Here is a 111,638-nt window from a genome sequence, read left to right as displayed (position 1 = left end):
GCCGCGGCTCCAGGTGACGTTGCGCGGCGGCATCTGCGGCAGCGCCACGAAGGCGATGCCGGTATCGCCCATGTCCGCCAGGCAGATGGCGTTCCACGTGGCCTGCGCGGTGGCCGGTTCGCCAGCCAGCTCGGCGCGGATGTTGCGGGCGATGGTGGTGACCATCGACTCGATCATGAAGCCGGTCTTGGGCGCGCCGGTCGGCACCGGCGTGGCCTCCACCGGCGGGATCGCCACGCACACGCCCAGCGCGTGCACGTTGGGGAAGGCGGGGTTGCGCTGGTGCGGGTCGATCAGCACGAAGCCGCGCGGATTGCACAGCCCCTCGATCCCGCGCACGGCGTCCACGCCGGTGAACGCGGGCAGCACCATCGCGTAGCGGAACGGCAGCGTGTGCTGCCTGGCCGGCTTGCCGTCGACGTCCATCTCGACGACGTCCATCGCACCGTCGCGCACTTCGGTGATCTTCGCGTTGGTGATCCACTGGATGTGGCGCTGGCGGAATTCCGATTCCATCAGCCCCTTCGAATCGCCGACGCCGCCCAGGCCCATGTGCCCGGCATAGGGTTCCGGGGTGACATAGGTGATCGGCACCCTGTCGCGCAGCCTGCGCTTGCGCAGGTCGTGGTCGAGGATCATCGCGAACTCGTAGGCCGGACCGAAGCAGCTGGCCCCGGCGGCTGCGCCGATCACCACCGGGCCCGGCGCCTCGAGGAAGGCCTGGTAGGCGTCCCAGGCGGCCGCGGCGTGGGCGGTGGTGCAGATCGAATGGGTGTGGCCGCCGTCGGGACCCAGGCCCGGGACCTCGTCGAACGCCAGCCGCGGGCCGGTGGCGACGACCAGGTGGTCGTAGCCGAGTTCGCGGCCGTCGCGCAGGCGGACGCGGTTGTGCGCCGGCTCCACCCGCTCGGCGCCGGCCGGCTCGAAGTCGATGCCGTGGCGCGCCAGGTACGCCGGCACCTGCAGCTGCACCTCGGCCGGCGTGCGCCGGCCGACGGCGACCCAGGGATTGGACGGGGTGAACGAGAACAGCTCGCCTTCGCCGACCACGGTGATCGCCGCACCCTTGCCCAGCGCACCACGCAGTTCGTAGGCGACGCTCATGCCGCCGATGCCCGCGCCCAGCACCACGATGTGGGTCATGACACAGCCTCCTTCGAACCGGTCGATGTCGAGGACCAGCCCCGGCTTGCAGTCACATTAGCAAACGCTTATATTAGATGCAACTGATAAATGAAGACCTCGCCCATGCGTCCCGATCCCGCGTTTCCATCCCCTGCCGCGGTTGGGATGCCACGCTTCGCCCACGCCTCCCGGCTTGCCGTCCGCCCGTGGGCATGGCGCAATGCCCGGCCCTCCGCGAACGCCTGACCATGCCTGCACGCAATCCCGGCCCCGACTTCGACCTCGCCGCCATGCAGGCCCATGCCGGCGATGCCGCGCAGCTGCTCAAGGCCCTGGCCAACGAGCGCCGGCTGCAGGTGCTGTGCCTGTTGGCGGGCGGGGAACGCTCGGTCGGCGAGCTCAACGCGCTGCTCGACCTGAGCCAGTCGGCCCTGTCCCAGCACCTGGCCGTGCTGCGCGAGGAAGGCCTGGTGCGCACGCGGCGCGAGGCGCAGACGATCTACTACGCGCTGGCCCCGGGCCCGGCCGCCGCGGTCATGGAGACGCTGCACGGCATCTACTGCAGCCCAGCGTCGGCACGCAGGCGCCGCGCCTGATCGCGACCGCGCCACGCGCCCGCTCCCGCCGCGTGCGGTGCCGACACCCGACCCGAACGAAAACCCACGGAGAATTCCATGTCCGCCATCGACTCCTACACCGATCTCACCCGCGCCGTCTCGAAGAACCTGACCCCGCTGCGCACCCACAATGCCGAGCTGATGCAGGGCTTCGGCGCGCTGAGCCGTGCCGCGCTCGCGCCCGGCGCGCTCGACGAGAAGACCAAGGAACTGATCGCCATGGCGATCGGCGTGGCCAGCCGCTGCGATGCCTGCCTGGGCTTCCACGCCAAGGCCCTGGTGCGCCTGGGCGCGACGCCGGAGGAGTTCCGCGAGATGCTGGGCGTGGCCGTCTACATGGGCGGCGGGCCGTCGCTGATGTACGCGGCCAACGCGCTGGCCGCCTTCGAGGAATTCGGCGCGGCGTCGAATCCGGCCTGATCCGGACGACGCTGCGCCGCGCGCGTCAGTCCGCGTCCGGATTGCGCCTGCGCCACTGCGCCAGTTGCTCGCGGTAATGCTGCAACGCTTCGCTGTAGCTGTCGTGCACGCAGGGATCGCAGCCGCTTTCGCAGCAGTCGCTGGGCAGGGGCGGCTCGGGCGGCAACGGGCGCGGATCGGCGGGCGGAGTCGACGTGGCGCGGCGGGCGGGATCGGAAGCGCTGGACATGCGCCTATAGTCGCCCGACCGCGCGTCGGCGTGAACCGGAACGCGGCGCGCGTCTCGCCGCCGCCGCGCAGTCCCGCCGTAAAATGGCGGGAACGTGAACAGGGGCACGTACGCGGCATGCCAGGACCGGCTGCATCCATTCCCGCCATGCGCGCATGGCGGGCCCGGCTCGCTTGTGCAATGGCCGGCGCCTGGCTGGCGCTGGCCGGGCCGGCGTGCGCGCTCGATCCCGAGCTGCCGCCCGAGCGCTACACCATCACCCGCTGGAGCGCCGACGACGGCCTGCCGCACAGCCAGATCCACGACATCGGGCAGAGCCCGGACGGCTTCCTCTGGGTCACCACCTGGGAGGGCACCGCCCGTTTCGACGGGCTGGACTTTTCCGAAGTCGCGCGCCTGAACGATCCCACCGGGGGTCGGCGCCCGTCGCGGCGGCTGTGGCGGGATGCGGACGGCAGCATGCTGGTGGCGGTGGATGGTCCCGGGCTGCTGCGGGTGCCGGCGGTGGGCGCGGCCCGGCCGGCCTGCCGGGACATCGACGCGCTCCAGGTCAGCCAGCTCGCGCAGGGCGTCGACGGCCTGCCCTGGCTGGCCGCGCGCGACGGGCTCTATCGCCTGCAGTCCGACGGCCGCTGCACGCGGGTGGCCGGTGGCCAGTCGCTGGCCGGGCGCACCGTCAACGGCATGCTTGCCCAGGCCGACGGCAGCCTCTGGCTCGGCCTGCGCGGCGGCCTGTTCCGCTGGCAAGGCGGCCGCCTCGAGGCGCTGGGCGAGCGGCTCGGGCTGCCCGCCGGCGAGGTGCGGGGACTGGTGCGCGACGCTGGCGGGGACATCTGGATCGCCAGCGAGCACGGCGTCTGGCGCTACCGCGGGGGCCGCCTGCAGGCGGTGCGCCCCGAGCGCGCCGAAGGCCTGCTGCTGGACGATTCGGGAGCGCTGTGGGTCGCCGGCACCGACAGCGTCGTGCTGCGCCATCGCGATGGCCGCTGGCACCGCTGGGGCGAGGGCGAGGGCGTGGTGGGGTATGCCACCGGCGCGCTGTTCCAGGATCGCGAGGGCTTGGTCTGGTTCGGTACCACGCACGGCCTGTTCCGGATCGCCGACGGCCCGGTCCGCGGTATCGCGCGCCAGCCCGGGCTGCCGTCGGACTACATCCGCAGCGTGCTGCAGACCGCGGACGGCCAGGTCTGGATCGGCCACTCGCTGGGCCTGAGCCGCATCCGCGATACGCGGCCGGAGCTGCTGTTCCCGCAGCCGGGCACACAGCCGTCGAGCGTGCTGGCGCTGGCCCCGGCGGCCGGAGGCGGCGTCTGGGCCGGCACCTACAACCGCGGCGTGCTGCGCGTCGGGCCGGGTGTTCCCGCGCCGGTTCGGCCACTGGCGACCGGCGACCACCCGCTGGCCGCCGAACAGGTGCGCGCGCTGCTGGAGGATCCCGACGGCACGCTGTGGATCGGCACCGAGCGCGGCCTGGTGGCCTGGCGCGACGGCCGCTTCGATCCGCAGCCGCTGCCTGGCCTGCCGGCACTGCCGGTGCGCGTCCTGCAGCGCAGCGAGGGCGGCCGGCTGTGGATCGGCCAGCTGGGCGGCATGGCCTGGCGCGAGCCCGACGGACACCTGGTGGTGCTGCGTCCGGGCCAGGGATTCCCGGCGCAGTCGGTCTTCGACTTCCTGCACGACGCCGATGGCGGCACCTGGGTGGCCAGCAACCGCGGCGTGCTCCACCTGCGCGACGGTGGCTGGCGCCAGTACGGCGCGGCGCAGGGCCTGCGCGGCAGCAGCGTGTTCCGCCTGCTCGACGACGCCTACGGCAACCTGTGGTTGAGCGGCAACCATGGCGTGGCGCGAGTGCCGCGGCGCTCGTTCCAGGCGGTGGACCGTGGCGATCGCGCGCGCCTGGACGTGCAGGTCTTCGACCGCGACGACGGCATGCCGAGCCGGCAGGCCAACGGCGGCAGCGCACCGGCGGGCTGGCGCCTGGCCGACGGGGAGGTATGGCTGCCCACCGCCAGCGGCGTGGCGGTGTTCGACCCGGGGCTGGTGATGGAGCGGGGGCGCGGCGACGTGCCGCTGGTGATCGACACGCTGCAGGTCGACGGCCGCGAGCTGGCGCCTGCGGATGCGGGCGTGCTGCAGCCGGGTTCGCGCGTGCAGATTCGCTACGCGGGCCTGAGCCTGCGCCAGCCCAACGCCCTGCGCTACCGCTACCGCATGCAGGGCGTGGACGCGCACTGGATCGACGCCGGCACGGCGCGCGAGGTGACCTACACCAACCTGCCCGCCGGCCGGCTGCGCTTCGAGGTACAGGTGGCGCACGCGCCCGCCGACTGGAGCAGGCCGGCGGCCTCGACCGGCTTCGAGCTGCAGGTCGCGGCCCCTTGGTGGGCGCGACCCTGGGCCGTGCTGCCGGCAATCGGGACGCTGCTGCTCCTGTTCATCCTGCTGCACCACGTCCTGGGCCGCCGCCAGCGGCGGCATGCGCGCCAGCTGGAGGCCGAAGTGGCGCAGCGCACCGCGCAGCTGCGGGAGAAGAACCAGGAACTGGAGGAAGCCTCGCGCCAGCGCGAGCGGCTGGTGGAGCAGCTGGCCCACCAGGCCAGCCACGACAGCCTGACCGGCCTGCCCAACCGCCGCGCCGGCGACCAGCAGCTGGCGATGGCGCTGCAGCAGGCCGACGCCGCGCACACCCCGCTGTGCGTGGCGATCGTCGACCTGGACCGCTTCAAGCACATCAACGACCGCTATGGGCACCAGGGCGGCGATCGCGTGCTGGCGCACGTGGCCGGGCAGCTGCAGGCGTCGCTGCGCCAGCCGTCGCTGTTCGTGGCGCGCCTGGGCGGCGAGGAATTCCTGGTGGTGCTGCGCGAGACCGCGCTGGCCGGGGCGGTCTCGCTGCTCGAATGCGCACGCCACGACGTGGCGGCGCTGGCGATCGCGCCGGACGGCGACGACAGCATCGCCTGCACCATCAGTGCCGGCGTGGTCGAGCGCAGCGGTCGCGAGGGCGCCGACGCGCTGCTGCAGCGCGCCGACGCGGCGCTGTACGAAGCCAAGCGCCAGGGCCGCGACCGCATCGTCGCCGGCTGACGCTGCGCCGCGCGCCTACGCCGGGCAGGCGCCGCCGTCAGCTGCGTCTTGCGCGCGCGAACGCCTGGGCCAGCGCGTTGTCGGCCGGCGGCGCGGACGGCTTCGGCGCGCCGCCGCCGCGCGGATTGCGCCGGGCGGGATCGCGCGTACCGGCGGCGTTGCGTTCACCGCCGCGTTCCTGGCGCGGCGCGGGCGTATCGTCGAGGCGACGCGTCAGGGCGATGCGCTTGCGCGCCACGTCCACCTCCAGCACCTTGACCTTGACGATGTCGCCGGCCTTGACCACCTCGCGCGGATCCTTGACGAACCGGTCCGACAGCGCCGAGATGTGGATCAGCCCGTCCTGGTGCACGCCGATGTCGACGAAGGCGCCGAACGCGGCCACGTTGCTCACCACGCCCTCGAGGATCATGCCCTCGCGCAGGTCCTTGATGTCCTCGACGCCGTCGGCGAACTGCGCGGCCTTGAACTCGGGGCGCGGGTCTCGGCCGGGCTTCTCCAGTTCTTTCAGGATGTCGCGCACGGTCGGCTCGCCGAAGCGCTCGTCGGTGAACTGCGCGGGCTTGAGCGTGCGCACGAAGCCGCTGTCGCCGATCATGGCCTGGATCGGCTTGCCGGTCGCCTGCACGATGCGCTCGACCACCGGATAGGCTTCCGGGTGCACGCCCGAAGCATCGAGCGGCTCGTCGCCGTCGGCAATGCGCAAAAAGCCGGCGCACTGTTCGAAGGTCTTCTCGCCCAGGCGCGGCACCTTGAGCAGGTCCTTGCGGCGCCTGAAGGGGCCGTTGGCGTCGCGGTGCGCGACGATGTTCTCGGCCACCGAACTCGACAGGCCCGACACCCGCGCCAGCAGCGCGCTCGAGGCCGTGTTGACGTGCACGCCCACCGCGTTCACGCAGTCCTCCACGCGCGCATCGAGCGCGCGCGCCAGCCTGTACTGGTCGACGTCGTGCTGGTATTGGCCCACGCCGATGGCCTTGGGTTCGATCTTCACCAGCTCGGCCAGCGGATCCTGCAGGCGCCGCGCGATGGAGACCGCGCCGCGCAGCGACACGTCCAGGCCCGGGAACTCCTTCGCCGCCAGTTCCGAGGCCGAATACACCGATGCGCCGGCCTCGCTGACCACGATCTTCTGCATCTTCAGCTCGGGGCAAAGCTTGAGCAGGTCGCCGGCGAGCTTGTCGGTCTCGCGGCTGGCGGTGCCGTTGCCGATCGCGACCAGCTGCACGCCATGCGCCTGGCACAGCTTGCGCAGCGCGGCCAGCGACTGGTCCCACTGCCGGCGCGGCTCGTGCGGATAGATGGTGTCGGTGGCGACCAGCTTGCCGGTGGCATCGACCACCGCCACCTTCACGCCGGTGCGCAGCCCGGGGTCGAGTCCGAGCACCGCCTTCGGACCCGCGGGCGCGGCCAGCAGCAGGTCCTTGAGGTTGTCGCCGAACACCGCGATCGCCTCGGCCTCGGCCTGCTCGCGCGCCTGCGCGAACAGGTCGATCAGCAGGTGCAGGTGCAGCTTGGCCTTCCAGGCCAGGCGGCAGGCGTTGCGCAGCCAGGTGTCGGCGGCGCGGCCCTGGTCGCGGATGCCGGCGCGCAGGGCGACGCGGCCTTCGGCGTAGAGGTGGCCAGCCTCGGCATCGCTGCCCGGCTCCAGGTCGAGGGTGAGGAACTCCTCGCGGCGGCCACGCAGCAGCGCCAGCAGGCGGTGCGAGGGGATCTTCGCCAGCGGTTCGGCATGGTCGAAGTAGTCGCGGAACTTCTCGCCCGCCGCTTCCTTGCCCTCGACCACCTTCGCGCGGATCACGCCGTTGGCCCACAGCCACTCGCGCAGCTCGCCGATCAGTGCCGCATCCTCGCCCCAGCGTTCGATCAGGATCGCGCGCGCGCCTTCCAGCGCGGCCTTCGCATCGGCCACGCCCTTGTCGGCGTCGACGAACTGCGCGGCGAATTCCTCGGGGACGCGGCTGGGATCCTCGATCAGGCCGTCGGCCAGCGGCTCCAGCCCGGCCTCGCGCGCGATCTGGGCGCGGGTGCGGCGCTTCTGCTTGTACGGCAGGTACAGGTCTTCCAGGCGCGCCTTGCTGTCGGCGGCCTCGATGTCGGCGCGCAGCGCGTCGGTCAGCTTGCCCTGCTCCTCGATGCTCGACAGGATCGCGGCGCGGCGCTCTTCCAGCTCGCGCAGGTAGACCAGGCGCACCTCGAGGTTGCGCAGCTGGGTGTCGTCGAGCCCGCCGGTGACTTCCTTGCGGTAGCGCGCGATGAACGGCACAGTCGCGCCCTCGTCGAGCAGGGCGATCGCCGCGCTGGCCTGTTCGGGCTTCGCGCCGATCTCCTCGGCGATGGTCTGCGAAATCTTGCGCGCGAGCGCCGGGGACATCTCGGCCATGGGATCCGTACTGCGTGCGGCGCCAGCCGCGGGGCGGCGATTGTGGCAACCATGGGCGCGTGCCGGAACCCGTTGACAATGCGTCGCGACGGGTGCTGCCGGACCGCCGTCTCAGGTTTCGCGGAGAACCGAGTCGCCCTGGTCCGGACGACGCCAGGGCAGCGGCAGGGCCAGCAGTACCAGCGCCAGCCAGGCCAGGCGGCTGGACGGCGATTCGCGATCGGGCGCCTGCAGCGGCGGATCGGCCGGCGCACCGTCGTCGTCGATGGCGTACTCGCCGGCCTCGAGCGCGCGCAGGACCGCGCGTGCGCGGCCGGCGTCGGCGTCGGCCACGCGCAGGCGCGTGCCGCCGATGGCCAGCCGCCATTCCCAGTTCGCCAGCGCCAGGTGTTCGTCGCCAAGCTGCGCCTCGATCCCCTCGGACAGCAGCAGGCCACGCGCGATCTGCGCCTGGATTGGATCGAGATAGCTGGCGACGGTGGTGAACATGCGCGTCGACCGCTGGGCCAGCCTGCAGCCTACGGCATCGCCGCCGCGGGCGTGCGCCGGACTGGCCATCGGCGCGCGCATTCCCGAGAATGCGGGCACGCAGGCGCCGCGGGCGTCGACGCCCGTCCCGCCGCGTCCGCGCATCCACGCAGGAGAACCGCATGATCCGGCCCGCCCTCGCCACCGCGCTGCTCGCCGCCGTCGCCCTGGCCGGCTGCGGTGGCGGCAACGACGCAGCCCCGCCGATGGCCATCGCCGCCGCGGATCCGGGCGCGCCGAGCCGGATCGAAGCCTGGACGCTGCCCAGCACGCTGCCGGGCTCGGCCTCGCCGAGCCTGGCCGCCGCGCCCGACGGCAAGCTGCTGCTGGGCTGGATCAATTCGCAGAAGGGCCGCCGCCACATCTTCCAGTTCAGCACCTGGGAGCCGGCCTGGGGCCGCTGGATGCACGCGATGAGCACGGTCGCGGTGGGCAACTCGATGTTCGTGAACTGGGCCGACGTGCCGCACCTTGCGGCCACGCCGGACGGCGCGCTGTGGGCGCACTGGCTGCAGAAGAGCGGCGATGCGCCCCATGCCTACGACGTGGTGCTCACGCGTTCGCGCGACGGCGGCGCCAACTGGGCCGCGCCGGTGATGCCGCACGACGACGGCACCCGCAGCGAGCACGGCTTCGTCTCGATGTGGGCGCAGGGTGCCGGCAGCCTCGGCATCGCCTGGCTGGACGGGCGAAAGACCGCGTCCGCAGGCGGCAAGGGCCATGACGGCCACGCAGGCGGCGGCGGTGCGATGACCCTGCGCGCGGCGGTGTTCGACGCCGGACTGCAGCGCAACCTCGACGCGGAGATCGACGCCAGCGTCTGCGACTGCTGCCAGACCGCGGTGGCGGTGACCGCGCGTGGTCCGCTGCTGGTCTACCGCGGGCGCACGCCGGACGAAGTGCGCGACATCCTCGCCACGCGTTTCGACGGCAGCGCCTGGAGCGCGCCGCGGCCGGTGCACGTCGACGGCTGGACCATGCCGGCCTGTCCGGTGAACGGACCCGACGTGGCCGCGCAGGGCGAGTCGGTGGTGGTGGCCTGGTACACCGAAGCCGCCGGCGAGCCGGAGGTGCGGATCGCCGCCAGCGGCGATGCGGGCGACGCGTTCGCCGCGCCGGTGACGCTCGACCGCGGCGCCGAGGTGCTCGGTCGCGTCGCGATCGCGCTCGATGCGCAGCAGGCCTGGGTGCTGTGGATGCGCGAGGAGGCTGGACAGCAGTCGCTGTGGCTGTCCCGCCGCAGCCCCGACCTCGCCACCGAGCTTGAGCGCATCGAGCTGGCGCAGGTGGCCGGCGAAGGCCGCGCCACCGGCTTCCCGCAGCTGGCGCTGGCGAACGGCGTGGCCCATGTGGTGTGGACCGAGGTCGCGGGCGGCACGCCCAACCTCAAGGGCCTGCGCGTCCTGCGATGACGGTCGGAGTGGATCGCCACGCCGGCGCGCCCGCGCCGGACGACGCCGTGCCCGCGGCCGACGCGCCGATCGTCGTCCTGCATGCCGACGAACGCCTGGCCGTGGTCGCCAAGCCCGCCGGCCTGATGGTGCACGACAGTGCGCTGGCGCGCGGCGAGGACGATTTCCTCGCCGACCGGCTGCGCGCGCAGTTCGGCCGGCCCGTGTTCCTGGTCCACCGGCTCGACCGCGCCACCAGCGGCTGCCTGCTGCTGGCCTTCGACCGCGACACCGCCTCGGCGCTGGGCAAGGCGCTGATGGCCGGCGAGGTCGGCAAGCAGTATCTGGCGGTGTGCCGCGGCTGGCCGGAGGCACGTTTCACCATCGACCATCCGCTCGACGGCGGACCGGGCAAGCCGCTCAAGAAGCCGGCGATCACGCACTTCGAGCGCCTGGCCCTCTGCGAACTCGAGCTGCCCTCGGCGCAGTTCCCGACCTCGCGCTATGCGCTGCTCCGGGCCAGCCCCCAGACCGGGCGTTTCCGCCAGATCCGGCGCCACCTCAAGCACGCCTCGCACCACCTGATCGGCGACACCAGCCATGGCGACGGACGCCACAACCGCCACTTCCGCATGCTCGGCATCCACCGCATGCTGCTGCACGCCTCGCGGCTGGGGTTCGTGCATCCCGCCACCGGCGCGCCGATGGCGGTGGACGCGCCTCCGGACGGGGAGTTCGCGAAGGCGCTGGCGCTGTTCCCGCCGTCCGCCGACGCGCCGGCGGACGCGGGCGCCGCTGCGCCGGCCGCGCGCTGAGTCGCCGATGCGGCGCCCGCGCCGCCATGCGCCGGTTACTGCGCGGCGGACACCTCGGCCGCCACCGCGCGCTCCATGTCCTGCAGCATCGGCACCACCAGGCGCTGCATCGCCGCCATGGTGTTCTGCATCAGCTCCGGCATCTTGTCGAGCATGCGCTGTCCCGCCGCGCTCTCGTAGAAGCCGATGATGGCGTCGATGTCCTCGCTGGTGAAGGTCTGCCGGTAGATGTCGCGATACACCGGCTCCAGGTTGTCCCAGGCCAGCGCCTTGCGGACCGATTCCGCGCTCGCCGCGAGGGTGCGTTCGATGCGCTCCTGCTGGGCGGCGTCGAGTTCGCGGCCGGCGGTCATCTGCGCCACCATCTGCCGCTGCGAAGCCTCGACCTGCGGCAGCATGGCGTCGAGGGTCTGGCGCGCGCGGGTGACCTCGAGCAGGCGGTCGAGGCGGGCGTCGTCGACCGGCTGCTGCGCCTGCGCGGGGACGGCGGCGGCGGCCAGGGCGAGGAGGGCGGCGAGCAGGATTCTGTGAGACATTGCGGCGTCCTTGTCAGGGTGGGAAGCGTGGATTCTAGACGCACGGCCCTGCGCGACACCTCGGCATGAACATCCAGATCCCCGAAAACGAAATCGTCGAACGCTTCGTCCGCGCCAGCGGCGCGGGCGGGCAGAACGTCAACAAGGTGGCCACTGCGGTCGAGTTGCGCTTCGATGTCGCCAACTCGCCCTCGCTGCCCGAGCCGGTGCGCGCGCGGCTGCTGGCCCGCCGCGACCGCCGCGTCACCGACGAAGGCGTGCTGGTGATCCAGGCGCAGCGCTTCCGCACCCAGGACCGCAACCGCCAGGATGCACGCGAACGCCTGCAGGCCTTCATCGAGGCCGGGCTGCGCGCGCCGACGCCGCGCGTGGCCACGCGGCCGACGCGCGCCTCGAAGGAGCGGCGCCTGGGCGAGAAGCGCCAGCGCAGCACGATCAAGACCGGCCGCGGTCGCCGCGACTGGGACTGATGGCCATCGACCGCGACCGTGCCGGCTTGAACGCCGCCGACGACATCGTGCCGCCGCTGCCGCCGAGCGCGCCGCGGGTCAGGCCCAACGCGCTGACCCGCTGGATCGGCCGAACCGTGCTGCGGCTGGGCGGCTGGCGCCTGACCGGCGAGTTCCCCGACCTGCCGAAGCTGGTGCTGATCGCCGCGCCGCATTCGTCCAACTGGGACGGGGTCTGGGGCTTCGCGGCCAAGCTCGCGCTCGGCCTGGAGATCCGCGTGCTGGGCAAGGCGCAGCTGTTCCGCTGGCCGCTGGCGCCGCTGATGCGCAGGCTGGGCGTGATCCCGATCGATCGCAGCGCGCCGCAGGGCACGGTGGGACAGGCCGTCGCGCTGATCCAGCGCAGCGAGCGCATCTGGTACGCGCTGGCGCCGGAAGGCACGCGCAAGCGCGTCGAGCGCTGGAAGACCGGCTTCTGGAAGATCGCGCACCAGGCGCAGGTGCCCATCCTGCCGGCGTACTTCCATTATCCCGAACGGCGGATCGGACTGGGCGAGCCGTTCCACACCACCGGCGACATGGAGGCCGACCTCGCCGCGCTGCGCGCCTGGTACGGCCCCTGGCAGGGACGCAACCGCGGCACCGAATGAGCGGCGGGCGCCGGGCGCCGGTTTCCATCGATGGGCAGGGGCGCGCGGACCGCGGGCAGACCTGTGGCGTGCAAGAACCCGTTCCCGGCGATGCCGCCGTTCACGGTCGCCATCAGGCGCCCGTCCTCGCGACGCGGCTGGCCATAGCGGTGTGCGGGCGATCGGGCAGAGGGCGCCGCCTCGTCTACCCGCTGCCCGGCGGCTGCGCGCCGATGACTGCCCGGTGTGTCTCCGCTCCACAACGGCAGCGAGGGATCGTCGACTGGATGTCCGGCTGCAGGTCCGGTCGTTCGGCCCCCTGCACGCCACGTCGCGTGCAGGAGGCCCATGTCCGCTGGCGGGACGACGGTAGGTGGCGGCCTACAGTGCCGAACCGCCGAGCTTCCAGGTCACCTGCACGAAGTAACTGCGGCCGACGCTGTCGAACCAGGCGGTGTCGTAGTAGGGATAGTTCGCCCAGGTCGGGTCCTTCGGCGGCATCTTGTCGAACAGGTTGTTGACCGACAGCGAGACGCGCAGGTGGTCGTTGATGTCGTAGCGCGCGCCGGCGTTGAAGCGCCAGGTCGCCGGCATCCAGGCGTCGTCGTCGTAGTTCGGCACGTGCCCGAGGTAGCTGCCGAACACGCTGGCGCCCCAGGCGCCGCGATCCCAGGCCAGGCCGAGGTTGCCCTTGTGCCGCGGCAGGGCCGGACTGTAGGTCGCGTAGTCGAGCATGTCCTCGCTGGGATCGCCCGGGTACTGGCGGCGGCTGTGGCGGTGTACGCGGGTGTAGCTGCCGCTGAAGCGGAAGTCGCCCGCGGCCGCGGTCGTCAGCCGGTAGTTGGCGCTGACGTCGATGCCCGAGGTTTCCTCGCTGGCGATGTTGATCGGGCTGAACCGGACGCTGGTGATCACCCCGTCGGCGTCGCGGACCACGCGGGCGATGGCGTCCTGGCAGGTGGGCGAATCGATGTCCACCGGGAGGCCGCTGTCGGTCACGCCCAGGCGGCAGCTGGCCTCGTCGCTGCGCAGCCGCTCGCGGTCCTGGGTCTGCACCTGGTTCATGACCTGGATGCGGTAGTAGTCCACCGCCAGGTCGAAGCCCGGCAGCGGCGACCAGACGAAGCCGGCCGAATACGACTTGCTGGTCTCGACCTCGAGCGCCATGTTGCCGCTGTAGACGTCGAAGGTGGCCACGTCGTAGCTGCCGTCGTCGTAGCAGTAGGCGTCGGTGGCGCCGGGTTCGGCGGTGCGGCAGTCGTAGTAGTCGGTGGCGAAGCGGGTGCGGTAGTAATCCTCGCCGGCGAACAGGTAGTGCATGTCGGGGGCGCGGAAGCCGGTGCCGTAGGAGCCGCGCACCAGCAGCGTATCCACGGGGCGCCATTCCAGGCCGCCGCTCCAGGTGAACTTGCCGGGATCCTGGTTGCCGTAGGAATAGCGGTCGTAGCGGCCGGCCAGGCTGGCCTGCAGGGTCGAGGCCAGCGGCAGGCGCAGTTCGCCGGCCGCGCTCCAGCGCTCGCGCTCGCCGCGGCCGTCGCCGTAACGCGGCCCGTAGTAGGCGTCCTCGGTCAGCGCCAGCGGGTCGGGATTGATCCGGTAGGCCTGTTCGCCGTACTCGATCGCGCCGGCGAAACCGACGTCGCCCGCCGGCAGCGTAAACAGCGACGCGGTGTCGACGGTGAAGGCGAGGCTGTCGTTGCGCGCCACCGGGCGCCAGGTGGACATGGTCGAGATCGACGCGAACTCGGCTTCGGTCAGCGGCGTGAACATGCGTGCCGGATCGGGTGCGTACACCGCATAGCCGTCTTCGTTGTAGCCCAGCCGCTCGCCCAGGAAGAGCCGGTTGGCGGCCGCGGCGAGGATGCGCGGCATCTCCACGTCGGCCTTGTACTGCGAGTGGTTCCAGGACGCTTCCCAGTTCCAGTCCGCGCCGAAGGCGCCCTGGAGGCCGGTGGTCAGCGCCATGGTCTTCTGGGTGGTGGTGTTCATGCGGTTGCGCAGCCCGCCGGTTTCCTCCGGCGTGAACTGGCGCGACCAGATCTCGCGCTGGCCGGTGAGCGCGTTGTAGAAGATCTTGTTGCGGTAGTTGTCGTACGACGCCGGATCGTGGAATTCCCAGCCCATGTGGTCGCTGGCCACGTCGTTGCCGTTGGTGCCGGTCAGCAGGCGCACGGTCTGGTGACCGAGCTGCACGTCGGCGAACCACGACAGCGTGTCGGACAGGCGGTATTCGAACGCGCCGTAGGCGTGGCCGCCCTGGCGCTCGTTGGTGATGGTGCGATAGGCGATGGCGCGCTCGGAGCCGCAGTAGGGTTCGCCGAAGCGGTCCAGGTGCAGGCCGGTGGTGCCCTCGTTGAGGCCGGCCATGGCGGCGCAACCGTCGGCCGGCGCGAGGTTGGTGTCGTCCTCCCAGTTGAGGATCTGCGCGGTCAGGCGCGGCAGGCGACGGCGGTCGGTGGGCGCGTCGAGGGTGGAATCCTGGATGTCCCGCTCGAAGCCCCACAGCGGGCGCTTGTCGAGCAGCTCCAGGCCGACGATGCCGCTGAACGCGCCGCGCTCGAAGCCGCTGGTCAGGGTGAGGCGGTGCGATTCGCCGCCGCCGCGTTCGGTGTCGCCGTAGCGGTAGTCGATGATGGTGCCGTCGAGCGACTTCTTGAGGATGAAGTTGATCACGCCCGCCATCGCGTCCGAGCCGTACACGGCCGAGGCGCTGCCGGTGAGCACCTCGACCCGGTCGATCATGCCCAGCGGGATGTTGCCGATGTCGGTGAAGTTGCTGCGGCTGTTGAGCGGCAGCGGGAAGTCGGCGATGCGGCGGCCGTTGACCAGCACCAGGGTGTGGTTGGGGCCGAGGCCGCGCAGGTCGACCGCCTGCGCGCCGGGCGTGGACTGGGCGCTGGTGGTGTTCTGCTGGCCCTGCACGGTGCCGCTGTTCTGGCTGAGCGAGCGCAGCACGTCCGGCACCGAGGTCAGGCCGGCGGCCTGGATCTGCTGCGCGGTCACGACCGTGATCGGCGCCGGTCCTTCCACCTGGGCGCGCGGGATGCGCGAGCCGGTGACCTGCACCGTCTCCAGTTCCGCCACCGCGGGTTCGGGCGCCGGGGCCGGCGGCGGGGACGCGGCCTGGGCAGGCGCGGCGGGCGCCGGGCCGGCCTGCGCCAGCAGCGGCTGCTGCACGATCAGCACCGCGCCCGAAGCATCCTCGCGCGCGCTGAAGCCGCTGCCGCGCAGCAGGGCCTGCAGCGCCTGCCCGGGCGGCAGGCCACGCGTGCCGGCGGTACGCACGCCGCGCATCTGGTCGGCGCGGTACACCAGCTCGACCCCGGACTGGCGGGCGTAGGCTTCCAGTGCGCTGGCCAGTTCGCCCGCAGGCACATCGACCGGGGCGTCGGCGGGCGCCTGCGCGTGGGCGGCCAGCGCCGCAGAGCAGGCCAGGGACAGGAGCAGGACGCGAAGCGGACGTGGCGGTCTCAAGCGGATTCCCCAAAGCGGCGCGCGGAGGGCGCCTTCCTGTTGTCTGATGACGAACGAGGCGCGCGAATCCCCCGCGCCTCAGGGCGCGTAGAGGATGATGCGGTCGTCGCGGTAGTCGGCCCGCACCGGGAAGCCCTGTTCGAGCAGGCGCACGAAGCCCTCGGCGTTGGCCCAGCGGAAGCTGCCGCCGATGCGCAGCGCGCCCACGCGCGGGTCGCCGATCTCGATCTTGCGGGCGTTGTAGCGGTTGAACTCGCTGGCGGCCTCGGCCAGCGAGGTGTCGCGGAACACCAGCAGGCCGCTGCGCCAGTCGACCAGGCGCGCGGCCTCGTCCAGCGGCAGCGAGCGCACCAGCACGCTGTCGCGGTGGACGATGGCGACGCTGCCGGCGGGCAGCAGGGTGTCGGGCGTGGCGGTGCCGTCGCCGGTTTCCAGCCGCACCAGGCCTTCGGTGACCACGACCCGCAGGTCGGCGTCGTCGCGGCGCACCGCGAAGCGCGTGCCGATGGCGACCACGCGCCGGGTGCCGGCCTCGACCACGAACGGCCGGTCCGGATCCTTCGCCGCCTCGAAATAGCCCTCGCCCCGTTCCAGGGCCACGTGCCGCTCGCGGCGCGAAAGCCGCACCTCGATCCGGCTGTCGCTGCCCAGGGTCGCGCGGCTGCCGTCGGCCAGCCCGAGCTGGCGGACATCCCCCAGCGCGGTCGCATGCTGCTCGGCTTCGGCCGGCGCGAACGCGCGCCAGCCCCAGCCCAGCGCCAGCGCGCAGGCGGCCAGCGTCGCGGCCCCGGCGATCCGCAGCCGCCTGCGCGGGCGCGGCTGCGGCCGCCGGCGGGCGAAGACGTGGCCCTGCAGCTGCACGGCCGGGTCCGGCGCGATCGGCCCGGCGGCCGCGGTTCCGGCGCCGGGCCAGAAGCCGCGCGCCGGCACGGTGCCCGTGGGCAGTCCCGCGCCCAGCGCCTCCAGCCGTCCGGCCTCGGTCCAGGCCGACTGCAGCCGCAGCCAGGCCACGCGATGACGGGTGTCCTGCGCCAGCCAGGCCTCGAGCCGCGCCTGCTCGGCGGGCGACCAGTCCGGGCCGTCGCGCCGCGCCAGCCACGCGGCGGCCTGGGCCTCGAGCGACTCAGCGGACATCGCCGCCCTGGTCCGCCTGGCGCGGCGCGTCGGCGTCGCCCTCGGCGTCAGCTGCCAGTCCGGCGGGCGCAGCCGCGTCCTCGCCGCCGTAGTAGTACAGGGCGATCAGCCGCATTCCCTTGGCGATGTGTTTTTCCACGGTCTTCTCGCTGATCCCGAGCCGCTGCGCGACTTCGCGCTGCGACAGGTGTTCGACCCGGCGCAGCCACACCACCTCGCGGCAGCGGTCGGGCAGCCGGTCGAATGCCCTTGCCAGCCGCGCCAGCCGCTGCCGTCCGCCGCACCAGCGTTCGGGCGACACCTCATCCACCAGGACGGACGAGGGCTCGAAATCACCCATCGGCTCGATCGAGACCACCTTTCCGCGCCGCACCCGGTCGGTGACCAGGTGGCGCGCCGTGGTGAACAGGAAGGCCTTGGGCTGGCGCGGCAGCTCGCGTGCCGCGGCCTCGTACACCCGTGCGTAGACCTCCTGGCGCAGGTCGGCGATCTCGTCGCGGTGCGGCCAGCAGCGCGCCAGGTAATGCGACAGCGGCGCCTCGTGGACGAGGATCTCGCGTGCGAACCAGTCGTCCAGCGGCGTGGGCATGGCCGCACGATAGCCGATCGCCGCACCCGCGCGCGTTTGCCCGCGGAGGGAAATCGCGCCAAGGTTCGTCTCCTTTGCAAGGGGCCGGCATCGCGGCCGAAGGAACAAGCGGATGACGACACCACGTGCGATCGGCGCGCTGCTGCTGGCGGCGCTCGGCCTGCTGGCGCTGCCGGCGGCGGCTGCGGACTACCAACGCCACTTCGTCGGCGACCGTGCGCTGCCGACGCCGGGCCAGCCCGCGCCGGGCCTGCTGCTGATGGGCGGGGGCGACCGCAACGTCGAGGCGCTGCGCTGGTTCCTGGCCAAGGCCGGCAACGGCCACGTGGTGGTGCTGCGCGCCTCGCTCGGCGGCGAGATCGGCGTCGAGTTCCACGACGAGGTCGGCGGCGTGGCCTCGGTGGAGACTTTCGTGGTCGGGAACCGCGAGGCCTCGACCGACCGCAGGCTGCTGGCGGCGCTGCGCAAGGCAGACGGGATCTTCATCGCCGGCGGAGACCAGTCCCGCTACATCCGCTACTGGAAGGGCACGCCGGTGGAACGCGCGCTGGAGCAACACGTGCGCGCCGGCAAGCCACTCGGCGGCACCAGCGCGGGGCTCGCCATCCTCGGTGAGTTCGTCTACGGCGCGATGGATGGCGGCAGCCAGACCAGCCCGCGCGCGCTCGCCGATCCGCTCGGCCCGGACAACACCATCGAGACCGGCTTCCTCGACCTGCCGCAGCTGCGCGGCGTGCTGACCGACACCCACTTCCGCGAGCGCAACCGGCTCGGCCGCCTGCTCGCCTTCGTCGCCAAGGCCGAGACGCTCTCCGGTGGGCGCCCCGTGCTCGGCCTGGGGGTGGACGAGGACGCGGCGCTGGCGGTCGAGGCCGACGGTCGCGCGCGCGTCTATGCGACCGCACCCGGCGCGGGCGCGACCGTGGTGCGCGGCGGGTTCGCGCAGGCGCAGCAGGAGGACGCGCCGATGCGGCTGGATCGCGTGGACGTGGTCGGCGTGGGCGTCGACTCGGTGCTGCATCTGCCCTCGGGCGAGGTCGAGAATCCGATGTGGACGCGCCGCCATGCGGTGCAGGGCGGCGTCCTGCTCGCCCAGGACGCGCCGCGCCTGGTGATCCACGGCGGCGCCGGCGTCGAGCCCGGCGACCTCACGCCGCAAGAGGAAGCCGCCGCCAGGGCCGCACTGGCAGCGGCGCTGCGCGCCGGCCATGCGGAACTGGTCGCCGGCAAGCCGGCACTCGACGCGGTGACCGCCGCGATCGTCGCACTGGAGGACGCGCCGATGTTCAACGCCGGCCGCGGCGCGGTGTTCACCCACGACGGCAGGAACGAACTCGACACCTCGATCATGGACGGCGCCACCGGCCGCGCGGGCGCCGCCGCCGGCCTGCACCGGGTGCGCAATCCGATCACCCTGGCCCGCGCGATCATGGAGCGCTCGCGCCACGTGATGATGGTCGGCGAAGGCGCCGAACGCTTCGCTCGGGAGGAAGGCATCGCCCTGGTCGATCCTGCGTACTTCCGCACCGAGAAGCGCTGGCAGCAGCTGCAGAAGGCGCTGCGCGACGACAGCAAGCCGCATGCGCTGCTGTCGGACGCGCCGGCCAAGGCCTATTTCGGCACCGTCGGCGCGGTGGCGCTGGACGCGCAGGGCCTGCTGGCCGCGGGCACCTCGACCGGCGGCATGACCAACAAGCGCTACGGCCGTGTCGGCGACGCCCCGATCATCGGCGCCGGCACCTGGGCCGACGACCGCTGCGCGGTGTCGGGCACCGGCTGGGGCGAGTTCTACATCCGCACGGCCGCCGCGCACGAGATCTGCGCGCGCGTGCGCCTGTCGGGCGACAGCATCGCCCGCGCCGGCGAGGCGGTGATCAACCGGCTGATCCCGGACGCCGGCGGCGACGGCGGCGCGATCGTGCTGGGCGCCGACGGCAGCGTCGCGTTCCCGTACAACACGCCGGGCATGTATCGCGGCTGGGTCGGCGCCGACGGCGTGCCGCACGTGGCGATCTGGCCGGACGAAAAGCTGCCGGAGCCGTGAGGACGGCGCCGCGGGACATCGTTGTACCGGATGGCGTAACGCGCTAACGTCGCGGAAAGATCCCGTGGGGCGATCGCCTGCGGGGCACGACACGGAGGTCGACATGCAAGCGCAGGCAGGCGCGCGCCGCGCCGGGATGGCGCATTCGTACGGAGCACTCGCGGCCATGCTGGCCGCCGTGCTGGTGACGGCGGGATGCCAGGGGATGGCCATGACGGAACGCACGACGGCGGCACGGAACCCCTCGCGACCCGACAACACCGTGGCCGACTGGCCGCTGAAGTTCGTACAGCACAACTTTGGTGGCTTCTGCTATTCCACCTACGGGTGCACGATCCAGTACGGGGGCTACAGCCGAACGGAGCCGGACGATCATCTGGCGATCTCATCGGAATCACTCGCAGGCAAGTACCCAGGCAACCTGAGGGCGGGTTACCTCGGCATACGCGGGTTCCCGGGGCCTGCGCGGGTGAGTTGGCGTTCGAAGGACGGGGTATCGCACGAGGCCACGATCGATATTGCCGCGATCTTCAAGGACAGGCTGATCCTGCACAACGTACCGAGGGAAGAGATCCGCGAAGGCGTGTCGATCACCAACCCCGGCATCATCCTCGAAGTCAACGACCGCACCATCAACGTCTACATGCGGGCGTTTATCCCGACCAAGGAACTGCAGGAGCCGGGCAACCGGCACAGCGGGCACCGCGACGAGCCAGTGCTGGCGTGGAGCAGGACCTACTGATCCGACCCTGAGCGACATGGAGGTGCAGGATGGGCGGAGAACGTCATCCCGACGGCGCAAGGACAATCCAGGCGACCGCCGTGGACCTTGCAACCTACGAGAATGCGCAGCGGCAGTTGGCGGAGTTCTCCGCTCCCGTCCTGCTCGATCGCAACTCAGGCGATGACCGCCTGTTCGTTGCGGCCTTTGATGGCACCGCAAACAGCATGTATCGGGACTCTCCGGAGAACCATACCAATGTCGCGCGGATTTTCGAGCAGATCGAAACGCGGCACCGCGGCGGCGAAACCGAGATCGGAGCGGGCTATGTCGAAGGCGTCGGCACCCAGGGTGGCCTCGCCGGAAGCTGGGATGCCGCGCGGGGGCACACCTACCGGGCCCGGCTGGAGGACATGTACCTGCAGTTCGCGTCCCAGGCACAGGGCTGGCTGCGGGAAAATCCCGAGGCCGACATCCGCCTGGCGTCGATCGGCTTCAGCCGCGGCGCCGAGCAGGCGGCAGGCTTCACCAGGATGGTCGAGGAACGCGGCATCCAGGATCCGGAAGGCGCGATCGTCACGCGCGGCCGCGACGGCCTGGTCGAAGCAGTCGAGTACACCCGTCCCGCCCTACGGGAGGGCGGTACCGTGGTCCAGGCGGTGGGCATGTTCGATCCGGTGGGGACCGGGGAGCCGCGCAGCCACGACAGGCGCCTGGCGGGGTCGGTGGTGTCCAGTTTCCAGATCACCGCGCTGGACGAGCAACGCAACCTGTTCCAGGGCACCCGCGTGACCGACCCGGGCATGACCCCCGACGGCCGCTCCCTCAACGTGGCCGTCGCCGGCGCGCACAGCAACATCGGTGGCGGCTACGAGCTCGACGGCCTGTCCACGCGCAGCGGCAACCTGATGGTCGATTACCTGAACGCGCTCGCCAGCGAGCCGTTCCTGGCCAAGCGCGAGGTCCAGCCAGACCCCGCGCGCGATGTCATCCATCGCTCCCAGGACCATCTGTTCTTCTATCGCACCAGCGTTTACGAGCGGCTGGGGGAGCGCGCCCATGTCGAGGAACTGGCGCCCCCGCCCCTGTGCCGCATGGATTGCCGCGATGCCGAGCCGCGCGACGAGGCGATGGCGGCCGGGCTGCAGTGGCAGCGCGTGCGGATCGGGCCGCTGCCGGACGAGCGCGCGGCTGCGATGTCCGCGGAACAGGCATCGGCGGTTGACCGCCTGCTCGCCGTGGCGCGGCAGGGGGATGGCGAGGCGATCCGCCGCATGTCGTTCGACTTCCTCGACGGCCCGGTCGGGCACGCGTGGCGGGCCGCCGGTGACGCGCGCCTGCACGAGCTGGATGCGGCCGGCCGCGACGCGGAGACCCGTTCGCCGGCAGACCTGGAGCTGTCCCGCTGACCCTGCGTGGCGGGACAGGCGGCGGTCGGCGCGCACGCACGAAGGATCGCGCGCTCACCGCTCCGAATGCCCGCTCTCGTAGTAGTCCCGGCGCAGGAACAGGTCGGGCTGGATCAGGTCCATGAACGCACGCGCCTGCGGCGACGGCAGGCGGCCCTTGCGCATCACCACGCCGTAGCTGCGCGCGGGGAAGAACCGCTCCAGCGGGCGCGTGACCAGGCGGCCGCGGTCGGCCTCGGTCAGGCAGATCGAGGACAGGATGCTGATGCCCATGCCCATCGCGACGTACTGCTTGATCACCTCCCAGCCGCCCACCTCCAACGCCACGGTGTAGGGCACGCGGTTCTGCTGGAACACCAGGTCCACCAGGCGCCAGGTGATCTGGCGCTTGGGCGGCAGGATCAGGCCGTACTGGCCGATGTCGGCCAGGCCCAGGTCGGGCTTGTCGGCCAGCGGGTGTCCAGGCGGCATCACCAGCCGCTGCTCGAAGCGGTGCAGCGGCTCGTACACCAGGTCGCCGGGCACGTCGTGCATCGATCCGACCACCAGGTCGACGGAGTCGCTGCGCAGCAGGTCCGTGCCGTCGGCGCTGACCGTGTTGTGCAGGCTCAGGCGCACGTCCGGGTGGTGCTGGCGGAAGCGCTCCACGATCCGCGGCAGCAGGTAGAGGATGGTCGAGCTGTTGGCGGCGATGTTGAGCTCCCCCGCATCCAGCCCGCGCAGGGCGTCGCGGAAGGCGGTGGGCAGGGTGTCGATGCCGTCCACCAGCGGTCGCGCCAGTTCGTACAGCGCCTCCCCCGCCCGGGTCGGCACCAGCCGGCGGCCGCTGCGCTCGAACAGCTTCTGGCCCAGTTCGCGCTCCAGTGCCTGCAGCTGGAGGGTGATCGCCGGCTGGCTGACATACAGCGCTTCGGCCGCCCGCGACACGGATCCAAGCCGCGCGGTCTGGCAGAAGGCCCGCAGCGGCTTCAGCCGGTCGGCCTTGTAGGCGAATCGAGGGGTCGAGTTGCCAGCGGAAGGCATTGATTCGCCTTCGGTATATGGAAAACTTATGAGTTACATTGAAAAAACTCAGTTGTCAAATAATTGAGCGGGGCGGAGGGTGGCGTTGCAACGCAACATCCACCGGAGCCCGCCATGTCCGCCGTCCTGAAGCCCTCGCAGATCGCCCCCGCCATCGAAATCCGCGATCCCGCAGCCGTCGCCGACGTCCTCGACGCGGATGCCCAGGCCTTCCTCGCCGGCCTCCACCGCCGCTTCGAAGCCGAGCGCCAGGCCCGCCTGGCCGCCCGCCGCGAGCGCCAGGCGAAGTTCGATGCCGGCGCGCTGCCGGACTTCCGCGAAGACACCCGCGCCATCCGCGAGGGCGACTGGAAGGTGGCGCCGATCCCGGTGGCCCTCCTCGACCGCCGGGTCGAGATCACCGGCCCGGTCGACCCGAAGATGGTCATCAACGCCCTGAACTCGGGCGCCAGCTGCTACATGGCCGACTTCGAGGATTCGACCGCGCCGACCTGGGACAACGTCATCGCCGGACAGCGCGCCCTGCGCGGCGCGGTCGCCGGCAGCCTGTCGTTCGAGGGCAACGGCAAGCGCTACGCGCTGCGCCCCGAGGACGAGCGCGCGGTGCTGATCGTGCGCCCGCGCGGCTGGCACCTGGACGAGAAGCACGTGCTGGTGGACGGCGAGCGCATGTCCGCCTCGCTGTTCGACCTGGGCCTGTTCGCCTGGCACAACGCGCGCGCGCTGGCGGAGAAGGATCGCGGCCCCTACTTCTACCTCCCCAAGCTGCAGTCGATGGAGGAGGCCGCGCTGTGGCAGCAGGTGCTCTCGCACATCGAGCGCGCGCTGGACCTGCCGCAGGGACAGATGAAGGTCACCGTGCTGATCGAGACGCTGCCCGCGGCGCTCGAGATGGACGAAATCCTGCACGCGCTGCGCGATCGCATCGCCGGCCTCAACTGCGGGCGCTGGGACTACATCTTCTCCTACATCAAGACCCTGCGCGGGCACCGCTCGCGGGTGCTGCCCGAGCGCGGCCAGGTGACCATGACCCAGCCGTTCCTCAGGGCCTATTCCGAACTGCTGATCCAGACCTGCCACCGCCGCGGCGCCCACGCCATGGGCGGCATGGCCGCGCAGATTCCGATCAACAACGACGCCGAGGCCAACGAGCGCGCGTTGGCACGGGTGCGTGCCGACAAGCTGCGCGAGGTGACCGCCGGGCACGACGGCACCTGGGTGGCGCACCCGGCGCTGATCCCGATCGCGCGCGAAGTGTTCGACGAGCGCATGCCGACGCCGCACCAGCAGCACATCGGCCGCGAGGAGGTGATCGTCGGCCAGGCCGACCTGCTCACGCCCTCGCTGGGCACGATCACGCGCATCGGCTTCGAGAACAACGTCGAGGTCTGCGTGCGCTACCTCGCCGCCTGGCTCGACGGCAACGGCTGCGTGCCGATCCACTGGCTGATGGAGGACGCGGCCACCGCCGAGATTGCCCGTGCGCAGCTGTGGCAGTGGCTGCATGCCGCCGACGGTGGACGCTGTCCGCTGCACCTGGACGACGGCACGGTGATCGACGAGGCCCTGTTCGACCGCGTGCTGCTGGGCCTGCCCTCGCGGCTGGCCAGCCAGCCGGTGATCGGCGCGACGCGCGTGCCGGAGGCGATCGCCCTGCTCGAAGAGCTCAGCCACCGGCCGACGCTGGAGGACTTCCTGACCCTCCCGGCCTACGAACGCCTCTGATTCCTCCGCCACGCCACGCGCCGCGCGCACCCCACTTCCGCATCGAGGACATCCGCATGAACCGCAATACCCGCCAGCAACAGATCGACGCCCTGCAGCAGCAGTGGACCACCGACCCGCGCTGGGCCGGCATCCAGCGCCCCTATTCGGCCGCCGACGTGGTGCGCCTGCGCGGCAGCCTGCAGCCCGAGCACACGCTCGCCCGACGCGGCGCCGAGAAGCTGTGGAAGCTGGTGAACGGCGAGGCGAAGAAGGGCTACGTCAACGCCTTCGGCGCGATTTCCGCCGGCCAGGCGATGCAGCAGGCCAAGGCCGGCCTGGAAGCGGTGTACCTGTCGGGCTGGCAGGTGGCGGCCGACGGCAACACGTCCGAGACCATGTACCCGGACCAGTCGCTGTACGCCTACGACTCGGTGCCGACCATGGTCCGCCGGATCAACAATACCTTCCAGCGCGCCGACGAGATCCAGTGGAAGGCGATCTGCGACGGCAAGATGAAGGAAGCCGACGCGATCGACTTCTTCCTGCCGATCGTCGCCGACGGCGAGGCCGGCTTCGGCGGCGTGCTCAACGCCTACGAACTGATGAAGAACATGATCACCGCCGGCGCCGCGGCGGTGCACTTCGAGGACCAACTGGCGGCGGTGAAGAAGTGCGGCCACATGGGCGGCAAAGTGCTGGTCCCCACCCAGGAGGCGATCCAGAAGCTGGTCGCCGCGCGCTTGGCGGCCGACGTGCTGGGCGTGCCGACCGTGGTGCTGGCGCGCACCGACGCCGAGGCCGCCAGCCTGCTGACCTCGGACTTCGATGCCAACGACCAGCCCTTCGTCACCGGCAAGCGCACGGCCGAGGGCTTCTACCAGGTGAAGAACGGCCTGGAGCAGGCGATCAGCCGCGGCGTGGCCTATGCGCCCTATGCGGACCTGGTGTGGTGCGAGACCGGCACGCCGGACCTGGGCTTCGCGCGCGAGTTCGCGCAGGCCGTGCATGCGAAGCATCCGGGTAAGCTGCTGAGCTACAACTGCTCGCCAAGCTTCAACTGGAAGAAGAACCTGGACGACGCCACCATCGCGAAATTCCAGGACGAGCTGGCGGCGCTGGGCTACAAGTACCAGTTCATCACCCTGGCCGGTATCCACATCAACTGGTTCAACACCTTCAAGTTCGCGCACGACTATGCGCGCGGCGAGGGCATGAAGCATTACGTGGAGCAGGTGCAGGAGCCGGAGTTCGCGGCGCGCGAGAAGGGCTACACCTTCGTCTCGCACCAGCAGGAGGTCGGCGCGGGCTACTTCGACGACGTCACCACCGTGATCCAGGGCGGCGCCTCGAGCGTGACCGCGCTGACGGGTTCGACGGAAGAGGAGCAGTTCGAGCGTTCGCACGCGGTTGCCGCCTGAGGCGGCAGCGGGAACGTGTCGGGAGGACGGGACGGCCGGGCGCAAGCCCGGCCGTTTTTTTTTGGCTCGGCGCGTACGCGGGTAATGGGCTCGTTGCTTCGGGTGCCCCCACCCCAACCCTCCCCCGCAAGCGGGGGAGGGGGTCAGACATTTTGCGGCCGTGGCGAACGCCGCGAATCAGAGCTCTCGCCGGGTATTGGAAAGTGGCGTCGTGCGGCGGCCTTGCTCCTCCCCGCTTGCGGGGGAGGGCTGGGTGGGGGCAGCGCCCCGACCTATCCCTGTTCCCGACTACCGCTGGTCAGCCGCATCGACCGAAACCTCCAGCGGCACGCCATTGGCCTTGAGCCAGTCCGCCACCGCCTTGCGCTCGCCCAGCGCGCGGTCGTTGAGGAGGGCGCGGTTGTAGCCGAAGTAATACGACTGGAAGCTCGCCCCGCCGCCGTTGCGCGCCAGCGGCGAAGCGCCCTTGCCGAGCAGTTCGAGGATCGCGCCGCCGTTGTTGGTGCGCGCGGCGACATGGAGCGGCGTGTCGCCGTTGCGGTCGGCGATGTCCGGGTCGGCGCCCGCGCGCAGCAGCACCTGGTACTGGGTGAGATTGGGCGAGAGCAGGGCCTGCACCAGCGGCGTGGCGCCGGTTTCCGGATTGCGTGCATCGGGATCGCCGCCGTGGGCCAGCACCAGCTCCAGCAGTTCCGGCTTGCCCGAGAATGCCGCCGCATGCACCGGCGTCTCGCCGCGCGGGCCGACCCGGTTCGGATCGGCGCCGCCCTCGAGCAGCGCCTGCACGCTCGCGGCCTGACCCTTGGAGATCGCGGCCAGCAGCAGGGTGCTGCCGTCGCTGCCCGGCGCGTCGACGTCGATGCCTTCGAGCTGGCGGCGGATCTCGACCGCGTCGCCGCGCGCCACCGCCGCTGACAGCGGTGCGAGTTCAGGACTGGAGAACGCGTCGTTGCTCATGGACGGCCGGGCACACCCTGCGGCAAGGCATAGGACCAGCGCGGACGCGATCGCGAAAGTGCGGCGCATGCGCGGTATTGGAGCGGCGATCATAGCGCCGCGCAAGCGGCCGCGATCCGGCGCGACACAAGTCAGCGGCCGAACAGGCCGCCGACCAGGTTGACCGCGCCCTGCGCCACCCAGCCGGCGCCGTCGGCGAGCATCTCGACCGCCTGGCCGCCCGCATCGGCCACGAACTCGATCGCGTCGCCGCCGCCGTCCACCGCGCCCGACAGCACGTCGCCGATCCAGCCGTCGACCTGTTCATCGATCCTCGCGGCCAGGGTGTCGGCGTAGCCGTCCACGGTGTCGCCAACCGAGTTGAAGGCGCCTTCGGCGAAGTCGCCGGCCAGGCGCACGCCGCCCTGCACGTAGCGGCCCTCGGCGAATTCGTTGGCCTTCACCGCATCGATATCGGTGGCGAAGTCGTGCACGTTGCGGGCGTAGTCGTCCTTGGCCACGTCGGGCAGCAGGTTCTGGAGGTCGCGGCCAAGGTTGGACGGATTCTCGTAGCCGGCCTGCCAGGGCTGGTGTTCGACCATGCCGGCGGTCAGTGCGTTCGGGCTGTGGCTGATCGCGCTGTAGGCCAGGTTGCCGCCGAGGATGGCGACGCCGGTCGCCACTCCGGTCAACGGATTGATCGGCAGGAACGGCGTATGGCGTCCGGCCTCGACCCCGGCGTTGACCAGCGCCAGCTGCGCCGGCGAGAGGCCGTCGAGTTCCATCGGACCATAGTTGTTGAACATGTTGTGCTCGTCGGCGCTGGCCGGCTTGACCACGATCTGGGTCCCCAGCGCATCGGGTGCGACGATGCCGGTGATCCAGCTGTCCTGTGCCTTGGTCAGCGCGTCGTCCTGCAGCGAATAGGCGCGGATCTGCCCGCCCTCGGCGACCTCGCGCGCGCGCTGCGGATCGATGCCGATGCGATCGAGCGTGTTGGGATGGATGCCCGAGGCGTCGAAGGTCACCGCCGGCACGCCGCTGGCCAATGCGCCCACCGACGCCAGGCCGCCGCCCTGCGAATGCCCGGTGATCGCGAGATTGGTCGACTGCCCGCCCGGGTTGTCGCCGAACACGCGCGCGAACTCGACCGCGGTGTTGACCGCGGTGACGCTGAACTTGTCGCCGTCCCGGGTCTCGTAGCCCAGCCCTTGGCGGAAGTTGTTGTCCCAGTCGTCGGCGCCTTCGGCGGTGCCGCGGTAGGACAGCACGTAGTTGCCCTCGCCATCGGTATAGACCTCGGCGCGGAATTCCTGCGCGTTGCTGCCCACGCTGTCGTTGGCGCCGAGGAACTGCAGGCGCCAGGCCTGCGGATCGCGCACGCCCAGGTCCTGCAGCTGCTGGTCGCTGATCGCGCTCCAGCCCTCCGGCGGATCGCCCCGGGTGCCGTAGACCGCGGTGGCCAGCTGCGAGAGCGTGACGTCGAAGGGCTGCGCCTGCGTGCCGCCGGCGATGTCGCCCAGCGTCCGTCCGGGCGGAATCCCGTAGGCGCCGCCGGCCTGGGAGGGCTGCGGGCCGCCGGCGGGGGAGGAACCCGGCGGCTGCAGCTGCGGGTGGTAGGCAGGTTCGGCGCGCCAGGGGCCGAGGGGCGCCTGCGCGCTGGTCGCGGTCGCGAGCTGCGAAGGCGGCGGCAGCGGCATGCGCGTACCGGAGTCGGCAACCATTGAAATCCCGCTGACCATGTCGGCCTCCATACCCGATGGCATGGTCACCCTAGCCGCGCGCGCGGCGCTGCGGCAGCTAGGGCGTGTCCTAGGGGCGCGGACCCGTAACGCCACTCCGGAATGCGACCGCCGGCGTCCTGCGCGGACCTCCTGCGGCCACGTCGCCGGAACAAGGCGGTTAGAATGCGGGCACGGAGCTGTGGAAGTCCGACAGGGGGAATCACGATGCGCACCATTTCGCGCGCGCTTGCGCGCGCTGGCCTGCTTGGCCTGTTCGTTCTGCTGTCCGCGCCGGTTGCGACCGCGCAATCGCTGCCGCGGCCGGCCGAGTTCTATTTCGACGAGGACGCCGCCGCGCGGCCGATCGTCGCCATCGAGGGCGACGACGATGCGACGGTGGCGCAGCTGGTCCGGCTGATGGATCGGGGCGGCCGCAATGCCGACCAGGCCATCGGCCAGCTGGCGCACCTGTCCATGGCCGGCGGTCGCACCGAGACGGGCATGGCGCTGTATGCGCGTGCGCTCGAATCCACCTCTGCCGGCAGCCAGCGCCGCCGTTCGCTGCAGTGGAACCAGGCCTGGGACCTCTATCGTAACGGCGACGTCGAGGCGGCGCTCGGGCTGTGGGTGCAGGCCGGCAGCAACCCGGTGGTGCGCTACGACTGGGTGCCGCCGACGCTGGCGCTGGCGCTGTGGCGCCTGGACCGCCGTGCCGAAGCGGTGGCCTGGTACGCCGCCGCGGTGCGCACCTGGCCCGAACGCTGGAGCGATCCGGCCAGCATGGCCGCGCAGCTGCCCGACTGGAGCGAGGCCGATCGCGCCACGCTGGCCGAGGTGCTCGCGGCGTGGGCCGAGGACCCGCCCAGCTGGCCGTAGGCCGCAGCCTGCGGGTTCCGCGCTAAGGTGCGCGCATCGCATCGCCGACGGAGCCCGACCCTTGCGCCGCACAGCCCGCATCCTCACCCTCGCCGCGCTGGCCGCCTGCGCGGCGGCGACCGGCGCTGCCGACCGCATCACCGGACACACGTTCGCCACGCGCAGCGAAGTGCACGCGCCAAACGCGATGGCGGCCACTTCGCACCCGCTGGCCACGCAGATCGCGCTGGACGTGATGAAGGCCGGCGGCAGCGCGGTCGACGCGGCCATCGCCGCCAACGCCGCGCTCGGCCTGATGGAGCCGACCGGCAACGGCATCGGCGGCGACCTGTTCGCGATCGTCTGGGATCCGGAGACCAGGAAGCTGCACGGCTACAACGGCTCCGGGCGTTCGCCGAAGTCGCTGAGCCTGGCCGAGTTCGAGCGTCGCGGCCTCAGCGAGGTTCCTTCGCACGGCCCCCTGCCGGTCACGGTGCCCGGTGCGGTCGACGGCTGGTTCGCCCTGCACGGGCGCTTCGGCAGGCGGACGATGGCCGAGAACCTCGCCCCGGCCATCGCCTACGCGCGCAACGGCCATCCGGTGCACGAGGTCATCGCCTATTACTGGGACCGTTCGGTGCCGCGCCTGTCGAAGTGGCCGGGCTTCCGCGAACAGTTCACCATCGACGGCCGCGCCCCGCGCAGGGGCGAGACCTGGAAGAACCCCAACCTCGCCAATACCCTGCAGCAGATCGCCGAGGGCGGTCGCGACGCGTTCTACAAGGGCGGGATCGCCCGCACCATCGACGCCTATTTCAAGGCCAACGACGGCTTCCTCTCCTTTGATGACCTGGCCGCGCACGAGGGCGAGTGGGTCGATCCGGTCTCGACCAGCTACCGCGGCTACGACGTGTGGGAGCTGCCGCCCAGCGGCCAGGGCATCGCCGCGCTGCAGATCCTCAACCTGCTCGAGCCCTACGACCTCAAGGCCTACGGCTTCGGCAGCCCCGAGCACGTGCACCTGTTCACCGAAGCCAAGAAGCTGGCCTTCGCCGATCGCGCGGCGAGCTATGCCGATCCGGAGTTCTACCGCAGCCCGGTCGAACGGCTCATCTCGAAGGCCTACGCGCGCGAACGCGGCAAGCTGATCTCGATGGACCGCGCGATGCCGGCGGTCGAGCCGGGCATCATCCCCCAGCTCAACGAGGGCGACACGATCTACCTGACCACCGCCGATGCCGACGGCATGATGGTCTCGCTGATCCAGTCCAACTACCGCGGCATGGGCAGCGGCATGGCGCCGCCCGGGCTGGGCTTCATCCTGCAGGACCGCGGCGAGCAGTTCGTGCTCAAGCAAGGCCACCCGAACAGCTTCGCGCCCGGCAAGCGGCCGTTCCACACCATCATTCCGGCCTTCGTGACCAGGGACGGCAAGCCCTGGCTGAGCTATGGCGTGATGGGCGGCGCGATGCAGCCCCAGGGCCACGTGCAGATCCTGCTCAACCTGATCGACTTCGGCATGAACCTGCAGGAGGCCGGCGACGCGCCGCGCATCCAGCACGACGGCTCCACCGAGCCGGCCGGGCAGGCCGAGCCGATGGCCGACGGCGGCCGCATCGAGCTGGAGACGGGCTTTCCCTACGAAACCGTGCGCGCACTGATGCGCAAGGGCCACAGCGTGCGCTTCGCCGACGGCCCCTATGGCGGCTACCAGGCGATCATGGCCAATCCGCACGGTGGCTGGACCGGCGCCAGCGAATCGCGCAAGGACGGGCAGGCGGCAGGGTACTGACGATCCCGCGATCCCGCGATCCCGCGCGGCTATGCTGTGGCCGACTTTCAATGGACCGTCCGCCATGAGCCCACGCCTGCTGCTGGCCGCCGTACTGCTGCTGCTTCCCGCCGCGCAGGCGCAGGAGCCTGGCGGGGGCCCGCCGCCGGAGCAGGTGGCCGCGCACGTCGCGCACAGCCAGGGGCTGGCGGCCGCCCTGGCGCGCGAGGGCGGCGCGCGCGAACTCGCGCTGGCGGCGCTGCTGCGCCAGGCCGACGCGCAGCAGGCCAATCCGGAAGCCACGTCCGAAGCACCCGATGCGCAGGCGCAGGCCTGGCTGCGCGCGGCCGCGGCCAAGGCGGGCGCGGACGCGATCGCCAACCAGCTGCTGATCGCCGCCGCAGCCAAGGCCGATCCGATCCGCCTGGAGGCCGCGCGCCGCTGGCAGGCGGCCGAGCCCGACAACCTGGCGCCCCTGCTGCATGCCGGGCTCACCATCGACGCGCTGCTCGCGCAGGCCCGCGGCGCCACTCGCGCAGATACGGGCATGTACCCCGCGGTCCGCTGGATCGCGGAGGCCTGGCGTCGGCATCCGCCGGGCGTTGCCGAGCAGGCGGCGATGGCGGGCGGCGAGGGTTTCGACCTGGACGAGGCCGCGGCGATGTCCGCCATGGCCGTATGGGCCGCCGCCGCAATGCCCGACTACGCGGCCCTGGTCGAAGGCTGCAGCGCGCAGATGCTGCGCGCGCAGCCGGCGCGTCGCGGCGGCTGCCTGCACGTGGCCCGGCTGCTGGCCGACGGCGCCACCAGCATCGCCGACGAACATGCCGGCCTGGCGATGCTGCGCGCGCTGGCCGCCACCGCGGCCGAGCGCGACGAGGCCGACGCACGGCAGCGGGCGATGGACTGGCGGATGCTGCAGTGGGGGCACCTGGCGCAACAGCAGCCCCGCGGCGGCGCTGGGCAGTTCGCCCGGCTGCTGCGCGATCCTCGGATCCGCAGCGAGCAGCAGCTGGCCGAACGCGTGCTCGCCCAAGGCGGCGTCACCGCCGACCCGCCGCCCGGCTGGCAGGCGCCACGCCGGTGAGCGGGACCGGCAAGGCATGGCATATCGCGGCGCTCGGCTTCTCCATGGCCGCCGCACTTGCCGGTTGCGCCCACACACGTGGGAGCGTGGATGCGCGCATGGTCCTGCCGGCGGCTGCGCCGCGCATGCAGCTGTCCGAGACACAGGGCCTGCTCATGGCGGTGTCGATCGAGCAGCCGATGCCGCTCTACCCGGAAAGCGCCGCCGGCGGCGACGGTCGCACCGAGGTGTGCGTGTCTTTCGTGGTCACCGCCGACGGGCAGGTCTCGGAAGCCGCGCACGCCCCGGGCGTCGACACCTGCGCCGAGCGGCCGGATCCGGCGCTGGTCGCCGCGGCCCTGGACGCGGTGTCGCGTTGGACGTTCTTCGGTGCGGCGATCTGCGAGTACCCACAGGGCGTCACGCCGGCGCCGGACTGTTCTGGCGAGGATGCGGTGCTGCGCGCGGTGCCGATCCGGTTGATGTATGCCTTCACCTTCGAGCGCGTGGGCGGGCGCGGCCGGGTGGCGGTTCGCCGCGCCTGACGCGGCTCAGTCGGCCGGCACGGTGCGCGTGCCCGCCCAGTCGCGCAGCGCCTGCACCTGCTCGCGCATCAGCACCGACAGCGGACGCGTCTGCGCCAGCTCTTCCAGCAGCAGGGCGTTATCGATGGCTCGATCCTCCGCGTGCGCGGCGTACAGCGCGGCGACGATGGCCTGTTCGATCTCCGCGCCGGAAAAGCCCTGCGACGCCGCGGCCAGGGCGGGCAGATCGAAGCGGTCGACGGGAAGTTCCCGGCGGCGCAGGTGCAGTTCGAACACGTGCGCGCGCGTGTCGGCGTCGGGCAGGTCGACGAAGAAGATCTCGTCGAAGCGGCCCTTGCGCAGCAGTTCGGCCGGCAGCTCCTGCACCTGGTTGGCGGTGGCGACCAGGAACACCTGCGAGCGGCGCTCCGCCATCCAGGTCAGCATGTAGCCCAGCACCCGCCGCGACACGCCGCCGTCGCCGTCGGCACCGCTCGCGGCCAGGCCCTTCTCGATCTCGTCGATCCACAGCACGCACGGCGCCAGCTGCTCGGCCTGGGCCAGGGCCTGGCGCAGGTTGGCCTCGGTCTCGCCGTGGTACTTGGCGTAGAGCGTGCCGAAGTCCAGCCGCACCAGCGGCACGCCGAAGCCGCCGGCCACGGCCTTGGCCAGCAGCGACTTGCCGCAGCCCTGCACGCCCAGCAGCAGGATGCCGCGCGGCGGATCGAGCCCGGGCGGCGCATCGCCGTCGACGAACACGCGGCGGCGCTGCTCGATCCAGCGCTTGAGCCGGCGCGCGCCGGCGACGTCGGCGAAGCGCGCCGTGTCGTACTCGTAGTGCAGGTGGCCGCTGCGGTTGAGCAGCTCGAACTTCAGCCGCGCCAGCTCGGGCAGGTCGTCGGGGCCGAGCGCGCCATCGGAATGGATCAGGTGGCGCACGATGCGGCGCGCGTCGATCGCGTCCAGGCCCTGCAGGTTGCGCACGATCCGGCGCACCACCGCCTCGTCGGCCTCGAGCCGGCGGCCGTCGTTCTCGCGCTGCCAGGCCGCGATTTCCTCGCGCACCAGCTTGAGCAACTGGTTGGCGTCCGGCAGGCGCAGGCGCAACCGCGTGGCCTTGGCCTCGAGTTCCGGCGGAAGCTCGACCTTGTGTCCCACCATCACCACCGTGTGGGCGAGGCAGTCGCGCCGCTGCAGGATCTCGCGCAGCTGGCGCTGGGTGCCGGCGTAGCCGAGGTAGGGATGGAAATCGAGCAGCAGGTACACGCCGCGCTGGTCGGCGCCGCGGATCGCGCCGAGCGTGGTGCCGGCATCGGCGGGCAACTGCGCGGGATCCTCGCCGTCCAGGTCGATGCGGCGCAGGCCTTCGGTGATCGACCAGCGGTACAGCGCGCGCCAGATGCGGGTCAGCGACTGGCGGAACAGCTGCACGACCCGCATCTCGTCGGAGGTCTCGACCACGATCAGCGGTGTGTCGGCGCGGATCAGCGCCACGAGGTCCTGCAGGTCGCTCATGCACATCGGGCGGTGGCGGGGCCGGGCGACGATAGCAGATGCCGGCGACGCCCCCCGCGTCAGCCGGGTGCGCGGCGTGGACGCCCGTTGAACAGCCAGCCGGCCAGGGTCGAGCGCCGGACCAGCAGGTGGTGCAGGGCCAGCGGCACGACGGTGGCGACCGACAGCACCACTGCGAACTTGGCCGTCGCCGGCAGGTGCGCCGGCAGCAGCGCGGTCGCTGCCAGCACCACGAACAGGTGGTGGAACAGGTAGACCGAATAGCTGGCGTCGGCGAGGTAGCGCAGGGCCGGGCGGGGACGGTCCGCCCAGCGCCTGAAGGCGGCGAAGACGATGCGCACCAGGCCCCAGTGCAGCACGGTGCGCGCGACCACCGCCACCGCCATCGCGGCCGCGCCATGCGGATGCGGCAGCAGCGCCAGCACCACGCCGGCGCCGAGCGCGGCCAGCCACAGCCCCGGGCCGGCCGAGCCGAAGCGCCGCAGCAGCGCGGGATCGGCTGCCAGCGCGCAGCCGACCGCGAAGTAGGGCGCGTTGTCGAGCAGTTCGATCGGATCGACGATGCCACCGAATGCGTGGTTCAGCGTCGGCAGCAGGTGCGCGGCGAAGGCGCTGGCCAGCGGCTCCAGCGCCGCGACGCCCAGCAGCAGGGCCAGGCTGGTCGACGGACCCTGGAAGCCACGGGCCGCCAGCGCGCGCAGGCAGGGACGCAGCGCGGCCAGCGCGACGCAGTACACCGCGAGGTAGACCAGGAACCACAGGTGGCCCAGCCAGTCGCCGCGCCGCAGTGCGGGCAGCAGGGCGCCCTCCACGAAGCCGCCGGCCGGATGCGCCGGCGCCAGGAACCAGACCTGGGCGAGGTTGAAGCTGAGCAGGATCGCCATGGCGGGCAGCAGCAGCCGGCGCGCGCGATCGCGCAGGAACACGCCGGTGGGTCCTCCCCGCAGCAGTCGCATCGCGAAGTAGCCGGCGACCACGAAGAACGCGGGCATGCGGAAGGCGTGGATCGCCACCACCAGCGCGCCCAGGGCGGTGCTGCCCGCGGGGTCGTGCACCAGCCAGCCGCCGTCGCCGCGATAGGGATTGGCGGCATGCAGCACCACGCCCAGCAGCATCAGCACGCTGCGCATGGCGTCGAGGTGGTGCAGGCGCTGGCCGGAGTCGCTCGCCAGCGGGGAAGGTGGCGGGGCCGGTGCAGGCGCGGATGCGGTCATTTGTGAAATTTCTGTCAACGCAGCCGACGATGCATGAGTAACGTACCGGCCTTGTCGCGACGGCCACGCCGCCGGTGTACGCTCGCGGCTCGTTCCCGCGAGGCGGAGGCAGTGCATGAAGACCGTGCTGGTGGCCAGTTCCAAGGGCGGTGTCGGCAAGACCACCATCGCCACGCACCTGGCGGCGGAGTCCGCCCTGGCAGGACGCAGTACGGTCATCATCGACGCCGATCCGCAGGGATCTTCCACGCGTTGGGCGGAACGCCGCTCGGTGCTGGAGAGCGCAGTGCTGCCGATCGACGGCAGCAGCCGCCACAAGACCGCCTGGAAGTCGATTCCCGAGGGCACCGAGCGGGTGGTGGTGGACGCGCCGGCCGGCGCCCATGCCGACGCGCTGGAGGTCTACCTCGAGCATGCCGACGCACTGGTGGTGCCGGTGCTGCCTTCGGCGCTGGACATCGACGCCACCGTCCCCTTCCTCAACGCCCTGGCCAGGCACCCGCGGGTGCGCGGCGGCCAGCTGCCGGTGGGCCTGGTCGGCAACCGTCTGCGGCCGTGGACCAATGCCTCGCAGCAGGCCATGGACCTGCTCGCGCAGTGGCCGTATCCGCTGGTCGCGCAGCTGCGCGACAGCCAGGCCTACGTGATGCTGGTCGGTTTCGGCAAGAGCCTGTTCGATTACAACTCTGCCCAGGTCCGCGATCACCAGGCCGACTGGCAGCCCCTGCTCAAATGGCTCAAGCGCGCCTGAACCCGGTCCCTGGAGTACGCCTGCCATGCGTGAACTGATCCTGTTGCGGCATGCCCATGCCGAGCCGCCGCGCACCGGCCAGGCCGACCTCGACCGGCCGCTGTCGGCCGAGGGCCTTGCCGAGGCCGAGGCGGTCGCCGCGTGGATGCGCGACAAGTCGCTGGTGCCCGACCTGGCGCTGTGCTCGCCGTCGCGGCGCACGCGCGAGACCCTGGACGTGGTGACCCAGGCGGTGGGCGCAGTGGAACGCCGCCTGGAGGACGGGATCTACGAGGCCACGGCGGGCGCGCTGGCGACCCTGCTCGATGCCCACCGCGACGTCGACCGGCTGCTCGTGGTCGGCCACAATCCGGGCCTGGAGCGGCTGCTGGCGCTGTTGCACAGCGGCCAGTCGGGCGACTACCGCGGGATGCCGCCGGCCGCGGTGGCGGTGCTCCACCTGCCGGAGGATGCGTCCATCGAGCCGGGCATCGCCTCGGTCTCCGCCTTCTGGTGGCCGTGAGCGACCTCGTGCCCGTGGTCCGGCGCGGGCGGTGGCTGGCGCTGCTGGGGCTGGCGACCGCGCTGGCGATGCCGGCGGCGTGCGCCGGCGAGATCGACCCTGCCCAGTCGCGCATCGGCTTCCAGCTCAAGACGCGCTGGGGCCAGGCGCTGGAAGGCCGTTTCCCCGAGTGGAGCGGCGAAATCGTCGACACCTCGGAGCGCCGGCGCCAGGTGCGGCTGCGCCTGCCCGCGGGCGAGGTCGAGATCCTCGGCCATCCGCGCTACTCGAAAATCACCCGCGGCGCCGGGTTCTTCGACGCCGACCACCATCCCTGGGTCGAGTTCGTGTCCGACCCCTACACCGAAGACCTGCTGCGCGAGGGCGGGCTGCTCGGCGGCGCGCTGACCATCCGCGGCGTGCGCCGGCGCGAGGTGTTCACGCTGGAGCCGGCCAGCTGCGCGCGCCCCACCATCGACTGCGACGTCGTCGCCAGCGGCGTGGTGTATCGCAGCGACTACGCGATGGACCGCTGGGGCTTCGCCCTGTCCGACCGGGTGGTGTTCAACCTGCGCATCCGCACCCGGCCCACGCCGGCGCCATGAGCGTGCTGCGGGCGTTCGTCGCGCTGCTGGCCCTGGCCTGCGGCGGCTGCGGCAGCCTGTCGGCGCTGCAGCGCGACCAGGCCGCGGCGATCGCGCTGCAGGCGCGCTCGGACGTGGTCGCCTGCCAGGCCGAGGACGCCTGCGCGCAGCCATCGCCGCTGCGCGCGCTGGGCGAGCGCGCGATGGCCGAGAGCGCGCCCGGCCAGCCGCGCCACTACGCGCTGCTGCTCGACTACGGGCAGGACGCGCTGGTCTCGCGCCTGGACCTGATCCGCGGCGCGCGCCACAGCATCGACCTGCAGACCTACATCTTCGACGAGGACGACGCCGGCCACCTGGTGCTCGACGAGCTGATGGCGGCGGTCCGGCGCGGCGTGCGCGTGCGCATGCTGGTCGACCAGCTGTCGGCGCTCAAGCAGGTCGACACGCTGGCGGCGCTGGCCTCGGCCCACACGAACTTCGAGATCCGCATCTACAACCCGGTGCTCGACCGTGCCCGCATCACCTATCCGATGTACGCCTGGGCGGCCGCCTGCTGCTGGCGCCGGCTCAACCAGCGCATGCACAGCAAGCTGCTGCTGGTCGACGGCCTGGTCGGGATCACCGGGGGACGCAACTACCAGGACGACTATTACGACTGGAACGCCGAATACAACTTCCGCGACCGCGACGTGCTGGTCGGCGGCCCGGTGACCGCGGAGATGGCGGCCAACTTCGAAGCGTTCTGGGACGCGCGGCTGAGCGTGCCGGTCGAGCGCCTCGACGACGTCGGCCGCCACCTGCTGCGCAAGGGCGCGCCGCCGCTGCCGGACTGGCCCTACCAGCATCCGGCGCGGGTGGAGGCGGTGGCGCGCGCGGCCGACGACAAGGACCTGGTGCGCGAGCGCCTGGTCGAGCCGGCGATCCCGGTCGGCGAGGTGCTGTTCATCGCCGACCTGCCGCAGAAGCACCGCCGCGACCGCGAACTGGCCGCCAGCGCGGTGCATGCCTCCCCGCTGCTCAACCAGCTGATCGAGTCGGCGCAGGACGAGGTGCTGCTGCAGACGCCCTATCTGGTGCTGTCCGACCAGGCCCAGGACATGTTCCGGCGCATGCACGAGCGGCCCGATCCGCCGCGGGTCATCGTCTCCACCAACAGCCTGGCGGCGACGGACTCGTTCATCACCTACGCGCTGTCCTACAAGTACAAGCGCCGGCACCTGCGCGAGTTCGGCTTCGAGATCCACGAGTTCAAGCCGTTTCCGGAGGACGCGCCCATCGACCTGGACGCCACCGGCGCGGTGGACATCTCCTGGAACCCGGACGGCAGCGCCAACATCGGCCGGGTCGAGCCGGAACCGGAAGAGGGACAGCGGCGAACGCCGCCGCTGGAACGCGAATACGCCGCGCTGCGCTACGCCGGCATCGGCGTGCACCAGCGCGTGCCGCTCAAGCGCGCCGGCGTGCGCTTCGGCCTGCATGCCAAGTCGCTGGTGATCGACAACCGCATCGGCGTGGTCGGTACCCACAACTTCGATCCGCGCGGCGACGACTACAACACCGAGAGCGCGGTGATCATCGACGATCCGGCGTTCGCGCGCGCGCTGGGCGACAGCATCCGCCGCGACATGGCGCCGGAGAACGCCTGGACCATCGCCCGGCGCGACCGGCCGCCCGTGCTGTCGGGCCTGGAGTACTCGCTGACCAAGGTCTCCGAGCACCTGCCCGTTTTCGACCTGTGGCCGGTGCGCTACGCCACCAGCTACGAGTTCCAGCCCGGGCCGGCCTGCCCGGAGCCGCTGCCGGCCACCGACCCGGGCTTCCGCGCCTGCTACGAGCCGGTGGGCGACTTCCCCGAGGTCAACCTCGGCTTCCGCACCCTGCTGACCCGCATCTTCACCGCCTTCGGCGCCGGGCTGGCCCCGATTCTCTAGCTCCGGGGTCCCCCGGCTTGCCTGCCGGCCTCGGCGGGGGTGTCGTCAGTCATGCCCGAAGGTTGCAACCCCGGGCTCCCGGATCCCATCCCAATCAACAAGTTCCGGCGTGCGCGGCCCCGATCGCCCGAGCCGTGACTTCCGGCCCATGTCGAAGCCGGTCTGGTGTACTACTTTACCAGCACACCGCAACACACTCCCCCGCACGAGGTCGCCATGAACCAGCTCTCCACCACCCCCGTCTCCGTCCCGCGCACCGGCGTTCCCGGCCCGGGCAACCTGCGTCCCCGCCTTGCCTTCGAACGCCGCGAGCGCGGCTTCGGTGTCGGCTACGGCAACAGCAGCGGCTACGCCAGCGATCGTCGCTACACGCCGTCGCCCGGCACCGCCCGTTTCCGTTTCGCCTGATACGTCGCCTGCATCGCGACGCAAAGCCTGGCGCGACATGCGCCACGCGGTCGCCCGCAATTGACGCGCGCGGCGCGCCGGGCCTAGGCTGCGCATCTTTTCCGCACCGGGACCCGCCATGTCGCTTTCGCTGACCATCGACCTCAACGACCACGACCTGGAGCACTTCGCCAGTGCGCTTGAAGCCGCGCGCAAGGCGGCGGCCGGCAAGAGTCCCGAGGAGGTCGTGCAGGCGGCATCGAAGCTTCTGGAAGGCGCGCAGCAGGTCCGGGTGCCGGACTTCATCCGCGAGCGCCTGGAGCGCCTGGACGACATGATCGCCATGGTGCGCGACGAAGGCTGGCACCTGGACGAGGAAGACCGCCAGCACGTGCTCTCGGCGCTGGTCTACTTCGCCGATCCGCAGGACGTGATCCCCGACCACGTGCAGGTGCTCGGCTACCTCGACGATGCGATCATGATCGAGCTGTGCGTGCGTGAACTGCGCCACGAGCTCGAGGCCTACGACGACTTCTGCGAGTACCGCGAGCGCGAGGCCACCAAGCGCGGCATCGAGCCTTCGGCCGTGGGCCGCACCGACTGGCTGGACAGCCGCCGCGACGAACTGGTCGAGCGCATGCACGCGCGTCGCCAGCGCGGCGGCGAGGGCTTCGGCATCGGCTACGGCAGCAGCAGCGGCTATGGCCGCGCCGCGTACTCGCGCGCCTGGCGCCCGAGCCTGTTCCGCATCAAGTGAGCACGGCGCGGACGTTCCGCGCCGACGTCGACCTCGAGCAGCTCAACGCGCTGTCGCGGAACACCGCGATCCAGGCGCTGGGCATCGTGTTCACCGGCATCGGCCCGGACTGGCTGCGCGCCACCATGCCGGTGGACGCGCGCACCCACCAGCCCTATGGGCTGCTCCATGGCGGCGCCTCGGCGCTGCTGGCCGAAACGCTGGGCAGCAGCGCCGGCGGCCTGTGCGCGCCCGAGGGTTGCGGCGTGGTCGGCATCGAGATCAACGCCAACCACCTGCGTGGCGTGCGCAGCGGTACGGTCACCGGCACCGCGCGGCCGCTGCACGTGGGCCGCAGCACCCAGGTCTGGGACATCCGCATCGAGGACGAGGCCGGGCGCCCGGTCTGCGTCTCGCGCCTGACCCTGGCGGTGGTGGCGCGGCCCTGAGCCTGCCGGGCCGGACGCAGGGGCGGCTGGCCCCGCGTGGCCGCCATTGGGTATCGTGGGCGGCTTCGGACGCCCCCCGTCCTGCTGGCTGACCCTGTCGTGCGTCTCCTCCGTTACGCGGTACGTATCCCCTTCCTGTTGTGGCACGTGCTGGTGCACCTGCCGGCCATCCTGATCCTGATGTCCAGGCCGTTCGGCGACCTGCGCCTGCGCAGCGGCGAGCGCCTCGGGCATCGCGTGGTGCGCTGGTGGCAGGGCGGGCTGATGCGCGTGTTCGGGCTGCGCGTGCGGCGCATCGGCACGCCGATGCCGGGCGCGGTGATGTTCGTCGCCAACCACGTCAGCTGGATCGACATCGTCGCGCTGCACAGCCAGCGGATGATGGGCTTCGTGGCCAAGCGCGAGATCGCCGGATGGCCGCTGGTGGGCTGGCTGGCGGCGCGCGGCGAGACGATCTTCCACCACCGCGGCAGCCAGGAGTCGCTGGGCGGGGTGCTGCACGAGATGCTGGCGCGCCTGCGTGAAGGGCGCGCGGTCGGCGTGTTCCCGGAAGGCCGCACCCGCGACGGCCGCGCGGTCGGCCCGTTCCACGCGCGCATCTTCCTGGCCGCGGTCGAGGCCGGCGCGCCGGTGCAGCCGGTGGCGCTGCGCTACGGCGCCGGCGGCAGTGCCCAGCACGTGGTCGCGTTCGCGCCGAAGGAGAGCTTCTTCGGCAACTTCCTGCGCCTGCTCGGCGAGCCGTCGCGGCCGGCCGAGGTGGTGTTCCTGGAAGCGGTGGTGCCCGGCGACGCCGAGGGTCGCCGCCGCATCGCGGAGATCGCCCGCGAGCGCATCGTCGAGGCGATGCGCCCATGAATCCGGACGGGGGCGGCGGGGGCGACGGCCTGGCGGCCTTCGCGCCGCCACCCTGGCTGCGCAGCCCGCACCTGCAGACCGTGCTGGGCAGCAGCGCCTGGCGGGCGCGCCGCGGCGCGCGGGAACTGGCGCGTACCGGCGCGGCGACCCGGCCGTACCTGCTCGACGGCGGCGACGGCGTGCGCCTGCTCGGCCTGCACAGCGCGGTGCCCGGGACGCGGACGCGCGGGCTGGTCCTGCTGCTGCACGGCTGGGAGGGCAGCGCCGAGTCGAGCTACATGCGCCTGACCGCGGCGCAGCTGCTGGCGCGCGGCTACGAGGTGTTCCGCCTCAACTTCCGGGACCACGGCGACACCCACCACCTCAACCCCGACATCTTCCACTCCTGCCGGATCGACGAGGTGGTGTGCGCGGCGGTCGATATCGCGCGCCGCTTCCCGGCCCGGCCGCTGCTGGCGGCCGGCTATTCGCTGGGCGGCAACTTCGCGCTGCGCCTGGCGCTGCACGCGCCCGCCGCCGGGCTGCCGCTGGAGCGGGTGGCCGCGGTCTGCCCGGTGATCGATCCGGCCCGGACCATGCAGCGCATGGAAGCCGGGCCGTGGCCGTACCGGCGCTACTTCCAGCGCAAGTGGCGCGGCTCGCTGCTGCGCAAGCGCGCGCTGTTCCCGGACCGGCTGGACATCGACGACGCCACCCTGCGCCTGGGCCTGCGCGAGCTGACCGACTGGCTGGTCCGGCGACACACCCGGCTCGGATCGATCGACAACTACTTCGACGGTTACTCGATCGCGGGCGACCGCCTGCGCGCGCTGCGGGTGCCGGCGCACGTGCTGATGGCCGCGGACGACCCGGTGATCCCGGTCGACGATTTCCACACGCTGGAGCTGCCGGCGGCGACGCGCGTGGAAATCCAGCCCTGGGGCGGACACTGCGGCTTCCTCGAGGACCTGGGCTGCAGCGGCTACGCCGAGCGCTGGACGGCGGCGCGACTGGCGTCGGCTCCCCACTAGCCCACGCGGGCCGGAAGCGATCGCGCGCGGCTCCGCCGGCCGGAGATCCTAGAATGTGCGGTCCAGGGCGCATCGTCCCGCTACGGATTTCCCCCATGCAAGTAGACGTCATCACCGCGCTGCGCAGCGGCCGCACCGCCGAGGGCCTGGCCATGGCCACCCGCTGGGCCGGGCAGGCGCCGCAGGACCCGCAGGCCCAGCGCCTGCTCGCGGTCGCACAGGCTGCCAGCGGCGACCTGGAAGCCGCCCACGTCAGCCTCGACCGCGCGCTCGCGCTGGCCCCTGACGACGCCAGTCTGCATTACCAGCGCGCCACCCTGTTCGTCGGTGGGCGACGCGCCGAGGAAGCACGTTCGGCGCTTTCGCAGAGCCTTGCGCTCGACGCCAACGAGATGCGGGCCTACCTTCTCCAGGCACAGCTGGCGCTTTGGGACCGCGATCTCGAGCAGGCCGAACGACAACTGCAGCTGGCCATGCGCGTGCAGCCCGACCACCCGGGCCTGCTGACATTGCGCGGCCTGGTGCTGCTGCAGCGTGGGCGTCCGCAGGAAGCTTCGGCGCTGCTGGTGCACGCAGTCGGTGTCGCCCCCGAAGATCCGCAGACGCGTTACACCCTGGGCCTGGCCTTCCTCGCACAGGGGCACGGTGCCTTTGCCGAGCAGGCGTTCGCCCGCGTGCTCGAACGTTTCCCGGGGGCGCATGCGGTGCGGCGCCTGCTCGCCGAGTCGATCCGACAGCAGGGCCGCCCCGTCGAAGCGGCGGACGTGCTTGAGGCTGGCGTGCGGGACAGTGGGGCGGCGAGCGCCGACCTGCTGCGCTTCGCGGGCGAACTCCGCCTCCAGGCCGGGCAGATCGAGCAAGCGGTGGCGCTGCTCAAGCGCGGCGCGAAGGCCGCGCCGGAGGACCGGCGGCTGCTCGACGCCCTCATTGCGGCACTGCGGCGGCAGGGCGACGCGGCTGACGCGCGACGCACGATCGAAGACGCCCTGGCCGCAGCTCCGCACATCGACGGCCTCTGGTCGGCGCGTCTGTCGTTCGAGCCGGCGGACGGCGACTACGCCGGGATCGCCGAACGCTGGGAGGCGGCCATTCCGGGATCGGTGCCTGCGATGCAGCTGAAGATGTGGCTGGCCGCGCGCGCCGGCGATGCGGCCACCGCGCGCATCCATGCAGATCGCATCGTGGCGCGGGAGCCACTCCACTTCGAGGCCAACGTTCAGATTATCCACGCGCTGTTCCTTGAGGATCCGGCTGCGGCGGTTTCCCACATCGAGTCGCTGCTGCCCGGCGTCAGCGACGAGCGCTCGTTGCACATGGTGCTCGGCTGGCTGGGCCGCGCGCAGGACCGCGCTGGCCGTCATGCCGATGCCGTGGCGACCTGGCAGCGGCTGGCGGCGGTGGCCGACGCGCAATCCCTGCCGTTGCCCGTTGCGAGCGGCGCAACCGTTCCTGCCGTGACGGAGTCGCCAGCGACGGGCGGCCAAGGCCCGGTGTTCCTGTACGGCCCGCCCGGTTCGGGAGTGGAGCGCGTGGTGGGAACGCTAAACGGCTCGCTGCCGGCCCGGATGAGGATGGATCGGATGGAGCCAGTGCCGCCCGCCGATCCGCTGCAGGTGCCCGCCACTGCGACGGCGCTTGCGACGGGCACCTTGACGCCGCAGGCCGTGGCCGGCGGCTGGCGGTCCGCGCTGCCAGCGCGCCAGGCCGATGCCGGGACGGTGATCGACTGGCTGCCCTGGTGGGATCCAGCGCTGCTACCCGTTCTGGCGGCAATCCCCGGTGCGTCGCTGTGGCTGGTGCTGGCCGATCCCCGCGACATGCTGGTCGACTGGCTGCAGCGCGGCACGAGTTACCAGCGTTTCCACGTCCAATCCGCAACCGCGGCCGCGAGCTGGCTGGCTGGCGTGCTCGAGCCAATGTCGGCGCTCATCGATGCGCCGCCGCTGCAGTTGCGCGTGGTGCGCATGGACGACATCGCCGAGGACGCTCCGGCGATCGCCCACCGCTTGGGCGAACTGGTCGGTGCAGCGCTCTCGCCCCTGCGCGGGTTGGGGCCGACGCGGTTGGCGTCGGGGCGCTGGCGCAGCTATGCGCAGGTGCTGGCCGAACCGTTCGCCCTGCTGGCGCCCGCGGCCAAGGCGCTGGGCTATCCTGAAGACTGATCCTTCTGGGAGGTCTTGCGATGCAGATCCGCAGCGACAGCTTCGCGCACCGTGGCCCGATCCCGGCGGAGTTCGCCATGGGCGCCGCAGACGGATTCGGCGGCAACCGCAATCCGCACCTGGCCTGGGACGGCGCGCCCGAGGGCGCGCGTTCGTTCGCGCTGCTGTGCATCGACACCGACGCGCCCACCGATCCGTCGCTCGCCGGGAAAGCCGGCGTCGAGATCCCGGTGGCGCATCCGCGCGGCGATTTCGTGCACTGGGCCATGGCGGACATTCCGGCGACCGTGCGCGAGATCGCCGCAGGCAGCTGCAGCGACGGCATCGACCGGGGCGGCAAGCGCGCGCCGGCCGGACCGTCGGGCGCGCGCCAGGGCCTGAACGACTACACCGGCTGGTTCGCCGGGGACGCCGACATGGGCGGCGACTATCTCGGCTACGACGGTCCGTATCCGCCGCCCAACGACCTGCGCGTGCACCGCTATTTCTTCCGCGTGTTCGCGCTCGACCTCGACACCCTGCCGCTGCCGGAGAAGTTCGGCGCCGGTGACGTGCTGCGCGCGATGCAGGGCCACGTGCTGGCCGAAGCCGCGATCTACGGCACCTATACGCTCAATCCCGCCGCGGGCGGCTGACCCGCGCGCCGTGCCGGGCGCGGCGATGACTGCGCCGCCGAGCGGGTGCCCATGGCGCGGGCAGACCCAGCGGCGACCCGAATGCACCGGGCGTCGCATCGTCGACGCCGGCCGGCTCATCGGAGCGGGGAAAGGCGGGGTCGGCTACGGTCCCGCCGCCGCCTCCAGCACCAGCCGGTCGCCGTCCGCGGTCGACAGCACCAGGCGACCGTCCTGCAGGCTGGCCGACAGCGCACCCTGCAGTCGTGCTGCGACGGCTTCGTCGGCCGCCATCAGCGCGCCGCCGCCGCAGAACATCTTGGTCTGGGCCGCCGGTCCGACCTGCAGCGTCCCGCCGTCCAGGGTGTAGGCGGCGCTGAGGCGGTTGCAGCCGCCGCTGACCGCGATCCGCCCGTCCGCGAACGCGAACCGCAATGGCGCCGCCGCATCGGGGAACAGCGCGTCGATGCGCCGTCCGCCGGCGTCGGTGGCCGAGGCCAGGCGCCAGCCGTGCGCGCCCAACGCCTGCGCATCGACCGCGCCGGCCGGGTCCGGGTCGGTGGCCGCGGCGCCGGGCGGCGGAGAGGCGCAGGCCGCCAGGGCGAACAACAGCGGCAACAGGGGAATGACGGTGCGCATCGCGATCTCCTTGCCGGTCCTGCGGGTGCCCGGATGGGGCGCCAGCCTACGCCGGCATCCGCGGCAGCGGCGTGAACCGGTGTCGATCCACGTGCCACCCGCTCGTCGTCGGGACAGGCGATGCGGCAGGCCGCGTCGCACCCTCCGCCCCACGGGACACGCCATGTCGCGCCAGGTCTTCGTCAACCTCCCGGCCAGGGAGCTGTCCGTTTCGGTCGCCTTCTTCACCGGGCCCGGCTTCCGCTTCGATCCGCGATTCTCCGACGGCAACGCGACCTGGATGGTCGTCGCCGACGGCATCCGCGTGATGCTGCAGGTCGAGCCGTTCGTCCAGACGTTCACCGACCGGCGCATCGCCGATGCGCGCAGCCATGCCGAGGTGCTGGTCTGGCGGTCCTGCCACCGCGAGGCCGAGGTCGACGACCTGGCAGCGCGTGCCGTCTCCGCCGACGGGCGTGCGCACCGCACGCCGCAAGACCATGGCTTCATGTACGCGCACGGCTTCGGGGATCCGGATGGCCACCTCCGGGAGCTGGTGCGCATGCGGTCGACGCCGGCATGAGCATGTTCGCGCTGCTGCTGCGGCGCGCATGCCGCCCGGCCGCGCCGCGCGAGCGCGGCTCGGCGCCGCCGCTCCCGCCGCAGGCCACGTCACCGGCCTCGCCCACGCGGCGCGTGCCTCCGCAGCCGGGTCCGCGTCGGCGCGAGGCATGACCGTGGCCGCTTGCGCGTCGCCGCCGCCCGGTGGTCTGATGCGGACCCATGTCCGCCGACCTGCACCGCAGCATCGACGCCGTCTGGCGCGCGGAGTCCCCGCGGATCATCGCCGCGCTGATGCGGCTGGTGCGCAACCTCGACCTGGCCGAGGAACTGGCGCAGGACGCGCTGGTCAGCGCGCTGGAACGCTGGCCCGCGGGCGGCGAGCCTGACAATCCCGGTGCATGGCTCATGGCCGCCGCCAAGAACCGCGCGCTGGACCATCTCCGTCGCGAGGCCATGCTTGCGCGCAAGCATGCGCAGATCGCGCAGGAGCTCGACGGCGTCCACGACGAACTGCACGCCACGCGCGAGGCGGCGCTCGACGACGATATCGGCGACGACCTGCTGCGGCTGATCTTCGTCGCCTGCCACCCGCTGCTGTCGCGCGACGCCCAGGCGGCGTTGACCCTGCGCCTGCTGTGCGGGCTGACCACCGACGAGATCGCGCGCGCCTTCCTGGTGCCCGAGGCCACCGTCGCCCAGCGCATCGTGCGAGCCAAGCGCACCCTCGGCGAGGCCGACGTGCCGTTCGAGGTGCCCCGTCGCGAAGACCTGCCCGAACGCCTGTCGGCGGTGCTGGGCGTGGTCTACCTCGTGTTCAACGAAGGCTATGCCGCCACCGCGGGCGAGGACTGGATGCGGCCGGGGCTGTGCGCCGAGGCGCTGCGCCTGGGGCGGCTGCTGGTCGGCCTGGCGCCGGGCGAACCCGAGGCTTTCGGCCTGCTCGCGCTGATGGAACTGCAGGCCTCGCGCGCGCAGGCGCGCACCGGCCCCGATGGCGAACCGGTGCTGCTGCAGGACCAGGATCGCGGCCGCTGGGACCGCGCGGCGATCGAACGCGGCCTGCGCGCGCTGGTGCAGGCCGAACGCCTGGCGGCCGCACCGGGGCCGTACACGCTGCAGGCGGCGATCGCGGCCTGCCACGCGCGCGCTTCCAGCGTGGACACGACCGACTGGGGCCGCATCGTCGCGCTCTACGACGCGCTGGCGGCGCTGGCGCCGTCGCCCGTGGTCGCGCTCAACCGCGCGGTCGCGGTATCGATGCATGCCGGTCCGGGCGAAGCGCTGGGCCTGGTCGACGCGCTCGCCGACGTGCCTGCGCTGCGTGGCTACCACCTGCTGCCGGCGGTGCGCGGCGACCTGCTGCAGAAACTGGGTCGGGCAGGCGAGGCGCGCAGCGAGTTCTTGCGCGCGGCGGGCATGGCGCGCAACGCGCGCGAGCGCGCCCTGCTGCAGGCGCGTGCGGAGGCCTGCCTCTACTGACTGGTCCGCTCAGGGCGCGGCCGGCGCCTCGATGGCCACCGCTTCGACCTGGATGCGCAGGGTCACCGTCATGTCGAAGCCGTAGTCCGTGCCGGCGTCCATGCCGAACTCGTCGCGCTCGAAGCTGGCCAGCGCATCGGCGCCGCACAGCTCGCGGCCGTGCACCGGGTGCGGCATGCACTTGAAGCTGCGGATCTCCAGCGACAGCGGCCGGGTGACGCCACGCAGGGTCAGCTCGCCGTCGGCCCGCGTCGGACGGCCGTCGACGAAGCCGGTCAGCCGTCCGCTGTAGCGCGCCTGCGGCCAGCGCGCGGCATCGAACAGCGATGGCCCGCGCGCCTGCGCATTCATCGCTTCCAGGCCGAAGTCGATGCTGGCGATCTCGACTACCGCCTCGATCCGACCGCTACGGGCGTCCCGGTCCAGGTGCACGCTGCCGTGCGTGTCGTTGAACTTGCCGCGCCACACCGACAATCCGCCCAGGTGGTCGGCCTCGAAGCTGGGAAAGGTGTGCGCCGGGTCGAACGCATAGGCGGTCTCGGCCGCTGGGGCGGGGGCGAACGCCGCAAGCGCCAGCAATGCCGCAGCGGACCGGGTCGTGCGATGGATCATCGTGGCGGGCCTCATGCCGGAAGGATGCGCGCGGGGCGCGAGATCACTGCATCGAATGCAGGCCGATCAGGTTGCCCTCGGTGTCGAAGGCCAGGACGATGAAACCGTACTCGCCGATCGACATCTTCTCGCGATGCACGCGTCCGCCGGCGGACGCGACCCGCGCGCCGGTCGCCCCGCAGTCCTCGCAGGCGAAGTAGACCAGGGTGCCGCCCGCCCCCGAGGGCACGCCCGCCATCCGGCACAGCGCGCCGTTGGCGCCATAGCGCTCCATGTCGCCCGGGAACGACCACATCTCCAGGTCCTCGCCGCTGCCCTCGGGCAGCTTCAGCGCTTCGAGGCGGATCCGGAAGACGGACTCGTAGAAGGCGCGGGCGCGCGCCATGTCCTGGACGTAGATCTCGAACCAGTTGACGGAGTTGACGGCTGGCATGCGTGTTCCTCGCGGGGCCGCGGCCCCTGTGGTGGGCGGAAACACCGCGCAGGTGATGGCCTGCTCGGCTCCGTCATCGACGACGAACCAGGCCGGTGCGTTTCGACACGGCGGCGGGACTCCGCGAGCGGGGCCGGGCAGGGCGCGCCGCAGGACCACGGCCCGGGGTGCGTGCCGGTCAGTCCCCGGCCGGCAGCCACAGCAGCAGGGCCGCGCCGAGCGCGATGCGGTACACGGCGAAGCCGGTGAAGCGGTGGCGCTTGATGTAGCCCAGCAGCCACTTCACCACCACGAATCCGGTGGCCGTGGCCGCGGCGAAGGCCAGGCCCACGTCGCCCCAGGCCTCGCCGCCGAGGCCGCCGTCCTTCCACAGCTCGAGGAAGGCATAGCCGCTGGCGGCGAACATCGTCGGGATGCCGACCAGGAACACGAACTCGGTCGCCGACGAGCGCCGCCCCAGGCCCGCCAGCATCGCCATGAAGATCGCCGCGGCCGAACGCGAGGTGCCCGGGAACACGCCCGCCACCACCTGGGCCAGGCCCACCAGCACCGCCACCGTCCAGGTGACGTCGGCGCTGTCGCCGCGGCGTTCGGCCACGCGCTCGGCGAAGATCATCCAGATTCCGCCCAGGATCAGCGCCCAGGCCACCGGCGTCACCGTTTCCGGCAGCTCCCAGCCGGCCAGCCGCACCGGCAGCCCGACCAGGGCGGTCACCAGGAAAGCCACCGCCAGCTTCATCGCGTAATCGCGGTTGTCGCGCTCGCGCAGACCCGTGGCCAGCTGCCAGATGCGCTGGCGGAACACGAGCGTGATCGCCAGGATCGCGCCGGCCTGGATCACGATGTTGAAGAAGTCCGAACGTGCGCCCAGCCAGTACTGCGCGATCAGCAGGTGCCCGGTGCTCGACACCGGCAGGAACTCGGTCAGCCCTTCGAGGATGCCCAGCAGGAGGGCGGACAGCGGATCGGACATGGGGTCGGTTCTGGCGGGGGTCGGCAGGATAACGAAAACCCTCCGCGCCGCCGGCCGGGTGGCGGCTGCACGTGGGGCGGACCGCGCAGTCGAGCCCAGCGGACCGTGGACGCGAGCGTCGCCCCAACTTGGTGCAACCATCACAGGGTCTTCACCAATTGCGTGCGGCGGATCTTCTGTCCGTCCCGATTGCCATCGCAAATCAACGACTTAGGGAATTGCTCGCGTTGGCACGTCGCTTGCTCCACTGTGACCATCCCTTCGCAAACCCAGAGGCTGTTGCCGATGTCGCTCGAAAACGTGGAAAAGCTGATCAAGGACCACAAGGTCGAATTCGTCGACCTGCGCTTCGTGGACATGCGCGGCGTGCAGCAGCACGTCACCTTCCCGGCGAGCATCGTCGAGCCCGCGCTGTTCGAGGAGGGCAAGATGTTCGACGGCTCCTCCATCGCCGGCTGGAAGGGCATCAACGAGTCGGACATGATCCTGCTGCCCGACGCGTCCACCGCCTACCTGGATCCGTTCTACGCCGATCCCACGCTCAACCTGACCTGCGACATCCTCGACCCGGCGACGATGCAGGACTATTCGCGCGATCCGCGCGGCATCGCGCGTCGCGCCGAGGCCTACCTCAAGTCCAGCGGCATCGCCGACCAGGCGTTCTTCGGCCCCGAGCCCGAATACTTCATCTTCGACTCGGTGCGCTTCGCCAACGAGATGGGCAACACGTTCTTCCATGTCGAGTCCGAGGAAGCGGCCTGGAACACGGGCAAGGAGTACGAAGGCGGCAACAGCGGCTACCGCCCGGGCGTCAAGGGCGGCTACTTCCCGGTCCCGCCGACCGACTCGCTGCATGACCTGCGCGCGGAGATGGTCAAGACGCTCGAGCAGATCGGCATCGAGACCGAGGTGCACCACCACGAGGTCGCGACCGCCGGCCAGTGCGAGATCGGCACCAAGTTCAACTCGCTGGTGAAGAAGGCCGACGAGCTGCTCGCGACCAAGTACGTCATCCGCAACGTCGCCTTCCGTAACGGCAAGACCGCGACCTTCATGCCCAAGCCGATCGTCGGCGACAACGGCAGCGGCATGCACGTGCACCAGTCGCTGGCCAAGGGCGGTCAGAACCTGTTCTCCGGCGACGGCTACGGCGGCCTGTCGCAGATGGCGCTGTGGTACATCGGCGGCATCTTCAAGCACGCGCGCGCGATCAACGCCTTCGCCAACTCGGGCACCAACAGCTACAAGCGCCTGGTGCCGGGCTTCGAGGCGCCGGTGATGCTGGCCTACTCGGCGCGCAACCGCTCGGCGAGCTGCCGCATCCCGTGGGTGTCCAACCCCAAGGCGCGCCGCATCGAGGTGCGCTTCCCCGATCCGCTGCAGTCGGGCTACCTGACCTTCACCGCGCTGATGATGGCCGGCCTGGACGGCATCAAGAACCAGATCGACCCGGGCGGCCCGGCCGACAAGGACCTGTACGACCTGCCGCCGGAGGAGGAGAAGAAGATCCCACAGGTGTGTTCGAGCCTGGACCAGGCGCTGGCCGCGCTCGACGCGGACCGCGACTTCCTCAAGGCCGGCGGGGTGATGAGCGACGACTTCATCGACGGCTACATCGACCTGAAGATGCAGGAGGTCACGCGCTTCCGCGCCGCGACCCATCCGCTCGAATACCAGATGTACTACGGCGTCTGATGCCAGGGGCCGCCTTCCCCCGTTCGCGGGGGAAGGTCGGGGCGAACGGCGCGCGACGCGCCTTCGCGGCCAACCTGCGGTGATACGCGTCCGGCGGCGAGCCGGACGTGCGGCCCTCCCCCACGCGGGCCGCGGACTTTCCACGACGAGGAACGGCGACACGGAAGCGGCATCCAGCAAGAGGCGGGAAAGGCAAGTGGCCGGTCGTACGCACCGCAGAGTGCGCGCCGGCGACCGCGCCAGGGCATGGGGATGCCGGGCGTGGCGGATCGAGCAGCACGCAAGACCGGGGAGGGCTTTCCATCCAATGAGGAGCCTGTCATGTCGTCTCGAAAGATCGCGTTTGCCACACTCCTGTCCACCGGTCTGCTGCTGGCCGGAAACGCAGCCGCGGAAGTCTCGGGCTCGGTCACGGTCGTCAGCGACTACGTGTTCCGTGGCGTCACCCAGACCAACGAGAAGCCCGCCCTGCAGGGCGGCGTGACCTGGGAGCACGAAAGCGGCTTCTACGCCGGGGCCTGGGGCAGCAGCATCAGCTGGCTGTCCGACTCGGATCCGGACATCTCCAGCCAGGTCGAACTGGACGGTTTCATCGGCTACGCCGGCGACTTCGGCGACAGCGGCGTCGGCTACGACGTCGGCGCCAACTACTACTGGTACCCGGGCGACTATCCGGCCGGCTTCACCGACGTCGACACGCTCGAGCTGTACTTCGGCCTGAGCTGGAACGTGCTCAGCGCCAAGTACTCCTACGCCACCACCGACCTGTTCGGCATCCCCGATTCGGACGGCAGCAGCGCGCTCGACCTGGGCGTGGGCTGGGAGTTCGACGGCGGCTGGAGCGTCGGCGCCGGCTACGGCCAGCAGTGGGTCAGCGGCTACGGCGGCGAGCTCGACTACGACTACTGGAAGGTCACCGGCGGCAAGAGCTTCGAGAACGGCTTCGCCATCGGCCTGGAGTGGCACGACACCGACATCAGCGGCGCCGACGACACCGTGCTGGTGTCGCTGTCGAAGTCGTTCTGACCGCGCACCACGACACAGGAGTCACCATGAAACTGATCATCGCCATCATCCGCCCGTTCAAGCTCGACGAGGTGCGCGAGGCGCTGGCCGAGGCCGGCGTGAACGGATTGACCGTCACCGAGGTCAAGGGCTTCGGCCGCCAGAAGGGTCACACCGAGCTGTACCGCGGCGCCGAGTACGTCGTGGATTTCCTGCCCAAGCTCAAGATCGAGGCGGCCGTCTCGGACGAGACCTTCGAAGCCGCGCTCGAGGCGATCAACCGCGCCGCGGGCACCGGCAAGGTCGGCGACGGCAAGGTGTTCGTCGTCGCGCTCGACCAGGTCATCCGCATCCGCACCGGCGAGATTGGCGCCGATGCGCTCTAACCCACTTCCGGAGGCAGTTCCCATGAAGATCCAGAAGCTCTCCGCCGTGGCGTCGCGAAGCCGTCTCCCGGCGTTCGCGCTGCTGTTGCTGTGCCTGCTGGCCGCGATCGCCATGCCGGCGTTCGCCCAGGATGCCGTCGATCCCGCCGCGGCCGAAGTGGCCGAGGTGGCCGCCGCCGTCGTCGAGGAGGCGGCCGCGCCGGCCTTCGACAGCGGCAACATCGCCTGGATGTTGACCTCGACCCTGCTCGTGCTGCTGATGGTGGTGCCGGGCCTGGCGCTGTTCTACGGCGGCATGGTGCGCTCGAAGAACGTGCTGTCGGTGCTGATGCAGGTGCTGGTCGTGTTCTCGATGGTCATCATCCTGTGGGTGTCCTACGGCTACAGCGCCGCGTTCACCGAAGGCAACAACTTCTTCGGCTCGTTCACCGAGAAGGCCTTCCTCAAGGGCATCACCACCAGCAGCGAATCGGCCGGGCTGCCGGAACTGCTGTTCGTGGTGTTCCAGTCCACCTTCGCCGGCATCACCACCGCCCTGATCGTCGGTTCGTTCGCCGAACGCATCAAGTTCAAGGCGGTGCTGCTGTTCTCGGCGATCTGGGTGACCTTCGCCTACCTGCCGATGGTGCACATGGTGTGGAGCGGCGGCTTCCTGGCGCACAAGGGCGTGCTCGACTTCGCCGGCGGCACCGTGGTCCACATCAACGCCGGTATCGCGGGGCTCGTGGGTGCCTACTTCCTGGGCAGGCGCCTGGGCTTCGGCAAGGAAGCGATCAAGCCGCACAACGTGCCGTTCACCTTCATCGGCGCCTCGCTGCTGTGGGTCGGCTGGTTCGGCTTCAACGCCGGCTCGGCCGTGGCCGCGAACGAGATCGCGTCGCTGGCGATGATCAACACCATGGTGGCCACCGCCGCCGGCGTGGTGGCGTGGAGCCTGGTCGAGGCGATCTCCAAGGGCCGTCCTTCCGCGCTCGGCGCGGCGTCCGGCGCCATCGCCGGCCTGGTGGGCATCACCCCCGCCGCGGGCACCGTGGGCCCGATGGGCGCGCTGGTGATCGGCCTGGCCGCCGGCGCGATCTGCGTCTGGGGCGTCAATGGCCTCAAGCGCCTGCTGCGCGTGGACGACACCGCGGACGTGTTCGGCGTGCACGCGGTCGGCGGCATCGTCGGCGCGGTGCTGACCGGCGTGTTCAGCGATGCCTCGCTGGGCGGCACCGGCATCGAGGGCACGATCGGCGCGCAGGTCTGGGCGCAGACTTTCAGCGTGCTGTTCACGATCCTGTGGTGCGCCGTGGTCACCGCGGTGGCCATCCTCATCACCCGCGCGCTGGTCGGCCTGCGCGTGAGCGACGAGGACCAGCGCCAGGGCCTGGACATCGTCTCGCACGGCGAGTCCGCCTACGAGAGCTGAGCCACACCCACCTCCCCCACGAGGTGAAGCGGGCAGCGAAAGCTGCCCGCTTTTTTGTTGGGGGACGACAGCGCTCCGGCGCACGTGTGGTGGCGCTGCCAAGGGCGCTCGCGGACGCCTGGCGGCGGGTAGGGGCAGGCCCGATGGCCAAATCAGGGAGGAGGCGGTGCGAGGGCACCGCCTAGGGACATTGGCGATCGGGCCCGTCTCCACCCGGCACGCCGCACGATCCCCGCCTTGGCAGCCGCAACGAGTTCGGGTGCACTGCGCTTGCAAACCGTCGCCCCCGAACTTGCATTCGCCGCCCCCAGCGGCTGCAATGCGGGCATGACCCGCCCGCTCCGTCTCTTCGGCGCCGCCGCGTGCGCCATCGCGCTGGCCGCGTGCCAGCACACCGCCCCGCGTAACCCGATGGCCACCTGGGTGCCGTCGGACAACCACGACACCCGCCGCGCCCAGGTGATCGTGCTGCACTACACCGAGCAGGACTCGGTCGAACAGAGCCTGCGTACGCTGCGTACGCGCAACCGTGGCGGACCGGTCAGCGCCCACTACCTGGTCGGCGAGGATGGCCGCATCTACCAGCTGGTGTCCGACGAGCATCGCGCCTGGCATGCCGGCGCCGGCAGCTGGGGCACGATCCATGAGCTCAACTCGGCCTCGATCGGCATCGAGATCGACAACGACGGCGTCGAGCCCTTCAGCGACGCGCAGGTCGCCGCGGTGATCGCCCTGCTCGAGGACCTGACCACGCGCCATCGCATCCCGAAGACGGCGGTGATCGGCCATTCGGACCTGGCGCCGGGGCGCAAGATCGACCCGGGTCCGTTGTTCCCCTGGAAACGCCTGCACGACGCCGGTTTCGGCATCTGGCCCGATGCGGACGCGCCCCTGCCGCCGCCGGAGTTCGATCCCATCGATGCACTGCGCCTGGTCGGCTACGCGGTCGACCGCCCGGAAGCGGCGATCCACTCCTACCGCATGCGCTTTCGCGGCGACAACGCCAGGACCCTCGATTCCGAAGACCTGCGCATCCTGTACGCACTGAGCCGCCGCGCATCGCCGGTGGCGAGCGGGCAGGCGACCGCCACCGACTGAGCGGCGCGCGGCAACAGGCGCCACCGGGCTGTGAGGTCTCAAGCGCCTGTTCCCTCCGGCCGGGGGAGGATGCTGGCGTCGCCAGAGATCGTTTCCGAACCGGCGACGGAAGCAGCCTGCACAAGGCTGCCCGGCTGACCCCGGAGGCGCGGGAGGTCCCGATCGATCACCGGGGCGTTGCGTGACCGGCGACCGGTCGCATCGGCACCGGGCATCGGTGGGACGAGGTGCACGTCGCCGTCGACGATCACTCGCGCCTGGCGGCGGCCGGCATTGCGCCGGATGCGGCCAGACGGCAATGGGGATCCTGCACCAGGTCGCGGTGGCCGACCGGAGCCGCGGCGTGAGGTGCCCCGGGGCATGCCCGCCAGCGGATCGCGCTGCGCCTTCCGCGCGCCTGCAGGCGCCTGCCGCGCCCTGTGCCCCGCACACCCGGACGCGGACCCGCACCCCGCGCACCAGCGGCAGGACCGAACGCTTCATCCAGACCGCGCCGTGCCAGTCGGCCGATGCGACATGCTTCCAATCCCGGCGCGAAAATGCGCCGAAGCACAGGTGGCACGACTGCAACCGGCACGTCGTCACACCGCCGCCGGTGGCCTGGTCCCGATCTCCAGAGTGCAGCTCAGCCAACACAAACTGTTGACGCTCCGCGCCTAGCCCGCCTTGCGGGCCTTCGCCGGCTTCTTCGTCGTCTTCTTCGCCGCGGCCTTTTTCTTCGGCGCGGCCTTCTTCGTGGTTTTCGCCGCCGACTTCTTGGCCGGCGTGCGCTTGTTCTCGCCCAGGCTCTTCTGCAGCAGCGAGACGAAATCGACCACGTTGGTGGTCGCGTCCTCGCTCGGCGCCGGCTCCTCGAGCACCTTTGTGGTCGCGCCCTTGTCCTTGATGCGCTTGCGGATGATCGCGGCCAGCCGCTCGCGGAACTCGTCGTGGTAGTCCTCCGGGTTCCACTTCGCCGCCATCGAGTCGACCAGCTGTGTCGCCATCTCCAGCTCCTTGGCGCTGATGCGGTAGTCGCCGGTGTTGCCTTCGGGGAGGTTGTACTCGGACGGATCCACCAGCTCCTGCGGGTAGCGCATCATCATCAGCACCAGCGCATCGCCCAGCGGCATCACCGCCGACAGGTACTCGCGGGTGCGGATCACCACCCGCGCTACGCCGATCTTGCCGGCCTTGCGCAGGGTCTCGCGCAGCAGCACGTACCCCTTCTCGGCCTTCTTGCCGGGCACCAGCACGTAGGGTTTCTCGAAATAGCGGATGTCGATCGCCTCGGCATCGACGAAGGCCTCGATCTCCACGGACTCGTGGGTCTCGGGCGAGGCCGCGGCGATATCGGTCTTCTCGATCACGACGTAGCTGCCCTTGTCGTATTCGAAGGCCTTGACGATCTCCTTCCACGGCACTTCCTCGCCGGTGTCCGCGTTGACCCGCTCGAAGCGGATCGGCTTGCGGTCGCGCGCGTCCAGCATGCGGAACGAGAGGTCGTTGCTGCGCGTACCCGACATCAGCGACACCGGCACGTTGAGCAGGCCGAAGCTGAGGTTGCCGGTCCAGATCGGTCGGGCCATGGCGGAGGCTCCCGCATGAAACAGGGCAGACAGCCTGCCCGGCCCGCCGTGGTGGCCTTGTGCAAGCGCGGCGGACTCGCCCACCGCGCCTCGCCGCCCGGTCGCCTATTCGGCTTCGGATGCGCCGGCCATCGCGCGCCAGCGCGGCAGGCGGTCGAGCTGGCCGACCGAGGACAGGTAGGCCAGGTCGGGCTCGCGGCCGTTGACCAGGGCCGCGGCCACGTGCACCGCACCGGCGACCCAGAAGCTGCCGCGCACGCGCGCGGGGCGGTCGTGGAAGGCCACCGCCTCGACGATCGGGCCGGGCAGGCCCCACAGGCCGAGCAGGTAGGCGCCGGTCGTGCTGTAGGGGGTGGTGGCCGGATCGAGGCCGGTGGTACGCGGCAACAGCAGTCCGACTTCGGCCAGCAGGCCGGCGGTGGCGGCCAGGTCGGCGCTTGGGCCGGCCAGCAGCTTGCCCGCGAGCTGCGAGATGCGCAGGGCGCGGTCGCGCAGTTCGTCGGCCTCGGGGCCGGCGGAGAACACCTCGCTGGCCAGCACCAGCTGGCGCAGCGTGTTGTGGCCCAGGCGCGTGACCGCCGAGCGCAGGTCGGTGATCTCGCGCCCGCCCGAGTAGAAGGCGGAGTTGGACAGGCGCAACACGCGCGCGGCCACGGTCGGGTCCTGCGCCACCACGTCGGCGATCTTGGCCGCGGTCGAGTCCGGGTCGCGCAGCAGCGCGGTCAGCGCCAGGTACTGGCGCGGCGCGGCGGGCAGGGTGCCGACGCGATCGATCGCCTGCTTGAGCGCCGGATCGTCGAGCAGTTCGCGCAGTTCGACGACGCTTTCGATCGCGTCGATCAGCGCCAGCGAATCCAGCGGCTCGTTGAGGATGCGGTGGCTGGTGCCCAGGGCCTCGAGCAGGTCGTGGTCGGCGTCGGACTCGAGCAGCAGGATGCGCACCGCACCGGGATGCTGCCGGCGCAGCTCGCCCAGCACGGCCAGGCCGCCGCTGTTGCCCACCCGCGAAGCACACACCAGCACGTCCGGCGCGCCTTCCGTGCCCGCCGCGGCGACCCCGGCCGCCGTCGGCGCATGCGCCAGCCGCCAGTCCGGGTCGTGTTCGCGCAATTCGCGCCCGACATCGGCCATGTGTCCGGCGTCGCCCCCTACCACCACGATCTGCACAGCAAAGCCCCCTCAGTATGCGTCGGATGCGCAAGATACCCTGCCGCAACGGGCGCTCGTAGCGCGCGCTGCACGTTCTTCCACCACGCGCACAGTTCGCGCGGCCGGTGCGCGCCCGGTCCGGGTCATGCCCCGTCCTGCATCGGCAGCTCGGCGCGCACCACGGTGCCGCCGCCCGGGCGCGGGGCGATGGTGACGCTCCCGCCGATCTGGGTGGCGCGCTCGCGCATGGTCACCAGGCCCAGCCCGGCCGGGCGCGACGCGTCGACGCCGCGGCCGTCGTCGGAGACGCGCAGCACCAGCAACGGCCCCGACTCGCCGTCCTCCAGCTCGACCTCGATTTCCACGCACGTGGCACCGGCATGGCGCGCGACGTTGGTCAGTGCTTCCTGGGCGATGCGGAAGCAGGCGAGCTCGGTCGCGGCCGGCAGCCGGCCCTCGAGCGGCGCCACCTCCAGCCGCACCTGCAGCGCGCTGTTGCGTGAGAGCAGCGCGACCTGCCCGCGCAGCGCGGCCTCCAGGCCCAGCGAGTCGAGCTGGGGCGGACGCAGCAGCAGCGACAGGTTGCGCAGCTTGAGCACGGTCTGGTCGGCGATCGAGACGATCTCGTCGAGGATTTCGCGCCGTACCTGGGGATCGTCGCCCAGCGCCTCGTCGGCCAGCGATGTCGCCGCAAGCTTGATCGCCGTGATCGACTGCCCGATGTCGTCGTGCAGCTCGCGCGAGAGCGTGCGCCGCTCGTCCTCCTGCACGGTGAGCAGGCGCTGCGCGACCGACTGCAGCTCCTCGCGCAGGCGGCGCTGCTCCTGCAGGCTCCGGTTGACCTGCTGGAAGGACGCGCGTGCGCGCGCCGCGAGCCCGTTCATGGCGTCGGCCAGCGGCAGCAGCTCGCGCGGCAGGTTGGCCGGGGCCAGCTGCGCGGAATCGCCGTCGAGCGCGAACTGGCGCATTCGCTGCAGCAGCGCGCGCACGCTGCCGCCGAGGCGCCGCATCTTGGCCACCACCACCGCCAGCACGCCCGCCACCACCAGCACCAGCAGCGCAATCACCGCCACCGCGACGCGCCGCAGTTCGGCCTTGACCACGCCGCTGGGCTGCAGCAGCAGCAGGCGCCAGCCATTGTCGAGCGGCGCGGCCACGGCCAGCGCATCCTCGCCGCCGGCCAGCACGGCGTCGAGCTCCTGGACGCCGTCGAAGCCGCGCGCCAGCCGCGCCAGCGCCGGCGCGGCCGCCGGGTCGAGACGGTCGAGCGGGCGCTGCGGCAGGCCCGCGCTGGACTGCAGCACGCTCAGTCCGCGGTCCAGCAGCAACAGTTCGAAGCCGTGCTCGTCCAGCTCGTCCATCGGCAGCAGGGCGTCGGCGCGCATCGAGCCGGCCAGCACGCCGGCAAACTGGCCGTCGCGGTACAGCGCAACCGAGATCGCCATGCGCGCGCCGTTGCCCGGGCCGCGTCCCTGGTAGACGTTGGACACGTGGCGTTCGCCGGTGCGGCGCGGCACCTGGAAATACTCGCGGTCTGTCACCGGACCGATGGCGTCGGCCGGCAGCGCCGGGGTGCTGGTCAGCACGCGGCCGTCGGCATCGGTGACCAGCAGGTGGGCGAAGGCGGGGTAGTAGTGGTTGACCCGGGCCAGGTCCGAATCCCAGCGCGACAGGTCGTCGATGTCGCCGGTGGCGTTGCGCCGGTCGGCCAGGACCTGCATGGCGGCCAGGTGCACGCCGAGGAAGCTTTCGAGCCCGCGCGCACTGGCGCTCGCGGTGGCCGCGAGTCGTGTCGCGCCCTGCGCGTGGACCGACGTGGAGGCCTGCCAGAGCAGGACGCCGGCCAGCGCCAGCGCCGGAAGGAACACCGCCAGCAGCACCAGTCCGGTGAACTGGCCGAGCAGGCTGCGGCCTGCGGGAGGAGGTGAGGCGGCGGGGTCGATCGGCATGGGGCCACGCTACCGGCCGGGGCCGCCGGGCCGCAACTGCGATCGTGCAGCCGCGGGGCCGGACGCGACGCGATCAGAACAGTTCGACGCTGCCCGCGTCCATCGACTGCTGGGTGACCGGCTTGTGCGGCGGGCGTTCCCACTCGCCGCGCATCTGCGCGATGCGCTGGCCGATCTGCGACAGGGCGCGGTGCAGGTCGGCGCCGCCCTGGCCGCCGCTGCGATGCAGCAGGTCCTGCAGCACGGAGGCCTCGCGGTTGATCGCCCCGAGGCGATCGAGATGCACGTTGGCCGCGCCCAGCGCCTGGGTGGCGATATCCTCGAACTGCAGCGAGCGCACCGCCTCGGCGACCGAGCCGTCGATCGCCTTGCTGCATTCGGCGATCTCGCGCATGCCGTTGCCGAGGTTGCGGTTGATGCCGTCCACGCGCTCGAGCATGGCGGCCGCCTCGATCCGCGCCACGCGGCTGCGGTCCAGGTCGCGCGAGGCCATGGTGCTGACGGTCTCGCGCACGCGGGCGATCGAGTCCTTCGAGCTGTGGGCGAGCTTGCGGATCTGCTCGTTGAAGGCGGTGGAGCGCTCGGACAGGTTGCGCACCTCGTCGGCGACCACCGCGAAGCCGCGGCCGGCCTCGCCGGCGCGGGCCGCTTCGATGGCGGCGTTGAGCGCCAGCAGGTTGGTCTGGTCGGCGATCGACTTCACGTCCTCGAGCAGGCTGAAGATGCCGTCCAGGTGCTCGGCCATGGCGTCGATGTGGGTCACGGTGGCGCCGCTCTGGCCGCTGACCGCTTCCAGCGCTTCCACCAGCTGCTCCATCTGCTGGCTGGCCTGCACCGCGAAACGGTGCACGTCCGAGCCGCTGCCGTCGCCGTCCTGGCGGCGGTCGAGGATGCGCGAAGCGACTTCGCTCTGCTGGCGCGAGCGGCGGTTGACCGCGTCGAAGCTCGTGCCCAGCTTGGCGACCGATTCGCGGATCAGCTCGCGGGTGCGTTCGATCTCGCCGCGCGAGCCTTCGACTTCGGCGCCGATGAAGTTGCGCAGTTCCTCCAGCAGCCGGCTCTGTTCGCGCAGTGCGGCCGAGTCGCCTGCGCCGGGGCGCAGCACGGTCCAGGCGAAACCGAGCCACGCCAGGGTCATGGCCGCCAGCGCGCCCCAGCGGACGGCGGGAGCGAGGTCGAGTGCCTGGGACAGCACAAGGACCAGGGTGAGCACCAGGGGGGGTGCCAGGCGAAGCAATACGCGCGAATCCATCATCTGTCCCGAGCTTGAGTGCCGAAAACGGTCTTCCTAGGTAACGGCAGCGGGCCGTCCTGCTTTAGCTGCCGCGCGACAGCGCGAGCAGGCGCTGCGCCACCTGCTCCAGCGCCACCACGTCCTGGGCGGCGCCGTTGGCGACCGCCGCCCCGGGCATGCCCCAGACCACGCTCGTGGCCTCGTCCTGGGCGATGGTGTGCGCGCCGGCGCGGCGCAGCGCCAGCAGGCCCTCGGCGCCGTCGTCGCCCATGCCGGTGAGCAGGGCGGCGCTGGCGTTGCGGCCGGCGTGCTCGGCCACCGACTGGAACAGTACGTCGACGCTGGGGCGGTGGCGGCGCACCGGGTCGTCCTCGCCCAGCCGGCACATCCAGCGCGCGCCGCTGCGCACCACGCGCAGGTGGCGGCCGCCGGGGGCGACATAGGCGTGGCCGGCCAGCAGCGGCTGCCGGTCCGTGGCTTCGACCACGGTCATGCGGCTGTGGCGGTCGAGGCGTTCGGCGAAGGCGCCGCTGAACGCGGCCGGGATGTGCTGGACGATGACCGTGGCCGGGGCGTCGGCCGGCATCTGTTCGAGCACCTCGCGGATCGCTTCGGTGCCGCCGGTGGAAGCGCCGATCGCCAGCAGCCGCTCGGTGGTGCGGTAGCCGATCGGCCCTTCCTTGCGGCCCGAGGGCGCCGAGGCGATGCGCGCCACGCGCGCGCGCGCGGCCTGCCTGACCTTGTCCACCAGCACCGCGCCGTATTCGGCCAGGCCGCGCGCCACGTCGATGCGCGGCTTGGCCACGAAGTCCACCGCTCCCAGCGCCAGCGCCTCGAGCGTCACCGTGGCGCCGGCCTCGGTGAGCGAGGACACCATCAGCACGGGCATCGGCCGCAGCCGCATCAGGTTGCGCAGGAAGGTCAGCCCATCCATGCGCGGCATCTCGACGTCCAGGGTCAGCACGTCGGGCGCCAGCTGCTTGATCTTCTCGCGGGCGATGTAGGGATCGGCCGCGGTGCCGACCACCTCGATGCCGGGGGCGGCCCCGAGCAGTTCGGTCATCAGGGCGCGCACCAGCGCCGAATCGTCCACCACCAGGACGCGGACCGGTCGCGTGCCCATGTTCAGAACAGCTCGACGGTGCCGGCGGCCGGCGCACGCGCCAGGCGGCCGTACAGCGCGCGCTCGGCGTCGACCACGCCGTCGCGCGTGGCCGGCAGGCGCTTGACCAGGCTGCGCCCGGTCTGCACGAAGAAGCAGACCTTGCGCGCCTGGTTGTCGCCCAGGTCGCTGGCGACCACGCGGATGTTCTCCGCGCGCAGGTAGTCGACCACGAAGCCGGCGTTGCGGGTGCCGATCGGATCGCTGTGGAATCCACTCAGCACGTTGCCGCCGCCGAACACCTTGGCCAGCAGGCGCTGGCGCCGCGCGCCGCGCTTGAGCATGTCGTTGATCAGCAGTTCCATCGCGTTGGCGCCGTAGCGCGCGGAGGTGGCGTCGTTGACGTCGCCGCCCGGCAGCATGAAGTGGTTCATCCCGCCCAGGCCCAGCGCGGGGTCGTAGAGGCAGGCGGCCACGCAGGAGCCCAGCAGGGTGACAAGCGCCACCGGCTGGTCCGTGGCCAGGTAGTCCGCGGGCAGGATGCGGATCGCGTGCGTCTTCAGCGTGGCGTCGTAGTAGCTGCCGGCGGGCGGGGCGATGACCGCGCTGTTCATGCGCCACCCGTGCGGGCGACGGCCCGGTAGACGGTGCGGCCGCAGGGCGCGACCAGGTCGGCGGCGTGGTTGAAGCTCTCCGAATGGCCGGCGTACATCCGCCCGTCCGGCGACAGCAGCGGCGCGATCCGCTGCAGCACCGCGTACTGGGTCGGCTTGTCGAAATAGATCATCACGTTGCGGCAGAACACCGCGAGCAGGCTGCCGGGCCTGAGGCCGTAGTCGGCGTCGAGCAGGTTGAGCGGGCGGAACTCCACCAGCGCGCGCAGTTCCGGGCGCACCCGGCACTGGCCGGCGTTGGCGCCGCTGCCGCGCTGGAAGAAGCGGCGCTTGCGCTCGATGTCGATCGATTCGATGCGCTCGAGCGGATACACCCCGCGCATGGCCGACTGCAGCACGGCGGTGTCGATGTCGGTGGCGAGGATGCGCACCGGCGGCGCCAGCGTGCCGAATGCCTCGCAGGCGGTGATGGCCAGCGACCACGGCTCCTCGCCGGTGGACGCGGCGCAGCACCAGATGCGGAGCGGCTGGCCGCTGCTCGGCGCCGCCTGCAGCTGCGCGGCCAGCAGCGGGAAGTGGTGCGCCTCGCGGAAGAACGAGGTCAGGTTGGTGGTCAGGGCGTTGATGAAATGCTGGTCTTCGCCGGCATCCGCGTCCTCCACCATGTCCAGGTAGTCGCTGAAGGTCTCGAAGCCGCGTGCGCGCAGGCGCCGCGCCAGGCGGCTGTAGACCATGTCGCGCTTGTGCGCGCCGAGGTGGATGCCGGCGCGGGCGTGGATCATGCGGCACACGCGCCGGAAGTCGCGTTCGTCGAACGCGAACGGGCGCTCCTCGACCGCCTGTTCGCGCACCTGCTCACGCATGGTCGTGCTCCAGCGCCATGGTGGCGTCGTCGCGCGCGGCGAGCTGGCGCTTCACCCAGTGCTGGAACACGTGCTGGGCCAGGGCCTGCGAGTACAGGAAGCCCTGGACCTCCTGGCAGCCGAACTCGCGCAGCAGGATCGCCTGGTCGCGGGTCTCCACGCCCTCGGCGATCACCTCCATGTCGAAATTGCGCGCGATCAGGGTGATCGAGCGGACGATGGCCTTGTCGCCGCGGTTGCCGACCAGGTCGCGCACGAACGAGCGGTCGATCTTGACCCGGTCCACCGGCAGCCGGTGCAGCATCGACAGCGAGGCGTGGCCGGTGCCGAAGTCGTCGTAGGACACCCGGATGCCGCGGCTGCGCAGCTGCAGCAGGGTGCGTTCGGCGACGCCGTCGTCGCGCAGCGCGACGGTCTCGGTGAGTTCGATCTCCAGCTGCTCGGGCGGCAGGCCGCTGGCGGCCAGCGCGGCGTCGATCTTGGCGACCAGCGCGTCGTCGTTGAACTGGGCCGGGAACAGGTTGACGCCGACCTTGAGCGGGCGGCCCTCCACCAGCGGCCAGCGCGACGCGTCGTGGCAGGCCTGCTGCAGGATCCAGGTGCCGACCTGCGGCGCGATCGCGCTGCGGCCCAGCGCATCGATGAAGGCGCCTGGCATCAGCAGCCCGCGTTCGGGGTGGCGCCAGCGCAGCAGCGCCTCGGCACCCGAGGGCAGGCCGGTGGCCAGGTCGATCTGCGGCTGGTAGTGCAGCTCGAATTCGCCGTCGCGGAACGCGCGGCGCAGCTCGAGGTCGAGCTGGCGGCGGTCGACCGCCTCCTCGCGCATCGCCGGCGAGAAGTGGCGCAGCTGCATGCTGCCGCCGCGCTTGGCATGGCGCAGGGCCAGGGCGGCGAGCGCAAGCAGGCCGCTGCTGCCGCAGTCCTCGTAGGCGGCGGCGTGTCCGCCGGTGGCATCGTCGAACGCGACGCCGATGCAGGCTTCCACGTGCACGCGCTGGTGTTCGATCTCGCAGGGGCGCGCGATCTCGCGCAGCAGCGACTGCAGCTGCTGCTCGATTGCCGCGTTGTCGCCGGCGGCCGGGAACAGGATCACGAACTCGTCGCTGCCGAAACGCGCCAGGTGCGCATCGCCCGGCAGCCACGCCATCAGCCGCGAGGCCACCACCTGCAGCACGGTATCGCCGATGACGTGGCCGAGGGCCTCGTTGACGGCGCGGAAGTTGTCCAGGCCCAGCAGGGCCACGCCGAGCCGCGTGCCGCGGCCGCGCAGGCTGTCCACGGTCGCGAACAGGGCCTCGCGGTTGGGCAGGCCGGTCAGTGCATCGCGCCGCCCGGAGCGGGGCTCGCGCCGCGGCGCGCCGTCGCCGGCATCACGCAGCACCAGCACGGTGCCGCGGGTGTTGCCGTCGTGCCAGGCGCAGCGGGCGGCCTGCACCGTGCGCAGCTCGCCCAGCGAATCGCGGATGCGCAGCTCGCGCAGGCTGCGCAGGCTGCCGGAGGGACCGGCCGGCGCAAGCAGCCAGGCGGAGACCGCCTCGGGTTCGAGCTGCAGCGCGGCCGGTACCAGCTGGTCCAGCATCTGGCCGCGCGAAGCGACCGGGCCGAACAGCTCGCGCGCGGCGGTGTTGGCGAACAGCGTCTCGCCCTGCTCGTCGACCAGGATCACCGCGCTGAAACCGGCTTCGGCGACCTGGCGGCAGCGCGCCAGCAGGTCGCCGCCGAACTGGCGCGTGGCCAGCGTCGCTAGCGGGGCGAGTCGGCCGGCCAGCGCGTCGGCCGCTTCGGTGCGCGGGCGCGGATCGCCGGCGGCCAGCACCCCGAGCAGCTCACCGGCCGGACCGAACAGCACGGTGGCGACCAGGAAGCGCAGGCCGGCGCCGGTCGTCACCAGCGGATCGCCCGACAGCTGCGGGTCGGCGGCGGCATCGGCGATCGCCACGACCGGGCGCGAGGCGTCGACGAGGGTGGGCAGCAGGCTGCCGGTCCATGCGTGCGGCGCGGGCAGGCCATGGCTGGCGGCCAGGCGCAGCCCACCGTCTTCCATGGTCCAGAGCAGGGCGCTGGCGCAGTCGAGCAGCCCGGCCGCCACCGCCAGCACCGCGTCGAAGCCGGCGCCACCGGGGGCGATGGGCGGTTGGCCGGTGCTGGGCTGGCGTGCAGGCGTGCCGGTGTCGGCAGGCGTCCATGTCCGTGCGGGGGCGCGGTCTGCGAGCGGGAGGGGCATGCGGGATCGTCCGTAGGGTGCGGAAGGCGGGGACGGGGGGAGTCAGGGCGGGGCCGCGACCGGGCCTGGCGCGCGGGAGATTCCAGTGCGGGGAAGCAATGCGTTCATGCGGCGCCGTCGTGGTCGATTGGAAGGCTTATCGGCGGCGCCCCGGAAAAATGAGCCCCACCGGTGGCGATCGCGGGCCGTATCAGTCCTGCGATCAACCGCCGATCCCGGGCGACCGCCGCACGCAGGCGCGCTGCCGGGTCTCCGGACGCGACAGGGGCGGCCGAAGCCGCCCCTTCCCTGCACCGCGCTTGATGGCCTCCAGCGCGTTGGCGATGCTGGCGTGGCCGGTGAGCCGCACGATCCGCATGCCGCCAGTACCGGCCGGCGGGATCAGAACTCCTGCCAGTCCCCCGCCGCGTCGGCGACCGCTGCCGGCTTCGGCATGGGGCGCGGTGCGGGCGCGGCGCGAGGCGGTGGCGGGGCCACGGCCCGGCGCGCCCCGGCCTGGGGCACGTTCGGCCTGCTGGCCTGCGCCGCGGCGTCGCCCTGCATCCGGAACCTGGCCACCGTCTGCACCAGCTGCCCGGCCTGCTGCTCCATGTTGCGCGCAGCCGCCGTGGCTTCCTCCACCAGCGCGGCGTTCTGCTGCGTGCCCTCGTCCATCTGGGTGACGGCCTGGTTGATCTGCTCGATGCCGGCGCTCTGCTCCTGCGAGGCGGCCGAGATGTCGGCGATGATGTCGGTGACCTGCCTGATGCTGGCGACGATCTCGCCCATGTTCTGCCCGGCCTGGCCGACCAGCTCGTTGCCGTGGCGCACCTTGTCGGCGGAGTCGGTGATCAGCTGCTTGATCTCCTTGGCCGCGCCGGCAGAACGCTGCGCCAGCGAGCGCACCTCGGCCGCCACCACCGCGAAGCCGCGGCCCTGCTCGCCCGCGCGCGCGGCTTCCACCGCGGCGTTGAGCGCCAGGATGTTGGTCTGGAAGGCGATGCCGTCGATCACGCCGATGATGTCGCCGATGCGGTTGGACGATTCGGTGATCGCCGACATGGTGTGCACCACGCGCTCGGCGATGACGCCGCCCTGCACGGCGACGTCGGCCGCGCCGACCGCCAGCTGGTTGGCCTGGCGGGCGTTGTCGGCGGTCTGGCGCACGGTCGAGGTGAGCTCCTCCATCGACGAGGCGGTCTCCTCCAACGCGGCGGCCTGCTGTTCGGTGCGGCGCGAGAGGTCGTCGTTGCCGGCGGCGATCTCGGAGGCGGCGGAGTTGATCGCGTCGCTGCCGCTGCGGATCTGGGCCACGACCTCGGCCAGCTTGCGCACGGTGCCGTTGGCGTCGGCGGCGAGCTTGCCGAACTGGCCGGGCAGGCCGGTGTCGGCCTGGCGGGTCAGGTCGCCCTCGGCGACGGCCGCGAGCAGGGCGCCCACTTCGGACAGGCCGCGGTCGGCGCTCTGCATCAGCAGGTTGAGGTTGCCGATCATCTCGCGGTAAACGAACTCGAAGCGGTCGCTGTCGCCGCGGCGGCTGAAGTCGCCCGCCACGGCCGCGTCCACCAGTCCGCCGATCTCGGCGGTCACCGATTCGAGGCCGGCCTTCACGCCGTCCACGGCCTGGGTGAGACTGGCCTTCTTGCCTGGCAGCCGTTCGAAGGTGCCCGACAGGTCGCCGCGGGCGTACGCGCCCACCATGTCCACGGCCTTGAGCAGGACCGTAATGTGCGAGCCCACGAGCGCGTTGACTTGGGCGGCCATGTCGCGGAACGCACCTTCGAACTGGTCTTCCGCGATGCGATGGTCGATCTCGCCCGCGTCGTGCTGGCGCGACATCTCGTCCTGGGCATCGACCAGGCGCTGCAGGCCGGACTGCATGTCCGCCATCGAGCCGAGCAGCACGGCCACTTCATCGCGGCCCGTGGCCTGGATCTGCCCGTCGAGCCGACCGCGCGCGATGTCGCGCGCCACGCGTGTGGTCTCCTGCAGCGGCCGGACGATGCTGCGGGTCAGCAGCCAGCCCGATCCGACCGCGAACAGCACCGCCATCACGGCCACCACGAGCAGCCACAGCCTGGCCTCGTCGTAATCCGCCACCGCGCCTGCGTACGCCTGCGCGGTCGCTGTCTCCTGCAACTGGAGATCCTCCTCGAGCAGCAGGCGCCACTCGCGTGCCGCCGGGCCGCCCTCGGACATGAGTGCGTCGCGCGCGCCGGCCTTGTCCCCGGCCAGGACCAGCGCCTCGATCCGGTCGTTGGCTTCGCGGCTGACCGCGCGCGCGGCATCGATGCGCTCGCGCATCTCCAGCGTTCCCGCGTCCGCGGGAAGCGCATACAGCGCATCCCGGGCGTCGCTGTACTGCTGGCGCGCGGCCTGCAGCGATTCGCGCTCCATCGCGATGATGTCCACATCGTCCAGGATCAGCAGGTTGCGCATCGACATGGAGGTGGCCGCGCTGGCCCGGTGCATCGCGTTGAGGTGGCGCGACTTGACGTTGTTGGTGTCGACGATCTCGACCAGCCGATCCTGGATCGACCGCATCTCGACGAAGGCGATGCCCGCAAGCACCGCCATCAGCACCACGAGCAGGCCGAACCCCGTGCCGAGGCGCTTGCCGACGTTGAGGTTGTTGAGGAAAACGAACATGGAATTGCCTCCTGTGGAGGTCGGGCGCGCACGCCCGACGGGCGCGGCGCGATGGGCTGCCCGCGGTCCGCCGGTGCCGGCGCCCGTGGCTGGGCGCCGGCCGGGCGGGTCACGGCTTGAGGACGACGCGGACGCTGGAATCGACGTCGGCGGGAGCGAGGTAGCCGATGGCCGACGGCGAGGCCGCGATCAGCTTTTTCGCCTCGGCGGCGCTGGGCGCCTGGCGGAACGGCTTGGCCTTGCCGGTGAAGGTCAACTGCGCCCAGTAGGACTTGAGCTGGGCGGCATCCTTGCCGGTGACCTTGGCGTAGAACTCGTCGCGCAGCGGACCGTTGGCAATGTCGATCGGGGTCGCCGCGCCGCCGCCGGGAAGGGTGACCGACTTGGCGAGAAAGATCTGCGAGGCCTGGGCGGCGGTGAGGCTGGTGACCGGGCTGTTGGCGGACACCACCACCACCACTTCGGCGCGGGCCACGGCGGGCAGGAGTGCGGCCAGGGCCAGGCACAGGAAAGCGTTACGGAGCTTCATCGTCGGGTCCTCAGAACACGAAGTCGACGGCAGCCGACAGCAGGTTGTAGCTGCCCCCGCGCTGGAAGCCGGGCTGCAGGTTGGTCAGGCCGCCATTGGAGCCGGCGCCGGCATCGACGTGCGACGCCTCGAGCTTGAGCGCGAAGTTCTCGCGGAAGTCCCAGCGCGTGCCCACGGTGAGGCTGCGGCGGTTCTCGTTGTGGCCGGCCAGGATCGCGTTGACCACGCCGACCGGATCGGCTGCACCCAAGCTGGTGTCGCTGTCGATGCGGACCTTGCCGAGCGTGACATAGGGCGTCCACGCGCCCACCCGCCAGCCGGCGCTGGCGTACATGTTGGTGGTGGCCGCGACCATGCCGTCGTCGGTGCCCAGGCGGGTCACCTCGCCGCGTGCGAACCATGTCCCGGGATCGTAGGCGTAGCCGAGCGAGGAGAAGGTCACGTCGTTGTCGGCGAAGCGGAATCGCGACGCAAGCTGCGGGGCGACGGGCGCGTACAGCGCCAGCAGCGACTCGACGGCCGGATCGGCACGGAGCGACAGCGAACTGCGGTTGTAGCCGGCGAAGATGGTCGAACTGCCGAACTCCACGCGTCCCACCAGGCCGATGGTGTCCTCGAGCGAGATCGTGCCGGCGTGGGTGTCGCCGCCGAGCAGCTGCAGGGTCATGGCGGCGTTGCCGACGTTGAACCTGTAGGCGAGTTCGGCGCCGTCGACCGCCAGCGAGGTGTTGTAGACCTCGACCGGCGGCCGCAGCCACGGCATCGCGTAACCGACCTTGCGGTAGTCCGAGAGCATGAACATGGGCGGCGCCAGGCGGCCGAGGCGCAGCGACAGCGCCGGGCTGAATGCGTAGCGGACATGGGCGAGCGTGAGGTCGGGCTCGTACGACCCCTGGTGGTCGTACTGGCTCGTCACCTGCACGACGGCGGAGAAGTTCTCGCCGAAGCGGGCGTCGACCTGGACGCCCAGGCGGCTGTCCGGGTTGGCTGACCAGCTGTCGGAATGGCCCGCGCCGTCAGGCTGGAAGTCGGTCGCGAAATCGGCGTGGTCCTCGCTGTTGTGCACGGCGCCGACGGTGCCGAAACCGCTGAACGAGAACATGGAATCGCCGTCCTGCGCGGCGGCCGCGAGCGGTGCCGCGAGCAGCGCCGCGAGCGAGAGGGGGATGACACGAAACTGCATGGGAAGTCCTTGTGGGAACGGAGTCCGCTTCCTGCGCCGGCTTGCCGGGAAACGCGGGGGTTGGCGTGCAGTGGTTAACGGTTGCTGCGCTGCACGATTGAGCGAGGACGCTGGACAAAATGTCCCAGTCGCGGGTGCAGCTCCGTGTTTCAGGCACTGCGTCACGCATGAAAAAGGGGCGCCGAAGCGCCCCTCCTGTCCGCCTGCGAGAGCCTGCCGGCTCAGAACTCCTGCCAGTCGCCCCCGGCCTCGGTTTCGGCCGCGGCCTTGGCCTTGGCCGCGGCCCGGGACGCGGCCAAGGCGGCGGCTGCCGGTGCCGGCTGGCTGGCGAACTGGACCACGCGACCGCCCGCCGCGGGCGCCGCCCTGGCGGCACGGACGGGGCGGTCGTCCTGGACACGGAACTGGGACACGGTCTGCACCAGCTGCCCGGCCTGCTGCTCCATGCTGCGCGCGGCGGCGGTGGCTTCCTCCACCAGGGCCGCGTTCTGCTGCGTGCCCTCGTCCATCTGGGTGATGGCCTGGTTGATCTGCTCGATGCCCGCGCTCTGTTCCTGCGAGGCCGCCGAGATGTCGGCGATGATGTCGGTGACGCGCTTGATGCTGGTCACGATCTCGCCCATGGTCTTGCCGGCCTGGCCGACCAGCTCGTTGCCGTGGCGCACCTTGTCGGTCGAGTCGGTGATCAGCTGCTTGATCTCCTTGGCCGCGCCGGCCGAACGCTGCGCCAGCGAGCGCACCTCGGCCGCCACCACCGCGAAGCCGCGGCCCTGCTCGCCCGCGCGCGCGGCTTCCACCGCGGCGTTGAGCGCCAGGATGTTGGTCTGGAAGGCGATGCCGTCGATCACCCCGATGATGTCGGCGATGCGGCCCGAGGATTCGGAAATCGCGGACATGGTCTCCACCACCTTGCCGACCACCTCGCCGCCCTGGGCGGCGACGTCGACCGCGCCGATCGCCAGCTGGTTGGCCTGGCGGGCGTTGTCGGCGGTCTGGCGCACGGTCGAGGTGAGCTCCTCCATCGACGAGGCGGTTTCCTCCAGCGCGGCGGCCTGCTGCTCGGTGCGGCGCGACAGGTCGTCGTTGCCCGACGAGATCTCGCCGGCCGAGGCGTTGATCGCGTCGCTGCCGCTGCGGATCTGGCGGACGATCTCGGCCAGCCCTTCGACGGTGCGGTTGGCGTCGTCGCGCATGGTCGCGAACACGCCCTGGAACTCGCCCTCCATGCGCGCGGTGAGGTTGCCTTCGGCCAGCGCGCCCAGTACCCGGGAGAACTGCTCCAGGCTGGTGGCGTTGGCGTCGAGCAGGTCGTTGAGCCGGGTGGCGAGCTGCAGGTAGAAGCCCTGCTTGCCCTCGATGCCGATGCGCTGCGAGAGATCGCCCTCGGCAGCGGCCTGGACGACGCGGCCCAGCTCGACTTCGACATGCACCTGCTGGGTGCGGTCACGCAGCTCGACCACGTACCCGAGCAGAGTGCCGTCGCCGTCCTGGACACGGGCCACGCTCTGGCCGAAGTGCGCGTCTCCCATCGAGATCTCGCACAGATGGACGCCGCTGGTCCGCGCCAGGGCCTGGCCGAACTCCTCGGGGTCGTCCTGGTAGGCATCGACGCGGGTCCCGACCAGCTGGTCGAACTGGAACTCCGGAAGCTGCGTGCGGATCTCGTCTTCGTGCTGCTGCAGCAGCTCGTTGACCGCCGCGTTGGCGTAGATGATGGTGCGCTCCGGGTCGGTGATCATCACGCTGGTGCCCGAGCTGTCGAGCGCGGTGCGGATGCGCAGGTTCTCGCTGGCGATGGCCTGGTCGCGCTCGATGCGCTCGCGCAGGTCGTGCTGCATGCGCTGCATCGCCCGCAACAGGTCGCCGATCTCGTCGGCGCCGCCACCGTCGATGTGGCTGTCGAGCTTGCCCGCGGCCACGTCGCTGGCGACGCGGGCGGCCTCGCGGGTGGCGCGGGTCAGGCTGCGCGCCATCAGCCAGGCCACCGCCAGGCCGACGCCGATGCCCGCCAGCAGCAGGGTCACCAGCATCAGGTTGGAGCTGGCGTAGGTGTTGTGCGCGCGGCTGGTGGCCGCGGCGGCGACGCGGTTGGCGTCGTCCGCAAGCGCCGCCAGCGCGGCGCCGGTGGCGTCGTGCAGGCGGCTGGTCTCGCCGATGAAGGTGTCGGTGGCGTCGTCGGGGAGCTCCAGGTCGAGCATCTCGTTGACCGAGGCGTACGATGCACGCGCGGCGTCCCATGCGGCGGCGAGCTCGGCCAGCAGGCGTTTCTCCTCGCTGGTGTTGGCGTACTGCTCGTAAGCCTTGAGGTTCTCGGCCAGCTGCGCGTCGATGCGGACCGCGCGCTCGCGCGCTTCCTGCTTGGCCGCCGCGCTGGCGCGGACCAGGCCGTTGTAGGACGCGCTCCGGTACTCGCCCAGCAGCGCGCGGGTCTCGCCGACCAGGGTGACGCTCGGCAACACGTCACCGGCCAGTTCGCTGGTGACGCGGTTCATCGAGCGCAGGCCGATGTAGGCGCCGATGCCCTGGCCGAACATGATGAGCAACACCACGCCGAAGGCCAGCATCAGCTTCGGCGTGAGCTTGAGATTCGAGAACCACTGCATTGGGTCATCCCCCCTGATGAAACGAAGCGGCCCGGTCGCCTGCGCGCCGGGCCGAACGGTCACTTGATCGTCGCGAGCTTGATGTCGCCGGGCGCGCGCACCGCGATCTCAGCGCGGCTGGCGTCGCGCTGGATGGTGCCGACCACGCACACATCCTTGCCTTCCAGCTCCTCGGGCGAGGGGCGGAACTTGTCGCGCTGGTCCTGCGGGATGCGCGCGGAGAACGTGTGCCGCGGGAACGCGCCGCCCATATGCAGGAAGGTCGGCTGGCCTTCGGAGTTCTCGGCGTAGCGGGTCTTCTCGACCTTGCCGCAGACCATGCCGTTCTGGCCGACGTGGCGCGCGGCCTGCTCGGGACGGATCGCGTCCTGGGCGAAGGCGGTGGACGCGCAGCCGGCGAGCAGCAGGACGGTCAGGGGACGGGGGCTCTTGGAAATCATGGGTCTACTCCGGTGGGGATGCCTGGTACGCGCCTCGGCGCACGTCTGTGGAGCCGATAGCGGCCGCCGCTCCGGAAACTTGAGTGTTTGCACCAGCCGCGTCGCGCGGGCTCAACCGCCGCGGCGCAGGCGCGCGTTGCGCTGCCGCTCGATCTGGAAGATGTACTGCATGACCTGTTGCTCCATCGCCGCCGGCAGGCCGACGAAGCGGCAGCCGGCGCGCCACTGCGTGGTGCCGGGGGCCTCGTGCGGACGGCTGTAGACCACCTCGAGCGCGACCGCGAACGGCGGCGCGTCGCCCAGGCGCAGCAGGCAGGCGGGGATCCGCGCGGCGGGCTGGAACAGCGTCCTGGCGTCCTCGGGGATGGCGAGGGCCACGCCGCCGCCGCTGATGTCGAGCACGCGCAGGCCGGGGTGGTCCGGGTCCGGCGCATGGTCGGCGTCGCCAACGTGGACGGTGGCCGGCGCGGTGGCCGAAGCCGAGAGCCGGTAGGTTTCGCGGCGCTGCATGCGCAGCAGCGCCTTCGGCCAGGGCACGGAGAAGGCGACGTAGTCCTCGTGGACGATCCGCGCCGGACTCGAGAGGCGGAAGCGGATGGGCACCAGGTCGAGCTGCGCGCTGCAGACCATCCGGCTGGCGGCGGCCATGCGCCGGTTCATCGCCTCGTCGCGGTTGCCGTCCAGCACCAGGGTGCCGTCGTCGTGCACCGCCAGCAGCGCGGTGGGGCAGGCGAATCCGCCCGGCAGCAGGCTGGTGGTGATCAGCGAGCGCGCGTCCACCAGCGCCCGCAGCACGGCCGCGATCTCGCCGGGTTCGCGCAGCGCGAACCGGGAATGTTCCTCGTCGTCCACGAGGTGCGAGAGTTCGTCGGCGACAGGCATCGTCCAGGCCGCTGGGGTCCGTTACCGCGGTATCGGCCGTCGGACCCGGGAGTTGAGCAGGCGCGGCGGCGCGCAACGGGAAAGGGCGGCCGAAGCCGCCCGTTCCCCGGGTGTCCGCCTGGCGGGATCAGAACTCCTGCCAGTCGCCCGCGGCCTCGGCGGCGAGCGCCGGGGCCGCCGCCGCGGCAAGCCGCCTCGCGGGAGCCGGCCGGACCGGCGCCGGGCTGCTGCGCACGGCCCTGGGCGCAGGGGCAGGGGCGGCGGGCTGGCCGGCGGGCGTGTCCTGCATGCGGAACACCGCCACCGTCTGCACCAGCTGCCCGGCCTGCTGCTCCATGCTGCGCGCGGCGGCGGTGGCTTCCTCCACCAGGGCCGCGTTCTGCTGCGTGCCCTCGTCCATCTGGGTGATGGCCTGGTTGATCTGCTCGATGCCCGCGCTCTGCTCCTGCGAGGCCGCCGAGATGTCGGCGATGATGTCGGTCACCTTGCGCGCGTTGGTCACGATCTCGCCCATGGTGCGGCCGGCCTCGCCGACCAGCTCGTTGCCGTGGCGCACCTTGTCGGTCGAATCCGTGATCAGCTGCTTGATCTCCTTGGCCGCACCGGCCGAGCGCTGCGCCAGCGAGCGCACCTCGGCCGCGACCACCGCGAAGCCGCGGCCCTGCTCGCCCGCGCGCGCGGCTTCCACCGCGGCGTTGAGCGCCAGGATGTTGGTCTGGAAGGCGATGCCGTCGATCACCCCGATGATGTCGCCGATGCGGTTGGACGATTCGGTGATCGCCGACATGGTCTCGACCACCTTGCCCACCACCTCGCCGCCGCGCGAGGCCACGTCGACCGCGCCGATCGCCAGCTGGTTGGCCTGGCGGGCGTTGTCGGCGGTCTGGCGCACGGTCGAGGTGAGCTCCTCCATCGACGAGGCGGTCTCCTCCAGCGCGGCGGCCTGCTGTTCGGTGCGGCGCGAGAGGTCGTCGTTGCCGGCGGCGATCTCGGAAGCGGCGGAGTTGATCGCGTCGCTGCCGCTGCGGATCTGGGCCACGACCTCGGCCAGCTTGTGCACGGTGCCGTTGGCGTCGGCGGCGAGCTTGCCGAACTGGCCGGGCAGGCTGGTGTCGGCCTGGCGGGTGAGGTCGCCCTCGGCGACGGCCGCGAGCAGGCTGCCGACCTCGGTGAGGCTGGCGTCGGTGGCGGCCATCAGGCGGTTGAGCTGTTCGATCAGCTCGCGGTAGGCGAACTCGAAGCGTTCGGCGTCGCCGCGCTGGGCGAAGTCGCCGGCGACCGCTGCCTCGACCACGCGCCGGACCTCGGCGTTGGAGTCGAGCATCGAGCGCTTGACCGCGTCGATGGCCTCGGTGATGCGGGCCTTCTCGCCGGGCAGCCGCTCGATGTCGCGCGACAGGTCGCCGCTGGCGTAGCGGGCCACGGTGTCCACGACCTCGCGGTTGAGCGCGATGTGCGAGGCGACCAGGTCGTTGACGCCCGCCGCCATCGCGCCGTAGGCCCCGGGGAACTCGTCCGCCGCCAGGCGATGGCCGATGGCGCCCGCGTCGTGCGCGGACTTCATGTCGCGCTGCGCGCCGACGTAGCGGTTGAGCGTGCCGACCATCTGCCGCATGGAGTCGGCGAGCGCACCGAGCTCGCTGCGTTCGGACACGCTGATCGGGCGGTCGAGGTCGCCGCGCGCGACCGCGTTGGCGGTGGCCATCACCTCGGCCAGCGGACGCACGATCGAACGGGTGATCAGCAGCGCCGCGGCGGTGGCGATCAGCAGGGCCACGACCAGCAGCATGCCGATCGCCCACAGGTTGGACACGTAGCCGGCCTCCTGGCGCGCGACGGCGGCGTCGAGGTCGTCCAGGTTCTGCTGCAGCAGGGCCGCCACCGCGTCGGCGGTGGCCTGGCGCAGGTCGCCCGCGGCGGCGACCGGGCCCGGATCGCCGGACTCCAGTGCCGAGCGCAGCAGCGCACTGTTGTCGAAGTAGGCCGCGGCCCGGGCCAGCACTGCGTCGTACGCGGCGCGTTCGGCGTCGCCCTGCACGCGGGTCGCGAAGGCGCCGGTCATCTCCTCGAACGACTTGCGCCCGGCGACCAGCTCGCCGCCGTATTCCTGCATCTTCGCTTCGTCGCCGAGGCTGCTGACCAGGCCTCGCTCGCTGACGCGGTACTCGGCCAGCGCGGTGGCCATCGCCCCGAGCTCGCGCACGGCCGGGACCGATTCATGGGTCAGGTCGAGGACGACGCCCTGGGCGGTGCCCATGCGCTGGGCGGCGAAACCGCCCATGACCACGATGAGGAGCGCGAGGGCGGCGAAGCCGATGCCCAGACGCTTGCCGATACTGAGTGATGCGAACATCCGGGTGCCTTGAGGTTGATTGGCCCCAGATAACGGCACGCTGTGTTCAGGCTTGAGACGCGATGGCCACCCCAGAGGAGCGGCCGCATCGCCAGGAGACGCCGGTCACGGCCGGCCGGGGATCGGAGGCCGACGCGCCGCGCGGCGCGCCTCAGAAATGGAACTGCGCGCGCAGGCCGAACGCCTCGGGGTCCCGCAGCACGCCGTCGCGCCGCGCGCGGGCGAACACGTAGTTGGCCTGCAGCTTGAAGTTGCGCCCCAGGTACCAGTTCGCGCCGAGCGTCCAGTCGGCCTGGCGGCCGCCGCGCACCGCGCCGTCGTCCAGGTCGAGCCGGCTGTAGCGCAGCAGCAGTTCCAGCGCCGAGGTCGAGGCGGGGACCACGTTGGTGGCATGGCCGTTGTAGCCGCGCGATTCGCCGCTCACCACCCAGCTGCCGAACAGGTAGCCGCCGCGGCCGGCCACGTCCTGCAGCCCGGCATCGCGCTCGGCGCGCACCTCGAGCACCTCACCCTGCAGCGACCAGGGCCCGTGGATCCACAGCCCTTCCAGGCCGAGGCGGTGGATGGTGTCGACGCCGGCCAGGCTGCCGGTGTCGACCAGGCGCACGTCGGTCAGTCCGACTTCCGGGCGCGCCCGCAGGCGCAGCGCATGGCTGTCGGGACGCTCGATGCTGCCGGCGACGCCCAGGTGCAGCACGTCGCCCGACGCATTGCGCGGGCGCCAGGCGGTGCGCGCGGCCAGGGTGGTGCCTTCGTTGCCGCCTTCCAGGTCGCCGCCGTCGAACCAGGCCACGCTGGCCAGCCAGGCCGGCCGCTGCAAGGCCCACTCCGCACCGATCCGGCGGCCGGCGTAGACCGCCTGCACCGGCAGCGCCGATTCCAGGAACGGCGCATTGCGCGAAGAACCGACGCCGTCGAAGCCGACCGGGGTCTTGAACTGGCCCAGCCGCAGGCTGCCCACGTCGCGGCCGAGCAGGCCCTTGGAATCGAGCTTGAGCGCCACGTCCATCCAGGTGTCCGCCTCGAGGTCGCGCTGCACCCCGAACTCGTAATGATCCTTGCGCCGCAGCGAGACGCCGACTTCGCGGCGGCGGAACCCGCTGTCGTCGTCGAATGCGGCCGCATCGATGCCCTGGCCGAGGTGGCCGAAGCCGTTGTGGTCCCAGGCCCAGTTGGCGCTGAACGCGAGTTCGTGCCGCTCGCCCAGCGGCGTCTTGAGCGAGATGTTGCGCCAGTCGGCGGCGTGGGTGGCGCCGGCGGCGGCGAGGAGCGAGGAAGCGAGGAGCAGGGTCTGGATGCGCACGTGGAGTCCTGGCCGGGCGGTGGCGCCGGGCATTGGCGAAGGTGGAGGCAGCGCGCCCGTGGCGCCCGGCGATGATCCCGCCAGGACGGTCCGCAGCACGTGATGCCGGTTGACGCGTTGTCGGCGGTGCGGGTTCGCGCTTGAGCCGCCTGCGGTACGAGCGCCGGCGAACGTGGCCGGGCGCACGCTGGGGTGCCGGGCGCCGGGCGGGCGGCGCACCCGCCCGCGCGGCTGGCGCACGGCAGAAGAGACGGGGCAGTGGCTCAGGCGGTGGCGTCCGCGAGTTCCTCCGTGCGGGACCGGGCCCGGGCGTCGCCCCGCGCCGGTGCCGCGATCGCGCGGGCGTCGTCCTGCAGGCGGAACGTCGCGGCGGCGGCGGCGAGGTGGGCCGCCTGGTCCTGCAGGCTGTGCGCGGCGGCCGAGGCCTCTTCCACCAGCGCGGCATTTTGCTGGGTGGCGTCGTCGAGCTGGATGACCGCGCGGTTGACCTGGTCGATGCCGGCGGACTGTTCGCGCGAGGCGGCGGTGATGCCGCCCATGATCGCGGTCACCCGCTGCACCGCGTCCACGATGCCGGCCATGGTGCGGCCGGCGCGGTCGACGCGCTCGGCGCCGGCCCCGACCTTCCCGGTCGAGTCGGCGATCAGTGCCCGGATCTCGCGCGCGGCCTCGGCCGAGCGCAGCGCCAGGTTGCGCACTTCGGCGGCGACCACCGCGAAGCCGCGTCCTTCCTCGCCCGCGCGCGCGGCTTCCACCGCGGCGTTGAGCGACAGGATGTTGGTCTGGAAGGCGATGCCGTCGATCACGCCGACGATGTCGGCGATGCGCGCGGACGACGCGCTGATCTCGGCCATCGTCGCCACCACCTCGGCCACCACCCGGCCGCCGTCCGCGGCCACGTCGCCGGCGCCGCGCGCCAGCTCGTCGGCCTGCCGCGCGCTTTCGGCGTTGCGGCGCACGGCCGTGGTCAGCTGCTCCATCGAGCTGGCGGTTTCCTGCAGGCTGGCCGCCTGCTGGCCGGTGCGGGTGGACAGGTCCATGTTGCCGCTGGCGATCTCGGCGGCGGCCTGGCCGATGGTGCGGGTGGCATCCTGGATCTCGCCGACCAGCCGCGCCAGCTGGTCGACGGCGGCGTTGGTGCCGGCCTTCATTTCGCCGAACAGGCCGCGCATCTCGCTGGTGATGCGCGGGCGCAGGTCGCCGTGCGCGAGCGCGTCGAGCACGGTGGCGGTCTCGCGCAGGCTGTGCTCGGTGGCGAGCATCAGCCGCTCCAGGCCGGTGCCCACCGCATGGATGAAGCCGCTGGCGCCGCGCAGGTCGAGGCGCTGGCTGAAATCGCCATCCGCCGCGGCGGCGACCACGGTCTCGACCTGGCGCTCCAGCGCGAGCTCGACGGTACGGTCGCGCCATTCGGCCACCGTGCCCAGGCGCGCGCCGGACTCGCCGGTTACCGGAGTCACGGTCACGTCGAAGGTGCGGGCGCCCAGCACCACGCGATAGGGCTCGGCCGACGACAGCGCCGCCAGCCGCGCCTGCTGCGCCTGCGGATCGGGATCGAGCGCGTACAGCGCGCTGCCGCCGAGCGTCGCGCTGGCGAAGCCGGGGCAGCTGGCGCGCACGTCGGCCTCGGCCGCGGCGAGCATCGCCCGCGCCGCCGGGTTGGCGTAGACGATCGCATGCGCATCGTCGGCCACCAGCACGCTGGCGGCGGCCGAGTCGAGCGCGCACTGCACGCGCGCCATCTGTTCGGCGCGGCGGCGGCGATCCTCGATCTCGAAGCCCAGGCGCACCTGCATCGACTTCAGGCCCAGCAGCACGCCGCCGACCTCGTCGTTGCGGTCGATCGCGATGTCGCGGGCGTAGTGGCCGGTGGCGAAGTCGCGCAGGTGCCCGACCGCGGTATCGAGGCGCCCGACGACGTCGTTGCACAGCCACCAGGCCGAATAGCCGGCGGCCACGGTCGAGCCGGCCACCAGGGCGTACAGCACCGGCAGCGGCGTGCCGCTCGAGGCCAGCAGCACCAGCGCCAGGCCGAGCGCGCCGACGCCGGCGGCGGCCAGCATCAGGCGCTGGCGCAGGCTCAGGCGCCACAGCGGATTGAGGGAACGCAGCAGGTCGGGCGCGACGCGCGCGCCGTGGCGGACGCGCAGCCGGCTGGTGCCGGCGCGGATGGCCGCGTAGTCGCGCTCGGCCGCGTCCACTTCGGCACGGCTCGGGCGGCGCCGCACCGACATGTAGCCGACGTGGTCGGCCCCTTCGTAATAGGGGGTGACGTGGGCCATCACCCAGTAGTGGTCGCCGTTCTTGCGCCGGTTCTTGACCATGCCCACCCACGGGCGCCCGGCCTGCAGCGTGCGCCACAGGTCGGCGAAGGCGGCCGGCGGCATGTCCGGGTGGCGCACGATATTGTGCTGCTGGCCGAGCAGTTCGGCCTCGGAGAAGCCGCTGACCCGCGTGAATGCGGCGTTCGCGTAGACGATCACGCCCCGGCGGTCGGTCCGCGAGACGAGCGGTTCATCGTCCTCCAGCAGGTATTCGCGCTGGCTGACGGGTTGGTTGTTGCGCATTTCGACTTCCGGGGGAGCGGCGATCCGCGGCCGTCGCCGGCCGCGGCAGTGCCGTATCGGCCTGGGCTCAGGCGGCTTCGGCGGCGACCAGGCCCATGGTCTCGTGGCCCATCAGGCGCTCGATGTCGAGCAGGATCAGCATGCGCTCGTCGAGCGTGCCGATGCCGGTCAGGAACTGGCGGTCGATGGTGGCGCCGATCTCCGGCACCGAGCGCACCTGCTCGCCGGACAGCCGCACCACGTCGGACACGCTGTCGACCACCATGCCCACCACGCGGCCGCCGACGTTGAGCACGATCATCACCGTCAGCGCGTTGTACTCGGCCTTGGCGAGGCGGAACTTCAGGCGCATGTCCACCACCGGCACGATGATGCCGCGCAGGTTGATCACGCCCTTGATGTAGTCCGGCGCGTCCGGCAGGCGGGTCACCGCGTCGTAGCTGCGGATCTCCTGCACGCGCAGGATGTCGACGCCGTATTCCTCCTCGCCCAGGACGAAGGTCAGGAATTCGCCGGTGCCGGCGTCGGCGTTGCCGGCAGAGGTGTCGTGGTTGGCCTGGACGGGCTGGGACATGGTGCGGTCCTTCGGAAAGTCGTGACGGAGGGGGCTGGGGTGCTCAGGCGGCGGCCGGCAGCGGCGCGGACTGGGCGAGCCCGCCCGCGTCGACGATCAGCGCGACGCGGCCGTCGCCCAGGATGGTGGCGCCGGACACGCCGGCGATGCGCTTGTAGTTGCTCTCGAGGTTCTTGACCACGACCTGCTGCTGGCCGAGCAGTTCGTCGACCTCCAGCGCCAGGCGGCGGCCGTCGGCCTCGACCACCACCGCGATGCGCTGCGGCGCTTCGTCGCCTTCGGCGCGCGAGGCGGGCAGGCCGTACTGGCCGGCCAGGTCGACCAGCGGCAGGTAGTCCTCGCGCACGCGCAGCACGCGCGCCTCGCCGGCGATGGTGCGCACGTCGGCGGGGCTGGGCAGCAGCGATTCGATCACCATGCTCAGCGGCACGATGAACACCTCGCCGCCCACCGCCACCGACATGCCGTCGACGATGGCCATGGTCAGCGGCAGGCGGATCACCACCGTCGTACCGTGGCCGGCGCGGCTGCGGATCTCGACCTGGCCGCCGAGGGCGGCGATGTTCTTGCGCACCACGTCCATGCCCACGCCGCGGCCGGACAGGTCGGTGAGGGTGTCGGCGGTGGAGAAGCCCGGCGCGAACACCAGGTCCCAGACCTGGGCGTCGGTGGGGTTGTCGGGCATGGGGATGCCGCGCTCGGCCGCCTTGCGCAGGATCCGCTCGCGGCTCAGGCCGCGGCCGTCGTCGCCGATCTCGATGACGATGTTGGCGCCCTGGTGGGCGGCGCTCAGGCTGAGCGTGCCGGTCTCGTCCTTGCCCGCGGCGCGGCGCTCCTCGGGAAGCTCGAGGCCGTGGTCGATGGCGTTGCGCACCAGGTGCACCAGCGGATCGACGATCTTCTCGATCACGCCCTTGTCCAGCTCGGTGGCCTCGCCGTGGGTGCGCAGCTGCACCTTCTTGCCCAGGCGCGCGGCGATGTCGCGGACCATGCGCGGGAAGCGGCTGAAGGCGAAGTCGACGGGCAGCATGCGCACGCCCATCACCGATTCCTGCAGGTCGCGGGTGTTGCGCTCCAGCTGCACCAGGCCCGACATCAGCGCCTCGTTGGCGACCGGGTCCAGGTGCTCGGAGCGCTGGCGCAACATGGCCTGGGTGATCACCAGTTCGCCGACCAGGTTGATCAGCGCGTCGACCTTGGACACGGCCACGCGGATCGAATTGTCGGTATCGCCGCTGCGGCGCGAGACCGCGGCGACAGGGTCGGCGGCCGCCGCTGCCTGCACCGGGGCGGCCGCGGCGGCTGGCGCCAGCGGCAGCGGCGCGGCCTCGACCACCGGTGCCGGGGCCAGGGTGCCGGCCTCGATGCCGAGCGTGCACTCGTCGGCGACCCAGGCGAAGGCCTCGTCGATCGCCTCGCGCGGCACGCTGCCGGGCAGGGTCAGGTTCCAGGCCAGGTAGGCCTCGAACGGGTCCATCTCGGAGAACGCGGGCAGGCGCTCGTCGATGCATTCCACGCCCAGTTCGCCGTGGCTGGCGAGCTCGCGGAGGATCCGCAGCGGGTCGTTGCCGGTCATGAACATCGACGGTGCGGGCGCGAAGGCGATGCGCCAGTCGCCCTGGACGGGCGCGGGCGCACCGGCATCGGTGCCGGCGGCCGCGGATGCGGCGGGCGCCTCGCCCGCGAGCAGGGCATCGAGCCCGGCGCGCGCGGCGGCCAGCGCGGCGGCGTCGATCGCGCTGCCGTGTTCGCAGGCCGCGAGCAGGCTGCGCAGCACGTCCACCGAGGCCAGCAGCGCGCCGATGGCGGCCGGGTCCAGCACGCGGCGACCGGCGCGGGCCTCGTCGAGCAGCGTTTCCAGCAGGTGGGTCAGGTCGGTGACGCTGGTGAAGCCGAACGTCGCCGCCCCGCCCTTGATCGAGTGCGCGGCGCGGAAGATGACGTTGATCGTTTCGCCATCGGCCGCACCCGCGCCGGACTCGAGCGACAGCAGGCCGCTCTCCATGGCATCGAGGCCTTCGCGGCTTTCTTCGAAGAACGCGGCATGGAAGCGGGTGATGTCCATGGCTCAGCTCAGGACCTTGCGCACGGTGGCGAGCAGCTGCTCGGGATCGAAGGGCTTGACCAGCCAGCCGGTGGCGCCGGCGGCCTTGCCTTCCATCTTCTTGTCGCCGCCGGATTCGGTGGTGAGCATCAGCAGCGGGGTGAAGCGGTAGTCGGGCAGCTGGCGCAGCTCGCGGATTAGCGAGATGCCGTCCATGCGCGGCATGTTGACGTCGGTGACCACGGCGTGGAACGCCCGCGTGCGCGCCAGCTCGAGCGCGGCCTGGCCGTCCTCGGCCTCGCTGACTTCGAAACCGCCCGAGGTCAGGGCGAAGGCGACCATCTGGCGCATCGAGGTCGAATCGTCGACGACGAGCAGTTGCTTGGCGCTCATGCAGTTGCTCCGTTGGAAGGAATGGTGTCGGCCGGCGCGTCGTCGACGCCCAGGCTCACGGCGAGCGCGAGCTGGCGCGCCGCGGCGGCCAGGGTCGGCGAAGCCTGGGTGATGGTGGTGCGCTGGCCGCGCGCGGCGCGGTCGCGGACGAAAGCGTGCAGCAGCTGCAGGCCGGCGGCGTGCACGCGTTCGACGCGGTCGCCGGCGAGTTCGAGCGGGGCCTCGGCCTCGAGGTGCGGCTGGAGCGCCGCCTGCAGTTCGGCGACGCGCTCGATCCCGAGGTCGGTTTGGAGCGTCAGGTGGGTCATGGACTTGCCACGTGGGAAGCGGTCCTGAGCATTAACGGCGCTCCGGCCCGCGACTTGAGCGCGCGTCTCAGCCGTAGAGCGCGTAGGCGTCGAACAGCACCGTCGGTGCGGCGCCGACCCGCGCCACGCCCAGGATCACGCCCGGCGCGCTGCCCTGCAGCGGCGGTTCGATGCGGTCGCGGCCGAGCGTCACCACGTCCTCCACGGCGCTCACCAGCACGCCGATCAGCTCGTCGTCGCGTTCGACGACCACGATCCGGCTGTGCTCGTCCGCGTCCACGTGCCCGGTGCCGAGCCACAGGCCGAGGTCGAACACGGGCACGATGCGCCCGCGCAGGTTCATCACGCCCAGCACCGCCGGCTGCGCGCCGCGCATGGCCACGATCGGGACCAGGCGCACCACTTCCTGCACGCGCAGCAGCTCCAGCGCGTAGCTGTCGCGGCCCACCATCACCCGCAGCCAGCGAGAGGCCTGCGCGATCACGCTGGCCGGCGGCGGCAGGGTCGCCAGCGGCGGCGTGGGCGGCGCCGACGCGGCCGCGGCGGGAAGGACGGCAGGCATGGCGGAATCTGAGACCGGGGGCGGCGCGGGGATGGGGGCGGGCGCCATCGCGCCGGCGGCGGGGCCAGCGGCGGCGGCGAGATCGGGCTCCGGCTCCGGCTCCGGCGAAGGCGCAGGTGCAGGTGCAGGTGCAGGTGCAGTCGCAGTCGCAGTTGCAGTTGCAGTTGCAGGCGAAGGCGCAGCGTCCGCGCCCGGCCCGCGCTCGAGCCCTGCGTCCGCGCCCGCCGCGGCTTCGGGCGCCGCGGGCGCGACGGGCTGCGCCGGCGCCGCGCCACCGGCATGCGAATCGTCGAGCAGGGCGTCGACGTAGTCGATCACGTCGTCGGAAAACTCCGGGGTCATGCCGCGCGCCTTTGCGACGACTGGTCCTGCGCCAGCAGCCACTCCAGCGCGCGCCCGTAGGCCTCGACGCCGCGGCCGCCGGCGCCGGCCTCCGTGGTCAACGCCTGCGCGTCGCGCAGGCGCGTGTCCATGGGCACCGCGCTGGGCCAGACGCGGCCTTCGTACTGGGCGTGCAGCTGCTCCAGGCTCTGCACGCCCGAGCGCGTGCGGCGGTCGTACAGGGTCGGCAGCACGTGCTGGGTCAGCGGCCGGCGCCGCGAGCGCTCGACCATGGCCGCGGTGCGCAGCATGTCGGCCAGCCCGTGCAGGGCCAGCGGATCGGTCTGGGTCGGCACCACCAGGCGGTCGGCGGCGGCCAGTGCGTTGACCATCAGCAGGCCCAGGGTGGGCGGGCAGTCCAGCAGCACCTCGTCGTAGCTGGCGTGCACCGCGTGCAGGGCCCGGCCCAGCGCCAGGCCCAGGCCCGGTTGCGCGGAACTGCGCCGCTCCAGGGTGGCCAGCGCCGGCTGCGCGGCGACCATCTCCAGCCCGGGCACGTCGGTGCGGCGGGCCAGCGCGGCGAGCGAGGCGCCGCTGCCCACGAACAGGTCGTGGGTGCCGGCGGGCGGCGGGTCGGCCGGGACCGAGAACGCGCGCGTCAGCGACGCGTGCGGATCCAGGTCGACCAGCAGCACGCGGCGGCCGTCCTGCGCCAGTCCACGGGCGAGGCACAGCGTGGTCGTGGTCTTGCCGACCCCACCTTTCTGGTTGGCGATGGCCCAGACCTGCATGTCAGCCTGCTCCCGGGTTGTGGGTGGTCGGAGTGAAGCTGGCCGCGCCCAGCACGGTGGTGCCGTCGGTCGAGGCGGGCGGCGCCTCCGCCACCGGCGGCGCGGCGTCGGCGTCGGCGCCGGGGGCCGGCGCGGCGTCCATGGCGATGGTCGGGCCGCGCTCGGGCACGGCGTCGGGGCCGTCGGGCGCGGCCAGGATCACCAGCAGCACGCGGCGATTGGCGTTGCGGCCCTCGACGGTGGCGTTGTCGGCCACCGGCTGGTGCTCGCCGAAGCCGACCACGGCGAGGCGACCGGGATCGACGCCTTCGTCCGCCAGCACGTGCACCACGCTGGCGGCGCGGGCGGTGGACAGTTCCCAGTTGGACGGGAACGCGGAGGTGCGGATCGGCATGTTGTCCGTGTAGCCCTCCACGCGCACCGAGTTGGGCTCGCCGCGCAGCACCTGTCCGAGCTTGCGCACGGTGGCCGTCGCCACCGGGCTGGGCACGGCCACGCCGCTGGCGAACAGGATGTCGCTCTGGATCTCGACCTCGAGGAAGGTGCGGCCGCGGCGCACCGTGACCAGCTGCTGGCGCACCAGTTCCGACAGCGCCTCCTGGATGCGCCGGCCCAGCGTGCTCAGCTGCGACTGGCCCCGCAGCGAAGCGTCCATCGCCGCGGTTTCGGCCGCCCGGCGCGCGGCCAGCGCGGCCTGCCCGCCCAGCGGCGCGTCCAGCATCTGCCGCACGCGGACCTGGCTCACCGGCGCGGTCGCGGTCGGTCCGGCCTTGGCGCCCGGGGTGAGCAGGGACGGGCGGTCGAACGAGGAACCGCGCAGCTGGGTCTGGCCCAGCTGGATCGGGGTGATCGAGCGCGGCGGCCCGCCGAAGGCCGAGGACAGAGCGTCGGAGACCGCGCGGTACTTGCCCTCGTTGATCGAGGAGATCGCGTACATCACCACGAAGAAGGCCAGCAGCAGGGTCATGAGGTCGCCGTAGGGCACGGCCCACGCCTCGTGGTTCTGGTGTTCCTCGTGCTGGTGCCTGCGCGCCATGGCTCAGTGCACGTAGCCGTTGAGGCGCGCTTCGATGTTGCGGGGATTCTCGCCCTGCGCGATCGCGATCAGTCCTTCCACGATCATCTCGCGCTCGAGCGTCCGCGCGTTGATCAGGGTCTTGAGCTTGTTGCCGATCGGCAGCAGGGCCAGGTTGGCCGAACCGATGCCGTAGATGGTCGCGGTGAACGCCGCGGCGATGCCGTGGCCGAGCTTGCTCGGGTCGGCGAGGTTCTTCATCACCGCCATCAGGCCCAGCACGGCGCCGACGATGCCCAGCGTGGGCGCGTAGATGCCCATGCCCTCGTACACCTTGGCCGCGGCCAGGTCGCGCGAACTCTGCCCGTGCAGTTCGATCTCCAGCATCTGCCGGATCGACTCGGGCTCCACGCCGTCGACCACCATCTGCAGGCCCTTGCCCAGGAAGGGGTCGGTCTGCGCGGCCACCTGAGACTCCAGGCCCAGCAGGCCCTGCTTGCGGGCGATGGTCGACCACTCGACGATCTGCGCGATCACCGCGGCATGGTCGTGCGCCGGCGGCTTGTAGACCCAGGCCAGCATCTTCATCGCGCGCATGAAGGTGCCCAGCGAGGTCTGCAGCAGGATCGCGGCCAGGGTGCCGACGATCACGATGATGAAGGCCGCCGGCGACCACAGTCCGGCCAGGCCCGCGCCCTTGAGCACGGCGCCGCCGACCAGGGCGACCAGGGCGAGCACGGTACCGATGACGCTGAGTCTGTCCATGGCCTGTTTAACGGTCCTTGCCTGGGTTACTTGAACGCGGTGCGGGCGCGTCCGCCGCCGCCGGGCAGCGCGTCCACGTCCAGGATCAGGGCCATGCGGCCATCGCCGATGAGGCTGGCGCCGGCATAGCCGGGCAGGCCGCGCAGGGTCGGCGGCAGCGCCTTGATCACCACTTCCTCGCGGCCGCGCACGCGGTCGACGGCCAGGCAGTAGCGCTGCTCTCCCGACTGCAGCACCACGCAGGTCGAATCGCGCAGCGGCGCGGGCGCCATCCCCAGCCAGTCGCGCAGGCCCAGCAGCGGCAGCGGCTGCTGGCGCAGGTCGAGCACGCGCTGGCCGTCGATCCACAGCGCCTTGCCTGGATCGTGCGAGAGCACCTCGACCACGCGCACCAGCGGCAGCGCGTAGACGTCGTCGTCCACCTCCACCAGCAGGGTCGGCAGGATCGCCAGGGTCAGCGGCACGCGGATCGCGAAGCGCGAACCGGCGCCGGGTTCGGAATGGATCTGCACGGTGCCGGCGAGTTCGCGGATGCGCGACTGCACCACGTCCATGCCCACGCCGCGCCCGGACAGGTCGCTGACCGCGTCGCGGGTGGAGAAGCCGGGCAGGAACAGCAGCTGCAGGCATTCCTCGGCCGACAGGCGCGCGGAGGCGTCCTCGTCGATCAGGCCCTTTTCCACCGCCTTGCGGCGGATCCGGTCCGGATCGATGCCGGCGCCGTCGTCGCGCACCTCGATGGCGACGTGGTCGCCCTCCTGCTGCGCGCTGATGCGCACGGTGCCCAGTTCGGGCTTGCCGGCGCGGCGCCGCGCCTCGGGCATCTCGATGCCGTGGTCGATGGCGTTGCGCACCAGATGCACCAGCGGGTCGGCCAGGGCCTCGACCAGGTTGCGGTCGAGTTCGGTCTCCGCACCGGTGACTTCCAGATGCACCTGCTTGTCGAGCTGGCGCGCCACGTCGCGGGCCAGCTTGGGGAAGCGCGCGAACACGCGGCCCACCGGCTGCATGCGCGCCGTCATCACCGCGCCCTGCAGGCGCGAGGTGGCGACGTCGAGCGCGGCCACGGCGCGATCGAGGTCGTCGTCGCGCAGCCGCGGGCGGAGGGTCTTGAGGCGGTTGCGGGCCAGCACCAGTTCGCCGACCAGGTTGACCATGGCGTCGAGCCGGCGCACGTCCACGCGCACGGTGACGTCCGGCGGCTCCGGCGCGGCCGCCTGCGCGCGCGGCGCGGCTGCGGGGCGCGGTGCAGGCCTGGGCGCCGGCGCCGGTGCCGGTGCCGGCGTGGGTGCAGGCGCTTCCGCGGGCGGCGCGCCGGGAATGCCGCCCGCGCCGTGCAGGCTGTCGAGCAGGGCTTCGAAATCGAGATCGTCGATCGAGTCGCCCGCGGCGGCGGCCGCCGCGGCCGGCACCGCGGCTGGCGCGACCGTAGCAGGCACAGGCGCGGCCGCGGGCGCGGCGCCCGCGCGCAGCGCGGCCAGCAGCGACTCGGGCGCGGGTTCGGGTTCGCTGCCGGCGGAAATCGCGTGCAGCATGTCCACCAGCAGGTCGATGCCCTGCTGCACGCCGTCGAAGGCGGCCGGATCGAGCGGCGCGCTGCCGTCGCGCGCGGCGTTGAGGCGGTCCTCCACCGCGTGGCAGACCGCCACCATGGTGGTGAAGTCGAGGAAGCCGGCGCCGCCCTTGATGGTGTGGAAACCGCGGAACACCGCATTGAGGCATTCGCGGTCGGCGGGCGCGCCCTCGAGCGCGACCATCTGCTCGCCGAGCTGGTCGAGGATCTCGCCGACCTCGACCAGGAAGTCGGCGCAGATGTCGGAGGCGACCGAAGACATGCGCTACAGCCCCAGCGACGACAGCAGGCTGTTGGCGTCGTCCTGGCTGGCCGCGGGCGCGTCCAGGCCCTGGATCGACGGGCCGTGGCCGTGGCTGGACAGGTGCAGCGGCCGGTCGCCGGCGGGCGTGACCTCGCCCAGGCCGGCGTCGACGGTGCGCACCAGCTCCACCACGCGGCGGATGATCTGGCCGGTGAGGTCCTGGTAGCCCTGCGCCGCGGTCATCTCGGAGAGCCGGCTGCGGATGCCCGCCACCGCGGCGGCATGCGCCTCGGGCGCGGCACCGGGCAGGGTGGCGAGCAGGCCGGCGCACTCCTGGATTAGGTCCAGGGTGTGGTGGCTGGCCTCTTCGGTGACCTTGACCACGTGCTCCAGGCGCAGGCAGGCCTCGGCCAGCGAGCCGCCGCCGCTGCCGGTGCCCAGCGCCTGTTCCAGCTCGCGGGCCAGCTTGACCAGGCCGCGCACCAGCGGCTGGCTGCGCCACTGGATGAGGGCATCGACCGCGCTGCGCCAGCCGGCATCGTCGTCCTGCTCCAGCGCGGCCAGCGCGCCGTGCAGGCAGTCGACCAGCGCGGCGCGCTCGGCGGCCGCGTCGCCCGCGGCATCGGCGGGCGCCACGCTCATGCGGCGGCCCCGAGGCGCTCGAACACCTTCTCGAGCTTGTCGCTCAGCGTGGCCGCGGTGAAGGGCTTGATCACGTAGCCGTTCACGCCGGCCTGCGCGGCCTCGATGATCTGCTCGCGCTTGGCCTCGGCGGTCACCATCAGCACCGGGGTCTTGGCCAGCGCGGCGTCGGCGCGGATCGCCTTGAGCAGGTCGATGCCGGGCATGCCGGGCATGTTCCAGTCGGTGATCACCAGGTCGAACGGACCCTTGCGCAGCTCCACCAGGGCGGTGCTGCCGTCGTCGGCCTCGGTGGTGTTGAAGAAGCCCAGGTCGTTGAGCAGGTTCTTGACGATGCGACGCATGGTCGAGAAGTCGTCGACGATCAGGATGCGGATGTTCTTGTCCATGCGGACCTCTTGGTTGCGTGCGGGGGCCGCACCGGTTGTGCTCAGGGCAGGTAGTCGTCGTCTTCGCCGTCGTCGCGGCGCCAGTCGGCCAGGCGTGCGCGCAGGCGCACGGCGGCCTGGCCGTGGATCTGGCAGGCGCGCGATTCGCTCACGCCCAGCACCGCGCCGATCTCGCGCAGGTTGAGTTCCTGCTCGTAGTACAGCGACAGCACCAGGCGCTCGCGTTCGGGCAGCGCCTCGATGGCCTCGGCCAGCGCGTCGCGGAAGGCGGCCTGTTCGAACTCGCGCGCGGGGCTGGCGTTGCTGTCGCCGGCCAGGCGCGGCTCGCCGTCGTGCTCGTCCATGTGCGCGTCCAGGCTGACCAGCTGGCCGCGCGCGGCGTTCTCGACCATGGCGTAGTACTCGTCCAGCGGCACCTCCATCGCCGCGGCCACCTGCTGCGCGGTGGCGGCCTGGCCGGTGCGCTGCTCGACCTCGCGGGTGGCGGCGACGATGTCGCGGTAGCGGCGGTGTACCGAGCGCGGCACCCAGTCGCCGCGCCGGATCTCGTCGATCATCGCGCCGCGGATGCGGATCGAGGCGTAGGTCTCGAACGCCGCGCCCTGGTCGGACTGGAAATTGCGGGCCGCGTCGATCAGGCCGAGCATGCCGGCCTGGATCAGGTCGTCGATCTCCACGCTCGCCGGCAGCCGCGCGGCGAGGTGGTGGGCGATGCGGCGCACCAGTTCGCCGTGCTTCTCGACGATCTCGGCGGCCGATCCCTGCTGGTTGGCGCGGTAGTGGGCGGTCGCGGTGGCGTTCATGCGGCCGCTCCCCGCGTGGCGGCGGCCGGGGCCGACACCAGGCGCTCGAGGAAGAATTCGACGTGCCCGCGCGCGCCGGGCGGCGATTGCCACTGCCGCGAGCGGCGGGCGATGTCGCGGAAGGCCACCGAGGAAGGCGCCGACGGGAACGCATCGACCACCGCTTCCTGGCGCTGCACCGCGCGGCGCAGCCACTCGTCGCGCGGGATCGCGCCCAGGTAATTCAGGGTCACGTCGAGGAAGCGCGCGCTCACGCGCTGCAGCTTCTCGAACAGCTGGCGACCCTCGGCCGGGTTCTGCACCTGGTTGGCAAGCACCTGCACCCGGTTCACGCCGCGGTCGCGGCTGAGCACCTTGATCAGGGCGTAGGCGTCGGTAACCGAAGCGGGCTCGTCGCAGACCACCACGATCACGTCCTGCGCGGCCTGGCAGAAGGTCAGCACGCCGTCGGCGATGCCGGCGGCGTTGTCCACCACCATCGCGTCGAGGTCGAGGTCGAGCTGCGAGAACGCGTGCACCAGGCCCACGTGCTGGGCCGGGGTGAGTTCGGTCATGTGGCGCTTGCCCGAGGCCGCCGGCACCACCAGCAGGCCGCTGGCGGCCTCGATCACGGTGTCGCGCAGCTCGCAGCGGTCGGCGAACACGTCGGCCAGGGTGTGGCGCGGCGCCAGGCCGAGCATCACGTCGACGTTGGCCAGGCCCAGGTCGGTGTCGAGCAGCAGGGTGCGCTGGCCGGCGTTGACCAGGGCGGTGGCCAGGTTGACCGAGACCGACGTCTTGCCGACGCCGCCCTTGCCGCTGGCGACGGCGATCACCCGGACCGGACCGGGCGTGCGGTCGGCGGTGGAAACGGGTGCGATGGGGTCAGGCGACTGCATGGTGGTCCTCGGTGGCGAGGGGGTTATCGGCAGCACGGCGGGATTTCTCCAGTGACTGGACGAGACGGGTGGCGTCGGCGGCCTCGAGGTCGGACGGCACCTCCTGGCCCTGGGCGGTATAGGCAAGTCCCAGGCCGTGGCGGGCCAGGACCGAGAGGGCCGAACCCAGGCGGCCGGTCTCGTCGAGCTTGGTCAGCACCACGCCCTCGGGCTTGGCCGGTCGGTAGCGGCGGATCACCTCGCCCAGGTCGTGCGGGTGGGCGTTGGCCGGCAGCACCAGCAGGCTGCGCACGCGCTTGGCCGCGCGCAGCCACAGGATCTGGCTGAACACGGCGCGGTCGCGCACGGCGTGGCCGGCGGTGTCGACCAGCACCAGCGGGTAGTCGACCAGCTGCGCCAGGGTGTCCTGCAGGCGCTCCGGCCCTTCCGCCTCGCACACGGTGATGCCGAGGCGCCGGCCGTGTGCCTGCAGCTGCTCGCGGGCGCCGGGGCGCTGGCAGTCGGTGGTCACCAGGGCCACGTCGCGGGCGCGGTGGCGGGCGGCGAAGCGCGCGGCCAGCTTGGCCGCGGTGGTGGTCTTGCCGGCGCCGGTCGGGCCGACCAGGGCGATCACCCCGCCGTCCTCCAGCGGCTCGCTGTGCAGGGTGCCCAGCATGTTGGCCAGCTCGGCCAGCATCGGCACCTGGATCCGGTCGACCGGCAGGCGCGGGTCGATGCGCTCGGCCACGGCCTGGGCCAGCGACTCCTCGCAGCCGTAGGCGGCCAGCGCGTCGAGCACCGCAGCCCGCGCCGGCGACCCGCGCAGGCGCTCGAGCGAGAGCTGCTCCATCTGGGTTTCCATCAGCTGGCGCATGCGCGCCATCTCCTCGCGCATGGCGAGGATGGCCGGATCGGTCTCGGCGGTGGCCACCACCTGCAGGCTGCGCGGGGCGGTGGGCTGGGCCTGCGCGGGGACGGCGGCGTCGGCGAGGACGGGCCCGGAGGCGGCGGCGGGAGCGGCCGGGAGGATCGCGTCGGCGCCAGCCTGGGCGGCCGGGGCCATCGGGGCGGCTGCGGCGATCGGGGCGACGGGCGCGACGCAGGGGGCCGGAGCCGCCTGGATGACCCGGGTGGCGGGAGCAGCGGGAATCGCTGGCGAGGTCGGAACAGCCGGAGCAGCCGCAGCAGTCGCAGCAGTCGCAGCAGCCGGAGCAGCCGGAGCAGCCGAAGCAGCCGAAGCAGCCGAAGCAGTCGGAGCAGTCGGAGCCGCCGAAGGTGCCGAAGCCGCCGGCGCCGCCAGGACGACCGGAGCCGCCATGCCCGGCAGGTCCTCGGGAGCTGCGTAAGCGGCGTGGGCAGCCGGAGCGGCCTGGGCCGCAGGAACGGCCAGGGCGGCCAGTGCCTGCGCCGGCATCGGGTCGAACGCGGCGGCGGCGGGCGTGGGCGCGAGCGGCGCGACCGGGGCCTCCTCGTCGGCGCCGGGGCGCAGCGGCATGGGGATGTCCGGCAGCAGCGGCACGAAGTCTTCGGCCTCGCCGGCTGCGCGCGTGCCGCCCCGTTCGCCGGCGCGGCCATCCAGCGCGGCCATCATCTCGTCGAAGCGGCTGGGCGTCGGCACAGGCGCCGGTGCGGGCGCGGTCGCTGCGGCGGGCGATGCCGGCGCGGCCGCAGGCATCGGTGCGGAGGCGGCTGCATGGTCGCGGGCGGGCGAAGCCGGTGCGTCCGGCGCCTCGGAGCTCGCCGGGATGGCCCCGGACGCCGGCGTGCGCGACCGCGTGCCGGCCGGCTGCGCAGCCTGGGGCCGGGCGGCGGCCGGGGAAGCCGGGCGCCTGCGCGCTTGGCCGGTGAGTTCGGCGAGCGTCGGGTCCTCGGCGGCACGGGCGGCCGGGGCCGGGGCATCGCCGATCCGGAACACGGCGCGGGCCCGCGACATCAGCGATTCGCGCGGCGCACCGTCGGGGACCGCATTCGCGGCAGGCTGCGCGTTGGCCGCGGGCCGGGCCGGCGCCTCCTCGGCAGCCGGAGCGGCGGCGCGCAGCGCCTGCGCCACCAGGGCCTCGTCGTAATCGGTCGCGGCCACCACCTCGATGCCGGCGCCGCCTGCGCCGGGACGGGTGGACAGGATCACCGCATCGGGTCCCTGTTCGTCGCGGACCATGCGCAGGGCGGTGCGCATGTCGGGGGCGGTGAAGCGCTTGATTCGCATGTCGAAAAGCCCGGTTCGGAGTGCTCGGGCCTGTCCCTGCAAGAGCCGGGCCTGAAATGCCGCCGACCTGCGTCGGAAGCTTGGCGCGCCCCTGGCGACGGGAATCCGGCTTCATCCGGCGGCCCGGGACGGCCCCGCCTGGCTCCCTCCCCGGTCGCGGGAGAAGGTGTTCCGCCTGCCCTTGGCTCGCTTCCCCGCCTGCGGGGGAGGGTTGGGGTGGGGGCCAGCAGATCGCCGCGTCGGCCCAACGCGCGCTTGGCGCGCGCCCCCATCCCGGCCTTCCCCCGCAAGCGGGGGAAGGAGGTGTGCTTCGCGGCCGTGCGCCGCGACGCGTCGCCACCGCTCTTCGCTTCCCTCCGCCACCTGCGGCGGAAGGGAGCTGCACTTCGTTGCCATTCGCCTGACGGCTCGCCGCCGCTTTCTCTCCCTCCCCCGCCTGCGGGGGAGGGCTGGGGTGGGGGCCCGCAGGTCGCCGCGCCGGCATTCCGCGCGCTGCGCGTGCGCCCCCATCCCGGCCTTCCCCCGCGAGCGGGGGAAGGAGTCGTATTCGAGACGGGGCGCCACGACGGGCCGCCGGTTTTTTTTGCTCCCTCCCCCGCCTGCGGGGGAGGGTTGGGGTGGGGGCCCGCAGGTCGCCGCGCCGTCATTCCGCGCGCTGCGCGCGCGCCCCCATCCCGGCCTTCCCCCGCAAGCGGGGGAAGGAAGCGAGGCGAAGGTCTATCGCCGGTGGCGCTGGCCGCCGCCGTCCTCAGCCGACCTCAGCCGACCTCAGCCAACCGAGCCCACCAGCCGCAGGCGCTTGTCTTCCGGCACCTCTGCGTAGGCCAATACCGCCAGCGAAGGCACGCTGTGGCGCACCAGCCTGGCGACCGCCGCGCGCACGCCGCCGGGTACCAGCAGCACCGCCGGTTCGCCGCGGCTTTCCTGCCGGCTCACGCAGTCGCCCAGGTTCTGGTGCAGGCGTTCGGCCAGGCCCGGCTCCAGCGCCGCGCCCTGGCCGCTCACCGAATCCTGCAGCACCCGCTCCAGTGCCGGCGCCAGCGTGTAGACCGGCAGCTCCGGGGCCATGCCGTTGAGCTCCTGCACGATGAAGCGGCCCAGCGCCACGCGCACCGCGGCGGTCAGCGCGGCCGGGTCCTGGGTATGGGCGCCATGCTCGATCAGGGTCTCCACGATCTGCCGCATCTGCCGCACCGGCACGCGGTCGGCCAGCAGCGACTGCAGCACCTTCACCACCACCGACAGCGGCAGCAGCTTGGGCACCAGGTCCTCGACCAGCTTGGGCACGCTGCGGCCGAGCGCCGCCAGCAGGTTCTGCACCTCGTCGTGGCCAAGCAGCTCCGAGGCGCGCTCGCGCACCACGTGCGAGAGGTGGGTGGCCGCCACCGTGGAGGCGTCGACCACGGTGTAGCCCAGCGATTCGGCATGGGCCCGCTGGCTGGGCACGATCCACACTGCGTCCAGTCCGAAGGCCGGATCCTTGCCGGGAATGCCGTCGAGCGGTCCGAACACCCGGCCCGGGTCCAGCGCCAGCTCGCGGTCGGGCACCAGTTCGCCGGTGGCCACCGGCACGCCATGCACCAGCAGGCGGTACTGGCCCGGCGCCAGCTCGAGGTTGTCGCGCACGTGCACGGCCGGGATCAGGAAGCCCAGGTCCTGGGTGAGCTTGCGGCGCACGCCCTTCAGCCGCGCCAGCAGCTGCCCGCCCTGGGCCTGGTCGACCAGCGGGATCAGGCGGTAGCCCACCTCCAGCGCCAGCGGCTCGACCGGGCGGATCTCGTCCCAGCTCAGCTCGGCCATGGGGCCTGGCGCCGCGCCCGCGCCCGCGGCGCCGGCGGCCTCCGATTCCTCTGCGGCGGGCGGCGCCTTGCGCAGTTTCCATGCGGCATAGCCCAGGATCGCGGCCAGCAGCAGGAACGGCAGGTTGGGCATGCCCGGCACGATGCCGATCAGGCCCATCAGCGCCGCCGCCACGGTGAGCGCGCGCTGGTGGCCGAAGACCTGCTTCGACACGGTCTCGCCCATCTCCTGCTCGCCGGTGGAGCGGGTGACCAGCATCGCGGTGGCGACCGCGATCAGCAGCGCCGGCAGCTGCGCCACCAGGCCGTCGCCGATGGCCAGGGTGGTGTAGGTCTGCGCCGCCTCGGCGAAGGACATGCCGTGCGACATCAGCCCGATCAGGATGCCGCCGACCAGGTTGATCACCAGGATCAGGATGCCGGCGATGGCGTCGCCGCGGACGAATTTGCTGGCGCCGTCCATCGAGCCGTAGAAGTCGGCCTCCTCGCGCACTTCCTGGCGGCGGGCCTTGGCGTCCTCGCGGGTGAGCAGGCCGGCGTTGAGGTCGGCGTCGATCGCCATCTGCTTGCCGGGCAGGGCGTCGAGGATGAAGCGCGCCGACACCTCGGAGATGCGGCCCGCGCCCTTGGTGACCACCACGAAGTTGACGATGGTCAGGATCGCGAACACCACGATGCCGACCGCATAGCTGCCGCCGATCACGAACTCGGCGAAGGATTCGATCACGTGGCCGGCCGCGGCGCTGCCCTCGTGCCCGTGCAGCAGCACCACGCGGGTCGAGGCGACGTTGAGCGCCAGGCGCAGCAGGGTGACCAGCAGCAGCACGCTGGGGAAGATCGAGAACTCCAGCGGCCGGCGCACGTACACCACCGCCAGCATCACCACCAGCGACAGCGCGATGTTGATGGTGAACAGCGCGTCGAGCACGATCGGCGCCAGCGGCACGATCACCATCGCCAGCAGCGCCAGCACCACCACCGGCGCGGCGGCGCCGCTGCGCAGGCTGGAGACGATCGCCGAACCGCGGCCGGGCAGCGCGCTCATCGTGCCGGACTTCCGTCGCCGTCGACCGGATCGGGCGCGCCGTCGGCGCCCACGTCGACCTCGGCCATCTCCGGCATCGGGCCACGGCCGGGGATCCAGGCGCGCAGCTGGTAGACGTAGGACAGCACCTGGGCGACGGCCGCGTACAGTTTCACCGGGATTTCCTGGTCGAGCTGCGACTGCCTATACAAGGCGCGTGCCAGCGGCGGCGCCTCGACCACCGCCACCCGGTGCTGCTCGGCCAGGGCGCGGATCGCCAGCGCCAGCTCGTCCACGCCCTTGGCGACCACGGTGGGCGCGCGCATGCCGGGCCCGTACTTCAGCGCCACGGCGTAGTGGGTGGGGTTCATCACCACCACGTCGGCCGCCGGCACCGCGTCCATCATCCGCCGCTGCGACATCTGCCGCGCGACCTGCCGCACGCGCGCCTTGACCTCCGGGTTGCCCTCCATTTCCTTGGCCTCGTCGCGCAGCTCCTGCTTGGTCATCTTCAGCTTGCTGCGGTGCTGGTGGTGCTGCCAGGGCACGTCGATCGCGGCCAGCAGCGCCAGCGCGCCGACCATCGCCAGCAGCGCGGTCAGGGCCAGGTCCACGCCGCCGGCCACCGAGGCCTCCAGCGAGGCCTGCGGCATGGCCAGCAGGGCCGAGAACGCGCGCCATACCACCCAGCCGCCGATGCCGCCGATCAGGGCCACGCGCAGCAGCGAGCGCAGCAGCTCGGCCAGGCTCTCGGCGCTGTACAGGCGCGCCAGGCCCTTGCCCGGGTTGAGCCGGGCGAAGTCAGGCGCCAGCGCCTTGCCGGCGAAGCGCAGTCCGCCCATCGCCGCCGGCGCGATCGCGCAGGCCACCAGTGCGGTGAGGATCAGCGGCAGCAGCGGGAGCATCAGCTCCAGCAGCAGCCTGCCCGCATGCGGCAGCAGCAGTTCCGGGGAGTCGAGCAGGGTGCGGTCGAAGCTCAGCGCCTGCCGCAGCCAGTCGCGCGAGGCCGCGCCGACGTTGCCGCCGGTGGCCTTGAGCGCGATCACCGCGCAGCCCAGCACGGCGACATTGCCCAGTTCGCGCGAGCGCGGCACCTGGCCCTTCTCGCGGGCCTCGCGCAGCCGTTTTTCGCTTGGCTGTTCTGTGCGGTCTTCCTTCGAGGTCTCGCTCATCGGCTCACCCGGTCAGTGCGCGCGCGGCGGCGAAGGCGTCCTCGAACAGCCGCCCGACCGGCGCGGACAGCTCGCGCATCAGCAGCATCAGCAGGGTCAGGCCGACCAGCAGCGAGGTCGGCAGGCCGATCTGGATCGGGTTGAGCTGGGAAGCGGCGCGCGCCAGCACGCCGAAGGCGATGTTGACCGCCAGCAGCGCCATCATCACCGGCAGCGCCAGCAGCGCGCCGGCGCGCAGGCAGGCGGCGAAGAACATCGGCACCGCCGACAGCAGCGCGGGCAGGTCGGGCAGCGACGCGCCCACCGGCAGGCCGCCGTAGCTGTCGGCCAGCAGCGAGACCAGGGCCAGGTGGCCGTCGGTCACGAAGAACAGCAGGGCGAAGGCGATGTAGAACCACTGCGACAGCACCGGCGAGGGCGCGCCGTTCAGCGGATCGGCCATGGTCGCGAACGACAGGCCCATGCCCTGGCTGACCAGTTCGCCGGCCAGGCGCCCGGCCTCGAAGGCCAGCCGCAGCATCATCCCGATCGCCACGCCGACGCTGAACTCGCGCAGCACCGCCAGCGCGGTGGCCGCGTCCACGCCCATGGGCGGCGGTGCGGGCAGCACGCTCGACAGCGCCGCCGACAGCGCGATGGTCACGATCAGCCGCGCCCGCACCGGGATCCCGCGGCCGCCGATCACCGGCAGCACCTGCAGCGCCGCGCCGATGCGCAGCGCGTACCACAGCACCGTGGCCAGCATGCCGAACAGGTCGACGCCGGCGAGCGCTGCGAGCGAGACGGTTTCCACCGCGGTTTACCCGATCAGGTGGGGAATGCGGTGGAACAGGTCGGCGGTGAAGGCGACCAGGCGGCCGAGCAGGAAATGCCCGGTCGCCGCCATCACCACCACCAGGCCGACCACCTTGACCACGAACGGGATGGTCGGCTCGTTGATCTGGGTGGCCGCCTGCAGCACGCCGACGGCCACGCCCACCACCAGCACCGCGACCAGCGCCGGGCCGCCGAGGGTGAGCGCCATCTGCAGGCCGCGGGAAATCTCCTCGAGCGCGGTTTCCGGAGTCATCGCGGCGCCCTCAGACGGGATTGAAGCTGGCGGCCAGCGAGCCGACCACCAGCACCCAGCCGTCCACCAGCACGAACAGCAGGATCTTGAACGGCGCCGAGATCAGCATCGGCGAGAGCATCATCATGCCCATCGACATCAGCACGCTGGCCACCACCAGGTCGATGATCACGAACGGGATGTAGACCAGGAACGCGATCTCGAACGCGGTCTTGAGCTCGCTGGTGAGGAACGAGGCGGCCAGCACGCCGAAGGGCACGTCCTGCGGCGTGGCGTAGGGCCCGGTCTGCGACAGGCCGGCGAAGGTCATCAGGTCGGTCTCGCGCACCTGCGCCAGCATGAAGCCGCGGAACGGTTCGGACGCCGCCGCCCACGCCGCGCGGAACTCCATGCTGCCGTCCAGGTAGGGCGCGATGCCGGCCGCCCAGGCCTGGTCGAACACCGGCGTCATCACCATCGCGGTCAGGAACAGCGCCAGCGCCAGCAGCACCTGGTTGCTCGGCGTCTGCCCGGTGCCCAGCGCCTGGCGCAGCAGCGCCAGCACGATGATGATGCGGGTGAAGGCGGTCACGCCCAGCAGCGCCGCCGGCAGCAGGGTGATGCCGGTCATCAGCGCCAGCACCTGCAGCGGCAGGCTCACCGGCTGTCCGCCGATGTTGCCGACTTCCACGTCCGGCAGCGGCTGCGAGGGCGCGGCCGGGGCGGCCGCCGGCGCGGCGGGCGCGGCCTGGGCCAGTGCCAGCGATGGCGCCAGGGCGAAGGCCAGCAGGACGCCGAGCAGCCAGGCGGGCAGCAGGGCGCGGCGGGCGGAGAGGGCGCCACACAGGGCGCGCAGGCGGGTCATGGCTTCTTTCCGAAATGCTGTGCGAGCAGCTGTGCGAAGGCAGGGGTGGATTTCGCCGCGGCCTCGGGCAGCGGCTGCTCGAGCGTGTGCAGGGTGCGGGTGCCGCCGCTGCCGACGCCCAGCAGCAGCTGGGTCTCGCCGACCTCGACCACCACCAGCCGGTCGCGCGGGCCCAGCGCCAGCGAGCCGACGATGCGCAGCGCGGAACCGGCGCCGCCGCCGCCGGCGCCCAGGCCGGGCATGCGCCGCGCCAGCCACGACAGCAGCAGGATCAGGCCGACCACCAGCACCAGCGCGAACACCGCGCCGCCGAGGCTGCCGGCCGTGGCCGGAGACTGCGGCGCCTGCGCGGGCGTGGACGGCTGGGCGATGCCGGCTACGCGCGCGCCGGACGACGGCGCGCCCGCGGGCGCCGCGGACGCGACCGCAGCCTGGGTCGTGGCCGCCTGGCCGGTTGCGGCCGTCGCGGGCGCTGGCGCGATCGCGGCTTCCGCGGCGCCGTTCGCGGCCTGGGCCGCGGCGGGCACCGCGCCCGCCGATCCGGCGACGGCCAGCGGCAGCGACAGTGCGCTCATCGCAGCCTCTTGATCCGCTCGGAGGGGCTGACCACGTCGGTCAGGCGTACGCCGAAGCGGTCGTTGACCACGACCACCTCGCCCTGCGCGATCAGGGTGCCGTTGACGTACACGTCCAGCGGTTCGCCGGCGCCGCGCTCGAGCTCGACCACCGAGCCCTGGTTGAGCTGCAGCAGGTTGCGGATCGGGATGCGCGCGCGCCCGACTTCCAGCGACAGCGAGACCGGCACGTCGAGGATGACGTCGAGGTTGAGGTCGGGCCCGGCGCCCTGGCCGGCCTCTTCGGTGAGCGGGTCGAAGGCGGCCAGCGCCGCGGCGTCGTTGTTGTTCATGGCGTATCGCTCAGGGAATCGAGGGTGGGAACGGCCCGCGCGGCGTGCACCTGCGTGACCTTGATGGCGTTCTTGCCGTTGTGGATGCCGAACTCGCCGGTAAACACCGGCATCTGCTCCACGCGCAGCTGCACGAGGCGTGCCAGTTCGATCGGGATCACGTCGCCCACGCGCAGGCGCGAGAGCTCGCGCAGGCTGATCTGGCGCTGGGCGATCACCGAGCTCACTTCCACCTCGGCGTCCTTGAGCTGGTTGCGCATGGCGCGGGTCCAGCCTTCGTCCTTCTCGATGCGGTCGGACTGCACGCCGGCGTCGAGCTGCTCGCGGATCGGCTCGAGCATTGCGTAGGGGAAGGCCACGTGCAGCTCGCCGCCGCCGCCCTCGAGCTCGACGTGGAAGCGGCTGACCACGATGTACTCGCGCGGGCTGATGATGTTGGCGAAGTGCGGGTTGACCTCGGAGTTCATGTATTCGAACTCCACCGGCATCACCGGCGCCCAGGCGTCGACCAGGTCGGCGAAGGTCTGGCGCAGCAGCAGCTGGATCACGCGCATCTCGGTGGGCGTGAACTCGCGGCCCTCGATGCGGGTGTGGAACTTGCCGTTGCCGCCGAAGAAGTTGTCGACCACGGTGAACACCAGCCGCGGTTCGAAGGTGATGATGGCGGTGCCGCGCAGCGGCTTCATCTTCACCAGGTTGAGGTTGGTCGGCACCTGCAGCGAGTGCATGTACTCGCCGAAGCGCAGCAGGTCGATGCCGCGCACCGACAGGTCGGCCGAGCGGCGCAGCAGGTTGAACAGCCCCACGCGCCAGGTGCGGGCGAAGCGCTCGTTGATCATCTCCAGCGTCGGCAGCTTGCCGCGGACGATGCGGTCCTGGCTGGCGAAGTCGTAGGCGCGAGCCTCGCCCGGCGCCGGCGGCGGTTCGGTTTCGACCGCGCCGCTGTCGACGCCGTGCAGCAGGGCGTCGATCTCGTCCTGGGACAGCAGGTCGGCGCTCATTACTGGGTCACCAGGCTCGTGAAGATCACCGCCTCGACCTTGTCCGGCCCGCCTTCGGCCTTGAGCAGCGCGCGCACCTCGTCGCGGGCCGCGGCCTGCAGGCGCTCCTTGCCGGCGCGCTGCGCCAGCTGCCGCGACTCCTGCTGGCCGAACAGCAGCAGCAGGCGGTTGCGGATCGAGGGCAGGTGCGCCTCGACGGCGGCGAGCGTGGCGGCATCGCGGGTCACCACCTGCACGTCGGCCTGCAGGTAGCGGTTGCCTTCCGGATCGGCCAGGTTGACCACGAACGAGGGCTCGACCGGCACGTACTGGGCGGGCTGGCGGGTGGGCTTGGCCGCCGCTTCAGTGGCCTCGGCCGCGGCGGCCTGCTGCTTCTGGGACCACCACCAGACCCCGCCGCCGGCGCCGGCGCCGGCGAGCAGGACGAGGATCAGCGGCATGGCCCAGCCGCGGCGCGGTGCCTGGGCGGGCTGGAGGGCAGGGGCAGGGGCTGGCACGAACGTCGACTCCGGCGGTGGATGCCGGGGGGATGCAATCGCCGTGCCGCGGCGATGACGGGGTTTTGACGGGGCGCCGGGTTGGCCGGGTGCCGGTCGATTGACGGGTGCGAAGCGTCGGAGTCGGGGGCGGAAGGAGGGCGGTCGGTCGGCAGGGGCATGGCGGCGGGATGATCGAGGCGAATGCCGCGCGCGCGACTGGCGATCGCGCGGCGACCTGCCTGCCCCCACCCCGACCCTCCCCCGCAAGCGGGGGAGGGAGGTGCGGCCCAGCGCCGGGTGTTCGGGTCGTCCGCGCGGCGGTACCGCGCGCGATGAACACCCTTAAGCGGGGGAGGGAGCCGGGCGCAGCCGAAGCGCAGGCCTCGCCCGCGTCCCGCCCTCGCCCCGCGTCCTGTTCCTCGCCCGGGGCCCGCAAACCTGACACGCAAGCCGCAAGCTCCGAGCTCCAAGCTCCAAGCTCCAAGCCCCAAGCCCCAAGCCCCAAGCCCCAAGCCCCAAGCCCCAAGCCCCAAGCCCCAAGCGCCAAGCTCCAAGCTCCAAGCCCCAAGCTCCAAGCTCCAAGCCGCTAGCCGCAACCCGCAACCCGTTGCCCGTCGCCCGTCGCCCGTCGCCCGTCGTGCGTCGCGCCTGACGCCCTGCTCCTTCCCCCGCTCGCGGGGGAAGGCCGGGATGGGGGCTTCGCCAGAGGCGCGATCAGCGGCTCACCGCGTCGTGACCGACGGCCGTGCCGCGCCCTCAGGCGTACTCGTCCACCAGCCCGCGCGCGCGAACCGGCGCCGGACGCGGCTGCAGGTCCTCGCCGGACCCGCCGGCATCGCCGCCACGGGCGGAAGCGTTCGCGCGTGCATCGCCACCCTCGCGCCCCGCCTGGCCCTGGCCGACATTGGCGTGGCCCAGCTGCAGGCCGTGCTGGCCCAGCAGTTCGCGCAGGCGCGGCAGGCTGCCTTCGATGGCCTGGCGCACCTCCGCATGGGCGCTGTGGAATTCGGCGCGGACCTGCTCGCCGTCCAGCTCCACCCGCACCTCGATCGGCCCGATGTGTTCCGGATTGAGCCGGATCTCGGCATGCCCCAGGCGCTGTTCGGCCATCCACACCACGCGGGTGCCGAGGCCATCGTCGAAGCCGGCGCCCGGATCGGCCGGCATCTGCAGCGGCGGCAGCTGCGGTGCGGCCGCCGTCCGCGCGGGGGCCGCCGGCGCGGGCGCCGCGGCCGATTCGATCGCCGCGCCCGGCTGGGCGGCGGCCGCGTCGCGGACGCTCGCGGGCGCCTCGCTCGACGCCGCCGCGGTCGCCAGCTCGGCGGCGAACAGCGCCGCGGAACCGGCCGGAGCATCGCCCGCTGCGTCCGGGCCCGACTGCGGTGCAGGCTGGCCGACCGCGGCCGCGGCCTTGGCCAGGTCGGAGGGCAGCTGGATTCCCCGCGCCGGCCCGGCCTGCGTAACAGGCGGGCCCTGCGGCGGCGCATCCATCGCCGCGCGAGGCGCGTTCCAGCTGCCATCGAGCAGGGCGAGCAGGCTGGCGGGCGCGTCGGCGCTGGTCTCGACGCCCTCGGCCCCGGCTGCGGCAGGCGCCGGGGCCGGCGCTGGCGCGGGAGGCGGCGCGGCAAGGGGCGACTGCGTGAGCAGCTCGGCAAAGGCCGACGGCGTGGCGGTGTCGTCGCGTTCCGCGCCGGGGCGGCCCTGGGCGGTCGCAACGGTGCCGCGCCCGGCCGGGTTGCCCGCAGCGGCGACGTTCGACTGCGCCAACGGATCCGTGTCGCCAGCGCCCGCGCCCGCAGGCGGGTTCGCTGCCTGCGGCGGCACGGCGGACGGGGTCGTGGTCATGCCCGGGAGCGCCGCGCCGATCATGCGCCCTGGCCGTCCTTGGCGGCCAGCGCGGCCATGCGCGCGCGGCGGCCGCCGAGGTCGTCCATCTCGCGCTGCACGCGCTGTTCGGCGGCCTTGCTCTCCTGCGCGCGGTAGCTGTCGGCGAGCTGCTCGAGCACCTTGGTCTCGCGGCTGGCCAGCATCAGCCGCGCCCGTTCGACATCGCTGAGCTGCCGGCTCTGGTCGACGATGCCGGCCTGCTGCACCACCGCGGCGTTGAGCCGCTCGCGGAACGCCAGGCGGTTGACCAGCAGCGCCGGCGAGATCGAGGCCTCGGCCGGCGCCGCCGCGTATTCCTCGGCGTACCGGCGCAGCGCCTCCAGGCGCTGTTCCTGTTCGCCGAGCACGCGGTCGCGGTCGGCGACCTCGCGCGCCACCGCATCCTGGCGCTGCTGCATGATCTTGAGCAGCGGATCGAGCCGTTGCGAGCGCATCTGGATCAGGACTCCTGGGAAGCAGGTTGGACGGCGCCGCGGGCGGGGCCGTCGTCGAGCAGGGCGGCGAGCGCGGCGCGGCTGGATTCGACATCCGCGGCCTCGGCCACGTCCTGGCCGAGGAAGGCCTGGATCGCCGGCCAGCGCGCCACGGCCTCGTCGACCACCGGATCGCTGCCGCGCTGGTAGGCGCCGATCGCGATCAGGTCGCGCTGCGCCGAATGCGCGGCCATCAGCCGCTTGAGCTTGCGGATCCGCTCGCGCCAGGGCGCGTCGGTGATCTCCTGCATGACGCGACTGACCGAGACCTCGACGTCGATCGCCGGGTACTGGCCGGCATCGGCGATGCGGCGGGTGAGCACGATGTGGCCGTCGAGGATGGCGCGCGCGGCGTCGGCGATCGGCTCCTGCTGGTCGTCGCCCTCGGTGAGCACGGTGTAGAACGCGGTGATCGAGCCGCGGCCGTCGGCGCCGTTGCCGGCGCGTTCGACCAGCTGCGGCAGCTTGGCGAACACGCTCGGCGGATAGCCGCGGGTGGTCGGCGGCTCGCCCACCGACAGGCCGATCTCGCGCTGCGCATGGGCGAAGCGGGTCAGCGAATCCATCAGCAGCAGCACGTGCAGGCCCTGGTCGCGGTAGTACTCGGCGATGGCGGTGGCGCGCAGCGCGCCGTGCAGGCGCGCCAGCGGCGGCCGGTCGGCCGGCGTGGCGACGACGACGGCGCGGCGCAGGCCTTCCTCGCCCAGGGTGCTCTCGACGAAATCGCGCACTTCGCGGCCGCGTTCGCCGATCAGCCCCACCACGATCACGTCGGCCGCGGTGAAGCGGGTCATCATCCCCAGCAGGGTCGACTTGCCCACGCCCGAGCCTGCGAACAGGCCCACGCGCTGGCCGCGGCCGATCGGCAGCAGGGCGTTGATCGCGCGCACGCCGACGTCGAGCGAGCGGGTGATGGGTTCGCGCATCAGCGGATTGATCGCCGCGCCGGCCAGGCCGACCCACTGCTCGGCGCGGATCGGGCCGCGCCCGTCCAGCGGCACGCCGTCGCTGTCGATCACGCGGCCCAGCAGGCCCTCGCCGACCGCGACCTCGCCGCGCCGGCGCGAGGGCACCACGCGCGCGTTGGGCAGCAGGCCCTCGAGGTCGGCGGTGGGCATCAGGAAGGTGCGGTCGCCGGCGAAGCCGACGACTTCGGCATCGACCCAGCGCCCGCCGGCGGTTTCCACCTTGCAGCGCGAGCCCAGCGGCGCACTGCAGCCGGACGCCTCCAGGGTCAGGCCCACCGCGCGGCGCAGCACGCCCTCGCGCGCCAGGCCCAGCGAGGGCGGATTGGGATTGGCGGCCTGCAGGCGCGCGGCCAGGCGCAGGTTGCGCGCTTCCTGCCAGTGGGCGGCGGCGACGCTGCTCATGCGCCGCCCTCGCTCGAGGCCAGGGTGGCTTCCAGCACGGCCTGCAGGCGCGCGCCGATGGTGCCGTCGATGCGCACGCTCTCGCTGTGCAGGCGCAGCTCGCCGCGGCCCAGTGTGCCGTCGATGCCCAGGCGCACGCCGTCCAGGCCGGCCAGGTGCGGGGCCAGTACCCCGAAATCGTCGCCGTGCAGGCGCAGCTCCAGCTCGCGGGTATCGCTGCCGACGGCCTCCAGCGCCTCGCGCACCAGGTCGGCGAGCAGGGTGGGATCGATCCGGTAGGCGCGGCCGAGCAGGCTGCCGGCGATGCGCACGGCCAGGTCGGCCAGGGCATCGGCGACCTCGCCGTCCAGGCGCGCCAGCGGCCGGGTGAATCCGTCGAGCACGCCCTCGATCTGCGCCACCATGCGCCGCACTTCGGCCTGGCCCGCGGCCAGGCCCTCGGCGTGGCCGCGGGCGTAGCCTTCCTCGCGCGCGGCGCGCTCGAGCGCCTGCAGTTCCTCGACGCTGGGCAGGGCCGGCAGCGGGTCGTGCTCCGCCTCGGGTTCGGGTTCGGGTTCGGGCGCGGCCAGCACCAGGCCGGGCGCATGCCAGCGCACCACGCCCGTCGCCAGGCGCGGATCGTCGGCCGACATCGCGGCCATGGCGCTCAAATCAGCACCTCGGCCTTGGCCGCGATCTGGATGTCGCCGTTATCGGCCATGCGCCGGACCACGCCGAGGATGTCCTTCTGCGCCGCCTCGACCTCGGCCAGGCGCACCGGTCCGCGCGCCTCCATGTCCTCGAGCAGGATCTCGGCCGCGCGCTGCGACATGTTGCCGGTGATCTTCTCGCGCACGCGGGCGTCGGCGCCGCGCAGGGCCAGGGCCAGCTGCTCGCTGGAGATCTCGCGCAGCACCGCCTGCACCGCGCGGTCGTCGAGGTCGGCGAGGTTGTCGAACACGAACATCAGGTCGCGGATGCGGGTGCCGAGCTCGCTGTCGACCTCGCCGATCGCGCCCAGCAGCGCCTCGTCCTGCCCGGAGTCCATGAAGTTGAGGATGTTGGCCGCCACCTTGACCCCGCCCACCGACGAGGACTTGATGCTCTGGCTGCCGGCGAACTGGCGCGCCATCACGTCGTTGAGCTCGTTGAGCGCATGCGGCGGGATGCCGTCGAGCGTGGCCAGGCGCAGCAGCACGTCCACGCGCGCGCGCTCGGGCAGGCACTTGAGCACCTCGGCGGCCTGGTCGCCGTCCAGGTGCGCCATCACGATGGCGATGATCTGCGGATGCTCGTTGCGCACCAGCTCGGCGATCGCGCGCGGGTCCATCCACTTCAGCGTGTCTAGGCCGGTGGTGTTGCGGCCGGCCAGGATCCGGTCGATCAGGCTGCTGGCGCGCTCCTCGCCCAGCGCCTGGGTCAGCACCGCGCGCACGTAGTCGTCGGCGCCGCTGCCGATGCCGCCGGGACGGGCCAGCACCTCGATGAATTCGTCGAACACGCGCGCCACCGCGTCGCGGCCGACCTCGCCGAGCGTGGTCATCGCCACGCCGAGCTTCTGCACCTCGCGCGCGCCCATGTGCTTGAGCACCTCGGCGGCCTGCTGCTCGCCCAGCGAAAGCAGGACGATCGCCGCGCGCTGCACGCCGGTCAGGTTGGCGACGGGATCAGCCATCGGAGGCCACCATGTCGCGGACCACCTGGGCGACGCGCTTGGGGTCGGTGCTGACCGCGGTGCGCGCGATCTCGAGCTTGTCGTCGAGCTCCATCGACGCGGCCGGGGCCGGGGCCGACAGCGGCATCGCCTGCGGCTGGCCGGACAGGCTCACCGGCACGTCCTCGTCCTCTTCGGCGGGCGGCAGCAGGGTGGCGTTGGCGGCGGCCGGCGCCGCCTTGGGCGCCAGCAGCTGGCGGGTGGCCGGACGCAGGACGGTGAAGATCAGCAGCAGCACGGCCAGTCCGCCGAACACCAGGCGCGCGAACTCGCGGGCGCGCGGATGCTCCCACAGCGGCGGGCCCTCGATCGGCGTCTCCTCCAGGCCGCGCGCGAACGGCGCGTTGACCACCGAGACCACGTCGCCGCGGGCGGCGTCGAAGCCGATCGCCTGTTGCACCAGGGTCTCGATGCGGGCCAGTTCCTCGGCGCTGAGCGCGCGACCCTGCGGCGCGGCGTTGCTGCCGGCGGCCGCGGCCGTGGCCAGGTGGTCGACCAGCACCGCGGCGGTGACGCGGCGGATGCGGCCGGGCGCCTGGCGGGTATGGGTCAGGGTGCGGTCGATCTCGTAGTTGCGCACCGCGCTGCGGCTGCCCGGGCCCGGCGGCGCCGGTTCGGCGGCCGCGGCGGTGGCGTCGGGACTGTTGCTGGCGCTGCCGGGCACGCCCTGGGCGATGGCGCCGCCGCCGCTGGTGGACGACTCGGAGACCTGTTCGCTGCGCACGATCGCCGGCTGCGGGCCGTAGCGCTCGCTGGCCTCCTCGGTCTGGGCGAAGTCCATGTCCACGCTGACCTTGGCGCTGATCCGGCCCGGGCCGGTCATCGGCTCGAGCAGTTCCTCGATGCGCTGCACGTACACCGCTTCCTGGCGGCGCTGCTGCTCGAACTGCTTGGCGCCAATCGCGTCCTCGCTGTGCGGATCGGCGTTGGACAGCATGCGGCCGGTCTGGTCGACCACGGTGACGTTCTCGGCCGGCAGGCCGGGGATGCTGGAGGCGACCAGGTGCACGATCGCGTTGACCTGGCCCTGCTCGAGGGTGCTGCCGGCGCGCAGCTGCAGCACCACCGAGGCGCTGGCCGGCTCGCGCTGGCGGGTGAAGGCGCTGGGCTTGGGCAGGGCCAGGTGCACGCGCGCCTCGCGCACCGGGCGCAGGTTGGCGATGGTGCGGGCCAGCTCGATCTCCTGGGCGTGCTGGTAGCGCGCGCTCTCGATGAACTGGCTGGTGCCGAAGCCCTGGTCGCCCTGGATGCTCTCGAAGCCGTTGCCCTGCGGCGCCGGCAGGCCGGCCGCGGCCAGCGCCATGCGCGCTTCGCCGACCCGGTCGAGCGGCACCGCCAGCGCGCCGGTGGCCGGATCGAGCTTGAACGGGATGCGCGCGGCGCCCAGCAGCTCCGAGGCCTCGGCGGTGGACTTCGCGTCCAGCCCGCCCTGCACCGGCACGAAGTCCGGCTTCTGGCTCCAGAAGAACAGCCACAGCCCCACCGCGATGGCCGCGGCCAGCATCGCCAGCAGGCCCAGCTGGCGGACCGCCGGGATGCGGCCGATGTCGCGCAGGTTGGCGGTGGCGTCGGGAAGTGCGATCACGCTCATGTCGGTGCCGGAGAGTGGAACGGTGGACGGAAGGAACGGGTCGGATCAGGGAGCTGCGGTGCCGGTCAGATCGGCATGTTCATCACGTCCTGGTAGGCCTGGACCAGCCGGTTGCGCACTTCCACCGTGGCCCGGAAGGCGACCTGCGACTGCTGCATGGCCACCATCACCCGGGCCAGGTCGGCGCGCGGGTCGCCCAGCTCGAAGGCCTGCTGCAGGTCGGCCGCGCGGGCCTGGGTGGCGCTGACCTTGTCCAGGGTGTTGGACAGGGTCTCGGCGAAGCCCGGGACCTGCTGCGCCTTGCCCGCGCCACCGACGTCGATCGCGTCGGAAGGCGCGACATCGCCCCGCAGGCCGCCGGCGCGCATCTCGTGCGCGCGGATCTGCGAAAGGATGGAGGAGATGGCGTCGGTCATCGCGTCGGCTGCCGGTCGGTCTGCGCAGGCTCAGGCAAGTCCCGTGCCACGCGCGCGTCAGAAACCCGCCGCCTGGCGGTCGCCGCCGCCCTCGCGGTCGATGCCGTACTTGCGCAGCTTCTCCACCAGGGTGGTGCGGCGCAGGCCCAGCAGCGGCGCGGCATGGGCGACCACGCCGCCGGACTGCTCCAGCGCCGCGCGCAGCAGCTCCAGCTCGATCCCGGCCATGTGCCCGCGCAGGTCGATGCCCTGCGGCGGCAGGGTGGTGGTCGGCGACAGCTTGGCCGGGTCCTGCGCCGCCGCGGCGGGCGGGGCCTGGACCTGGGCCGGCTCCTGCGGCGGATCGAACACCTCGCCGGCGGCGGCCGCGGCGGCGCGGTAGCGCGCCGGCAGGTCGGCCGCGCGCACGTTGCCGCCCGGATGCAGCACCGCCAGGCGCTCGAGCAGGTTGCTCAGCTCGCGCACGTTGCCCGGCCAGGCGTAGTGGCGCAGCGCGGCGATCGCGTCGGAGGCCAGCGCCACCTGGCCGCGGCCGGCCTCGGCCAGCTGGCGGGTGATGGCGGCGACCAGGTCGGGCAGGTCCTCGCCGCGTTCGCGCAGCGCCGGCATCTCGATCGGGAACACGTTGAGGCGGTAGAACAGGTCCTCGCGGAAATCGCCGCTGGCGATGCGGTCCTCGAGGTTGCGGTGGGTGGCGGCGATCACCCGCACGTCGCACTTGATGGTGGTGGTGCCGCCGACGCGCTCGAAGCAGCGCTCCTGCAGCACGCGCAGCAGCTTGACCTGCATCGGCAGGCTCATGTCGCCGATCTCGTCGAGCAGCAGGGTGCCGCCTTCGGCCATCTCGAAGCGGCCCTTGCGCTGGGTCAGCGCGCCGGTGAACGCGCCCTTCTCGTGGCCGAACAGTTCGCTTTCCAGCAGGTCGGGCGGGATCGCGCCGCAGTTGATCGCCACGAACGGCTTGTCGTGGCGCGACGAACGCGCGTGCAGGGCGCGCGCGGCGACCTCCTTGCCGGTGCCCGACTCGCCCAGGATCAGCACGGTGGTGTCGTGCGGGGCGACCTGGTCGATCATGCGGTTGAGCTGGAGCGCGGCGGCGCTGCGGCCGGTCGGGCCGACGCTCGGCACGTCGCGGCGCGCGTCCTCCTCCAGGCGCTTGAGGCTGGCGCGGCGCAGCGCCTCCTGCAGCTGGGCGCGGCGGATCGGGAAGGCCAGCGGCCACACCGACTGCGGATGCAGGCTGCCGCGCCAGGCCGCGTCGGCGGCGTGGCCGGGTAGTTCAAGCACCGGCGGGTGCAGCGACTGCTTCGCCAGCCAGGTGGCGAAGGCCTGCCAGGACGCACCGTCGCCGACGTCGCCGACCACGATCGCGACCCAGTCGCTGGCGCGCGCGCGCGCCAGGTCGATGTCCGCCGCGTCGTCGACGATGCGCGGGTTGAAGTCCATGAACTCGAGCAGGGTGGCCACGCGTTCGGCGCGGGCATCGTCGCGGTCGACGACCAGGATGCGCGACTCGCTCATGCCGAGGCCTCCGCGGCGGCGCCGTCCACGCCCGCGAAGGCTTCCAGCAGCGGCAGCACCTCGTGGATGTAGGCCAGCTTGCTGACGAAGGCGTCGGCGCCGGCGCGCAGCGCGTGCTCGCGGTGCTCGCCGTCGTCGAAGTGG

Annotated in this window: 100 protein-coding genes and 1 pseudogene (2 of these 101 cut by a window edge); 35 read left to right on the top strand and 66 right to left on the bottom strand. The window is 72.2% G+C overall.

Features of this window, described 5'->3' with window-relative positions; all coding sequences use genetic code 11:
• Nucleotides 1-1,143, bottom strand: the 5' portion of a protein-coding gene (locus tag ACFQ2D_RS11560) for an NAD(P)/FAD-dependent oxidoreductase (RefSeq protein WP_280941124.1). The gene continues 129 nt to the left of window position 1, outside the view; 1,143 of the gene's 1,272 nt are visible here — the first part of the coding sequence; it begins with the start codon at nucleotides 1,141-1,143; the stop codon falls past the left edge of the window.
• 230 nt (nucleotides 1,144-1,373) lie between these two features.
• Between ACFQ2D_RS11560 and ACFQ2D_RS11555 the strand changes: the two genes are divergently transcribed.
• Entirely contained in the window at nucleotides 1,374-1,721 is a 348-nt protein-coding gene (locus tag ACFQ2D_RS11555; protein WP_280941123.1) for an ArsR/SmtB family transcription factor, read from the top strand.
• Between the two features lie 78 nt (nucleotides 1,722-1,799).
• The gene (locus tag ACFQ2D_RS11550) at nucleotides 1,800-2,162 is read left to right on the top strand and encodes a carboxymuconolactone decarboxylase family protein (protein WP_280941122.1); all 363 of its coding nucleotides are present in this window, start codon (nucleotides 1,800-1,802) and stop codon (nucleotides 2,160-2,162) included.
• 25 nt (nucleotides 2,163-2,187) lie between these two features.
• On the opposite strand, the gene ACFQ2D_RS11545 is transcribed toward ACFQ2D_RS11550, so the two are convergent.
• Complete coding sequence (locus ACFQ2D_RS11545; RefSeq protein ID WP_280941121.1) at nucleotides 2,188-2,391, bottom strand: oxidoreductase-like domain-containing protein; 204 nt, start codon at nucleotides 2,389-2,391, stop codon at nucleotides 2,188-2,190.
• A gap of 180 nt (nucleotides 2,392-2,571) precedes the next feature.
• Between ACFQ2D_RS11545 and ACFQ2D_RS11540 the strand changes: the two genes are divergently transcribed.
• Entirely contained in the window at nucleotides 2,572-5,478 is a 2,907-nt protein-coding gene (locus ACFQ2D_RS11540; RefSeq protein ID WP_280941120.1) for a ligand-binding sensor domain-containing diguanylate cyclase, read from the top strand.
• A 37-nt stretch (nucleotides 5,479-5,515) separates the two neighbouring features.
• Here ACFQ2D_RS11540 and ACFQ2D_RS11535 read toward each other — a convergent pair whose 3' ends face one another.
• Both ACFQ2D_RS11535 and ACFQ2D_RS11530 read right to left on the bottom strand, forming a co-directional pair.
• Complete coding sequence (locus ACFQ2D_RS11535; protein WP_280941181.1) at nucleotides 5,516-7,852, bottom strand: Tex family protein; 2,337 nt, start codon at nucleotides 7,850-7,852, stop codon at nucleotides 5,516-5,518.
• 120 nt (nucleotides 7,853-7,972) lie between these two features.
• Entirely contained in the window at nucleotides 7,973-8,350 is a 378-nt protein-coding gene (locus ACFQ2D_RS11530; protein ID WP_280941119.1) for a putative signal transducing protein, read from the bottom strand.
• 161 nt (nucleotides 8,351-8,511) lie between these two features.
• Here ACFQ2D_RS11530 and ACFQ2D_RS11525 point away from each other — a divergent pair, with 161 nt between their 5' ends.
• Entirely contained in the window at nucleotides 8,512-9,801 is a 1,290-nt protein-coding gene (locus ACFQ2D_RS11525) for a sialidase family protein (protein ID WP_280941118.1), read from the top strand.
• A gap of 8 nt (nucleotides 9,802-9,809) precedes the next feature.
• Entirely contained in the window at nucleotides 9,810-10,595 is a 786-nt protein-coding gene (locus ACFQ2D_RS11520) for a pseudouridine synthase (protein ID WP_386795654.1), read from the top strand.
• A gap of 35 nt (nucleotides 10,596-10,630) precedes the next feature.
• Here the strand turns inward: ACFQ2D_RS11520 and ACFQ2D_RS11515 are convergent, their stop codons facing one another.
• Nucleotides 10,631-11,131: a DUF2059 domain-containing protein gene (locus ACFQ2D_RS11515; protein ID WP_280941117.1), complete on the bottom strand. Its 501-nt coding sequence runs from the start codon at nucleotides 11,129-11,131 to the stop codon at nucleotides 10,631-10,633.
• A 65-nt stretch (nucleotides 11,132-11,196) separates the two neighbouring features.
• On the opposite strand from ACFQ2D_RS11515, the gene arfB reads away from it, so the two are divergent.
• Together arfB and ACFQ2D_RS11505 are read left to right on the top strand one after the other, a co-directional pair.
• Complete coding sequence (gene arfB, locus ACFQ2D_RS11510; protein ID WP_280941116.1) at nucleotides 11,197-11,601, top strand: alternative ribosome rescue aminoacyl-tRNA hydrolase ArfB; 405 nt, start codon at nucleotides 11,197-11,199, stop codon at nucleotides 11,599-11,601.
• On the top strand, nucleotides 11,601-12,230 hold the full coding sequence (locus ACFQ2D_RS11505) for a lysophospholipid acyltransferase family protein (RefSeq protein ID WP_280941115.1): 630 nt from the start codon (nucleotides 11,601-11,603) through the stop codon (nucleotides 12,228-12,230). The genes arfB and ACFQ2D_RS11505 overlap by 1 nt, the downstream gene beginning before the upstream one ends.
• A gap of 360 nt (nucleotides 12,231-12,590) precedes the next feature.
• On the opposite strand, the gene ACFQ2D_RS11500 is transcribed toward ACFQ2D_RS11505, so the two are convergent.
• The 3 genes from ACFQ2D_RS11500 to ACFQ2D_RS11490 form a co-directional block, all read right to left on the bottom strand.
• Nucleotides 12,591-15,683 (bottom strand): TonB-dependent receptor, encoded by a 3,093-nt coding sequence (locus ACFQ2D_RS11500; RefSeq protein WP_280941114.1) that lies wholly within the window; start codon nucleotides 15,681-15,683, stop codon nucleotides 12,591-12,593.
• Between the two features lie 78 nt (nucleotides 15,684-15,761).
• Complete coding sequence (locus tag ACFQ2D_RS11495) at nucleotides 15,762-16,817, bottom strand: FecR family protein (RefSeq protein WP_280941113.1); 1,056 nt, start codon at nucleotides 16,815-16,817, stop codon at nucleotides 15,762-15,764.
• Nucleotides 16,807-17,406, bottom strand: coding sequence for an RNA polymerase sigma factor (locus ACFQ2D_RS11490; protein WP_280941112.1), 600 nt, complete (start codon nucleotides 17,404-17,406; stop codon nucleotides 16,807-16,809). Before ACFQ2D_RS11490 ends, ACFQ2D_RS11495 begins: the two co-directional genes overlap by 11 nt.
• Nucleotides 17,407-17,518: 112 nt before the next feature.
• Here ACFQ2D_RS11490 and ACFQ2D_RS11485 point away from each other — a divergent pair.
• The 4 genes and pseudogenes from ACFQ2D_RS11485 to ACFQ2D_RS11470 all read left to right on the top strand — a co-directional run.
• A pseudogene (locus tag ACFQ2D_RS11485) lies at nucleotides 17,519-18,016 on the top strand (cyanophycinase); the annotation flags it as partial.
• Nucleotides 18,017-18,454: 438 nt separating this feature from the next.
• Nucleotides 18,455-19,450 carry an isoaspartyl peptidase/L-asparaginase family protein gene (locus ACFQ2D_RS11480; protein WP_280941179.1) on the top strand — a complete coding sequence of 332 codons (996 nt, stop codon included), beginning with the start codon at nucleotides 18,455-18,457 and terminating at the stop codon, nucleotides 19,448-19,450.
• 103 nt (nucleotides 19,451-19,553) lie between these two features.
• A complete protein-coding gene (locus ACFQ2D_RS11475; RefSeq protein ID WP_280941111.1) occupies nucleotides 19,554-20,192 on the top strand; it encodes a hypothetical protein in 639 nt (212 codons plus the stop codon).
• A gap of 29 nt (nucleotides 20,193-20,221) precedes the next feature.
• Nucleotides 20,222-21,580: a phospholipase effector Tle1 domain-containing protein gene (locus ACFQ2D_RS11470; protein WP_280941110.1), complete on the top strand. Its 1,359-nt coding sequence runs from the start codon at nucleotides 20,222-20,224 to the stop codon at nucleotides 21,578-21,580.
• Nucleotides 21,581-21,634: 54 nt separating this feature from the next.
• Here ACFQ2D_RS11470 and ACFQ2D_RS11465 read toward each other — a convergent pair whose 3' ends face one another.
• Nucleotides 21,635-22,603, bottom strand: coding sequence for a LysR family transcriptional regulator (locus tag ACFQ2D_RS11465; protein ID WP_280941109.1), 969 nt, complete (start codon nucleotides 22,601-22,603; stop codon nucleotides 21,635-21,637).
• Nucleotides 22,604-22,717: 114 nt separating this feature from the next.
• On the opposite strand from ACFQ2D_RS11465, the gene aceB reads away from it, so the two are divergent.
• Entirely contained in the window at nucleotides 22,718-24,328 is a 1,611-nt protein-coding gene (aceB, locus tag ACFQ2D_RS11460) for a malate synthase A (RefSeq protein WP_280941108.1), read from the top strand.
• A gap of 56 nt (nucleotides 24,329-24,384) precedes the next feature.
• On the top strand, nucleotides 24,385-25,728 hold the full coding sequence (gene aceA / locus ACFQ2D_RS11455; protein ID WP_280941107.1) for an isocitrate lyase: 1,344 nt from the start codon (nucleotides 24,385-24,387) through the stop codon (nucleotides 25,726-25,728).
• 288 nt (nucleotides 25,729-26,016) lie between these two features.
• Here the strand turns inward: aceA and ACFQ2D_RS11450 are convergent, their stop codons facing one another.
• The gene (locus tag ACFQ2D_RS11450; protein WP_280941106.1) at nucleotides 26,017-26,685 is read right to left on the bottom strand and encodes an ankyrin repeat domain-containing protein; all 669 of its coding nucleotides are present in this window, start codon (nucleotides 26,683-26,685) and stop codon (nucleotides 26,017-26,019) included.
• A 131-nt stretch (nucleotides 26,686-26,816) separates the two neighbouring features.
• Entirely contained in the window at nucleotides 26,817-28,430 is a 1,614-nt protein-coding gene (locus ACFQ2D_RS11445; RefSeq protein ID WP_280941105.1) for a hypothetical protein, read from the bottom strand.
• Between the two features lie 183 nt (nucleotides 28,431-28,613).
• On the opposite strand from ACFQ2D_RS11445, the gene ACFQ2D_RS11440 reads away from it, so the two are divergent.
• From ACFQ2D_RS11440 to ACFQ2D_RS11425, 4 genes are all read left to right on the top strand, one after another.
• Nucleotides 28,614-29,264, top strand: a complete 651-nt coding sequence (locus ACFQ2D_RS11440; RefSeq protein ID WP_280941104.1) for a tetratricopeptide repeat protein — start codon at nucleotides 28,614-28,616, stop codon at nucleotides 29,262-29,264.
• A gap of 61 nt (nucleotides 29,265-29,325) precedes the next feature.
• On the top strand, nucleotides 29,326-31,035 hold the full coding sequence (ggt, locus tag ACFQ2D_RS11435; protein ID WP_386795653.1) for a gamma-glutamyltransferase: 1,710 nt from the start codon (nucleotides 29,326-29,328) through the stop codon (nucleotides 31,033-31,035).
• A 64-nt stretch (nucleotides 31,036-31,099) separates the two neighbouring features.
• Nucleotides 31,100-32,101, top strand: coding sequence for a hypothetical protein (locus tag ACFQ2D_RS11430; protein ID WP_280941103.1), 1,002 nt, complete (start codon nucleotides 31,100-31,102; stop codon nucleotides 32,099-32,101).
• Nucleotides 32,102-32,199: 98 nt separating this feature from the next.
• Nucleotides 32,200-32,625, top strand: a complete 426-nt coding sequence (locus ACFQ2D_RS11425) for a hypothetical protein (protein WP_280941102.1) — start codon at nucleotides 32,200-32,202, stop codon at nucleotides 32,623-32,625.
• A 6-nt stretch (nucleotides 32,626-32,631) separates the two neighbouring features.
• On the opposite strand, the gene ACFQ2D_RS11420 is transcribed toward ACFQ2D_RS11425, so the two are convergent.
• Nucleotides 32,632-34,119: an AAA family ATPase gene (locus ACFQ2D_RS11420; protein ID WP_280941101.1), complete on the bottom strand. Its 1,488-nt coding sequence runs from the start codon at nucleotides 34,117-34,119 to the stop codon at nucleotides 32,632-32,634.
• Nucleotides 34,120-34,178: 59 nt separating this feature from the next.
• On the bottom strand, nucleotides 34,179-35,333 hold the full coding sequence (locus ACFQ2D_RS11415; protein WP_280941100.1) for an acyltransferase family protein: 1,155 nt from the start codon (nucleotides 35,331-35,333) through the stop codon (nucleotides 34,179-34,181).
• A 115-nt stretch (nucleotides 35,334-35,448) separates the two neighbouring features.
• On the opposite strand from ACFQ2D_RS11415, the gene ACFQ2D_RS11410 reads away from it, so the two are divergent.
• The 11 genes from ACFQ2D_RS11410 (at nucleotide 35,449) to ACFQ2D_RS11360 (ending at nucleotide 45,317) form a co-directional block, all read left to right on the top strand.
• On the top strand, nucleotides 35,449-36,084 hold the full coding sequence (locus ACFQ2D_RS11410; protein WP_280941099.1) for a ParA family protein: 636 nt from the start codon (nucleotides 35,449-35,451) through the stop codon (nucleotides 36,082-36,084).
• A 25-nt stretch (nucleotides 36,085-36,109) separates the two neighbouring features.
• Nucleotides 36,110-36,586, top strand: a complete 477-nt coding sequence (locus tag ACFQ2D_RS11405) for a SixA phosphatase family protein (RefSeq protein ID WP_280941098.1) — start codon at nucleotides 36,110-36,112, stop codon at nucleotides 36,584-36,586.
• Complete coding sequence (locus ACFQ2D_RS11400; RefSeq protein WP_280941097.1) at nucleotides 36,583-37,170, top strand: YceI family protein; 588 nt, start codon at nucleotides 36,583-36,585, stop codon at nucleotides 37,168-37,170. Before ACFQ2D_RS11405 ends, ACFQ2D_RS11400 begins: the two co-directional genes overlap by 4 nt.
• Entirely contained in the window at nucleotides 37,167-39,083 is a 1,917-nt protein-coding gene (locus ACFQ2D_RS11395; RefSeq protein WP_280941095.1) for a phospholipase D family protein, read from the top strand. The genes ACFQ2D_RS11400 and ACFQ2D_RS11395 overlap by 4 nt, the downstream gene beginning before the upstream one ends.
• A 216-nt stretch (nucleotides 39,084-39,299) precedes the next feature.
• Nucleotides 39,300-39,491, top strand: coding sequence for a hypothetical protein (locus tag ACFQ2D_RS11390; protein WP_280941094.1), 192 nt, complete (start codon nucleotides 39,300-39,302; stop codon nucleotides 39,489-39,491).
• A 118-nt stretch (nucleotides 39,492-39,609) separates the two neighbouring features.
• Entirely contained in the window at nucleotides 39,610-40,227 is a 618-nt protein-coding gene (locus tag ACFQ2D_RS11385; RefSeq protein WP_280941093.1) for a YkvA family protein, read from the top strand.
• Nucleotides 40,224-40,655: a hotdog fold thioesterase gene (locus ACFQ2D_RS11380; RefSeq protein WP_280941092.1), complete on the top strand. Its 432-nt coding sequence runs from the start codon at nucleotides 40,224-40,226 to the stop codon at nucleotides 40,653-40,655. Before ACFQ2D_RS11385 ends, ACFQ2D_RS11380 begins: the two co-directional genes overlap by 4 nt.
• Before the next feature lie 99 nt (nucleotides 40,656-40,754).
• Complete coding sequence (locus ACFQ2D_RS11375; protein WP_386795652.1) at nucleotides 40,755-41,510, top strand: lysophospholipid acyltransferase family protein; 756 nt, start codon at nucleotides 40,755-40,757, stop codon at nucleotides 41,508-41,510.
• Nucleotides 41,507-42,520: a YheT family hydrolase gene (locus ACFQ2D_RS11370; protein ID WP_280941091.1), complete on the top strand. Its 1,014-nt coding sequence runs from the start codon at nucleotides 41,507-41,509 to the stop codon at nucleotides 42,518-42,520. Before ACFQ2D_RS11375 ends, ACFQ2D_RS11370 begins: the two co-directional genes overlap by 4 nt.
• Nucleotides 42,521-42,615: 95 nt before the next feature.
• Entirely contained in the window at nucleotides 42,616-44,682 is a 2,067-nt protein-coding gene (locus ACFQ2D_RS11365; RefSeq protein ID WP_280941090.1) for a tetratricopeptide repeat protein, read from the top strand.
• 20 nt (nucleotides 44,683-44,702) lie between these two features.
• On the top strand, nucleotides 44,703-45,317 hold the full coding sequence (locus tag ACFQ2D_RS11360) for a YbhB/YbcL family Raf kinase inhibitor-like protein (RefSeq protein ID WP_280941089.1): 615 nt from the start codon (nucleotides 44,703-44,705) through the stop codon (nucleotides 45,315-45,317).
• A 144-nt stretch (nucleotides 45,318-45,461) separates the two neighbouring features.
• Here ACFQ2D_RS11360 and ACFQ2D_RS11355 read toward each other — a convergent pair whose 3' ends face one another.
• Entirely contained in the window at nucleotides 45,462-45,935 is a 474-nt protein-coding gene (locus ACFQ2D_RS11355; protein ID WP_280941088.1) for an META domain-containing protein, read from the bottom strand.
• A 163-nt stretch (nucleotides 45,936-46,098) separates the two neighbouring features.
• On the opposite strand from ACFQ2D_RS11355, the gene ACFQ2D_RS11350 reads away from it, so the two are divergent.
• Nucleotides 46,099-46,497 (top strand): VOC family protein, encoded by a 399-nt coding sequence (locus ACFQ2D_RS11350; protein WP_280941087.1) that lies wholly within the window; start codon nucleotides 46,099-46,101, stop codon nucleotides 46,495-46,497.
• A 200-nt stretch (nucleotides 46,498-46,697) separates the two neighbouring features.
• Nucleotides 46,698-47,957 carry an RNA polymerase sigma factor gene (locus ACFQ2D_RS11345; protein ID WP_280941086.1) on the top strand — a complete coding sequence of 420 codons (1,260 nt, stop codon included), beginning with the start codon at nucleotides 46,698-46,700 and terminating at the stop codon, nucleotides 47,955-47,957.
• Between the two features lie 9 nt (nucleotides 47,958-47,966).
• On the opposite strand, the gene ACFQ2D_RS11340 is transcribed toward ACFQ2D_RS11345, so the two are convergent.
• The 3 genes from ACFQ2D_RS11340 to ACFQ2D_RS11330 all read right to left on the bottom strand — a co-directional run bounded on the left by ACFQ2D_RS11340 (nucleotide 47,967) and on the right by ACFQ2D_RS11330 (nucleotide 49,975).
• Entirely contained in the window at nucleotides 47,967-48,569 is a 603-nt protein-coding gene (locus tag ACFQ2D_RS11340) for a YceI family protein (protein ID WP_280941085.1), read from the bottom strand.
• 43 nt (nucleotides 48,570-48,612) lie between these two features.
• On the bottom strand, nucleotides 48,613-49,002 hold the full coding sequence (locus ACFQ2D_RS11335; protein WP_280941084.1) for a VOC family protein: 390 nt from the start codon (nucleotides 49,000-49,002) through the stop codon (nucleotides 48,613-48,615).
• Between the two features lie 178 nt (nucleotides 49,003-49,180).
• Nucleotides 49,181-49,975: an undecaprenyl-diphosphate phosphatase gene (locus ACFQ2D_RS11330; protein ID WP_280941083.1), complete on the bottom strand. Its 795-nt coding sequence runs from the start codon at nucleotides 49,973-49,975 to the stop codon at nucleotides 49,181-49,183.
• 285 nt (nucleotides 49,976-50,260) lie between these two features.
• Between ACFQ2D_RS11330 and glnA the strand changes: the two genes are divergently transcribed.
• The 5 genes from glnA to ACFQ2D_RS11305 all read left to right on the top strand — a co-directional run bounded on the left by glnA (nucleotide 50,261) and on the right by ACFQ2D_RS11305 (nucleotide 55,570).
• Nucleotides 50,261-51,670 carry a type I glutamate--ammonia ligase gene (gene glnA, locus ACFQ2D_RS11325; protein ID WP_280941082.1) on the top strand — a complete coding sequence of 470 codons (1,410 nt, stop codon included), beginning with the start codon at nucleotides 50,261-50,263 and terminating at the stop codon, nucleotides 51,668-51,670.
• A gap of 321 nt (nucleotides 51,671-51,991) precedes the next feature.
• The gene (locus tag ACFQ2D_RS11320; RefSeq protein WP_280941081.1) at nucleotides 51,992-52,696 is read left to right on the top strand and encodes a TorF family putative porin; all 705 of its coding nucleotides are present in this window, start codon (nucleotides 51,992-51,994) and stop codon (nucleotides 52,694-52,696) included.
• A gap of 26 nt (nucleotides 52,697-52,722) precedes the next feature.
• Nucleotides 52,723-53,061 (top strand): P-II family nitrogen regulator, encoded by a 339-nt coding sequence (locus tag ACFQ2D_RS11315; RefSeq protein ID WP_280941080.1) that lies wholly within the window; start codon nucleotides 52,723-52,725, stop codon nucleotides 53,059-53,061.
• A gap of 22 nt (nucleotides 53,062-53,083) precedes the next feature.
• Nucleotides 53,084-54,472: an ammonium transporter gene (locus ACFQ2D_RS11310; protein ID WP_280941079.1), complete on the top strand. Its 1,389-nt coding sequence runs from the start codon at nucleotides 53,084-53,086 to the stop codon at nucleotides 54,470-54,472.
• A 327-nt stretch (nucleotides 54,473-54,799) separates the two neighbouring features.
• Nucleotides 54,800-55,570 (top strand): N-acetylmuramoyl-L-alanine amidase, encoded by a 771-nt coding sequence (locus ACFQ2D_RS11305; RefSeq protein WP_280941078.1) that lies wholly within the window; start codon nucleotides 54,800-54,802, stop codon nucleotides 55,568-55,570.
• Between the two features lie 656 nt (nucleotides 55,571-56,226).
• Here ACFQ2D_RS11305 and ku read toward each other — a convergent pair.
• The 49 genes from ku to ACFQ2D_RS11060 all read right to left on the bottom strand — a co-directional run.
• Nucleotides 56,227-57,138: a non-homologous end joining protein Ku gene (ku, locus tag ACFQ2D_RS11300; protein ID WP_280941077.1), complete on the bottom strand. Its 912-nt coding sequence runs from the start codon at nucleotides 57,136-57,138 to the stop codon at nucleotides 56,227-56,229.
• A gap of 105 nt (nucleotides 57,139-57,243) precedes the next feature.
• The gene (locus ACFQ2D_RS11295; RefSeq protein ID WP_280941076.1) at nucleotides 57,244-58,269 is read right to left on the bottom strand and encodes an HDOD domain-containing protein; all 1,026 of its coding nucleotides are present in this window, start codon (nucleotides 58,267-58,269) and stop codon (nucleotides 57,244-57,246) included.
• A 161-nt stretch (nucleotides 58,270-58,430) separates the two neighbouring features.
• On the bottom strand, nucleotides 58,431-60,236 hold the full coding sequence (locus tag ACFQ2D_RS11290) for a histidine kinase (RefSeq protein WP_280941075.1): 1,806 nt from the start codon (nucleotides 60,234-60,236) through the stop codon (nucleotides 58,431-58,433).
• Nucleotides 60,237-60,309: 73 nt separating this feature from the next.
• The gene (locus tag ACFQ2D_RS11285; protein ID WP_280941074.1) at nucleotides 60,310-61,488 is read right to left on the bottom strand and encodes a methyl-accepting chemotaxis protein; all 1,179 of its coding nucleotides are present in this window, start codon (nucleotides 61,486-61,488) and stop codon (nucleotides 60,310-60,312) included.
• Between the two features lie 64 nt (nucleotides 61,489-61,552).
• Nucleotides 61,553-62,593 carry a protein-glutamate methylesterase/protein-glutamine glutaminase gene (locus ACFQ2D_RS11280; RefSeq protein WP_386795651.1) on the bottom strand — a complete coding sequence of 347 codons (1,041 nt, stop codon included), beginning with the start codon at nucleotides 62,591-62,593 and terminating at the stop codon, nucleotides 61,553-61,555.
• A gap of 2 nt (nucleotides 62,594-62,595) precedes the next feature.
• On the bottom strand, nucleotides 62,596-63,186 hold the full coding sequence (gene cheD, locus ACFQ2D_RS11275; RefSeq protein WP_280941073.1) for a chemoreceptor glutamine deamidase CheD: 591 nt from the start codon (nucleotides 63,184-63,186) through the stop codon (nucleotides 62,596-62,598).
• On the bottom strand, nucleotides 63,183-64,049 hold the full coding sequence (locus ACFQ2D_RS11270; protein WP_280941072.1) for a CheR family methyltransferase: 867 nt from the start codon (nucleotides 64,047-64,049) through the stop codon (nucleotides 63,183-63,185). Before ACFQ2D_RS11270 ends, cheD begins: the two co-directional genes overlap by 4 nt.
• Nucleotides 64,042-66,273 (bottom strand): putative bifunctional diguanylate cyclase/phosphodiesterase, encoded by a 2,232-nt coding sequence (locus ACFQ2D_RS11265; RefSeq protein WP_280941071.1) that lies wholly within the window; start codon nucleotides 66,271-66,273, stop codon nucleotides 64,042-64,044. The genes ACFQ2D_RS11270 and ACFQ2D_RS11265 overlap by 8 nt, the downstream gene beginning before the upstream one ends.
• A 381-nt stretch (nucleotides 66,274-66,654) precedes the next feature.
• Nucleotides 66,655-68,901 carry a methyl-accepting chemotaxis protein gene (locus ACFQ2D_RS11260; protein WP_280941070.1) on the bottom strand — a complete coding sequence of 749 codons (2,247 nt, stop codon included), beginning with the start codon at nucleotides 68,899-68,901 and terminating at the stop codon, nucleotides 66,655-66,657.
• Nucleotides 68,902-69,010: 109 nt separating this feature from the next.
• Entirely contained in the window at nucleotides 69,011-69,430 is a 420-nt protein-coding gene (locus ACFQ2D_RS11255) for a phosphate ABC transporter substrate-binding protein (protein ID WP_280941069.1), read from the bottom strand.
• A 10-nt stretch (nucleotides 69,431-69,440) separates the two neighbouring features.
• Nucleotides 69,441-70,613 carry a hypothetical protein gene (locus tag ACFQ2D_RS11250; protein ID WP_280941068.1) on the bottom strand — a complete coding sequence of 391 codons (1,173 nt, stop codon included), beginning with the start codon at nucleotides 70,611-70,613 and terminating at the stop codon, nucleotides 69,441-69,443.
• Between the two features lie 221 nt (nucleotides 70,614-70,834).
• Nucleotides 70,835-73,216, bottom strand: coding sequence for a methyl-accepting chemotaxis protein (locus ACFQ2D_RS11245; protein ID WP_386795650.1), 2,382 nt, complete (start codon nucleotides 73,214-73,216; stop codon nucleotides 70,835-70,837).
• A gap of 59 nt (nucleotides 73,217-73,275) precedes the next feature.
• A complete protein-coding gene (locus tag ACFQ2D_RS11240) occupies nucleotides 73,276-73,536 on the bottom strand; it encodes a hypothetical protein (protein ID WP_386795665.1) in 261 nt (86 codons plus the stop codon).
• 231 nt (nucleotides 73,537-73,767) lie between these two features.
• Entirely contained in the window at nucleotides 73,768-74,538 is a 771-nt protein-coding gene (locus ACFQ2D_RS11235) for a flagellar brake protein (RefSeq protein ID WP_280942125.1), read from the bottom strand.
• Nucleotides 74,539-74,665: 127 nt separating this feature from the next.
• On the bottom strand, nucleotides 74,666-76,891 hold the full coding sequence (locus tag ACFQ2D_RS11230) for a methyl-accepting chemotaxis protein (protein WP_386795649.1): 2,226 nt from the start codon (nucleotides 76,889-76,891) through the stop codon (nucleotides 74,666-74,668).
• Between the two features lie 151 nt (nucleotides 76,892-77,042).
• A complete protein-coding gene (locus tag ACFQ2D_RS11225) occupies nucleotides 77,043-78,194 on the bottom strand; it encodes an OprO/OprP family phosphate-selective porin (RefSeq protein WP_280940687.1) in 1,152 nt (383 codons plus the stop codon).
• Nucleotides 78,195-78,457: 263 nt separating this feature from the next.
• Nucleotides 78,458-80,761: a methyl-accepting chemotaxis protein gene (locus tag ACFQ2D_RS11220; RefSeq protein ID WP_280940688.1), complete on the bottom strand. Its 2,304-nt coding sequence runs from the start codon at nucleotides 80,759-80,761 to the stop codon at nucleotides 78,458-78,460.
• A 67-nt stretch (nucleotides 80,762-80,828) separates the two neighbouring features.
• A complete protein-coding gene (locus ACFQ2D_RS11215) occupies nucleotides 80,829-81,335 on the bottom strand; it encodes a chemotaxis protein CheW (protein WP_280940689.1) in 507 nt (168 codons plus the stop codon).
• Between the two features lie 43 nt (nucleotides 81,336-81,378).
• Nucleotides 81,379-83,400, bottom strand: coding sequence for a chemotaxis protein CheA (locus tag ACFQ2D_RS11210; protein WP_280940690.1), 2,022 nt, complete (start codon nucleotides 83,398-83,400; stop codon nucleotides 81,379-81,381).
• A 3-nt stretch (nucleotides 83,401-83,403) separates the two neighbouring features.
• The gene (locus ACFQ2D_RS11205; protein WP_280940691.1) at nucleotides 83,404-83,772 is read right to left on the bottom strand and encodes a response regulator; all 369 of its coding nucleotides are present in this window, start codon (nucleotides 83,770-83,772) and stop codon (nucleotides 83,404-83,406) included.
• On the bottom strand, nucleotides 83,769-84,080 hold the full coding sequence (locus ACFQ2D_RS11200; RefSeq protein WP_280940692.1) for an STAS domain-containing protein: 312 nt from the start codon (nucleotides 84,078-84,080) through the stop codon (nucleotides 83,769-83,771). Before ACFQ2D_RS11200 ends, ACFQ2D_RS11205 begins: the two co-directional genes overlap by 4 nt.
• 67 nt (nucleotides 84,081-84,147) lie before the next feature.
• Complete coding sequence (locus ACFQ2D_RS11195; protein WP_280940693.1) at nucleotides 84,148-84,984, bottom strand: chemotaxis protein CheW; 837 nt, start codon at nucleotides 84,982-84,984, stop codon at nucleotides 84,148-84,150.
• Nucleotides 84,981-85,754: a ParA family protein gene (locus ACFQ2D_RS11190; RefSeq protein WP_280940694.1), complete on the bottom strand. Its 774-nt coding sequence runs from the start codon at nucleotides 85,752-85,754 to the stop codon at nucleotides 84,981-84,983. Before ACFQ2D_RS11190 ends, ACFQ2D_RS11195 begins: the two co-directional genes overlap by 4 nt.
• A 1-nt stretch (nucleotide 85,755) precedes the next feature.
• The gene (gene motD, locus ACFQ2D_RS11185) at nucleotides 85,756-86,790 is read right to left on the bottom strand and encodes a flagellar motor protein MotD (RefSeq protein WP_280940695.1); all 1,035 of its coding nucleotides are present in this window, start codon (nucleotides 86,788-86,790) and stop codon (nucleotides 85,756-85,758) included.
• 3 nt (nucleotides 86,791-86,793) lie between these two features.
• A complete protein-coding gene (locus ACFQ2D_RS11180) occupies nucleotides 86,794-87,534 on the bottom strand; it encodes a flagellar motor protein (protein WP_280940696.1) in 741 nt (246 codons plus the stop codon).
• A gap of 26 nt (nucleotides 87,535-87,560) precedes the next feature.
• The gene (locus ACFQ2D_RS11175; protein ID WP_386795648.1) at nucleotides 87,561-89,369 is read right to left on the bottom strand and encodes a chemotaxis protein CheA; all 1,809 of its coding nucleotides are present in this window, start codon (nucleotides 89,367-89,369) and stop codon (nucleotides 87,561-87,563) included.
• 3 nt (nucleotides 89,370-89,372) lie between these two features.
• Entirely contained in the window at nucleotides 89,373-89,993 is a 621-nt protein-coding gene (locus ACFQ2D_RS11170; protein ID WP_280940672.1) for a protein phosphatase CheZ, read from the bottom strand.
• Nucleotides 89,990-90,382, bottom strand: coding sequence for a chemotaxis response regulator CheY (gene cheY, locus ACFQ2D_RS11165; protein WP_280940673.1), 393 nt, complete (start codon nucleotides 90,380-90,382; stop codon nucleotides 89,990-89,992). The genes ACFQ2D_RS11170 and cheY overlap by 4 nt, the downstream gene beginning before the upstream one ends.
• A 41-nt stretch (nucleotides 90,383-90,423) precedes the next feature.
• A complete protein-coding gene (locus ACFQ2D_RS11160; RefSeq protein WP_280940674.1) occupies nucleotides 90,424-91,185 on the bottom strand; it encodes an RNA polymerase sigma factor FliA in 762 nt (253 codons plus the stop codon).
• Nucleotides 91,182-92,063, bottom strand: a complete 882-nt coding sequence (locus ACFQ2D_RS11155) for a MinD/ParA family protein (protein ID WP_280940675.1) — start codon at nucleotides 92,061-92,063, stop codon at nucleotides 91,182-91,184. Before ACFQ2D_RS11155 ends, ACFQ2D_RS11160 begins: the two co-directional genes overlap by 4 nt.
• Nucleotides 92,050-94,248, bottom strand: a complete 2,199-nt coding sequence (locus ACFQ2D_RS11150; protein WP_280940676.1) for a hypothetical protein — start codon at nucleotides 94,246-94,248, stop codon at nucleotides 92,050-92,052. Before ACFQ2D_RS11150 ends, ACFQ2D_RS11155 begins: the two co-directional genes overlap by 14 nt.
• A 768-nt stretch (nucleotides 94,249-95,016) precedes the next feature.
• Complete coding sequence (gene flhA / locus ACFQ2D_RS11145; RefSeq protein WP_280940677.1) at nucleotides 95,017-97,092, bottom strand: flagellar biosynthesis protein FlhA; 2,076 nt, start codon at nucleotides 97,090-97,092, stop codon at nucleotides 95,017-95,019.
• Nucleotides 97,089-98,243: a flagellar biosynthesis protein FlhB gene (flhB, locus tag ACFQ2D_RS11140; protein WP_280940678.1), complete on the bottom strand. Its 1,155-nt coding sequence runs from the start codon at nucleotides 98,241-98,243 to the stop codon at nucleotides 97,089-97,091. The genes flhA and flhB overlap by 4 nt, the downstream gene beginning before the upstream one ends.
• Nucleotides 98,244-98,247: 4 nt before the next feature.
• On the bottom strand, nucleotides 98,248-99,036 hold the full coding sequence (fliR, locus tag ACFQ2D_RS11135; RefSeq protein WP_386795647.1) for a flagellar biosynthetic protein FliR: 789 nt from the start codon (nucleotides 99,034-99,036) through the stop codon (nucleotides 98,248-98,250).
• Nucleotides 99,037-99,042: 6 nt separating this feature from the next.
• Nucleotides 99,043-99,312 carry a flagellar biosynthetic protein FliQ gene (locus tag ACFQ2D_RS11130; protein ID WP_280940679.1) on the bottom strand — a complete coding sequence of 90 codons (270 nt, stop codon included), beginning with the start codon at nucleotides 99,310-99,312 and terminating at the stop codon, nucleotides 99,043-99,045.
• 10 nt (nucleotides 99,313-99,322) lie between these two features.
• The gene (gene fliP, locus ACFQ2D_RS11125) at nucleotides 99,323-100,156 is read right to left on the bottom strand and encodes a flagellar type III secretion system pore protein FliP (RefSeq protein ID WP_280940680.1); all 834 of its coding nucleotides are present in this window, start codon (nucleotides 100,154-100,156) and stop codon (nucleotides 99,323-99,325) included.
• Nucleotides 100,153-100,527 (bottom strand): flagellar biosynthetic protein FliO, encoded by a 375-nt coding sequence (gene fliO / locus ACFQ2D_RS11120; RefSeq protein WP_280940685.1) that lies wholly within the window; start codon nucleotides 100,525-100,527, stop codon nucleotides 100,153-100,155. The genes fliP and fliO overlap by 4 nt, the downstream gene beginning before the upstream one ends.
• A 200-nt stretch (nucleotides 100,528-100,727) precedes the next feature.
• Nucleotides 100,728-101,063, bottom strand: a complete 336-nt coding sequence (gene fliN / locus ACFQ2D_RS11115; protein WP_280940681.1) for a flagellar motor switch protein FliN — start codon at nucleotides 101,061-101,063, stop codon at nucleotides 100,728-100,730.
• Entirely contained in the window at nucleotides 101,060-102,064 is a 1,005-nt protein-coding gene (gene fliM / locus ACFQ2D_RS11110; RefSeq protein ID WP_280940682.1) for a flagellar motor switch protein FliM, read from the bottom strand. The genes fliN and fliM overlap by 4 nt, the downstream gene beginning before the upstream one ends.
• A complete protein-coding gene (locus ACFQ2D_RS11105) occupies nucleotides 102,064-102,504 on the bottom strand; it encodes a flagellar basal body-associated FliL family protein (RefSeq protein WP_280940683.1) in 441 nt (146 codons plus the stop codon). Before ACFQ2D_RS11105 ends, fliM begins: the two co-directional genes overlap by 1 nt.
• Before the next feature lie 795 nt (nucleotides 102,505-103,299).
• On the bottom strand, nucleotides 103,300-104,388 hold the full coding sequence (locus ACFQ2D_RS11100; protein ID WP_386795646.1) for a flagellar hook-length control protein FliK: 1,089 nt from the start codon (nucleotides 104,386-104,388) through the stop codon (nucleotides 103,300-103,302).
• A gap of 20 nt (nucleotides 104,389-104,408) precedes the next feature.
• Nucleotides 104,409-104,864: a flagellar export protein FliJ gene (fliJ, locus tag ACFQ2D_RS11095; protein ID WP_280941281.1), complete on the bottom strand. Its 456-nt coding sequence runs from the start codon at nucleotides 104,862-104,864 to the stop codon at nucleotides 104,409-104,411.
• A 5-nt stretch (nucleotides 104,865-104,869) separates the two neighbouring features.
• Nucleotides 104,870-106,273 (bottom strand): flagellar protein export ATPase FliI, encoded by a 1,404-nt coding sequence (gene fliI, locus ACFQ2D_RS11090; RefSeq protein WP_280941282.1) that lies wholly within the window; start codon nucleotides 106,271-106,273, stop codon nucleotides 104,870-104,872.
• Nucleotides 106,270-106,905, bottom strand: coding sequence for a FliH/SctL family protein (locus tag ACFQ2D_RS11085; RefSeq protein WP_386795664.1), 636 nt, complete (start codon nucleotides 106,903-106,905; stop codon nucleotides 106,270-106,272). The genes fliI and ACFQ2D_RS11085 overlap by 4 nt, the downstream gene beginning before the upstream one ends.
• 14 nt (nucleotides 106,906-106,919) lie before the next feature.
• Complete coding sequence (gene fliG / locus ACFQ2D_RS11080) at nucleotides 106,920-107,906, bottom strand: flagellar motor switch protein FliG (RefSeq protein WP_280941530.1); 987 nt, start codon at nucleotides 107,904-107,906, stop codon at nucleotides 106,920-106,922.
• A 13-nt stretch (nucleotides 107,907-107,919) separates the two neighbouring features.
• Entirely contained in the window at nucleotides 107,920-109,557 is a 1,638-nt protein-coding gene (gene fliF, locus ACFQ2D_RS11075) for a flagellar basal-body MS-ring/collar protein FliF (RefSeq protein WP_280941283.1), read from the bottom strand.
• A 65-nt stretch (nucleotides 109,558-109,622) separates the two neighbouring features.
• Nucleotides 109,623-109,973 carry a flagellar hook-basal body complex protein FliE gene (gene fliE / locus ACFQ2D_RS11070; protein WP_280941284.1) on the bottom strand — a complete coding sequence of 117 codons (351 nt, stop codon included), beginning with the start codon at nucleotides 109,971-109,973 and terminating at the stop codon, nucleotides 109,623-109,625.
• A gap of 57 nt (nucleotides 109,974-110,030) precedes the next feature.
• Nucleotides 110,031-111,494: a sigma-54 dependent transcriptional regulator gene (locus tag ACFQ2D_RS11065; RefSeq protein WP_280941285.1), complete on the bottom strand. Its 1,464-nt coding sequence runs from the start codon at nucleotides 111,492-111,494 to the stop codon at nucleotides 110,031-110,033.
• On the bottom strand, nucleotides 111,491-111,638 hold the end of the coding sequence (locus ACFQ2D_RS11060) for a response regulator (protein ID WP_280941286.1). 251 nt of this gene lie beyond the right edge of the window; only the last 148 of its 399 coding nucleotides appear in the window; its start codon lies off the right edge, out of view; the stop codon is at nucleotides 111,491-111,493. Before ACFQ2D_RS11060 ends, ACFQ2D_RS11065 begins: the two co-directional genes overlap by 4 nt.

It is taken from the genome of Luteimonas composti, from assembly GCF_042678665.1.
Taxonomy (GTDB): Bacteria; Pseudomonadota; Gammaproteobacteria; order Xanthomonadales; family Xanthomonadaceae; genus Luteimonas; species Luteimonas composti.
This window is presented reverse-complemented; position numbering and strand designations above follow the sequence as displayed.

Coding starts and splice junctions, on each gene's coding strand:
- ACFQ2D_RS11540 (WP_280941120.1), top strand. CDS start 2,572: ATGGCCGGCGCCTGGCTGGCGCTGGCCGGGCCGGCGTGCGCGCTCGAT.
- ACFQ2D_RS11230 (WP_386795649.1), bottom strand. CDS start 76,891: ATGTTCGCATCACTCAGTATCGGCAAGCGTCTGGGCATCGGCTTCGCC.
- ACFQ2D_RS11410 (WP_280941099.1), top strand. CDS start 35,449: ATGAAGACCGTGCTGGTGGCCAGTTCCAAGGGCGGTGTCGGCAAGACC.
- fliJ (WP_280941281.1), bottom strand. CDS start 104,864: ATGCGCTCGCAACGGCTCGATCCGCTGCTCAAGATCATGCAGCAGCGC.
- ACFQ2D_RS11210 (WP_280940690.1), bottom strand. CDS start 83,400: ATGGACATCACCCGCTTCCATGCCGCGTTCTTCGAAGAAAGCCGCGAA.
- ACFQ2D_RS11365 (WP_280941090.1), top strand. CDS start 42,616: ATGCAAGTAGACGTCATCACCGCGCTGCGCAGCGGCCGCACCGCCGAG.
- ACFQ2D_RS11405 (WP_280941098.1), top strand. CDS start 36,110: ATGCGTGAACTGATCCTGTTGCGGCATGCCCATGCCGAGCCGCCGCGC.
- ACFQ2D_RS11555 (WP_280941123.1), top strand. CDS start 1,374: ATGCCTGCACGCAATCCCGGCCCCGACTTCGACCTCGCCGCCATGCAG.
- ACFQ2D_RS11295 (WP_280941076.1), bottom strand. CDS start 58,269: ATGGCCGATGTCGGGCGCGAATTGCGCGAACACGACCCGGACTGGCGG.
- ACFQ2D_RS11175 (WP_386795648.1), bottom strand. CDS start 89,369: ATGTCTTCGGTCGCCTCCGACATCTGCGCCGACTTCCTGGTCGAGGTC.
- flhA (WP_280940677.1), bottom strand. CDS start 97,092: ATGAGCGCGCTGCCCGGCCGCGGTTCGGCGATCGTCTCCAGCCTGCGC.
- ACFQ2D_RS11360 (WP_280941089.1), top strand. CDS start 44,703: ATGCAGATCCGCAGCGACAGCTTCGCGCACCGTGGCCCGATCCCGGCG.
- ACFQ2D_RS11195 (WP_280940693.1), bottom strand. CDS start 84,984: ATGACCCCGGAGTTTTCCGACGACGTGATCGACTACGTCGACGCCCTG.
- ACFQ2D_RS11240 (WP_386795665.1), bottom strand. CDS start 73,536: ATGGTCTGCGGCAAGGTCGAGAAGACCCGCTACGCCGAGAACTCCGAA.
- ACFQ2D_RS11320 (WP_280941081.1), top strand. CDS start 51,992: ATGTCGTCTCGAAAGATCGCGTTTGCCACACTCCTGTCCACCGGTCTG.
- ACFQ2D_RS11440 (WP_280941104.1), top strand. CDS start 28,614: ATGCGCACCATTTCGCGCGCGCTTGCGCGCGCTGGCCTGCTTGGCCTG.
- ACFQ2D_RS11495 (WP_280941113.1), bottom strand. CDS start 16,817: ATGTCCGCTGAGTCGCTCGAGGCCCAGGCCGCCGCGTGGCTGGCGCGG.
- ACFQ2D_RS11515 (WP_280941117.1), bottom strand. CDS start 11,131: ATGTCTCACAGAATCCTGCTCGCCGCCCTCCTCGCCCTGGCCGCCGCC.
- ACFQ2D_RS11430 (WP_280941103.1), top strand. CDS start 31,100: ATGAGCCCACGCCTGCTGCTGGCCGCCGTACTGCTGCTGCTTCCCGCC.
- ACFQ2D_RS11340 (WP_280941085.1), bottom strand. CDS start 48,569: ATGATCCATCGCACGACCCGGTCCGCTGCGGCATTGCTGGCGCTTGCG.
- ACFQ2D_RS11525 (WP_280941118.1), top strand. CDS start 8,512: ATGATCCGGCCCGCCCTCGCCACCGCGCTGCTCGCCGCCGTCGCCCTG.
- ACFQ2D_RS11085 (WP_386795664.1), bottom strand. CDS start 106,905: ATGTCGGCCGACGATCCGCGCCTGGCGACGGGCGTGGTGCGCTGGCAT.
- cheD (WP_280941073.1), bottom strand. CDS start 63,186: ATGAACAGCGCGGTCATCGCCCCGCCCGCCGGCAGCTACTACGACGCC.
- ACFQ2D_RS11370 (WP_280941091.1), top strand. CDS start 41,507: ATGAATCCGGACGGGGGCGGCGGGGGCGACGGCCTGGCGGCCTTCGCG.
- ACFQ2D_RS11155 (WP_280940675.1), bottom strand. CDS start 92,063: ATGCAGTCGCCTGACCCCATCGCACCCGTTTCCACCGCCGACCGCACG.
- fliF (WP_280941283.1), bottom strand. CDS start 109,557: ATGAGCGTGATCGCACTTCCCGACGCCACCGCCAACCTGCGCGACATC.
- ACFQ2D_RS11290 (WP_280941075.1), bottom strand. CDS start 60,236: ATGCCGATCGACCCCGCCGCCTCACCTCCTCCCGCAGGCCGCAGCCTG.
- ACFQ2D_RS11065 (WP_280941285.1), bottom strand. CDS start 111,494: ATGAGCGAGTCGCGCATCCTGGTCGTCGACCGCGACGATGCCCGCGCC.
- ACFQ2D_RS11270 (WP_280941072.1), bottom strand. CDS start 64,049: ATGCGTGAGCAGGTGCGCGAACAGGCGGTCGAGGAGCGCCCGTTCGCG.
- ACFQ2D_RS11285 (WP_280941074.1), bottom strand. CDS start 61,488: ATGGATTCGCGCGTATTGCTTCGCCTGGCACCCCCCCTGGTGCTCACC.
- aceB (WP_280941108.1), top strand. CDS start 22,718: ATGTCCGCCGTCCTGAAGCCCTCGCAGATCGCCCCCGCCATCGAAATC.
- ACFQ2D_RS11335 (WP_280941084.1), bottom strand. CDS start 49,002: ATGCCAGCCGTCAACTCCGTCAACTGGTTCGAGATCTACGTCCAGGAC.
- ACFQ2D_RS11395 (WP_280941095.1), top strand. CDS start 37,167: ATGAGCGTGCTGCGGGCGTTCGTCGCGCTGCTGGCCCTGGCCTGCGGC.
- fliM (WP_280940682.1), bottom strand. CDS start 102,064: ATGAGCGCCGACCTGCTGTCCCAGGACGAGATCGACGCCCTGCTGCAC.
- ACFQ2D_RS11150 (WP_280940676.1), bottom strand. CDS start 94,248: ATGCGAATCAAGCGCTTCACCGCCCCCGACATGCGCACCGCCCTGCGC.
- ACFQ2D_RS11180 (WP_280940696.1), bottom strand. CDS start 87,534: ATGGACAGACTCAGCGTCATCGGTACCGTGCTCGCCCTGGTCGCCCTG.
- ACFQ2D_RS11475 (WP_280941111.1), top strand. CDS start 19,554: ATGCAAGCGCAGGCAGGCGCGCGCCGCGCCGGGATGGCGCATTCGTAC.
- ku (WP_280941077.1), bottom strand. CDS start 57,138: ATGGCCCGACCGATCTGGACCGGCAACCTCAGCTTCGGCCTGCTCAAC.
- ACFQ2D_RS11470 (WP_280941110.1), top strand. CDS start 20,222: ATGGGCGGAGAACGTCATCCCGACGGCGCAAGGACAATCCAGGCGACC.
- ACFQ2D_RS11350 (WP_280941087.1), top strand. CDS start 46,099: ATGTCGCGCCAGGTCTTCGTCAACCTCCCGGCCAGGGAGCTGTCCGTT.
- ACFQ2D_RS11235 (WP_280942125.1), bottom strand. CDS start 74,538: ATGCCTGTCGCCGACGAACTCTCGCACCTCGTGGACGACGAGGAACAT.
- ACFQ2D_RS11535 (WP_280941181.1), bottom strand. CDS start 7,852: ATGTCCCCGGCGCTCGCGCGCAAGATTTCGCAGACCATCGCCGAGGAG.
- ACFQ2D_RS11450 (WP_280941106.1), bottom strand. CDS start 26,685: ATGAGCAACGACGCGTTCTCCAGTCCTGAACTCGCACCGCTGTCAGCG.
- ACFQ2D_RS11385 (WP_280941093.1), top strand. CDS start 39,610: ATGTCGCTTTCGCTGACCATCGACCTCAACGACCACGACCTGGAGCAC.
- fliI (WP_280941282.1), bottom strand. CDS start 106,273: ATGAGCAGCGTCGCCGCCGCCCACTGGCAGGAAGCGCGCAACCTGCGC.
- ACFQ2D_RS11260 (WP_280941070.1), bottom strand. CDS start 68,901: ATGTTCGTTTTCCTCAACAACCTCAACGTCGGCAAGCGCCTCGGCACG.
- aceA (WP_280941107.1), top strand. CDS start 24,385: ATGAACCGCAATACCCGCCAGCAACAGATCGACGCCCTGCAGCAGCAG.
- ACFQ2D_RS11280 (WP_386795651.1), bottom strand. CDS start 62,593: ATGGGCACGCGACCGGTCCGCGTCCTGGTGGTGGACGATTCGGCGCTG.
- ACFQ2D_RS11215 (WP_280940689.1), bottom strand. CDS start 81,335: ATGTCCCAGCCCGTCCAGGCCAACCACGACACCTCTGCCGGCAACGCC.
- ACFQ2D_RS11310 (WP_280941079.1), top strand. CDS start 53,084: ATGAAGATCCAGAAGCTCTCCGCCGTGGCGTCGCGAAGCCGTCTCCCG.
- ACFQ2D_RS11390 (WP_280941094.1), top strand. CDS start 39,300: ATGAACCAGCTCTCCACCACCCCCGTCTCCGTCCCGCGCACCGGCGTT.
- fliP (WP_280940680.1), bottom strand. CDS start 100,156: ATGACCCGCCTGCGCGCCCTGTGTGGCGCCCTCTCCGCCCGCCGCGCC.
- ACFQ2D_RS11545 (WP_280941121.1), bottom strand. CDS start 2,391: ATGTCCAGCGCTTCCGATCCCGCCCGCCGCGCCACGTCGACTCCGCCC.
- ACFQ2D_RS11345 (WP_280941086.1), top strand. CDS start 46,698: ATGTCCGCCGACCTGCACCGCAGCATCGACGCCGTCTGGCGCGCGGAG.
- ACFQ2D_RS11425 (WP_280941102.1), top strand. CDS start 32,200: ATGGTCCTGCCGGCGGCTGCGCCGCGCATGCAGCTGTCCGAGACACAG.
- ACFQ2D_RS11160 (WP_280940674.1), bottom strand. CDS start 91,185: ATGAACGCCACCGCGACCGCCCACTACCGCGCCAACCAGCAGGGATCG.
- flhB (WP_280940678.1), bottom strand. CDS start 98,243: ATGAGCGAGACCTCGAAGGAAGACCGCACAGAACAGCCAAGCGAAAAA.
- ACFQ2D_RS11315 (WP_280941080.1), top strand. CDS start 52,723: ATGAAACTGATCATCGCCATCATCCGCCCGTTCAAGCTCGACGAGGTG.
- ACFQ2D_RS11415 (WP_280941100.1), bottom strand. CDS start 35,333: ATGACCGCATCCGCGCCTGCACCGGCCCCGCCACCTTCCCCGCTGGCG.
- ACFQ2D_RS11250 (WP_280941068.1), bottom strand. CDS start 70,613: ATGCAGTTTCGTGTCATCCCCCTCTCGCTCGCGGCGCTGCTCGCGGCA.
- ACFQ2D_RS11305 (WP_280941078.1), top strand. CDS start 54,800: ATGACCCGCCCGCTCCGTCTCTTCGGCGCCGCCGCGTGCGCCATCGCG.
- ACFQ2D_RS11445 (WP_280941105.1), bottom strand. CDS start 28,430: ATGCCATCGGGTATGGAGGCCGACATGGTCAGCGGGATTTCAATGGTT.
- ACFQ2D_RS11480 (WP_280941179.1), top strand. CDS start 18,455: ATGTGGACGCGCCGCCATGCGGTGCAGGGCGGCGTCCTGCTCGCCCAG.
- ACFQ2D_RS11265 (WP_280941071.1), bottom strand. CDS start 66,273: ATGCCCCTCCCGCTCGCAGACCGCGCCCCCGCACGGACATGGACGCCT.
- ACFQ2D_RS11465 (WP_280941109.1), bottom strand. CDS start 22,603: ATGCCTTCCGCTGGCAACTCGACCCCTCGATTCGCCTACAAGGCCGAC.
- glnA (WP_280941082.1), top strand. CDS start 50,261: ATGTCGCTCGAAAACGTGGAAAAGCTGATCAAGGACCACAAGGTCGAA.
- arfB (WP_280941116.1), top strand. CDS start 11,197: ATGAACATCCAGATCCCCGAAAACGAAATCGTCGAACGCTTCGTCCGC.
- ACFQ2D_RS11200 (WP_280940692.1), bottom strand. CDS start 84,080: ATGACCCACCTGACGCTCCAAACCGACCTCGGGATCGAGCGCGTCGCC.
- ACFQ2D_RS11420 (WP_280941101.1), bottom strand. CDS start 34,119: ATGAGCGACCTGCAGGACCTCGTGGCGCTGATCCGCGCCGACACACCG.
- ACFQ2D_RS11330 (WP_280941083.1), bottom strand. CDS start 49,975: ATGTCCGATCCGCTGTCCGCCCTCCTGCTGGGCATCCTCGAAGGGCTG.
- ACFQ2D_RS11550 (WP_280941122.1), top strand. CDS start 1,800: ATGTCCGCCATCGACTCCTACACCGATCTCACCCGCGCCGTCTCGAAG.
- ACFQ2D_RS11190 (WP_280940694.1), bottom strand. CDS start 85,754: ATGCAGGTCTGGGCCATCGCCAACCAGAAAGGTGGGGTCGGCAAGACC.
- fliE (WP_280941284.1), bottom strand. CDS start 109,973: ATGACCGACGCCATCTCCTCCATCCTTTCGCAGATCCGCGCGCACGAG.
- motD (WP_280940695.1), bottom strand. CDS start 86,790: ATGGCGCGCAGGCACCAGCACGAGGAACACCAGAACCACGAGGCGTGG.
- ACFQ2D_RS11100 (WP_386795646.1), bottom strand. CDS start 104,388: ATGACCACGACCCCGTCCGCCGTGCCGCCGCAGGCAGCGAACCCGCCT.
- fliN (WP_280940681.1), bottom strand. CDS start 101,063: ATGAACAACAACGACGCCGCGGCGCTGGCCGCCTTCGACCCGCTCACC.
- ACFQ2D_RS11245 (WP_386795650.1), bottom strand. CDS start 73,216: ATGCAGTGGTTCTCGAATCTCAAGCTCACGCCGAAGCTGATGCTGGCC.
- ACFQ2D_RS11105 (WP_280940683.1), bottom strand. CDS start 102,504: ATGCCGCTGATCCTCGTCCTGCTCGCCGGCGCCGGCGCCGGCGGCGGG.
- ACFQ2D_RS11220 (WP_280940688.1), bottom strand. CDS start 80,761: ATGCGCAACAACCAACCCGTCAGCCAGCGCGAATACCTGCTGGAGGAC.
- ACFQ2D_RS11355 (WP_280941088.1), bottom strand. CDS start 45,935: ATGCGCACCGTCATTCCCCTGTTGCCGCTGTTGTTCGCCCTGGCGGCC.
- ACFQ2D_RS11170 (WP_280940672.1), bottom strand. CDS start 89,993: ATGAGCGTGGCGCCCGCCGATGCCGCGGGCGACGCGGCCGCCGAGCGC.
- ACFQ2D_RS11255 (WP_280941069.1), bottom strand. CDS start 69,430: ATGAAGCTCCGTAACGCTTTCCTGTGCCTGGCCCTGGCCGCACTCCTG.
- cheY (WP_280940673.1), bottom strand. CDS start 90,382: ATGGACAAGAACATCCGCATCCTGATCGTCGACGACTTCTCGACCATG.
- ACFQ2D_RS11530 (WP_280941119.1), bottom strand. CDS start 8,350: ATGTTCACCACCGTCGCCAGCTATCTCGATCCAATCCAGGCGCAGATC.
- ACFQ2D_RS11130 (WP_280940679.1), bottom strand. CDS start 99,312: ATGACTCCGGAAACCGCGCTCGAGGAGATTTCCCGCGGCCTGCAGATG.
- ACFQ2D_RS11490 (WP_280941112.1), bottom strand. CDS start 17,406: ATGCCCACGCCGCTGGACGACTGGTTCGCACGCGAGATCCTCGTCCAC.
- ACFQ2D_RS11505 (WP_280941115.1), top strand. CDS start 11,601: ATGGCCATCGACCGCGACCGTGCCGGCTTGAACGCCGCCGACGACATC.
- ACFQ2D_RS11205 (WP_280940691.1), bottom strand. CDS start 83,772: ATGAGCGCCAAGCAACTGCTCGTCGTCGACGATTCGACCTCGATGCGC.